This window comes from Microvirga mediterraneensis, assembly GCF_013520865.1.
Lineage (GTDB): Bacteria > Pseudomonadota > Alphaproteobacteria > Rhizobiales > Beijerinckiaceae > Microvirga > Microvirga mediterraneensis.
Genome location: NZ_JACDXJ010000002.1, coordinates 169209 through 282375, shown reverse-complemented (window position 1 = coordinate 282375; position 113167 = coordinate 169209). Strand labels below are relative to the sequence as shown.

104 protein-coding genes and 7 pseudogenes (2 of these 111 only partly in view) are annotated in these 113167 nt (G+C 61.5%); 67 read left to right on the top strand and 44 right to left on the bottom strand.

The annotated features are described in order from the left end of the window. The 9 genes and pseudogenes from H0S73_RS23690 to H0S73_RS23655 form a co-directional block, all read left to right on the top strand. Positions 1-1268: pseudogene (locus H0S73_RS23690) on the top strand (phosphoketolase family protein) (its annotated part extends 48 nt beyond the left edge of the window); the annotation flags it as partial. A 2-nt stretch (positions 1269-1270) separates the two neighbouring features. Beyond that, a complete protein-coding gene (locus tag H0S73_RS26440; protein ID WP_246389409.1) occupies positions 1271-1543 on the top strand; it encodes a phosphoketolase family protein in 273 nt (90 codons plus the stop codon). Positions 1544-1903: 360 nt separating this feature from the next. Beyond that, on the top strand, positions 1904-2746 hold the full coding sequence (locus tag H0S73_RS23680; protein ID WP_181054666.1) for a universal stress protein: 843 nt from the start codon (positions 1904-1906) through the stop codon (positions 2744-2746). Positions 2747-2882: 136 nt separating this feature from the next. After that, positions 2883-3956: an NAD(P)-dependent alcohol dehydrogenase gene (locus tag H0S73_RS23675; protein ID WP_181054665.1), complete on the top strand. Its 1074-nt coding sequence runs from the start codon at positions 2883-2885 to the stop codon at positions 3954-3956. A gap of 102 nt (positions 3957-4058) precedes the next feature. Beyond that, entirely contained in the window at positions 4059-4343 is a 285-nt protein-coding gene (locus H0S73_RS26435) for a cation-transporting P-type ATPase (protein WP_246389388.1), read from the top strand. Next, a complete protein-coding gene (locus H0S73_RS26430; protein ID WP_425488243.1) occupies positions 4312-4695 on the top strand; it encodes a P-type ATPase actuator domain-containing protein in 384 nt (127 codons plus the stop codon). The genes H0S73_RS26435 and H0S73_RS26430 overlap by 32 nt, the downstream gene beginning before the upstream one ends. A gap of 180 nt (positions 4696-4875) precedes the next feature. Then, positions 4876-5241 (top strand): universal stress protein, encoded by a 366-nt coding sequence (locus H0S73_RS23665; protein ID WP_181054664.1) that lies wholly within the window; start codon positions 4876-4878, stop codon positions 5239-5241. A gap of 500 nt (positions 5242-5741) precedes the next feature. Beyond that, on the top strand, positions 5742-6299 hold the full coding sequence (locus tag H0S73_RS23660) for a DUF1269 domain-containing protein (RefSeq protein WP_181054663.1): 558 nt from the start codon (positions 5742-5744) through the stop codon (positions 6297-6299). A gap of 639 nt (positions 6300-6938) precedes the next feature. Next, positions 6939-7265 (top strand): annotated as a pseudogene (locus H0S73_RS23655) (transposase); the annotation flags it as partial. Positions 7266-7418: 153 nt separating this feature from the next. Here H0S73_RS23655 and istB (H0S73_RS23650) read toward each other — a convergent pair. Then, a pseudogene (gene istB / locus H0S73_RS23650) lies at positions 7419-8162 on the bottom strand (IS21-like element helper ATPase IstB). Positions 8163-8176: 14 nt separating this feature from the next. Then, positions 8177-9712: an IS21 family transposase gene (gene istA / locus H0S73_RS23645; protein ID WP_181054662.1), complete on the bottom strand. Its 1536-nt coding sequence runs from the start codon at positions 9710-9712 to the stop codon at positions 8177-8179. A gap of 191 nt (positions 9713-9903) precedes the next feature. Here istA (H0S73_RS23645) and H0S73_RS23640 point away from each other — a divergent pair. Then, a pseudogene (locus tag H0S73_RS23640) lies at positions 9904-10811 on the top strand (IS3 family transposase); the annotation flags it as partial. 390 nt (positions 10812-11201) lie between these two features. Here H0S73_RS23640 and istB (H0S73_RS23635) read toward each other — a convergent pair. Beyond that, positions 11202-12011, bottom strand: coding sequence for an IS21-like element helper ATPase IstB (gene istB / locus H0S73_RS23635; protein ID WP_181054661.1), 810 nt, complete (start codon positions 12009-12011; stop codon positions 11202-11204). Further along, complete coding sequence (istA, locus tag H0S73_RS23630; protein WP_181054660.1) at positions 12008-13519, bottom strand: IS21 family transposase; 1512 nt, start codon at positions 13517-13519, stop codon at positions 12008-12010. Before istA (H0S73_RS23630) ends, istB (H0S73_RS23635) begins: the two co-directional genes overlap by 4 nt. 203 nt (positions 13520-13722) lie before the next feature. On the opposite strand from istA (H0S73_RS23630), the gene H0S73_RS23625 reads away from it, so the two are divergent. Beyond that, positions 13723-14460, top strand: coding sequence for a TetR/AcrR family transcriptional regulator (locus H0S73_RS23625; RefSeq protein ID WP_181054659.1), 738 nt, complete (start codon positions 13723-13725; stop codon positions 14458-14460). A 9-nt stretch (positions 14461-14469) separates the two neighbouring features. Here H0S73_RS23625 and H0S73_RS23620 read toward each other — a convergent pair whose 3' ends face one another. From H0S73_RS23620 to H0S73_RS23605, 4 genes are read right to left on the bottom strand one after another with little or no spacing between them, the layout of a single operon-like run. Further along, positions 14470-15690, bottom strand: a complete 1221-nt coding sequence (locus tag H0S73_RS23620) for an acetate/propionate family kinase (protein ID WP_181054658.1) — start codon at positions 15688-15690, stop codon at positions 14470-14472. Beyond that, positions 15687-17111 (bottom strand): bifunctional enoyl-CoA hydratase/phosphate acetyltransferase, encoded by a 1425-nt coding sequence (locus tag H0S73_RS23615; protein WP_181054657.1) that lies wholly within the window; start codon positions 17109-17111, stop codon positions 15687-15689. The genes H0S73_RS23620 and H0S73_RS23615 overlap by 4 nt, the downstream gene beginning before the upstream one ends. Further along, positions 17108-17308, bottom strand: coding sequence for a hypothetical protein (locus H0S73_RS23610; RefSeq protein ID WP_181054656.1), 201 nt, complete (start codon positions 17306-17308; stop codon positions 17108-17110). Before H0S73_RS23610 ends, H0S73_RS23615 begins: the two co-directional genes overlap by 4 nt. A 28-nt stretch (positions 17309-17336) precedes the next feature. Further along, on the bottom strand, positions 17337-17825 hold the full coding sequence (locus H0S73_RS23605; protein ID WP_246389408.1) for a CreA family protein: 489 nt from the start codon (positions 17823-17825) through the stop codon (positions 17337-17339). A gap of 359 nt (positions 17826-18184) precedes the next feature. On the opposite strand from H0S73_RS23605, the gene H0S73_RS23600 reads away from it, so the two are divergent. The 7 genes from H0S73_RS23600 (at position 18185) to H0S73_RS23570 (ending at position 28775) form a co-directional block, all read left to right on the top strand. Beyond that, on the top strand, positions 18185-19012 hold the full coding sequence (locus tag H0S73_RS23600; RefSeq protein WP_181054655.1) for a universal stress protein: 828 nt from the start codon (positions 18185-18187) through the stop codon (positions 19010-19012). A 1203-nt stretch (positions 19013-20215) separates the two neighbouring features. Continuing rightward, the gene (locus H0S73_RS23595; RefSeq protein ID WP_181054654.1) at positions 20216-21283 is read left to right on the top strand and encodes an HlyD family secretion protein; all 1068 of its coding nucleotides are present in this window, start codon (positions 20216-20218) and stop codon (positions 21281-21283) included. Then, entirely contained in the window at positions 21280-24048 is a 2769-nt protein-coding gene (gene rbbA / locus H0S73_RS23590) for a ribosome-associated ATPase/putative transporter RbbA (RefSeq protein WP_181054653.1), read from the top strand. Before H0S73_RS23595 ends, rbbA begins: the two co-directional genes overlap by 4 nt. Before the next feature lie 3 nt (positions 24049-24051). Then, positions 24052-25173 (top strand): ABC transporter permease, encoded by a 1122-nt coding sequence (locus tag H0S73_RS23585; RefSeq protein ID WP_181054652.1) that lies wholly within the window; start codon positions 24052-24054, stop codon positions 25171-25173. Between the two features lie 197 nt (positions 25174-25370). Continuing rightward, positions 25371-27065, top strand: a complete 1695-nt coding sequence (locus tag H0S73_RS23580) for a Mu transposase C-terminal domain-containing protein (RefSeq protein ID WP_343058485.1) — start codon at positions 25371-25373, stop codon at positions 27063-27065. Next, the gene (locus H0S73_RS23575; RefSeq protein WP_181054651.1) at positions 27007-27888 is read left to right on the top strand and encodes a TniB family NTP-binding protein; all 882 of its coding nucleotides are present in this window, start codon (positions 27007-27009) and stop codon (positions 27886-27888) included. The genes H0S73_RS23580 and H0S73_RS23575 overlap by 59 nt, the downstream gene beginning before the upstream one ends. Further along, positions 27885-28775 (top strand): hypothetical protein, encoded by an 891-nt coding sequence (locus H0S73_RS23570; protein ID WP_181054650.1) that lies wholly within the window; start codon positions 27885-27887, stop codon positions 28773-28775. Before H0S73_RS23575 ends, H0S73_RS23570 begins: the two co-directional genes overlap by 4 nt. A gap of 255 nt (positions 28776-29030) precedes the next feature. Here the strand turns inward: H0S73_RS23570 and H0S73_RS23565 are convergent, their stop codons facing one another. The 5 genes from H0S73_RS23565 to H0S73_RS23545 form a co-directional block, all read right to left on the bottom strand. Next, positions 29031-29240, bottom strand: coding sequence for a cold shock domain-containing protein (locus H0S73_RS23565; protein ID WP_181054649.1), 210 nt, complete (start codon positions 29238-29240; stop codon positions 29031-29033). Between the two features lie 470 nt (positions 29241-29710). Beyond that, on the bottom strand, positions 29711-30109 hold the full coding sequence (locus tag H0S73_RS23560) for a hypothetical protein (RefSeq protein WP_181054648.1): 399 nt from the start codon (positions 30107-30109) through the stop codon (positions 29711-29713). 805 nt (positions 30110-30914) lie between these two features. Further along, complete coding sequence (locus tag H0S73_RS26425) at positions 30915-31223, bottom strand: LuxR C-terminal-related transcriptional regulator (RefSeq protein ID WP_181054647.1); 309 nt, start codon at positions 31221-31223, stop codon at positions 30915-30917. A 153-nt stretch (positions 31224-31376) separates the two neighbouring features. Continuing rightward, the gene (locus tag H0S73_RS23550; RefSeq protein ID WP_181054646.1) at positions 31377-31667 is read right to left on the bottom strand and encodes a DUF6894 family protein; all 291 of its coding nucleotides are present in this window, start codon (positions 31665-31667) and stop codon (positions 31377-31379) included. A gap of 401 nt (positions 31668-32068) precedes the next feature. After that, positions 32069-32224, bottom strand: coding sequence for a DUF1127 domain-containing protein (locus H0S73_RS23545; protein ID WP_181054645.1), 156 nt, complete (start codon positions 32222-32224; stop codon positions 32069-32071). A gap of 499 nt (positions 32225-32723) precedes the next feature. Here H0S73_RS23545 and H0S73_RS23540 point away from each other — a divergent pair, with 499 nt between their 5' ends. From H0S73_RS23540 to H0S73_RS23530, 3 genes are all read left to right on the top strand, one after another. Continuing rightward, positions 32724-32972: a hypothetical protein gene (locus tag H0S73_RS23540; RefSeq protein WP_181054644.1), complete on the top strand. Its 249-nt coding sequence runs from the start codon at positions 32724-32726 to the stop codon at positions 32970-32972. A 3-nt stretch (positions 32973-32975) separates the two neighbouring features. Beyond that, on the top strand, positions 32976-33254 hold the full coding sequence (locus H0S73_RS23535) for a hypothetical protein (RefSeq protein ID WP_181054643.1): 279 nt from the start codon (positions 32976-32978) through the stop codon (positions 33252-33254). A 126-nt stretch (positions 33255-33380) separates the two neighbouring features. Further along, entirely contained in the window at positions 33381-33803 is a 423-nt protein-coding gene (locus tag H0S73_RS23530) for a hypothetical protein (protein ID WP_181054642.1), read from the top strand. 181 nt (positions 33804-33984) lie between these two features. Here H0S73_RS23530 and H0S73_RS23525 read toward each other — a convergent pair whose 3' ends face one another. Next, a complete protein-coding gene (locus H0S73_RS23525) occupies positions 33985-34236 on the bottom strand; it encodes a ParB N-terminal domain-containing protein (protein ID WP_181054641.1) in 252 nt (83 codons plus the stop codon). A gap of 155 nt (positions 34237-34391) precedes the next feature. Here H0S73_RS23525 and H0S73_RS23520 point away from each other — a divergent pair, with 155 nt between their 5' ends. Then, entirely contained in the window at positions 34392-34631 is a 240-nt protein-coding gene (locus tag H0S73_RS23520) for a hypothetical protein (protein ID WP_181054640.1), read from the top strand. A gap of 75 nt (positions 34632-34706) precedes the next feature. On the opposite strand, the gene H0S73_RS23515 is transcribed toward H0S73_RS23520, so the two are convergent. The 5 genes from H0S73_RS23515 to H0S73_RS23495 form a co-directional block, all read right to left on the bottom strand. Next, entirely contained in the window at positions 34707-35036 is a 330-nt protein-coding gene (locus H0S73_RS23515; RefSeq protein WP_181054639.1) for a DUF6894 family protein, read from the bottom strand. A gap of 526 nt (positions 35037-35562) precedes the next feature. Next, on the bottom strand, positions 35563-35712 hold the full coding sequence (locus tag H0S73_RS23510; protein WP_181054638.1) for a DUF1127 domain-containing protein: 150 nt from the start codon (positions 35710-35712) through the stop codon (positions 35563-35565). A 245-nt stretch (positions 35713-35957) separates the two neighbouring features. Next, complete coding sequence (locus H0S73_RS23505) at positions 35958-36245, bottom strand: hypothetical protein (RefSeq protein ID WP_181054637.1); 288 nt, start codon at positions 36243-36245, stop codon at positions 35958-35960. A 1092-nt stretch (positions 36246-37337) separates the two neighbouring features. Beyond that, positions 37338-37706 carry a hypothetical protein gene (locus H0S73_RS23500; protein ID WP_181054636.1) on the bottom strand — a complete coding sequence of 123 codons (369 nt, stop codon included), beginning with the start codon at positions 37704-37706 and terminating at the stop codon, positions 37338-37340. 52 nt (positions 37707-37758) lie between these two features. Further along, on the bottom strand, positions 37759-38724 hold the full coding sequence (locus H0S73_RS23495; RefSeq protein ID WP_181054635.1) for a tyrosine recombinase: 966 nt from the start codon (positions 38722-38724) through the stop codon (positions 37759-37761). Between the two features lie 187 nt (positions 38725-38911). Between H0S73_RS23495 and H0S73_RS23490 the strand changes: the two genes are divergently transcribed. From H0S73_RS23490 to H0S73_RS23480, 3 genes are read left to right on the top strand one after another with little or no spacing between them, the layout of a single operon-like run. After that, the gene (locus H0S73_RS23490) at positions 38912-40099 is read left to right on the top strand and encodes a tyrosine-type recombinase/integrase (RefSeq protein WP_181054634.1); all 1188 of its coding nucleotides are present in this window, start codon (positions 38912-38914) and stop codon (positions 40097-40099) included. Further along, positions 40090-42396 carry a tyrosine-type recombinase/integrase gene (locus H0S73_RS23485; RefSeq protein WP_181054633.1) on the top strand — a complete coding sequence of 769 codons (2307 nt, stop codon included), beginning with the start codon at positions 40090-40092 and terminating at the stop codon, positions 42394-42396. The genes H0S73_RS23490 and H0S73_RS23485 overlap by 10 nt, the downstream gene beginning before the upstream one ends. Next, positions 42287-42757: a DUF6262 family protein gene (locus H0S73_RS23480; RefSeq protein WP_343058484.1), complete on the top strand. Its 471-nt coding sequence runs from the start codon at positions 42287-42289 to the stop codon at positions 42755-42757. The genes H0S73_RS23485 and H0S73_RS23480 overlap by 110 nt, the downstream gene beginning before the upstream one ends. Positions 42758-43043: 286 nt before the next feature. Here the strand turns inward: H0S73_RS23480 and H0S73_RS23475 are convergent, their stop codons facing one another. Beyond that, positions 43044-44066 carry a LacI family DNA-binding transcriptional regulator gene (locus H0S73_RS23475; RefSeq protein ID WP_202050052.1) on the bottom strand — a complete coding sequence of 341 codons (1023 nt, stop codon included), beginning with the start codon at positions 44064-44066 and terminating at the stop codon, positions 43044-43046. Positions 44067-44279: 213 nt separating this feature from the next. On the opposite strand from H0S73_RS23475, the gene H0S73_RS23470 reads away from it, so the two are divergent. The 8 genes from H0S73_RS23470 (at position 44280) to H0S73_RS23435 (ending at position 52685) form a co-directional block, all read left to right on the top strand. Continuing rightward, on the top strand, positions 44280-45029 hold the full coding sequence (locus tag H0S73_RS23470) for a 6-phosphogluconolactonase (RefSeq protein WP_343058483.1): 750 nt from the start codon (positions 44280-44282) through the stop codon (positions 45027-45029). After that, positions 45016-45795: a sugar isomerase domain-containing protein gene (locus H0S73_RS23465; protein WP_181054631.1), complete on the top strand. Its 780-nt coding sequence runs from the start codon at positions 45016-45018 to the stop codon at positions 45793-45795. The genes H0S73_RS23470 and H0S73_RS23465 overlap by 14 nt, the downstream gene beginning before the upstream one ends. Next, positions 45792-46943: an amidohydrolase family protein gene (locus H0S73_RS23460; RefSeq protein WP_181054630.1), complete on the top strand. Its 1152-nt coding sequence runs from the start codon at positions 45792-45794 to the stop codon at positions 46941-46943. Before H0S73_RS23465 ends, H0S73_RS23460 begins: the two co-directional genes overlap by 4 nt. Beyond that, positions 46940-48211, top strand: a complete 1272-nt coding sequence (locus tag H0S73_RS23455; protein WP_181054629.1) for a neutral/alkaline non-lysosomal ceramidase N-terminal domain-containing protein — start codon at positions 46940-46942, stop codon at positions 48209-48211. The genes H0S73_RS23460 and H0S73_RS23455 overlap by 4 nt, the downstream gene beginning before the upstream one ends. Before the next feature lie 98 nt (positions 48212-48309). Next, entirely contained in the window at positions 48310-49623 is a 1314-nt protein-coding gene (locus tag H0S73_RS23450) for an extracellular solute-binding protein (protein ID WP_181054628.1), read from the top strand. Positions 49624-49714: 91 nt separating this feature from the next. After that, a complete protein-coding gene (locus H0S73_RS23445; RefSeq protein ID WP_181054706.1) occupies positions 49715-50581 on the top strand; it encodes a carbohydrate ABC transporter permease in 867 nt (288 codons plus the stop codon). Positions 50582-50613: 32 nt separating this feature from the next. Beyond that, positions 50614-51450 carry a carbohydrate ABC transporter permease gene (locus tag H0S73_RS23440; RefSeq protein ID WP_425488244.1) on the top strand — a complete coding sequence of 279 codons (837 nt, stop codon included), beginning with the start codon at positions 50614-50616 and terminating at the stop codon, positions 51448-51450. Continuing rightward, a complete protein-coding gene (locus H0S73_RS23435; protein ID WP_181054627.1) occupies positions 51447-52685 on the top strand; it encodes an AGE family epimerase/isomerase in 1239 nt (412 codons plus the stop codon). Before H0S73_RS23440 ends, H0S73_RS23435 begins: the two co-directional genes overlap by 4 nt. Before the next feature lie 551 nt (positions 52686-53236). Here H0S73_RS23435 and H0S73_RS23430 read toward each other — a convergent pair. The 4 genes from H0S73_RS23430 to H0S73_RS26420 all read right to left on the bottom strand — a co-directional run bounded on the left by H0S73_RS23430 (position 53237) and on the right by H0S73_RS26420 (position 56732). After that, positions 53237-54247 carry a Gfo/Idh/MocA family protein gene (locus H0S73_RS23430; RefSeq protein ID WP_181054626.1) on the bottom strand — a complete coding sequence of 337 codons (1011 nt, stop codon included), beginning with the start codon at positions 54245-54247 and terminating at the stop codon, positions 53237-53239. Between the two features lie 227 nt (positions 54248-54474). Continuing rightward, complete coding sequence (locus tag H0S73_RS23425; protein ID WP_181054625.1) at positions 54475-55185, bottom strand: IS6 family transposase; 711 nt, start codon at positions 55183-55185, stop codon at positions 54475-54477. A gap of 570 nt (positions 55186-55755) precedes the next feature. Continuing rightward, the gene (locus H0S73_RS23420; protein WP_181054624.1) at positions 55756-55986 is read right to left on the bottom strand and encodes a DUF6894 family protein; all 231 of its coding nucleotides are present in this window, start codon (positions 55984-55986) and stop codon (positions 55756-55758) included. A 509-nt stretch (positions 55987-56495) separates the two neighbouring features. Then, on the bottom strand, positions 56496-56732 hold the full coding sequence (locus tag H0S73_RS26420; protein WP_181054623.1) for a GcrA family cell cycle regulator: 237 nt from the start codon (positions 56730-56732) through the stop codon (positions 56496-56498). Between the two features lie 683 nt (positions 56733-57415). Here H0S73_RS26420 and H0S73_RS23410 point away from each other — a divergent pair. After that, positions 57416-57679 carry a hypothetical protein gene (locus H0S73_RS23410; RefSeq protein ID WP_181054622.1) on the top strand — a complete coding sequence of 88 codons (264 nt, stop codon included), beginning with the start codon at positions 57416-57418 and terminating at the stop codon, positions 57677-57679. Between the two features lie 468 nt (positions 57680-58147). Here H0S73_RS23410 and H0S73_RS23405 read toward each other — a convergent pair whose 3' ends face one another. Further along, positions 58148-58408, bottom strand: coding sequence for a PilZ domain-containing protein (locus H0S73_RS23405; protein ID WP_181054621.1), 261 nt, complete (start codon positions 58406-58408; stop codon positions 58148-58150). A gap of 360 nt (positions 58409-58768) precedes the next feature. Here H0S73_RS23405 and H0S73_RS23400 point away from each other — a divergent pair, with 360 nt between their 5' ends. Together H0S73_RS23400 and H0S73_RS23395 are read left to right on the top strand one after the other, a co-directional pair. Further along, on the top strand, positions 58769-59173 hold the full coding sequence (locus tag H0S73_RS23400) for a response regulator (protein ID WP_181054620.1): 405 nt from the start codon (positions 58769-58771) through the stop codon (positions 59171-59173). Positions 59174-59190: 17 nt separating this feature from the next. After that, positions 59191-59472 (top strand): hypothetical protein, encoded by a 282-nt coding sequence (locus tag H0S73_RS23395; protein ID WP_181054619.1) that lies wholly within the window; start codon positions 59191-59193, stop codon positions 59470-59472. 60 nt (positions 59473-59532) lie between these two features. Here H0S73_RS23395 and H0S73_RS25565 read toward each other — a convergent pair whose 3' ends face one another. Beyond that, positions 59533-59844 (bottom strand): DUF1127 domain-containing protein, encoded by a 312-nt coding sequence (locus tag H0S73_RS25565; protein ID WP_202050051.1) that lies wholly within the window; start codon positions 59842-59844, stop codon positions 59533-59535. Here H0S73_RS25565 and H0S73_RS23385 point away from each other — a divergent pair. Together H0S73_RS23385 and H0S73_RS23380 are read left to right on the top strand one after the other, a co-directional pair. Then, positions 59832-60542, top strand: a complete 711-nt coding sequence (locus H0S73_RS23385) for an IS6 family transposase (RefSeq protein WP_181054617.1) — start codon at positions 59832-59834, stop codon at positions 60540-60542. The genes H0S73_RS25565 and H0S73_RS23385 overlap by 13 nt on opposite strands. 173 nt (positions 60543-60715) lie before the next feature. Then, positions 60716-61561, top strand: coding sequence for a lysine/arginine/ornithine ABC transporter substrate-binding protein (locus tag H0S73_RS23380; RefSeq protein ID WP_181054616.1), 846 nt, complete (start codon positions 60716-60718; stop codon positions 61559-61561). A gap of 85 nt (positions 61562-61646) precedes the next feature. Here H0S73_RS23380 and H0S73_RS23375 read toward each other — a convergent pair whose 3' ends face one another. From H0S73_RS23375 to H0S73_RS23360, 4 genes are all read right to left on the bottom strand, one after another. Then, positions 61647-62912, bottom strand: coding sequence for an NAD(P)/FAD-dependent oxidoreductase (locus H0S73_RS23375; RefSeq protein ID WP_181054615.1), 1266 nt, complete (start codon positions 62910-62912; stop codon positions 61647-61649). A gap of 4 nt (positions 62913-62916) precedes the next feature. Next, complete coding sequence (locus H0S73_RS23370; RefSeq protein ID WP_181054614.1) at positions 62917-63873, bottom strand: ornithine cyclodeaminase family protein; 957 nt, start codon at positions 63871-63873, stop codon at positions 62917-62919. Then, positions 63870-65417, bottom strand: a complete 1548-nt coding sequence (locus tag H0S73_RS23365) for a M81 family metallopeptidase (protein WP_181054613.1) — start codon at positions 65415-65417, stop codon at positions 63870-63872. The genes H0S73_RS23370 and H0S73_RS23365 overlap by 4 nt, the downstream gene beginning before the upstream one ends. Before the next feature lie 141 nt (positions 65418-65558). Next, the gene (locus H0S73_RS23360; RefSeq protein ID WP_181054612.1) at positions 65559-66404 is read right to left on the bottom strand and encodes a transporter substrate-binding domain-containing protein; all 846 of its coding nucleotides are present in this window, start codon (positions 66402-66404) and stop codon (positions 65559-65561) included. 140 nt (positions 66405-66544) lie between these two features. Here H0S73_RS23360 and H0S73_RS23355 point away from each other — a divergent pair, with 140 nt between their 5' ends. Beyond that, positions 66545-67438, top strand: coding sequence for a LysR substrate-binding domain-containing protein (locus H0S73_RS23355; RefSeq protein ID WP_181054611.1), 894 nt, complete (start codon positions 66545-66547; stop codon positions 67436-67438). 165 nt (positions 67439-67603) lie between these two features. On the opposite strand, the gene H0S73_RS23350 is transcribed toward H0S73_RS23355, so the two are convergent. Further along, on the bottom strand, positions 67604-68569 hold the full coding sequence (locus H0S73_RS23350) for a MurR/RpiR family transcriptional regulator (RefSeq protein WP_181054610.1): 966 nt from the start codon (positions 68567-68569) through the stop codon (positions 67604-67606). 116 nt (positions 68570-68685) lie between these two features. Here H0S73_RS23350 and H0S73_RS23345 point away from each other — a divergent pair, with 116 nt between their 5' ends. The 8 genes from H0S73_RS23345 (at position 68686) to H0S73_RS23310 (ending at position 76521) form a co-directional block, all read left to right on the top strand. Further along, positions 68686-69705, top strand: coding sequence for an ABC transporter substrate-binding protein (locus H0S73_RS23345; protein WP_181054609.1), 1020 nt, complete (start codon positions 68686-68688; stop codon positions 69703-69705). 13 nt (positions 69706-69718) lie between these two features. Beyond that, positions 69719-71134, top strand: coding sequence for an amidohydrolase family protein (locus tag H0S73_RS23340; protein WP_181054608.1), 1416 nt, complete (start codon positions 69719-69721; stop codon positions 71132-71134). A gap of 5 nt (positions 71135-71139) precedes the next feature. Beyond that, on the top strand, positions 71140-71967 hold the full coding sequence (locus H0S73_RS23335) for an ABC transporter ATP-binding protein (RefSeq protein WP_181054607.1): 828 nt from the start codon (positions 71140-71142) through the stop codon (positions 71965-71967). Beyond that, positions 71964-72725: an ABC transporter permease gene (locus H0S73_RS23330; RefSeq protein WP_181054606.1), complete on the top strand. Its 762-nt coding sequence runs from the start codon at positions 71964-71966 to the stop codon at positions 72723-72725. The genes H0S73_RS23335 and H0S73_RS23330 overlap by 4 nt, the downstream gene beginning before the upstream one ends. Next, positions 72722-73516: an ABC transporter permease gene (locus H0S73_RS23325; protein ID WP_181054605.1), complete on the top strand. Its 795-nt coding sequence runs from the start codon at positions 72722-72724 to the stop codon at positions 73514-73516. The genes H0S73_RS23330 and H0S73_RS23325 overlap by 4 nt, the downstream gene beginning before the upstream one ends. Positions 73517-73896: 380 nt before the next feature. Continuing rightward, complete coding sequence (locus tag H0S73_RS23320; RefSeq protein WP_181054704.1) at positions 73897-74400, top strand: MbcA/ParS/Xre antitoxin family protein; 504 nt, start codon at positions 73897-73899, stop codon at positions 74398-74400. Beyond that, positions 74397-75071 carry an RES domain-containing protein gene (locus tag H0S73_RS23315; RefSeq protein ID WP_181054604.1) on the top strand — a complete coding sequence of 225 codons (675 nt, stop codon included), beginning with the start codon at positions 74397-74399 and terminating at the stop codon, positions 75069-75071. The genes H0S73_RS23320 and H0S73_RS23315 overlap by 4 nt, the downstream gene beginning before the upstream one ends. A gap of 142 nt (positions 75072-75213) precedes the next feature. Further along, positions 75214-76521 (top strand): YML083C domain-containing protein, encoded by a 1308-nt coding sequence (locus H0S73_RS23310; RefSeq protein WP_246389379.1) that lies wholly within the window; start codon positions 75214-75216, stop codon positions 76519-76521. A gap of 295 nt (positions 76522-76816) precedes the next feature. On the opposite strand, the gene H0S73_RS23305 is transcribed toward H0S73_RS23310, so the two are convergent. Then, complete coding sequence (locus H0S73_RS23305) at positions 76817-79999, bottom strand: MobA/MobL family protein (RefSeq protein ID WP_181054603.1); 3183 nt, start codon at positions 79997-79999, stop codon at positions 76817-76819. 2586 nt (positions 80000-82585) lie between these two features. Between H0S73_RS23305 and H0S73_RS23300 the strand changes: the two genes are divergently transcribed. The 4 genes and pseudogenes from H0S73_RS23300 to H0S73_RS23285 all read left to right on the top strand — a co-directional run. After that, the gene (locus H0S73_RS23300; protein ID WP_181054602.1) at positions 82586-83872 is read left to right on the top strand and encodes a hypothetical protein; all 1287 of its coding nucleotides are present in this window, start codon (positions 82586-82588) and stop codon (positions 83870-83872) included. A gap of 145 nt (positions 83873-84017) precedes the next feature. Beyond that, positions 84018-84236 (top strand): annotated as a pseudogene (locus H0S73_RS23295) (helix-turn-helix domain-containing protein); the annotation flags it as partial. 70 nt (positions 84237-84306) lie between these two features. Continuing rightward, a pseudogene (locus H0S73_RS23290) lies at positions 84307-85364 on the top strand (IS630 family transposase). Further along, positions 85361-86106 (top strand): annotated as a pseudogene (locus H0S73_RS23285) (DDE-type integrase/transposase/recombinase); the annotation flags it as partial. The pseudogenes H0S73_RS23290 and H0S73_RS23285, both read left to right, overlap by 4 nt. Positions 86107-86308: 202 nt before the next feature. Here the strand turns inward: H0S73_RS23285 and H0S73_RS23280 are convergent. The 6 genes from H0S73_RS23280 to H0S73_RS23255 all read right to left on the bottom strand — a co-directional run bounded on the left by H0S73_RS23280 (position 86309) and on the right by H0S73_RS23255 (position 91198). Further along, a complete protein-coding gene (locus tag H0S73_RS23280; RefSeq protein WP_181054601.1) occupies positions 86309-86665 on the bottom strand; it encodes a hypothetical protein in 357 nt (118 codons plus the stop codon). 459 nt (positions 86666-87124) lie between these two features. Further along, a complete protein-coding gene (locus tag H0S73_RS23275) occupies positions 87125-87616 on the bottom strand; it encodes a hypothetical protein (RefSeq protein WP_181054600.1) in 492 nt (163 codons plus the stop codon). A 1029-nt stretch (positions 87617-88645) separates the two neighbouring features. Next, a complete protein-coding gene (locus H0S73_RS23270; protein WP_181054599.1) occupies positions 88646-90337 on the bottom strand; it encodes a DEAD/DEAH box helicase in 1692 nt (563 codons plus the stop codon). Further along, positions 90334-90534 carry an HNH endonuclease gene (locus H0S73_RS23265; protein WP_181054598.1) on the bottom strand — a complete coding sequence of 67 codons (201 nt, stop codon included), beginning with the start codon at positions 90532-90534 and terminating at the stop codon, positions 90334-90336. Before H0S73_RS23265 ends, H0S73_RS23270 begins: the two co-directional genes overlap by 4 nt. Further along, positions 90531-90803 carry a helix-turn-helix domain-containing protein gene (locus tag H0S73_RS23260; protein ID WP_181054597.1) on the bottom strand — a complete coding sequence of 91 codons (273 nt, stop codon included), beginning with the start codon at positions 90801-90803 and terminating at the stop codon, positions 90531-90533. The genes H0S73_RS23265 and H0S73_RS23260 overlap by 4 nt, the downstream gene beginning before the upstream one ends. A gap of 14 nt (positions 90804-90817) precedes the next feature. After that, the gene (locus tag H0S73_RS23255) at positions 90818-91198 is read right to left on the bottom strand and encodes a hypothetical protein (protein ID WP_181054596.1); all 381 of its coding nucleotides are present in this window, start codon (positions 91196-91198) and stop codon (positions 90818-90820) included. Positions 91199-92225: 1027 nt separating this feature from the next. Here H0S73_RS23255 and H0S73_RS23250 point away from each other — a divergent pair. From H0S73_RS23250 to H0S73_RS23240, 3 genes are all read left to right on the top strand, one after another. After that, positions 92226-93076, top strand: a protein-coding gene (locus H0S73_RS23250) for an IS5 family transposase (protein WP_202050044.1) whose coding sequence is annotated in 2 segments (ribosomal slippage) — positions 92226-92573 and positions 92576-93076 — 849 coding nt in all. Because the reading frame shifts where the segments join, the coding sequence is not laid out codon by codon here. 1154 nt (positions 93077-94230) lie between these two features. Beyond that, positions 94231-95013, top strand: coding sequence for a Crp/Fnr family transcriptional regulator (locus tag H0S73_RS23245; RefSeq protein ID WP_246389377.1), 783 nt, complete (start codon positions 94231-94233; stop codon positions 95011-95013). A 72-nt stretch (positions 95014-95085) separates the two neighbouring features. Continuing rightward, complete coding sequence (locus H0S73_RS23240; protein WP_181054595.1) at positions 95086-96609, top strand: sensor histidine kinase; 1524 nt, start codon at positions 95086-95088, stop codon at positions 96607-96609. On the opposite strand, the gene H0S73_RS23235 is transcribed toward H0S73_RS23240, so the two are convergent. Continuing rightward, positions 96599-97357 (bottom strand): helix-turn-helix domain-containing protein, encoded by a 759-nt coding sequence (locus H0S73_RS23235; RefSeq protein WP_181054594.1) that lies wholly within the window; start codon positions 97355-97357, stop codon positions 96599-96601. The two genes, H0S73_RS23240 and H0S73_RS23235, sit on opposite strands and share 11 nt — an antisense overlap. An 87-nt stretch (positions 97358-97444) precedes the next feature. Between H0S73_RS23235 and H0S73_RS26180 the strand changes: the two genes are divergently transcribed. From H0S73_RS26180 to H0S73_RS23210, 6 genes are all read left to right on the top strand, one after another. Continuing rightward, positions 97445-97570, top strand: a complete 126-nt coding sequence (locus tag H0S73_RS26180) for a hypothetical protein (RefSeq protein WP_281369210.1) — start codon at positions 97445-97447, stop codon at positions 97568-97570. A 29-nt stretch (positions 97571-97599) separates the two neighbouring features. Further along, on the top strand, positions 97600-97806 hold the full coding sequence (locus tag H0S73_RS23230) for a GcrA family cell cycle regulator (protein ID WP_181054593.1): 207 nt from the start codon (positions 97600-97602) through the stop codon (positions 97804-97806). A 235-nt stretch (positions 97807-98041) separates the two neighbouring features. After that, the gene (locus H0S73_RS23225) at positions 98042-99205 is read left to right on the top strand and encodes a DUF3800 domain-containing protein (RefSeq protein ID WP_181054592.1); all 1164 of its coding nucleotides are present in this window, start codon (positions 98042-98044) and stop codon (positions 99203-99205) included. A gap of 226 nt (positions 99206-99431) precedes the next feature. Further along, positions 99432-100358, top strand: coding sequence for an ABC-three component system protein (locus H0S73_RS23220; protein WP_246389376.1), 927 nt, complete (start codon positions 99432-99434; stop codon positions 100356-100358). Continuing rightward, a complete protein-coding gene (locus tag H0S73_RS23215) occupies positions 100346-100849 on the top strand; it encodes an ABC-three component system middle component 2 (RefSeq protein ID WP_181054590.1) in 504 nt (167 codons plus the stop codon). Before H0S73_RS23220 ends, H0S73_RS23215 begins: the two co-directional genes overlap by 13 nt. Then, the gene (locus tag H0S73_RS23210) at positions 100846-102735 is read left to right on the top strand and encodes an AAA family ATPase (RefSeq protein ID WP_181054589.1); all 1890 of its coding nucleotides are present in this window, start codon (positions 100846-100848) and stop codon (positions 102733-102735) included. The genes H0S73_RS23215 and H0S73_RS23210 overlap by 4 nt, the downstream gene beginning before the upstream one ends. A 93-nt stretch (positions 102736-102828) precedes the next feature. On the opposite strand, the gene H0S73_RS23205 is transcribed toward H0S73_RS23210, so the two are convergent. Beyond that, positions 102829-103413, bottom strand: coding sequence for a hypothetical protein (locus H0S73_RS23205; protein WP_181054588.1), 585 nt, complete (start codon positions 103411-103413; stop codon positions 102829-102831). 276 nt (positions 103414-103689) lie between these two features. On the opposite strand from H0S73_RS23205, the gene H0S73_RS23200 reads away from it, so the two are divergent. The 5 genes from H0S73_RS23200 (at position 103690) to H0S73_RS23180 (ending at position 107660) form a co-directional block, all read left to right on the top strand. Next, positions 103690-103965 (top strand): hypothetical protein, encoded by a 276-nt coding sequence (locus H0S73_RS23200; RefSeq protein WP_181054587.1) that lies wholly within the window; start codon positions 103690-103692, stop codon positions 103963-103965. 18 nt (positions 103966-103983) lie between these two features. After that, positions 103984-105081 (top strand): GGDEF domain-containing protein, encoded by a 1098-nt coding sequence (locus H0S73_RS23195; RefSeq protein ID WP_181054586.1) that lies wholly within the window; start codon positions 103984-103986, stop codon positions 105079-105081. Positions 105082-105229: 148 nt separating this feature from the next. Next, positions 105230-105466: a type II toxin-antitoxin system ParD family antitoxin gene (locus H0S73_RS23190; RefSeq protein WP_202050043.1), complete on the top strand. Its 237-nt coding sequence runs from the start codon at positions 105230-105232 to the stop codon at positions 105464-105466. After that, positions 105444-107228 (top strand): PAS domain S-box protein, encoded by a 1785-nt coding sequence (locus H0S73_RS23185; RefSeq protein ID WP_181054585.1) that lies wholly within the window; start codon positions 105444-105446, stop codon positions 107226-107228. Before H0S73_RS23190 ends, H0S73_RS23185 begins: the two co-directional genes overlap by 23 nt. A 54-nt stretch (positions 107229-107282) precedes the next feature. Further along, positions 107283-107660: a response regulator gene (locus H0S73_RS23180; RefSeq protein ID WP_181054584.1), complete on the top strand. Its 378-nt coding sequence runs from the start codon at positions 107283-107285 to the stop codon at positions 107658-107660. A 669-nt stretch (positions 107661-108329) separates the two neighbouring features. On the opposite strand, the gene H0S73_RS23175 is transcribed toward H0S73_RS23180, so the two are convergent. From H0S73_RS23175 to pyrF, 3 genes are all read right to left on the bottom strand, one after another. Next, the gene (locus H0S73_RS23175; protein ID WP_181054583.1) at positions 108330-109145 is read right to left on the bottom strand and encodes an inositol monophosphatase family protein; all 816 of its coding nucleotides are present in this window, start codon (positions 109143-109145) and stop codon (positions 108330-108332) included. Between the two features lie 41 nt (positions 109146-109186). Next, positions 109187-110545: a metallophosphoesterase family protein gene (locus tag H0S73_RS23170; protein ID WP_181054582.1), complete on the bottom strand. Its 1359-nt coding sequence runs from the start codon at positions 110543-110545 to the stop codon at positions 109187-109189. 90 nt (positions 110546-110635) lie between these two features. After that, positions 110636-111532: an orotidine-5'-phosphate decarboxylase gene (gene pyrF / locus H0S73_RS23165; protein ID WP_181054581.1), complete on the bottom strand. Its 897-nt coding sequence runs from the start codon at positions 111530-111532 to the stop codon at positions 110636-110638. 106 nt (positions 111533-111638) lie between these two features. Between pyrF and H0S73_RS23160 the strand changes: the two genes are divergently transcribed. Next, positions 111639-112538: a LysR substrate-binding domain-containing protein gene (locus tag H0S73_RS23160; protein ID WP_181054580.1), complete on the top strand. Its 900-nt coding sequence runs from the start codon at positions 111639-111641 to the stop codon at positions 112536-112538. Between the two features lie 136 nt (positions 112539-112674). Beyond that, entirely contained in the window at positions 112675-112932 is a 258-nt protein-coding gene (locus H0S73_RS23155; protein ID WP_425488241.1) for an SOS response-associated peptidase family protein, read from the top strand. A 65-nt stretch (positions 112933-112997) separates the two neighbouring features. On the opposite strand, the gene H0S73_RS23150 is transcribed toward H0S73_RS23155, so the two are convergent. Then, positions 112998-113167 carry the end of a hypothetical protein gene (locus H0S73_RS23150; RefSeq protein ID WP_181054579.1) on the bottom strand. Its footprint extends 244 nt past the window's final position, so the window shows 170 of its 414 coding nt (coding positions 245-414); the start codon falls outside the window, past its right edge; the stop codon is at positions 112998-113000.

Genomic DNA, 113167 nt, shown 5'->3' with positions numbered 1-113167 from the left:
GACGCCTACTGGCGGGCCGCGAACTACCTGTCGGTCGGGCAGATCTATCTCCTGGACAATCCCCTGTTGCGGGAGGAGCTGAAGCCCGAGCACGTGAAGCCGCGCTTGCTCGGCCATTGGGGTACGACGCCGGGGCTGAACCTCGTCTATGCCCATCTCAACCGGGTGATCCGGACGCGGGGCTTGAACGTGCTGTATGTCTGCGGGCCCGGTCATTGCGGTCCCGGCATGGTCGCCAACACCTATCTCGAGGGGACCTACGGCGACATCTACCCGGACGTTTCCCAGGATGCCGACGGATCGCGCAAGCTCTTCCGCCAGTTCTCGTTTCCCGGCGGCTTCCCGAGCCATGTCGCTCCCGAGACGCTCGGTTCGATCCATGAGGGCGGGAGCTGGGGTATGCCCTCCTGCATGCCTATGGAGCTGCCTTCGATAATCCAAATCTGATCGTCGCCTGCGTGATCGGCGACAGCGAGGCCGCGACCGGACCGCTTGCCGCCTAATGGCACTCGAACAAGTTCCTGAACCCGGCTCACGACGGTGCCGTTCTCCCGATCCTGCACCTCAACGGGTACAAGATTGCCAATCCCACGATCCTGGCCCGGTTGGGGCACGACGAACTCGAAAAGCTCCTCATTGGCTATGGGCATGAGCTCTTCTTTGTTGAGGGGACCGAACCCGAAACCGTGCATAAAGCCTTGGCGGCTGCCCTAGACACGGTTCTCGACCGGATCGCCGCGATCCAGAACGCCGCCAGGGCAGGTGAGCGGCACGAGCGGCCTCGTTGGCTGATGATAGTCCTGCGGACACCCAAGGGCTGGACCGGACCCAAGGAGGTCGACGGCCTCAAGACGGAAGGATTCTGGCGGTCGCATCAGGTGCCGCTCGTCGAGACCCGCCGAAATCCTGCCCACCGGAAGCAGTTCGAATAGTGGCTGCGGAGTTACCGGCCAGAGGAATTGTTCGATGAGTCCGGAAGGCTGCGTCCAGAGATTGCCGCATTGGCACCTGCAGGCGAGCGGCGGATGGGCGCCAACCCGCACGCCAATTGCGGCCTGCTGATGCACCCGCTTCGCCTGCCGGAGTTCCGGGACTATGCTGTTCACGTCGATGCGCCGGGAAAGGTGTTTGGCGAAGCCACCCGTGTGCTAGGGACCTATCTCCGCGACGTACTCGATCTCAACGCGCAAGCCCGCAACTTCCATGTGGTCGGGCTGGACGAGACCGCCTCGAACCGCCTCGATGCTGTGTTCAAGAAGACCGACCGCACCTGATCCACCGGCTCACCTACAAGCGGTCGAACCACGCCAACTTCCATGCGCATGGGTTCAGCGAGGAGGGCACCATGACCACGCCCTTCGATATGGTGGTCCTCAACACGCTCGACCGGTTCCATCTCGTCGAAGCCGTTGCCCGGCGTGTGCCGAAGCTGGCGCCAATGGCCGCATACGTCGTGCAGTCCGTGCGGGATAAGCTGATCGAGCACAGAGACTACATCTCACGGTATGGTGAAGACATGTTGGAGATCCGCAATTGGGGTTGACCGTACCGGATTGCAGCGGAGGCGGGAAATTGACGCACAGGCGAGCATCCCTGGAACAGTAATGCGGAACCGATATCTAGATGCACAGAGAAACATCTCAATGAAACGAGGGATAGAAGATCCTAGCGCCAGCCTTTCCGGAGCTTGAACGTGGGCTGCCGGATCACCTAGTGGTGATCTCAGTGAGACGTTGCTGGCTTGAGTTTAGCCGGCGATGGCGGTGTACGTGAACTCAAAAACATGTGCCTCGCGGCCAAGCTATTGCGCAAGATCAAAGCGCCGCCTCTAGGCGAGAGTATATTCTCACCTAAATCCTAATCGAAATTGCGCGACAAGGGTCAAGAGATTGAAAGGGGTGATATGATCGAGAACATCAAGAGCGTGCTGATCGGCTTGACAAAGGAATTCGGCCCGGAGGAGACCTCGTCCGCCTTAGGCTACGGCCTCTCGCTGGCGCAGCAGGCGGGGGCCCATGCCACAGTGCAAGCTGCCTCCGTCAAGCTGGGATTGTCGAGTGCCGGGATCAGCAAGGTCGTGGCGGGCCTGGTCCAGGAGGAGAACCGGCGCCTTCAAGCCCTTGCCGAGGCAGCGGCTCGCAGTGCGCACGGCAACGCCGGCGCGGCAGGGACTGTGTGCTCCACCGCAGCCCCGCATCTCGGTTACCAGCAATTGCTGGCCGTCTTCAGGGCACAGGCCCGCCTGCACGACCTCACCATCATCGATGCCGAACCAGAAGCCCTCACGCCTGATCGTGGCCTAATCGATGCTCTGCTGATGGACAGCGGACGTCCACTCCTCGTCGTCCCGCCGGGGCAGGAGGTCTTCCAGGCAAGGCGCATCATCCTGGCCTGGGACGGCAGCGGACGGGCTGCCCGGGCGGCAGCGGACGCCCTTCCGTTGCTGCGGACGGCCGAGGCCGTCGAGGTGGTCGCGGTGATGGGCGAGAAGGATCTGCCCACCAGCGTCACCGGCGCCGATATCGCCCCGCATCTGAGCCGCCATGGCGTGAACGTAACTGTCCAGACACTGCCTGCCCTCGACGGAGATGTTGCCGAGACTCTGCGCACTCATGCCACCCTGACCCATGCCGAGATGATCGTGATGGGCGGCTACGTCCACTCGCGGCTGCGCGAGCTGGTGTTCGGCGGCGTCACCCAGTCCCTGCTAAAGCAGAGCCCCGTGCCGCTGTTCCTCTCCTACTGAGGGTATGGGCCGACAAGCCACACTGGGATCAGGGCGGGGTTCGAGACCTTGCTCATCTTCCGCCGCGTTCAGGTAGCCACGTCGACACGGAACGGAGCTTGCCACAGTCTATCAGTCCCCACACAGGAGGAACCTCATGCCCAAGATGAAAGCCGCGATCTTCGTCGAACCCGGCCGCATCGTGCTCGACGAGAAGCCGATCCCGGATGTAGGCCCGCTCGACGCCCTCGTGCGGATCACCACGACAACAATCTGCGGCACCGACGTTCACATCCTCAAGGGTGAGTATCCGGTCGCCCACGGCTTAACCATCGGGCACGAGCCTGTTGGCGTGATCGAGAAGCTTGGCTCGGCGGTGCAGGGCTACCGCGAGGGGCAACGCGTGATCGCCGGAGCGATCTGCACATCTGGCCACAGCCATGCGGCCCTATGCAGCTGCCACGCTCAGGATGGTCCTGGCACGAGGCACGGCTGGAAGGGCATGGGCGGCTGGAAGTTCGGGAACACCATCGATGGGACCCAGGCCGAATACGTGCTCGTCCCCGATGCTATGGCCAATCTGGCTCCGGTGCCGGAAGGACTCACCGACGAGCAGGTGCTCATGTGCCCCGATATCATGTCGACGGGCTTCTCCGGCGCGGAAAGCGGCGCCATCTGTATTGGGGACACAGTTGCGGTGTTTGCGCAGGGACCGATCGGCCTGTGTGCGACAGCGGGCGCGCGTCTGATGGGCGCGACCACGATCATTGCGGTTGACAGCGTGCCGGCTCGCATGGAAATGGCCCGTCGCATGGGGGCGGATCACGTGGTCGACTTCACTCAAGCAAACCCAGTGACGGAGATCATGCGGCTGACTGACGGCCGCGGGGTGGATGTTGCCATTGAGGCTCTCGGACGGCAGCAGACCTTCGAGGGGGCCCTGCGCGTCCTAAGGCCCGGCGGCACGCTCTCATCGCTCGGCGTCTATTCGAGCGACCTGAAGATCCCGCTCGATGCCTTCCTGGCCGGGCTGGGTGACCACACAATCCGCACGACCCTCTGTCCGGGTGGTAAGGAGCGCATGCGCCGCCTCATGGACGTGATCGCATCCGGACGGGTCGACACGCGGCCGCTGGTGACCCACCGGTTCAAGCTCGATCAGATAGAGGAGGCCTACGACCAGTTCGCGAACCAGCGCGACGGCGTGCTCAAGGTGGCCATCACACCTTAGTGATCCTCTCAAGAGATTAGGTCCCTCAGCGGAACGGTATGCTGCCTCTCAGCGAGAGGCAGCATACCGACAAACCTCGTTGGCTTGAAACAGAGGATAGTGATGGATCAGCACGAGAAGCCGTGGCACAATCGGGCCACGCAGGAGGTCCTTGATGAAGTCTGGAGTTCGAGCGACGGCCTTTCCGCGATCGAGGCAGCGAGACGCCTAGCCACCCACGGCCTAAACGAGCTTCCCGCCGCTGCTGGGTGGCCGGCGCTCCTGCGCTTCGGCGCAGTTCAACAACGTCCTGATCTACTTCCTGCTCGCTGCGGCCGTTGCTGCCTCCCTGCTGGGACATGTCGTCGATGCGGCCGTGATCGCGCCCCATGCCCTTGTCCTGCGTAACGGACAGCGCACGAAGGTCGCGGTGCGCGATCTCGTGCCGGGAGACATCGTCTTCCTAGAGGCCGGCGACCGGGTTCCTGCGGACCTGCGCCTGCTGCGCGCACGCCGCCTGCCCATCGACGAGGCGCTTCTCACCGACGAATCTGTGGCCGTCGAGAAGGAGGAGGCCCCCGTTCCCGAGGACGCCAGCCTCGGAGCCGAGGTCGCCTCTCCGGTCTCGACAATCCGTCGGCGGCCAGCGAAGCTGATGAGCGTCTCCGCGAGGAATTCAACGAATGTGCGCGGCACCAAGCCCAACGCGTGGCCCATGCTGTCGCGGTCGACGCGGCGGGCATTCGACACGAGGTTGTGATCGAGCCCACCTTCTCTTTCCAGGAGGGACAGGTCTTTGCGGATTATCTCCGGGTGCGGGCCCCCGGGATCGTCGGTGTCAATGGGGCCTTGGACGGGGACACCCGCCTTGTGGTGGAGACCGGCCATCCGGTGATCCTCGTCCCGCCCACGGTATCTAAACCTTGGACACGACAGGGTGATGGTGGCCTGGGATGCAACGCCTGCCGCCGTGCATGCCGTTTCGGCCGCCATGCCTTTCCTCCGCTCAACCCGCGAGGTCGTTGTCGCGCATGTCACCGATGACGAAGCCTTCCAGCGCCGCCGGTCCGGCGTCGAACTCTGTCACCACCTGTCGCAGCACGGAGTTCGGACGCAGTTTGCGCCCGTGCAGCGTGGCGAGCGAGGTGTGGCCGATGCTCTTCTTGAAGCCGCCCGAGTTTATGACGTCGGTCTTCTCGTGATGGGCGCCTATGCCCTCTCGGCCCTGCGGCGTCTGATCTTCGGCAGCGCGACACGCGGCATGTTTGAGCGTTCGTTCGATGTGCCGATCTTGATGGTGAACTAACAGATCGATCGGGATTGGCTCCGTCGCAAATCCAGAGCATGCGCGAGAAAGGAGCAGTCTTCATGACATGCTCATGTAGCCAGGAGGTTGAGCTGCTCCGCGAGTGATGGCTTCGAATTACGGGCGTCCTTCGCCTGTTCAAGCACATAATGCTCAATGCACCATTCGAGGCTACCCTCCCCGTTTCGGATACCACTGCAGTTCGTTATAGAGGTGGATAAACCTATGTTCTTCGAAATATGGGCCCTATAATGGAACGACATCGTGGCATTTTTATTGTCAGGTCGGAAACCAGAGAGTATCGTCCGGACCTGCACAACCTGTCTTCTTCCGCAATCGTCTAAGGATGAATAAGGTGTGAGCATAGTCGAATTGTCCGAGGGAAATCATGACGCTGCTGCGCCTGCGTTCGGGTGCCTGGATCCGTTACTGATGATAGGTCCTTAAGGGCAGTTCCTCTGACGTCTTCTTTTACCTCCGTACAACAAGGAAGGAATACTATGGCAGAGCTGGTTACAATTGGCTTTGACAACCCGCATGAGGCTGATCGAGTCCTGACAGAACTGGCGCGGCTTCAACGCGAATACCTGATTGACTTGGAGGATGCGGTGGTCGCCATCCGCCAACCTGATGGCAAGGTCAACCTGAAGCAAAGCATCAATCTTGTTGGCGTTGGAGCGGCATCAGGCGGCCTGTCCGGAGCCCTGTGGGGCTCGCTCGTCGGTCTACTGTTCCTCAATCCGGTGGCAGGCATGGCTTTGGGTGGGCTCGTGGGCGCAGGCAGCGGAGCCCTGTCAGGATCGCTCGTTGACTATGGCATCGACGATAACTTCATTCGTCAAGTTGCCGACACCCTGCAGCCGAATACTTCGGCCCTGTTCATTTTGGTACGCAAGGCCCAACCTGAAAAGGTTTTGGGCGAGCTGTCACAGGTCCGTGGACGGGTGCTGCGTTCGTCCCTCTCGCCAGAGCAGGAAGCCCGTCTCCAGGCGGCGCTCTCCGGAGCGGTAGCAACGCCGGAGGCCACGCAGAACACGGCCTCTCCCTCAGCCAACTGATCGAACCGCTGGGTACAGGCGGGCTGAACGCGACCAGGTTGCGGGAGCCCCGCCTGCATCCAGGCGACGTTTCCAGGCATCGACCTTTTCGTAGCCGCAAGGCCTTACCGTGGTGTGGCGCAAGCGAAAGCTCCCATTCGCTGTAGTGGGCGCCGTAGGTCAGCTCGACATGCTCACACAGGTCGACCAGACGCTGACACCACCGCGCTCGGGTTCCAGCCCGCGCAGGATGTGAGCCTTGAGCGCCGCTTGCTGGCTAGGGCTGAGTTGTTCCCGGTGGCGGTCCGGGGCTGGTCATGCAGACCGTCAGGTCCTTCGACATTGAAGCGCAAGATGGTATGGTGCAGGGCCTGACGTTCCAAGCCGGGCGGCTTCGGCTCATGTCGTACCCTCAAGCGCTATGGCAATGGCCAGCAACCGCAGGCTGGCACAGGTTTCCTTCTCACGAGCGGCCCTCTGGCGTAAGTCGGATGCTGAGTAGTCCTGACGGATCGGGACCCCAGCCATGCTGACCTCCATCAACCGCGACCCGCTCCCGAGTGAATCACGCCGTACGTCATCGCAGATCTGTGAAGTAGCCCCCGAAATGACCGGACACGATCTCCCACCTCTCTAAGAGATAGGAGTAGTGTTGGTGCTATGACTGGTTCTTCCCCGAAGATTGAGGTCCTTGACGGACCGCAACGCCGCCGCCACTGGACGGCTTCCGAGAAGCTGTCCATCGTCCAGGAGACCTATGAGCCGGACGCCACCGTCAGCCTGGTGGCTCGCCGGCATGGGGTGGCTCCCAACCAGCTCTTCCGCTGGCGCAAGCTCGCCGCCCAGGGAGCGCTCACCGCCACCAGTGCTCAGGAGGAGGTCGTTGCCGCCTCCGAATACCGCGCCCTGCAGAACCAGGTCCGCGAGCTGCAGCGGCTGCTCGGCAAGAAGACGCTCGAGGCTGAGATCCTCAAGGAGGCGCTGGAGGTTGCGGATTCCGACGAAGTCGGCCAGTTGTTCCGACGTGATGTCGGCCATGCATTCCGATTTCAAGCCGGCCATGTTTCCGATCTGAAGTCGGCCACCTGAAGATGGTCCCTGGGTCCTTGTGTTGCAGCGTGAGTGACACTCCCGCGAAGGTCAAGCCGTCCCGTCGAGCGTGCGGGTCTTGCGCAGGCTCTCGCCCGTCAAACTCAGGCGATAGGCGTTGTGGACAACCCGGTCGAGAATGGCATCCGCCAGCGTCGGAATGCCGATCATCTCGTACCACGTCTCCACCGGCACCTGGCTGGTGATCAGCAGCGAGCCGGAATCGTACCGGTCCTCCACGATCTCCATCAGATCCCGCTGCTGTTCAGGGGTGAGCGGCTCCGGGCCCCAGTCGTCCAGAACCAGCAGCTTCGCCCGCGCCAGCGTCCGCAGCAGACGGGCATAGCGGCCTTCCGTGCGCGCCAGGGCGAGAGCCGCAAACAGCCGCGGCACCCGATGGTAGAGCACCGACAGATCCTCGCGGCACGCCTTGTGCCCAAGTGCGCAGGCGAGCCAGCTCTTGCCCACGCCGCACGGGCCGGTGATCAGCAGGTTGCGCCGCTCGCGGATCCAGTCGCACGACGACAGCTTGAGGAACAACGCCCGGTCGAGCGAGCGCGGGGCCCGGAAGTCGACATCCTCCACGCTGGCGGGATGGCGCAGCCGGGCGGCGCGGGCGCGGGTCTCGAAGCGCTTCTGCTGCCGCGGCGTCTCTTCGTGATCCCGGATCAGGCCGAGCCATTCGGCATGGCTCAGCGCCGGTGCCTCATGATTGTCGCCAAGGGCCTAGAAGCCCTTGGCCATGCCATGCATGTCGAGCTCGTGCTGCAACTCAAGAGTGGGATGGGTCAACATGCTCTTCGTCTCCTTTAGTGGAAGTAGCCCGGTCCGCGGATGTTGCGGTGGGTGATGGCAGGACGCTCGGGGGAAGCAGGCTCGGGGCTCGCACGGGCATCGAGCAGAGAGACGACGCCCTTGTAGGAGAAGGCCCTGATCGCCAGGGCTTTGGCCGATGCCGCCTCGACCCGCTCCTTGGAAAGACCGCGCATGTGGCGCAGCACGCCGATGCAGGTGCGATATCCCTGCTCGGGATGGCGGCGGGAGGCCAGGATGGCACCAATCAGCATCTCGGTGTTGGGGCCGAACGAAGCGGCCCAGGAGCGGAAGCGCTCCGGCGACCAGGAGGCATAATGCCGATGCGAGGCCGGCATGTGCTCGGGCTTGGTGCCATGCGCCTGTCCACCATAGCGGCGGCCGGGGGCGGCCACCCGCTCGCCCTTGTGGAAGGCCTCGGGGGTCCGCTGCGCCAGGCGCACGTCAACCTGCCCGCCGACGAGGCCGAAAGGCACGGAATAGCAGAAGCCTTCCACCTCGCTGTGATAGTCGAGCCCAACGCGGGCGAACTGCCATCGCGCGAACACGTAGTCTTCTGCCGGCAGGGCCGCGAGGGTTGGTCTCTCCACTGTCTCGAAGAGTTCGCGGCGGCTGATGCCGAGGCGGCGCAGGGGCGCAGCGTTCATGCGCTCGACCACTCCCGCGATGGCAGCATTGGCCTCGGCGAGCGAGAAGAAGGTGCGGTTGCGCAGACGCCCGAGAATGTAGAACTGGGCAAAGCGCACGCCCACCTCCACCTTGCTCTTGTCCCGAGGCTTGCGGCTGCGGGTGGGCAGGATGCCAACGTCGTAATGGGCCGCGAGCTTGCCGTAGCTGCGATTAAGCTCGGGATCGTAGAAGGCAGCCTTGTGCACACCACTCTTGAGGTTGTCCGGCACGACGAGCCTTGGCACGCCGCCAAAGAAGCGGAACATCCGCACATGCGCCTCGATCCAATCCGGCAGGGTTTGGGTCCAGGTGGCTTCGGCATAGGTCAGGTTGGAGGCGCCGAGCACCGCGACGAAGATCTCGGCATGGCGCACCTCGCCGGTGGCAGGATCGACGATGGGAAGCTTCTTGCCCGAGTAGTCGACGAAGACCTTGTCGCCGGCCACGTGGTTCTGGCGCATGGTCGGCGACAGGCGGCGCTCAAACTCGCGCATCAGGTCGCAGAAGCGCGAGTAGCCGTAGCCCTCAGGGCAGGCTGCCCTGTACTCCTCGTGCAGGATGGTCATCGTGACGCCGGGGCGCTTCATCTCCCTGGCGAGAGCAGCCCAGTCCGGCTCGGGGCGCCGGCGCAGGCCGGTCTTGACGCCGCTCCTGGCGAACAGGCGCTCCTCGAGGAGGGTGTCGGTGAGATCTGCGGGCAAGGGCCAGGTCAGCCCGGCAGCCTTGGCCCGCTTGAGGGTGTCTTGCACGGTAGAGCGGGCGGCTCCGACGGATCGTCCGATCGACCGGTCGCTCGCGCCGCTGGCGTGCAGGCGCAGGATGTGACGTATGGCTCTCATGGTCAGCCTTCTCTTTGCCGGCATGGCCGCTCCTTGTTCGCAACAAAGGAGCCTTCATGCCTGATCGGCGGACCCTGGGAACACTCCTCGATGCTGTCTCAGCCCCTGGCCGGACAATAATCGGAATGGTGGCCGGATTGATCTCGGAACGCTGGCCGGAGATTGATCGGAATCGCGGCCGGCTTCATCTCGGAATCCCTGGCCGAATAAAATCGGAATCTGCACTGGAGGTCGCCACCGGGCCAAAAAAGCAGCTGTTGCGCTCGCTGTCGTGGCCCAAGGGCGGTTCGCGATGAGCGCCGTCTGCTCCACCCTTGAGGTCGCCCGCTCCAACATCGCCGAGCAGGTTGCCGGGCGACCAGCCAAGCGCCGGGGCCGTCCTCCTCGGCCGGACAAGGACCTGGTGGAGGCGATCAAGGCGATCATCGGCAGCCTGCCGACCTACGGCTACCGGCGGGTTCACGCCCTTCTGGTGCGTCAGGCCCGTGAGCAGGGCCGGGCACCTCCCAATCACAAGCGGGTCTACCGGGTCATGAAGGCTCACGGTCTCCTGCTGCAGCGGCATGCGGGCGGCGCCGAGGCGCGCCGGCACGACGGGCGTGTGGCCGTGGAGCGCTCCAATCTGCGCTGGTGCTCGGACGGGTTCGAGATCGGTTGCGACAATGGCGAGAAGGTGCGGGTCGCCTTTGCGCTCGACTGCTGTGACCGCGAGGTGCTGGGGCATGTCGCTACCACGGAAGGGATCAAGGGTGAGGACGTGCAGGACCTGATGGTCACCGCAGTCGAGTACCGCTTCGGGCCGGTGAACCGGCTGCCAGAGACCATCGAATGGCTCTCGGACAACGGCTCGGGCTACATCGCGCATGAGACGAAGAGCCTGGCGCGGGAGATGGGGCTCGAGCCCCGAACCACACCCGTACAGAGCCCGCAGAGCAATGGCATGGCGGAAGCTTTCGTGCCCACAATCAAGCGCGATTACATCCGAGTGAGCCCGATCCCGGATGCTCGGACGGTGATGGAGAGCCTGCCGTTATGGTTCGAGCACTACAATTGCCTTCACCCCCACAAGGCGCTCGGCTATCGTTCACCGCGTGAGTTCATTGCCTCACGTCAACCGGGATGATCCTGTCCGATCTTTCGGGGGCAACAACAATCTGTGTCAGCAATTCACTGGACGAGTATTACATCATGCAACATGCGGAAGGCATGCCCGAGACACGGAACTAGGGTGGCACTACCGGACGGTGGAGGCGGGAGACTGAGGTCCCTCTGGTGACCCAGGCTCCTTTGAGCTATGTCGAGCGTTGACGCTCTGAAGGGATGTTGAGCCTTTCGGTGCGATCCTGCACATGAAAGTGGCTGCTCACCCAGGAACCGCTTCGAATTATTGCGCGACGATCTGGATCAGAGGAGCGCGGCGATCAGAATGGTGATTTGCTGTCGCGGCATAACGATGATTGTCGCGCCGCGACAGAGATGCAAGCGCTTTCTTGATTGTCGCTGTGAGCGTCAATCAGGATGAGGTTTTGATTGTCGCGCGCGTCGGCGGACGACCTGGTCCACGCTTGCGCTCAATGGCGGCTCTGCGGCGATAGCTCTCGACATTCATCTCGAAGATCGTCGCGTGGTGCACCAGGCGATCCACCGCGGCGAGCGTCATCGCTTGATCCGGAAAGACCGAGTTCCAGGCTCCAAAGGGCTGATTGGCCGTTATCAAGAGCGAGCGACGCTCGTACCGGGCGCCGATCAGTTCAAAGATGACGCTGGTTTCCGCCTGATCCTTGCTGACATAGGCCAGGTCATCGAGGATCAGCAGATGATACTTGTCGAGTTTGGCAATCGCCGCCTCGAGCTGCAGATCCCGCCGAGCCGTCTGCAGTTTCTGCACCAGATCGGTGGTGCGGGTGAACAGCACCCGCCAGCCATTCTCCACCAGGGCCAGGCCCAGAGCGGCCGCCAGATGCGACTTGCCCCCGCCCGGCGGGCCGAACATCAGTAAATTGGCGCCCTTCTCGAGCCAGCTGTCACCGGCCGCCAGCGCCATCACCTGCGCCTTGCTGATCATCGGCACTGCGGAGAAGTCGAAGCTGTCGAGGGTCTTGCCGGGCGGAAGACGGGCCTCGTCGAGATGGCGCTGGATGCGCCGGCTGGCGCGCTCGGCCATCTCGTGTTCGGCCAGAGCCGCCAGGAAGCGGGCCGCCGGCCAGCCTTCCTTGTCGGCACGGGCGGCGAAGTCCGGCCAGATCGTCTTGATGGCGGGAAGCCGCAGGTCGTTGAGCGCCAGGGTCAGGCGACCGGTATCAATGGCATCAGGGCTCGTCATGCGACCTCTCCCTGATGCACGCGGGCGAGTTCCTCGTAGGCGCTGAGCGGCACATGAGAGACCACAATGTCGGGCACGGCACCGGCATCCGGACTGAAGAGGGCGCGCAAGCTCTTGAGATCCGGCAGCCGGCTGGCCTTCAGATCTTCGTCGAGGCGCTCGGCGAGTTCGGCCTCGCAGGCGCGCTCGTGCGCCAAGGCGAGCAGGTCGACCATGGTGCGGCAGGCGGTCCGGACGGGAAGCTGGCCCATCATCGCCTCAAACGCGCGGGTATAGGCTTGCCGGGGAAACAGCTGGTCGCGGTAGACCAGCCCCATCAGGGCCATGGGCTTGCGTCTGAGCGAGTGGATCACGTGCCGGTAATCGACTACATGCCCGTGTTTGCCGTCGGGATGAGCCCGCCCGCGCGGCAGCGTGAACTGATGCGTGCCGCCGAGATAGACCTCGAGGCGATCATCAAAGAGCCGCACGCGCAGTCGGTGGCCGATCAGGCGCGAGGGCACGCTGTAGAACACCTTGCGCAGGACGAAGCCGCTGGTCGAGGTCACGGTGACGATGGCATCCTCGTAATCGGCGGTGCGCCGGTCCGGCAGCTCCTGGAGGACCGCGCGTTCCACCTCAATGCGCGGGGTATTACGGGCATTGCGGCGCCCGACCACCTCGTCGATGAAGCGGCGGTAGGCCCCAAGATCGGCGAAGTCGCGCGCGCCGCGCAGCAGCAGGGCATCCTCGATCACCTTTTTGAGGTGTCCATGCACGCTCTCGATGGCGCCATTCTCGTGGGCAACGCCCGTATTGTTGCGGCTCGGCTCCATGCCGTAATGGGTGCACAGGGCATCATAGCGCCGGGTCAGGTCCTCGCGGGCGTCGCGATCGAGGTTGCGGAAGGCAGCCGAGAGGCTGTCGCTGCGGTGTTCGCGCGGAGCACCACCCAAGGCCCAGAGGGCGTTCTGCAGCCCCTCGGCGAGAGCGACATAGCTCTCGCCGCCGAGCACCACATGGGCATGCTCGAAGCCGGAATAGGCGAGCCGGAAGTGATAGAGCCGGTGATCGAGCGGCTGGCCGGCGATGGTGATGGCCAGATCAGCCATGTCGGTGAAGTCGGACAGCCCCATGCGTCCGGGCTCGTGCACCTGGCGGAAGATGACCTCCTGCTCGGGGCCGTGCAGGGCGCGCCAGGCGCGGACGCGGCGCTCGAGGGTGCGGCGGATGCCGGTGCCGAGCTCGGGATGACGGCGGATGATCTCCTCGAAGAGAGCCACGGGGCGCAGGCTCGGGGCGGCTTGCAGCAGCGGGACGATCTCGCTGTCCCAGACGGCCTGAAGCGGATCGGGGCGCCGGCGCCCGCGTGGGGCCTTCTTCTGCGAGGGCAGACGCGGGTCCTTGTCGATGCGATAGCCGGTGGAGGGGCTGAAGCCGGCCTTGGCGGCGGCGAGCGGAGTGGTGTCGGTGTGACGAAGCTTCATGTAGAGTCTCATCTGGCAGTCGGTGATGTGGCGGCCGGGCAAAGGCTGGGTTCCTCATTGGACGTGAAGAACTCCAATCCTTATCCGGTCGGCCACGACAGCCAGACGGCGCGGTCCTGACGGATCGTGCCGTCGCCGCTGCCGCCCCTCCGGTCGGGCCTCGGCCCTCCCTGCGGAGCGGCAGCGGCGTCACCTCTCAAGATGATTGCCGCTCAACTTCCAGCCTGATCGCCGCGCGGCATCGAATGCCGTCATCGAAAAAAACTCACCAACAGGCCGGGTCGACCCAGGAGCGGATCCTCACTGCCGCCGCCATCCGGTTCTCGATGCATTCTTATGAGCAGGTCGGCCTACGCGATATTGCTGCCGACGTTGGCGTAGATGTCGCGCTGGTGCACCGGGCATTTGGTTCAAAAGAGCAGCTCTTCGCGGCGACACTCAAGCAGGCATTTCAAGGGCAGACCCTATTGACTGCCGGAGACCGACCGCTGGGAGAATATCTGGCGGATAAACTTCTTAAGGAGCCCACGGAGAAGAGAGTAGCGCAAGCAGATCCTCTACAGATGCTTATCCGCTCGGTCGCTCACCCTCAGGCCGGATCGATCCTACGCCGGCACCTGCAGGACAATTTTCTTAACCCGATGTCGGCCCTCCTCAGTGATCCTGCAGACCAACGGGCGGCTCTGGCAGCCGGGTGCATGCTCGGCATCGGCATGATGCGGCACATCCTGCAGATCGAGGTACTCCAGGATGGGCAGCAGGAGGCCCTGTCTTCGTTGATTGCCCGGATCATGGACAGCTGCCTTGGAGAGATGGACCCGGCAAGAGCCGTCGACTTGGTACGACCGGTTCGCCATTCGGGTCCACGAGCCGGTCCGCTCCCCAGAGTGAGCGGTAGAAAGGAGCCGAAGAAGGGCAGTTCAAGCGAGCAATCCGGTAAAGGACAAGGAAAATCCCGGGCGAGGAGTAGGACCCGGCAATGACTGGCAGGATCAGGCATCCTGCGAAGGGTTACCGATCCCCGCGACATCTGGATTCCCAATCAGATCATTGGCCCGCAGGGCTGCGATCCATTCCTCGTTTGTCGGCTCGACCGCGATCAAGATCGAACTCTGCTGGGTAGAGATCACCGCACCATGAGAGCTGTTAGCTTCGGGATCAAGCTCGATCCCCATAAAGCTCAGATCCTGGCAGATGCGCTCGCGTAAAATCGTATTGTGCTCGCCAACGCCCGCCGTGAAGGCAAGCAGGTCGAGCCCGCCGAGGGCTGCGGTCATCGCGCCGAGTTCCCGCACAATGCGGCGGACATAGAGGGCGAGGGCGTCGCGGGCGCGGGGCTCCGTAGCCTCCCGGTCGAGCAGGACACGAGGGTCAGAGGAAATCCCGGACAGTCCGAGCAGGCCGGACTTGTGGTAGAGGAGTTGCCCGACGTCGTGAAGCGGGATCTTCTCAATTTCCATTAGGTACAGCAAGGCGCCGGGATCGAGGGCGCCCGTGCGGGTGCCCATCATAAGGCCATCGAGGGCGGAAAAGCCCATTGTGGTCGCCACGCTCCTGAGGTCACGCATGCCGCAGAGGCTCGCGCCGCTTCCGAGATGAGCGACAATGGTCCGCCCCCTGGCGCGGTCACCGTAGCGATCGGCCAAGGCTATCGACTGGTACTCGTAGGACAGGCCGTGGAAGCCGTAGCGGCGGATCCCGCGTTCCCAAGCCTCCCAGGAGATCGGCAGCATCTGTTCGACTCGGGGTAGCGTGTGGTGGAAGCCCGTATCAAAACAGGCGACCTGCGGAAGCTCGGGCCGTTCCTCTAAGAGCCGCTCGATGGCTTCCAGGGCGAACGGCTGATGCAGTGGGGCCAGGGGAATGAAGCTGCGCAGGTCCGCCAAAACCTCGGCATTCACGAGCGTCGGCTGGAAGTAGCGGCTTCCGCCATGGACGACACGGTGCGCGATGGCCCGGATCCTGTGATCGCCGCGACGGGCTTGGACTCGCTTGGCGATGTGGGTCAGGGCCTCATGGTAGGGTGCGGACGGATCGAGCGCGATCGGGGAGGGGGCAATTCCAGTCTCGTCAAAGGTTGGGCACGGGCCGGTGATGCCGTTCACCTTGCCATTCCATAGTGGCATGCGATTGAATCGGACCCGGCCGCCGTCGAACAGCGCGAACTTGATGCTCGACGAGCCGCAGTTGAGGACGAGGATCAGGTCGCTCATGGAGGGCTCGCTCGATAATGATGGGCCAGCAGTACCGCGATGGCGCAGGAGGCGAGGCGGGTGGCGCGGGCATCGGCCCTGCTGGGTAGTATGATCGGCACCTTGGCGCCGAGAGCGATGCCGGCCGAGTCGGCATTTCCTATATATTCGAGCTGTTTGGCGAGCATGTTGCCGCTTTCGAGATCGGGCACGACCAGGATGTCGGCTTGGCCGGCTACAGGCGAGACGATGCCCTTGATCTTTGCGGCAGCGGCGGAAACTGCAATGTCGAAAGCCAGCGGGCCGTCCACTACGCCCCCCGTGATCTGACCGCGATCCGCCATCTTGCACAAGGCCGCGGCATCGAGCGTCGCCTGCATGCGTGGGGAGACAGTCTCCACAGCGGCCAGGATAGCAACGCGCGGCTGCTTCACGCCGAGAACCTGCGCCAAATCGATGGCGTTCTGGACAATATCAACCTTTTCAGGCAGCGATGGCGCGATGTTGACGGCGGCATCGGTGACAATGAATGGGCGCGGATAGGCTGGCGTCTGGATGACGAAGCAATGGGTCACGCGCCGCTTAGTTCGCAGGCCGCTGCCTGACGCTACTACGGCTGCCATCAGCTCGTCGGTGTGAAGGCTCCCCTTCATGAGGGCCTCGACGGCGCCGGAGGAGGCCAACTGACCCGCCCGCTGCGCCGCCCCATGACTATGCGGCACATCCTCGATCATCATGCCGGAGATATCTAGTCCTGCGGTTCTGGCAATGCTCTCAAGGCGAGCCCGCGGAGCCACGAGGACTGGATCGATCAGACCGGCGGTGCGGGCCTCGACGGCTGAGGAGAGGCTGACTTCATCGCAGGGATGAACCACCGCAACCTTAACGGCCCCCAGGGGACGGGCGTGATCCAGAAGTTGTTTCATGCCCGAACTCTGAATGGTGAGCCTCACCTCGGGTAGAGCCGTGCGGGTCCAGATTACCTTCTCCGCCGGGGCGATGACATCGACCGAGCCTTCGATCACGCGATCGCCATTCTGATTCGTGCAGTCACAGCGTAGTTGAATTTGCCGTGTGATCGGATCACGTGCCGCCACCTCGACTTTGAGGGTCAGCGTGTCGCCGGCTTGGACTGGTGAGAGAAACCGAAGCGTCTCTCCAAGGTAGGTCGTTCCCGGTCCTGGCAGGCGCGTTCCCACGACGGCAGACAGGAGGGCGCCGGCCCACATGCCGTGGGCAACCATGCCCTGGAGGAACGCGGCGGTCGCTTTAGTCGCGTCCTGCCGGAACGGGTCGGAGGCGCCGGAAAGCAGGGAAAAAGCCCGAATGTCTTCGGCGGTCAGGGTGCGCTCGACAGCGGTGGTATCGCCGATCGCAATTTCATCGAACGTCCTGTTGCTCAGCGTGTCGACAGGTTCGCCGGCAGGAGGTGAGACAGTCATGAGCACGGCTTGCTGGAATGATGAGGCTTGAACTTCCAACGGTCGGGCCAGAAGGCAATCACCGCGACAATCAGGGTGAGCAGCAGAAGCGCCACCATCATCTGGATGACGCCAAAGTTTGGTGCGTCCTTGGCTACGAACCAGCCCGTGACCACGCCGGCCACGATCAACAATCCTCGAACAACCCAGCTGAGCATTTGATCCTCCCAATCTTCCAAAGGTTCGCTACTGTGGGCGTCCCTTGATCCAAGTTGCCTGCACACTATAGAGTGGCACGGTCGAGATCGCCATTTTGGCGCTGCCTTGCTGCACTTGCCGGGTATGGGCGAGATAGATCAGGGTATTGTTCTGGCGGTCATAGATGCGGTTGACGACCAACTTCTTGAAGATGAGGCTCCGTCCCTCGTTGAACACCTCCTCGCCGCTGCGGTCGAGGTCGATGTCGCCTACGGTGACCGGTCCGGTGGTCTGACAGGAAATGGCCGAGTTCGAGGGATCCTCGAACCAGTTTCCCTGCTGCAGTCGGTCGATGAGGCTGCGCTCGAAGTAGGTCAGGTGGCAGGTCACACCCTGGACCTTGGGATCCTGAATCGCTTCCACGACGATGTCGTTGCCGACCCAGTCCGTCCTGACCTTCCCAACGACTTCGGCATGGGCCGGGAGACTGATGGCGCCAGCTACAGCAAGAGCTTTTGCGGCTAAAACCTGGTGCATCCTCTTAAATCTCATCATGCTCATGTTCCTACGTAAGGCAAAAGGCCCTTTAACACCCCGCCCCCTGCTCCGACTAACGCTGCATTGCCTCAGAGCTCCCTAAAATCTCGGAGCCACTTCTCCAGCGGCAGCACGGTTGCAAGCCTCAAGATGCGACCCTGACCAAAGACGGCAGACTTAATGCGATAACCTTGATCCATATCAACAGCTGTTGACTTTAGCGGATATACGGGATTTCCTAGTCGCGCAACAGGCCGGCTTGGCGCTGCCACACGTCTTAAATGCGTGGCAGCCCGCCCGATATGCCTTGCGCGATGGCTCGGACGCTTCGCCGGCCAGCGACGCCGTTGAGGTGAACGATGACAATAAAGCAGGTTCTCGTCGCAGTCGACGATCCCGGAATTTCCAGACATGTCCTCTCTGTTGCAGCCGGTCTCGCTGCAAGATTCAGTGCCAAACTCGTCTGTCTTTATGTCATTCCGCCCATGTTGGCCTTGCCCTTCGATGAGGTCGTTCAGGAGGCTGCCCAGCGAGCGCAGGCCAGAGCAACTCAGTATCGTGCCCTTTTCGAGGGCGTGGCCCGGGCCCACGACCTGCGAACCGAGTGGCGCCTTGTCCATGGCCTTCCCAACGAGGAAGCCATTGTGCACGCTCGCTATTCCGATCTCGTTGTGATTGCCCGAGGCAATCCATTGCCGCCGGCGCCATCGTCGTTTCCTCTCTGGCCGGAACACGTCGTCCTGGCAGCCGGTCGGCCGGTTATTGCCGTTCCACGCGAGGGCTCCTTCGCAATGACTGGGAAGCATATTCTCGTCGCTTGGAATGCAAGCCGGGAAGCCACGCGAGCCGTGAACGATGCTCTTCCGCTTCTGAAGGCTGCAAATGCTGTCGATGTCCTGCTGATCAACCCGGGAGAGGCGCATGAGGGGCCGGGTGGGCATGGCGAAGAACCTGGGGCAGATATCGCTGCCCACCTTGCGCGCCACGACATCCGTTCGAACGTGCATGTTGAAGGGGCAGGGAAAGAGAGCATTGGGCAGCGGATCGCCGTGCGTGCGATTGAGTTGAACGCGGACCTTATCGTAGCCGGCGCCTTCGGCTATCCACGCTGGCGCGAGATGATCCTCGGCGGCGTAACGCAGCACCTTCTGGCAGAAGCGTCCATCCCAATTCTTCTGTCACAGTGAACTATGTAGACTGGCACAGTGGTGTGGCCCTGTATAGGCGTACAAGCATGACCTGAGTAAAGATCTCAAAAGATGTGAAGGCACAGCAGCTTGGTCAGACTTCAGAAGGGTGAGCTGTCTGAGCCGATTACGTGTTAGGTGCTACGCGGGTGCACATTAGAAGAGTGGAGAGCTAAACCCTCGCCTGATTGAAACCGAGACTTGACGTCCATAGAAGCATCCATGGAAGCGCCCAACGTGATCCCCGGCTGGAGCCAAGCCAATTAGCTAATGCCCTGTTTTGTACAGAGAAGCCCGTTGAGGCCAAATCGTCCTGCACTCATCCGCTATTCAAACGACGTCGTCTCCGACATCATTAAGACAGTTCCTATCGCTCTAAAAACAACAGGGTTTGAGCGCGATACTCTGTGCGGCCCAGAATCAGTCAAGATTCAGATAAGTGATCTGCTTCGGATACCAGGCCGAGAGAACCTCAATCCCGTAAAAACCTGGCAGGGACCGCATGGCCGCTCGGTCCTGCGTTCGCTTTCGACCCGCCTGCCTCACCGCGACATCCCACCCAATAGTTGCGGGCTCCATGATTCTGAAGTGTGAATTGATTTAGATGATCGCGACCCATCACGGCAGACTACCTGCTTCAGAAGACTGATCCAATGGCGGCTTTGACATTGAACCGACTATGCCAAATTCCTAACCTTTCGACGGAAGCGGGCTAAATTGAAATCTTTAGCCAACTCGCGTCGTAAATATCAGGCGCAAAGTCCGACTGCGGAGAGGGACTTCTGCTACAGCATGATCCGGTGCGCCTTTTTAAGTATTCCATTGTGACCGCGTTCAATGAACAGGGCGGGGCAGTAGTTTCCTGTCTTGCGCCGGCCAAGCGGATCGATGCTAAGCTGCACCACTTCCCCCTCTAAGGCTGGTCCGGCCGCAGCGACTTGTTGCCTAAACCTTGATCTATGTCAACGACGGTTGACAATAATAGGTGCAGAGGACATCTTTCCCTCTAAATATCCAGGTCGGGTCCATGTTGGTTCTTCTGATGCCCAGCGACATTTCTGAACAAGGTCTCCATACCGCCTTCCGTCAGAAGCGTGAAACTTTGTACCCATAATCCGTCGCATCACGATGGCCTGAACATTGCTTCAAATCGTAGCTGCCGAGGGAGGAACGCCTTCGGCAGAATGCTGGGCGTGACAAACGATGACGAAATCAAGAAAATGGCTATTCCGCAGCGCCACCCTTCTAGTGGCAGCAGGCCTCCTGTACTGGGCCTGGAAGTTCCTCCAACCAGTGGCATTGCCTGAGGGACTGGCGAATGGCAATGGCCGGATCGAGGCGGTCGAGATTGACATCGCCACCAAGACAGCCGGTCGCATCGAAGACGTCCTGGTCAACGAAGGTGATTTCGTCACCGCAGGCCAGGTGCTCGCCCAGATGGACACCGATGTGCTTCAGGCCCAGATCAAGCAGGCTGAAGCCCAGAAGCAGCAGGCCGTGATCAGCATCGAAACCGCCCGGCACCAGGTGATCCAGCGCCAGGCTGAAAGGCAGGCGTCGGGCTCGCTGGTCGCCCAGCGCGAGGCAGAGAGGGATGCTGCCCAGAAGCAGTTCGCCCGATCAGAGGAACTCGCATCGCGTGGGACGACATCGCAGCAGGTTCTCGACACTGACCGCTCCCGTTTCGAGAGCGCAAACGCGGCCGTGAGCGCGGCAAAAGCCCAGGTCGCCGCCGCTGATGCGGCCATTGCCACAGCGCAGGCCCAGGTTGTCAACGCCCAAGCGGCAGTCGCTGCCGCGGAAGCCATGATCGAGAGCATTCAGGCCAGCATCAGGGACAGCACCCTCCGCTCGCTGCGAGATGGGCGCGTCCAGTTCCGGGTGGCACAGCCGGGAGAGGTGCTGGGCGCTGGTGGCCGGGTCCTGAACATGGTCGATCTCAGCGACGTCTACATGACCTTCTTTCTGCCGACGGAAGCCGCAGGCCGCGTGAGAATCGGGACCGAGGTGCGGCTCGTTCTTGACGCCGTGCCGCAATACGTCATTCCAGCCAAGGCGACGTTTGTGGCCGATGTTGCCCAGTTCACGCCCAAGACGGTCGAGACTGCGAGTGAACGCCAGAAGCTGATGTTCCGGATCAAGGCGCAGATCCCGCCCGACCTGCTGAAAAAGTATATCCGCGACGTGAAGACCGGGTTGCCGGGGGTGGCCTACGTCAAGATCAGCCCGGATGCCGAGTGGCCCGCCAACCTGCAGAACCTGGTGCCATGACGGCTCCGGTGGGAAACGCCGCAGCGGCTCCCGTGGCTCGCCTGAGGGACCTTTCGCTCGTCTATGACAAGACACGAGCCCTCGATGCCGTGACCTTCGATATCCCGGCCGGCTGCATGGTGGGGCTGATCGGTCCCGATGGGGTTGGCAAGTCCAGCCTCCTGTCCCTTGTGGCGGGCGCCCGGGCGCTGCAGACAGGCCGTGTCGAGGTGCTGGGCGGCGACATGGCCAAGGCGATCCACCGCCAGGATGTCTGCCCCCGCATCGCCTACATGCCGCAGGGCCTCGGCAAAAACCTCTATCCGACGCTCTCGGTCTTCGAGAACCTCGAGTTCTTCGGGCGGCTGTTCGGACAGGACCGGGCCGAGCGTGAGCGGCGCATTGCCGATCTGACAGAGAGCACCGGCCTGGCGCCGTTCGTCGACCGGCCTGCCGGTAAACTCTCCGGAGGCATGAAACAGAAACTAGGCCTCTGCTGTGCCCTCATTCATGATCCGGACCTGCTGATCCTCGACGAGCCGACCACGGGGGTGGATCCGCTGTCCCGGCGGCAGTTCTGGGAATTGATCGACCGTATCCGGGCGGGCCGCCCAGGCATGAGCGTGGTCGTAGCCACCGCCTATATGGAGGAGGCGGCGGGTTTCGATTGGCTCGTGGCCATGGACGAGGGGCGCGCGCTGGCCACTGGCACTCCAGGGGATTTGCTGGAACGCACTGCGACCACGACGCTCGAAGAAGCCTTCATCGCCCTCATGCCAGAAGAGAAGCGCCGCGGGCACAAAGCCGTCGAGATCGTACCGCGACCGGAGGAGGACGAGATCGCGATCAAAGCCAAGGGCCTGACCATGCGGTTCGGCGACTTCGTGGCGGTCGACCATGTCAGCTTCGAAATCCCGCGCGGCGAAATCTTCGGCTTTCTCGGTTCGAATGGGTGCGGCAAGACGACCACGATGAAGATGCTGACCGGTCTTCTCCAGCCAAGCGAAGGCGAGGCCTGGCTGTTCGGGAAGCCGGTCGATGCTAGGAACATCGAGGCCCGACGGCACGTCGGCTACATGTCGCAGGCGTTCTCGCTCTACACGGAGCTGACCGTCCGCCAGAATCTGGAAATGCACGCCCGGCTGTTCGATGTGCCCGAGGATCTCATCGCGAGCCGGATCGAGGCGATGGTTAGCCGGTTCGGCTTGGATGACGTCATCGATGTGCTACCGGACCGGCTGCCGCTCGGTCAACGCCAGAGGCTGTCCCTGGCGGTGGCGATGATCCACGAGCCGGCGATGCTGATCCTCGACGAGCCGACCTCCGGTGTCGATCCGATCGCGCGTGATGCTTTCTGGCAGATCATGGTCAATCTGGCCCGTCAGGATAGGGTCACGATCTTCATCTCGACCCACTTCATGAATGAGGCCGAGCGGTGTGATCGGATCTCACTGATGCACGCCGGTCGGATGCTGGTCAGCGACACGCCCGCGCGGCTCATCCAAAGGCGAGGCGTTGACACGCTGGAGGAGGCTTTCATCGGCTATCTGGAGGACGCTGTTGCCGAGGGCCAGACGAGCGTTTCTGCGTCAGGGCAGGAGAAGCCGCACCCGGTCCGATCCGCAGGGGATCCAGACAAGATCCCGGTTGGTCAGTCCAGAGAACGCGCGAAGGGCCGCTTCTTCAACCCACGGCGGATGTTTAGTTATACTGTCCTAGAGGCACTCGAGCTGCGGCGCGATCCGATCCGTGCCACCCTGGCCCTCGTCGGCAGTATTCTGCTGATGTTCATCATGGGCTACGGCATCAGCATGGATGTGGAGAACCTGACGTTCGCGGTTCTGGATCGGGATCAGACCTCAGTGAGCCGGGACTACGCGCTAAATTTGGCAGGCTCCCGCTTCTTTGTTGAACAGGAGTCGATCATCGACTACGAGGATCTCGACCGGCGCATGCGTGCGGGTGAGATCACCTTGGCGCTCGAGATCCCGCCTGGCTTCGGACGCGATGTCGCACGAGGACGGCCGGTTCAGATCGGCGCCTGGATCGACGGCTCCATGCCGACGCGGGCCGAAACCGTCAGCGGCTATGTTCAAGGCATGCACGCACAGTGGCTGGCCTCCGAAAGAGAGGCACCAAGTCTCGCCACCATCGAGACCCGCTTCCGCTATAATCCGGATGTTGAGAGCCTGCAGGCCATGGTGCCGGCCGTCATCCCGCTCCTACTGTTGCTGATCCCGGCCATGCTGGCGGCTCTCAGCGTCGTGCGGGAGAAGGAACTCGGCTCGATTGTCAACCTCTACGTCACGCCGGTCACCAAGCTGGAGTTCCTGCTCGGCAAGCAACTGCCCTACATCGGGCTTGCCCTCCTCAACTTCGTGCTGATGACCCTTCTCGCAGTCACGGTGTTCGGCGTACCGCTCACCGGCAGCTTTCACACGCTTGCCACTGGCGCAGTGCTTTACACCTTCTCGGCGACCGCCATGGGTCTCCTGATGTCATCCTTCATGCGCAGCCAGATCGCGGCCATCTTCGGTACGGCGATTGCGACCGTTATTCCGGCGGCGCAGTATTCCGGCATGATCGATCCGGTCTCGTCGCTGGAAGGAGCGGGAGCGTTTATCGGAAACATCTATCCGGCCACCTACTTTCTGACCATCTCCCGGGGCGTCTTCTCGAAAGCCTTGGACTTTGGCGACCTCCAATCCTCGTTTATCCCACTGCTGATCGCGATGCCGACTCTGATCGGCCTGAGTGCGATGCTCCTGAAGAAGCAGGAGATCTGATCGATGCGCGTGTCCCACATACTGAACCTAGGCATGAAGGAATTGCGCAGCCTCGCCCGAGATCCGATGCTGCTCATCCTTATTGTCTACTCCTTCACCCTCGCGATCTATACGGCCGCGACGGCGATGCCGGAGACCCTCAACAAGGCACCGGTTGCCATTGTCGATGAAGATCGCTCTCCCCTGTCGGCCCGTATCATCGGCGCCTTTTATCCACCTTCTTTCATCTCGCCAGTTCTGATCACGCCCGCCGAGATGGATGCCCGCATGGATGCAGGACTCGACACCTTTGCGCTCGATATCCCGCCCAACTTCCAGCAGGATGTGCTCGCCGGCCGGCGACCAACCATTCAGCTCAACGTTGACGCGACACGCATGAGCCAGGCCTTTACAGGCAGCGGCTACATTCAGCAGATCGTCAGCGGCGAGGTCAACGGGTTCGTCCAACGGTACCGCGCGGCCCAGACCCTGCCGGTGGATCTCGCCTTGCGGGCTCGGTTCAATCCTGAACTGAACAAGGGCTGGTTCGGCGCCGTGATCCAGGTCATCAATCAGGTCACGATGCTGTCCATCATTCTGACTGGCGCCGCTCTGATCCGGGAGCGCGAGCATGGCACCATCGAGCATCTTCTGGTCATGCCAGTCACGCCGTTCGAGATCATGACCGGCAAGGTCTGGTCCATGGCGCTGGTGGTCCTTACGGCCTGCGCATTTTCTTTAACTTTTGTCGTGCAAGGCCTCCTGGCGGTTCCGATTGAGGGCTCTGTGGCGCTGTTCCTCGCCGGTGCGGCTCTGAACCTGTTCGCAACGACCTCCCTGGGCATCTTCTTGGGCACTATAGCCCGTTCCATGCCGCAGTTCGGGATGCTGCTCATCCTGGTCATGGTCCCGCTGCAGATGCTGTCTGGCGGCACGACACCTCGCGAGAGCATGCCGGACCTTGTTCAGACCCTCATGCTTGCGGCCCCGACGACGCACTTCGTCACGCTGGCACAGGCGATCTTATATCGCGGCGCCGGACTTGACGTGGTCTGGCCACAATTCGCGGCGCTCGCAGTCATTGCGGTGATCCTGTTCAGCCTCTCATTGGCAAGGTTCCGGAAGAGCATCAGCGACATGACCTAACCCATGAGCCAACAGGGCAGCGACGAGTCCAGCTGTCCGTTGACATCTTGGTGTGAGACGTCGTGGTGAGCGTTTTCAAGCACTTAGCTTTGAGCACTTAATTTGAGATTATACATTTAATTTGAGAATTTGATTGGCTTTGTACATTTCTTTTGAGACGATTGCCTCCCAACGTTGGCGTCAATTCCGAGGTCAGGGTGAGCGACGAGGAGCGCATCTACGAGGATGAGGAGCGGCATCGGCAATGGGCCGAGGGTTGTCGCCGTGAGACCGCCATCCGTGAATTGCTTAAGCGCCATGAAGGCAAACGCCTCAAGAGCAGTGATGTTGCAGATGTCGCTTGGGAGCTAGGGGTCAGCCGAGCTACTTTGTACCGGCTGGTCGAAGCCTACCGAACCGCCCAAACAGTGAAGGCGCTCGAACCGCGATCGCGTGGGCGGCGACAAGGCACGTTCGTGCTCGATAAAGCGCGCGAGGCGCTCATCGCCAAAACGATCCGGGAGATCTATCTTCATCCCAGCCGCCCGACCCTGACCTACCTCGTCGAGCAGGTTCATGCCCGGTTCGCCGCAAAGGGGTGGCCTGCACCCGACAGACGCACGGTCAAAGCGCGGGTTGATGCCATTGATCGGCGCGTCCGCGCGCTTAAGCGACGCGACACGCAAGGCATCAAGGCAACCCGGCCCGTTCCTGGAGAATACGTCGCCACGCGCCCTCTCGAAATTGTGCAGATCGACCATACGCAGGTTGATATTTTTCTTGTCGACGAAGTCACCCGTAAGCCAATCGAGCGCCGCCCTTGGCTGACGCTTGCAATCGACATCTTCACGCGGATGGTGACGGGCTTTCATCTGTCACTCGACCCACCGTCGCGGGTTTCAGTTGGCCTGTGCATGCTGCACGCGGTCTACGATAAAACAACATGGTTACAGGAGCGAGGGGTCGATACGGTCTGGCCCGTGGCCGGGCTGCCCGAAACCGTGCATGTCGACAATGGTGCAGACTTCCGCTCGCGCGCCTTCGTCGGAGCGTGCCGGAATGAGGGCATCGCAACCGTCTGGCGTCCGCCCGGAACACCTCACTATGGCGGTCACATTGAGCGCCTCATCGGCACCATGATGGGGCGCGTTCACCTCCTGCCGGGTTCGACAGGGAGCAATCTATCCCAGCGCGGTGAAATCGACCCGCAGAAGGTCTCGGCACTGACCCTTCGCGAACTGGAGTGTATCATCGCGTGGGAGATTGCGGGACGCTACCATCATGAGATCCACCGCGCGCTCCAGCGCCCGCCGATCGCGGTCTGGCGTGAGAACGAGGCGAGTCTGGCGCTAAGGATGCCTCTGGACCGCATGGCGTTCTGGGTTTCCTTTTTGCCCGATGCCCACCGCAAGCTTCGGCCCGACGGCATCCACCTGCACGGAATTGCCTACTGGTCGACCGTCCTCTCAGCCGATGTCGGCCGGCTCGATCAGGCAGTCCTTATCAAATACGACCCTCGGGATGTCTCACGGATCTTCGTGCAGCGTCCATCAGGGCATTTTGTCGAAGCTCGGACCCGCAATCTTGCCTTTCCCTCCCTGACGCTGCGGGAATGGACTGCAGCGCAGCATCGCGAGCGAGCGGCAGGGCGGGCCGAGCGCAATACGGACCATTTGCATCGGACGGCCCTCGCTCAGCGGCGCATTATTGACGAGGCTATCCAGAAGACGGCTCAGGCGCGCCAGAGACCTATGGACGCGCTGAACTCTTTCGGGGATGGCATCGAATTCGGCTCGCTCAAGGGTATCGACTCGCGTCAACCTACGGCTCTTGAAGCCGCAGAGAGCAGTCAGCATGATCGACACCCCAGCCCACCTGACCGAGGATGCCGCACAGGTCCTGACCAGACCTGACCACGAGCGGATCTACTTCATCCGGTCGAAGCGCTGGATTCCATATCCGCGAGCCCGGCAGGTGCTTAACCAGTTCGAGCATCTGCTTGCCTTTCCTCGCACGACCCGGATGCCCTCGCTCGCAATCTATGGCGACAGCGGCATGGGCAAGTCGATGATTGTCGAAAAGTTCAGGGATGATCATGCCATCACCTTCGACCCCGACACCGGTACGGCACGCACCCGGCTGCTTGTCGTTGAGATGGCCGGACGCCCCAGTGAGCGCAGGCTCTTTGCTCAGATCCTGGCCGCGCTGGGCGCTCCCCATAGTCCGCGTGCCACAATCGTCGATCTCGAACAGGCCACGGTACGCCTCCTGCGAGCTGTGGGCGTCCAGGTGCTGCTGATCGACGAGGTGCATAACATTCTCGCTGGCACTTGGCGTGAGCAGCGGGTCATGCTGAACACGCTGCGGTATCTTAGCAACGAGCTCAAGCTCTCGCTCGTCTGCGTCGGTATCGCCGAAGCCCGTGAGGCGATCAATGGAGACGTCCAGCTCGCCCGGCGCTTTGACGTCATGACATTGCTCCGCTGGTCGGCCAACGAGGAATTCGAACAGCTTGTGCTTGCCATCGTCCGCAACCTACCCTTGCGTCACCCGAGTGTGCTGACGCCGCGGGGTCTACGCCGTATTCTCCAGGTCACGGGCGGCGTCACCGCCTGGGTGTTCCGGCTCCTCAACGATGTTGCGATCACGGCAATTGAGAGCGGTACGGAGGAGATCACCGATGCCGCTGTTGACGCTTGGAGGCCAGTCAGCGAGGAGGAGCCCGCCTTCCAGTGACCGAGATGGGCCGCGACCATGAACCGAAGCCCTTTCCGGTTGTGCTTGAAGCATATCCGGACGAGGTGCTCTCGTCCTGGCTGCGCCGACACGCTGCTTACTACGCTGTCTCAGAAGCGGCACTCATCGCCTGGCTCGGGCTGCGGGTATCGACCTTGCGTACAGTCGATCACCGGCTCAGCCTTGAGCAGGTTGGATGCCTCTCACGCGTGCTCCGCTGCGACCCCACATGCCTCGTCGGCATGAGCCATGCTGGGCTACCGGCCGAGGCTCGGCTTCTGACGCGGCAGAACAGGGCTCTGGTCTGTCGGTCATGTGTCGAGCAGCATCAGGCGGCGGGCGCTCATGGTGTGGCGCTGAAGAGCTGGATTGAGGCGTGGCGGATCACCTGCCGGCTGTGTGGCGGACCGCTCTCGGAACGCAGTGGCTCACACGGCAGTGCCTTGAGTCTGCGTGAAACCAGCCCCTTTGGAGAAAGGTGGTGGGACGGCGCGAGGGCCGGGGAGTGCCTCGTTGAGAATCATGTAACTGGCCAGACTTCTATGCCTGAAGCGCCGCTTGCGCTGATGCGCCTGTTGCTTCTGCCCAGCTGGTATCGCCCCGGCCAGCCTTTCGATGGGTTTTATCATGGCTGGCTGCTGAACGAACTCATCCCAGGGTTTGACGACCATGCGCGATTGGTGAAGCGCCGGGTGAACCAGGGAGCGATCGGTAGCATTCCGCCTGACCTGAGGGTAGCCTTGCTCGCCGGCCTTTCCTCGGTTGCGGCAAGCCCCGCCAGCATCATTGACTACCTGCGCCCAGCCTGCCGACTGATCTACAGGAGGCACTTTGAGGCATTCGCGGCCGTCGCTGTCGGGGGCATCGCGCCTCCGATTGACATCTAATTTGAGAAAATGGGCTGGCCATTTGTCTCATTATTGATGCCCAAGGGTGCTGGGAAAGCGATATTCTCATTCCAAGATGTCAGCTGACACCTTCGAAACCGGCTGAGGCTGAAGCCGAAGCGGAAAACGAGGACGATCAGGATGCCCTTGCGATCGAGGACAGCGTCATTCGCGAACTCGCCCGGTCCTTGAGCCCCCGCCAGCGCTGATGCACCCGACGAGGTCTCAACTCCGCCGTGGGGCAAGCGGCCCTGATCAGGCCGTCTTCAGATCCACAGCCGATTCCTTGCCGGAGCGGCGGTCCGCCCCAACCTCATAGGAGATCTTCTGGCCCTCAGCCAAGCCACGCAGGCCAGCACGCTCCACGGCGCTGATATGAACGAACACGTCCTTGCCGCCGTTGTCCGGCTGAATGAAGCCGTAGCCCTTCTGATCGTTGAACCACTTCACCGTTCCTGTCGCCACGAAGCTTTTCCCTCTGTTGAAGTCGCCCAGGTGAGAGAAAATCTAACCGCAGAACGCGGAGAGTGTCGAGCGCCGCGTATAGATCCTCAAAGAGATCAGCATCCACAAAGAGCTGCATCCTTGCCAGCGTCAGCACTCCTAGTGTGTGGTGGAGCGGCCTATGAGCAGTGGGCCGGGGAGCGCCAGGCTCGAAATGTGGTCCCTCATCCCAAGCCTCATCATGAGCAGTAAACGCCGCGCAGTTTCGCGTAACACCCAGTATGGAACGCGAAGAAGAGCCCCGGCGGGCAGGGCCAGCTCTGTCGTCAGCGTTGACGCTGACCAGCACCAGGCGCACGATCAATACCTGTGATGGTCGAGCACGGCGCTTGGACTCCCGAAGCTGCCCGTCGCTCCCCACGGGCAAGGCCGCGGGACCCTTCCTCCCCGCGGCCTTCGCCGTATTCGGCCGCGAATTTCTGGTAGGCGCATTAGGGAACAGGTTGGATGGGACCTTCCCTAAGCGCAAAAGGGGCTCCAAAGATCGCTGCAGCGTTGGGCGGCAGGATTGCGCAGTAGGTTGAGTAGTCCATCCCGTAGCCCACCATGTGGCGGGTGTCCCCGCACCAATGTCCCCCGGCTGTTTCCCCCGTGTCCCCGGGCAGAGCGCGATACTGGACCCTGTAGTCCGGCACAGTGATCCAGCTTCCGTTGACGAGCATTAGCACCCCGGCTGGCGTCACCCGGTAAGGGGCGGGGCGATAATCCTTGTCGTTGCAGCAACTGTTTCCCAGCCTGTCCTTCAGATGCGAGTAGATGTCATGGGCTTCCGCAGGCGGCTCATAGCCGACGAAGAGCAGGGCCGCAAAGAGGCCAGGCTTGAGAGACATAAGCCGCTCTCCCCCATGATGGGCTGGCGGCGCTCATCAGAGCGTCAGCACAACGCTACTCGATCCATTCTACTCCTGACCGGGAACCCCGTCGCCCACCAGCCAGGGAAGGCCACGCAATTTCGCAGATTGTCAGTATGGAACAGACGCGGGTTGGGCTTGTTGCTGAAGCTGAGGCAGATCGGAAGCCCAACATGAAACCCATCCTTGTGTTCCTCGCTATTGCGGGTTTGGCGACTGGCGCCATGCCTCAGTCGGGACCCACAACCCTGAACATGACCTGTGCCCAGGCCAGAGGGATTGTGGCTTCTCAAGGCGCAGTCGTGCTGCACACTGGACCGACGACCTACGACCGTTATGTTCAGGTCTCGAGCTTCTGCGCCCCTGGAGAAACAGTGCATCCTGCCTGGATCAGAACGGCTGATGCCGCCCAATGTCCTGTCGGAGGAGTTTGCCGGTCGGTCGACCTCGAGAACGGGCGATAACAGAGGCCGAGTAATTTCGCATAAGCCGCAGTATGCAACGCGATTGGAAGTTTCCGGAGCTTATTCTGGTCAGCTTGTGGAATACAGCGCAAGATATTCAGCGAAAACATCTTTTGCGAAAATCTCGGCGGCTCCATGAACACTCACGAATGCCTGACGCCGCACTGGGCAACAGAAAGGCCTTCCCGCCCGCCGTTGCCTGTGGGTGAGGAGGCCTCCCGGTCCTGAAGCTAGTTCCTGAAGGCTGGATGCGTACAGCCTTCCCTCATGTCAATGCATCCGCTGAAAACGGTTTCAGCGCCGCCCACGGAAAAGCCCCGTTAGGCGATGAAGGGACTAACTATCTCCGATGGAAACTCGGAGGGGAGAAGATCAATCCTTTTGGAGCGGCCAGTCTGGCCGCGGGAGCCCATAGCCTTTCGCAAGATCGACTTGATGTGTTCCTTCACAGCAGCCTGATCCGTCCCAAGACCTGCCGCAATGTCGCCGGTCTGCTTGCCTGCTGCAATCAGGAGAAGAATTTGGGCCTCCGGCTCTGACAGCCCCTGGCTCCGAGTTTGGTTCAGGTTGGTCGCCAGTCGTGTCCCGTCCGCGTGTAAATGCCTAATTGGAGTGTCCAGTTTAGCCATCGCATCCCCCAGCCGGAGGGATTAACCCCTCGTTAACACTTGTCTCCTGTGCAGAGGCAACGTGCTATTGCGCTTCGGTGGTAGAGAAGCCTCCCCCGCTGCTCTTCGGAGAGCAGGGCATAACGAGGATCGGTCAGGACGGAGTGGGAGTGGTCACCACCATCTGAAAGACATCGCTTCCAGCCGGCCTGAGCTTCTCAGTCCCACTGCTGAATTCAGGGCGATTGCCAGGGGCACTTTGTGCAACAAAGTTCCCTCTGGGCAGACGATCTCCAGCTGCCACAGGCCCCAATCCTCAATGACGTCACCATATTCCTGTCGCAACTCAGTGACGAACTGCCAGGCTTGTGACTTGGCCTCATTCAGGTTTGCTGCCTCCGCACCCGTATCGTCTGGGATCGTGGCATCGCTGCTCACAAGGTGGAAATAATACCGCGTTGGCATGGATCTGCCCCGTGTGGCCTTCGTGAGGGGAGGGCGATCTCGCCTAGGGAAGTTGAGCACACAGCGTGAGAGCCGTGATAGCGGCTGTGGTTGCGACTGCCAGCAAACTGGCATTGACGGAGTCGAGTTCACCCCGCCGGGGGTTCAGGATCCACTTAAACAAGGTTCAGCCTATAAATCGCGGTAACATAAGTTAGCGCCTACATGGACCGCCTGGCTGTGACGTCAACCTGTGCCCAGGAGATTTGCGCCTCTTCGAGGAGAGGTTGATCCTTTGGCCGAGTGATCGCGTCACATCGTGCGGGCAGGGCGCGTTCTTAGGGCCAATCGCCTCAGGCGCCCAATAAACGCAAACGCCCGCCAAAAGGCGGGCGCGGGCGAATTCTGCTGTGCAGCTGATCTTAGGCAGCAGCGGTCTGGCGAGCGATAATGTCGATCTGAGAACGCGAGATGCCGAGGTCGTCGAGCTCGCGGTTCGAGAGCAGCGACAGCTCACGGACAGTTTCCCGGTAACGGAAATACGCCTGCACTTTGGCGAGGATGAAAGAAACGAACATGGTGAGCTCCTACGGGTCGGCGGCCATTCGGGGATGGCCTGTGTTCTTGTTTTGCAAGGCAGAAAGTACGCTGGCGCGATGCACAAAAGAAGAGCAAATGCCGTAGAGGAGTCATGCGATAAAGGCATGAATGAGCAAGATATGCTACAAGAGCTTGCTTTGGGAGCATATCTTTTCGCTCGATGCTTGGTAACCTGAAAAGCCAAACGCCTCAGCTGAGGAGATCGGGTTCAGAGACCCTCAGCCGAGGCGCAGGCGGCTTTGTGGAGCCGACACCGCAGGGCAAACCAAGCCCGCCAACCGTGGCTATTTCATGAGGCGAGCCAGAGGCTTCGATGTCTGCCCACAGTCGCCGCAGGTTAACCTCACGATGTGGAACAGATGAGGTTCAACTCGCGCAGGCTTGCCTCGGAACGCCCCTGCTGAGTAGAGCTTCTGTTGGGCGGTATGGTCCACTACCTGTCCTACTACTGTCGTTGTCTTCTCCAAAAGGTTCAGAATGGCCTACAAACTCTCCCGGCTCGCCCCTGGCAGCTATGACGTGCTGCTCCATGGGGTGATCATCGCCAGCCTGGTTCAAAGCGGTAGAACAGACGACGCGACTTGGACGGCAGAACTCCTGCTCGACCTGCCTCCTGGAGAGAGGCCTGCTCCGTTCACCGAACCCGAGCATACATTTGGCAGTCTTGAAGAAGCCCAGAGATGGCTTGGAGATGCTGAGATCCGTGGAGCTGGCGAGGACGCCTAGGCCATGGCAGAGGTCATTCAGTTCCCGAAGCGGACGGAGACACAGACGCTCCATTTCGATGAGAAGCATGCCTTCGGTGAAATCGGCGGGCTGATGCTCTCCCTCGTGCAGGAGCAGGACAAGGCAGATACGCCCTACACGCTCGTGCTGTTCGGCGGGGACGACGTGTTCTTCCCGCTGGAGTCGTTTGAGCCAACACCGGAAGGTTTGGAACTCGCCAAGATCGCTGGCGAAATCACATTGCGTGCACTCGCTGTCGGTCATGAGAACTGGGCTGAGTAGTCTCGCATTCACAAAGGCTGCGCACGGAGACGAGACGTCGAGCAGGGGTAATCCCACCCCTTCATCCAAGCACCACGCCGAGCCTACCTTCTCTTGGAAAGGCAGCGTCAGAAAGGCCAACTCAAAATGGCAAACGATCCGGGCAATCAGACCCCTCTGGCCAAGCACAGGCGAGATGATTTGGATGAGGCCCGCGAGGCATACCTCCTCAAGCACACACCCGGCCTGAAGGAGCACGATGCGGCACAGCACAGAGCCTTCCTACAGATTGAGGAGGATGCACTGGCGCGCCATCCCGATCCAACACCGGGCGACATCGCCGCTGCGGAAGCCGCGGAGGCTGTCCTCCCATCCAGGAAGAGGACGGAGATTCAACTACGACGAAGCTTTGAGTCCCTGGCTGTGCATCTTCCCAAGGACGCCAGGCGCAAACGCAAGAGATTCATCCAGCGCGGCCAGCGCGCGTGGAACAGAGCCAATCCGCCACCGCTGACATCGGAGCAGGAGCGAACCCTCACGGCAACCTTTATGAAGGCTTATGGGTGGTGATCACCCATTGGGCGGGTCGCATTGACGGCAGCACACAGGAGTCTGTCGCCACGCGATATCCAGACCCAGCGAGTATGGCCGTTCTCCCGAAGTTTGACCAATCGCCTCTCGCCGTTCGGGAAGTCGTCACCTGCATAAGCCCGATCGTTTCGATCCAGCCCAGCAGCGCACCAAGCGCAGATCAATGCTTGCGGGCTTGAACCAGGTAGGCGGGGACTGTTGTCTCTCCAAGAGCCTTGCAGGCTTCGAGCCGGTGCAGGCCCTCTACCAGAACAAAGCGACTACCATCCGGCCGCACCAGAATAGGCGTTTCCTGACCTTTCGCCAGCATGCTCTCGGCCAGGGTTTCAACCTTGTGCGGATCCACCGTCTGACGTCGTTTCACAGGCACATAGACATCCTGAACTGCAAGCATCTGCCGCTTCAACACCATCCCGACTACTCCTGTGTCTGTCCTCTCAGGTGAAGCTTATGCGCAGCAAGGTGGCTTGCATAGGAACATGCCTTCGCGACGGGCGTTCACCGACAGGCCCAGCTTGGCAATTTGGTCTGCGTATGCGCTGGACTTCCTCAACCGGAGACACATCCATGAGCAAACTCACGGCACTGATCGGCTTCATCTTCCTGGCTGTTTCGTCTGCCTGGGCGCAGACCCCAGCACCCACCACCCCGGCACCTGGTGCTACTCCCGGCTCTCCCCCTGCCGGGGATGCTGCCGCAGGTGGAGGTCTTGCGGATTACTGGTGGCTCATTGTGCTCGCCATCATTGTCGCCGCAGCCGTCTGGTACTTCTCCCGCAGTCGCGGCCGCAACCGCAATCAGCTGTAGGAAGCCTATCCTCCAGCGCGGCAGTTCTGGAACGGCCCGATGGGCGTTGGCGTTGATGAGCCGACGTGTTGATGCTCATGACCGTCTCCGAGGCAGAGCCCGGCCCCGCGCCGGGTTCTTTTTGCCTATGCTGACTTCTGCACTCCAAGGATGCGGACCCTGAGAACGTGAGACGTGCCACTCAATCTCCATTGATGCTTTGGCGGTACAGATCCGCTGGCCGCGCTCATCTCGAACTTCAATGACAACATCGCGGGTATCGCCCCTCCCCAGACGGTTTGTTCCGATCTCGGCCGCTGAGCGGGTTGCCGCTTGCAGCGCAGCGTCCAGGCTGTCGAACTCGGCGCCGTCGTCATCGCGCACGCTCTGTGCGCCATCGTGAATGTCGAAGTAGTAGCGGGCCACGGCGATCTCCTCTGGGCCAGCACAACTGCGTCGGACATGGTCCGTACCAAGCGGTAAGCGCCCCGGCTGAGGTGCTGTCAGGATAACCTCAACCAGGGCGCTTAGCGGAGCGTGGGGCTCCGCATCTGTTCGGGCTGATACGCAACGCGCCCGACACACTCATCCTGTCCGACTCAGGTAAACAATCTGTGGACATCGACAGGCGCAGCATGTGCAGTATGGAACGAGGAACCTCATCCGTGTGAGCCGGAAGAAAAATCGTTGCCGAGTCAGATGAAGGTACGCGGCAAATACATCTCTTCAGGCGTCACGATCTCTTTGGCAACGAGGGATCTCGGAGGATCTGCCGCAGATCAAGGGATGTGAGGCTGAGAGATCAGTCGCAGCGGCGTCACGAGGACGTCATCGAGCTGCATTAGGCGAGACCCGTGGCCGCTTGGCCCGAAGGGCAAGGGCAGGTACGGATGCACTGCCGTCCTTGCCCCTCATCCAATCCCAGCAGTAGCCGCGGCACTCAGTTCAGGCTTCAGTGACCCTGGCGTGCCACCTGCGCGATGTCGTGCCTGGCAACGCCGATGTCCGACAACTCACGGTCCGACAGAGCCTTCAATTGCCGTGCAGTTTCACGAGCACGCAACCGGCGACGAAGACCTGACAGAACGACTGATAAAAACATGACACAACCTCAATGATGAGCCAGCCCAAGCGCAAAGGCGCCGCGCACGGGCAGCGAGAAAAAAGGCCACCTTTGGGGTGGCCGAGTTTAGGGAGGAAACCCGCCACAGGGAGGCCGTGGCGGAGGACGGGTCATCTACAGCGCACTCGGCACAGGACAAACCTGAAAGTGGTCGGCCCTGGCATGCGGAAAGAGCATGGAACGGATCCGGAGCGTTTACCCCTCGTTTACGGCTGCCGGATAGCTCACGCAGGAACCTTGCCGACGATCCAAGCAGTCGCCACTGGGCTGAAGCCGATTTCGAGCAACTCCTCCTCGAGGTCCTCAACAGGATCAGGCTCAAGTGTAATCGAGTTGTCTTCGTCTTCCGCACCGGGCTCCCGCCCGCCTTCATCCTGCTCCGCGTCCTTGATGGGAGCTACCGTGACGCGCACGACCGGATCTTCGTCGCCATCATCCTCGCTCTCGTAGACCTTGAGTGTGACCCAGCGCTCCTCGACCTCGTCCTCGTAGACTGTCTTCCACTCGCCCATGTTCCCCTCCTGGATCAGGCACCGGGGAAGACCCGGCGCTGCTTCTGTCGCGCTCTAGCGCTTAACGCCATCACATTGTCGTGCTTCAGCGCCCTAGCGCTGTTGTATGCCGACGGGGCACCCCCCACGTCTTCAATGCGGAGGCACATCCCGCAACCCCTTGACCGCCTCCGTAGACTTCAGCCCCGTTCTGACCAATCCCGACGGGGCTTTTTCATGGGCTTCATCGACATGACAGGCCACTGGTCTGGACTTTAAATGTGGAGCTCCCGTCGATGTCGAAGGGCACCCCAGGTCGGTATCTGTTTCGGACATCAACCCAGTCGCCTCAGCGCGGCATGCAAGTGGCTCAGGAAAACTGTCTCACCCATGACCTTGTAGCTGTAGAAGGGTAGGGGCGATCGGGCTGCCACGGAGGACCTTCGGTCTCGCCTCGTTGGCCGTCATGATGGGAACCGCAAGACCTTGAAGCAGAGGCAGCATGATGATGCCAGCCACGATGGTAAGCACGGCAACGATGAACGCGGCTCGTCCGTACGCGGCTCTTCTGCTGTGATAGGGGAGGCAATTCCTCGGGGGACTGAACACAGCGTTGTTATCATTCACCGCGGTCAGTGGCCTGAGTTTCAGGTGCGCCAACGGCATAAGGCCGTGCGAGAATGCCTTGTTGCTACAAGCAGAAATCACGACCTTCATCTGATGGCCTCCCCTACGAGGTCTTTCGGTGAGTGTACGTTGCCCACCTGATTCAGGCTCCCGCCCGAAGGGGTAACTCCGCCGCTCCAAAGAAGTACAAGATCTCAAAATGTTGGTTTCAGGTCACCTGGAATGCGCGCTGAGCTCTCTCGCGGATCTCGTCCAGTTCGTCCCGAAGGGAATTGATCTGCCCCTCGATCCCTCCAAAGCACGTGCATGCTGGCGTGATGAACAGGCGTCCATCCTCGCCCCGGGGGTGTAGCGGAGGAGGTCGATCTTCACGCCTGCCGGGTTGTCCGGTGTTCCAGGCCGGATTTCGAGCTCCAAGGCTCCCAAGAGATGCATCGATGGATTTCCTTGCGAGGGCTGAGAGTGAGGCCGCATGCCGGCTGCCTGTCAGCGGTCGGCAGGGTGGGTGGAGCGAGACCCCGGATCGGCTTGTCGGCGCTGGAGCAGCAGCGCGATCTCCGGCCTGTTCTCTCCTAGCCACTGTGTGGCATCAGGCTGGCTGACGACACACTCGATCGCGGCCCAGGTGGGGTCCTCGAGCGACTCGTCCCTCAGTCGCGTGGCCGCATAGTCGATGAGCCGATGAAGGCCCTCGTAGCCGGGCCGCGCCTCAAGCGCATCGGCGACCCAGACGCTGGACCAGCCCTTCTCGGCAAGATGCAGGATGCTCAACGCATTGGCCTCGCGAAACCAAGGCGTCGCGTCGAACTCGAGAGCGAGTGCATTATCGGCAGTATGGCACGAAGCCCGGATCATGGCTTGCCTCCCGGATTAGCTCCCCTGAGAGGTATTTTACCACACGCTGACATCAGGGCTGTCCTGGCACAACGGTTTCCTGCCCGTCATTGAGCGGGTGGAGGTCTCGAACCATCTGGTGCAACCGGGAGGTATCCAGATGAGTGTAGATCTGGGTTGTCTCGATGCCGGCATGGCCGAGCAGTTCCTGCAGCACGCGCAGGTCGGTACCGCCTGAGTGCATGTGGGTGGCGAAGGCATGGCGCAGCACGTGCGGTGACACCCGCTCAGGGCTCGCCAGCCCTGCCGCCACCGCGGCTTCCTTGATCTCCAGCAGGGCGGCCTGACGCGTCAGAGCCTTTGCTCCGTTACGCACCGAGTGGAACAGCCAAGGGCTCGGCTTGCCGCCGGAATAGGCGCTGGCCAGCTTCTGCCACTGGGCGACGGCCCCAATCGCCGGCTCATGCAGAGGGACGAGCCGCTGCTTGTCGCCCTTGCCGCGCACCAGCAGCATGCGGGTGCCGGGGCACGCAGCATCGGAAGGTAGCGACAGCGCCTCGCTGATGCGCATGCCCGAGGCATAGAGCGTCTCGAACAGAGCGGCGCGGCGGGCATAGCCGGCCTGACGGTAAAGACCGACCGAGGAATCCGCCGCGAGTGTATGGGCCGTCTCCAGGAGAGCCTCCGTCTCGGCAATCGATAGGACGAAGGGCAGCTTGCGGGACTGCTTCATGGCCGACAGATGGGATGTGGGATCGCGGGAGCCGAGTTCTTCCGCGATCAGGAACTTGTGCAGGCCGCGTGCCACTGTGATCCTGCGGGCAATGGTCGATCCGGCATAGCCGCGCTGATCAAGAGTGGCGATGTAGTCGCGGATCTGCTCCAAGCCGACCTCGTCTAGGCTCAGGCCGTTCTCAGCGAGCCAGGCGAGGTAGCAGTTGAGATCGTCAGTGTAGGTGGCAAGGGTGCCCGCCGAGGCCCCGAGCTCCGTTGCCAAGGCATCGAGCCAGAGCTGGGCCAGCCGCTGATTGGTCCGCATGAGATCCTCCTGATCAGGAGAACCCTGCCACAGCAACCGTTACAGACTTCTTGTCAAAAGACTAATTATGCGAACACCTATAGGTCATTTGGTCATGTCAACGACGTGATCGACCTACCCCTTTGAGGGCTTGGCGCCGGTCCCTGACAGTCGTACCATCAGGTGTCAACGACGCGGATGACGGCCCATGCACCTGCAGCGCATCGTCCTCCCGAGCGGCCACGTCACCTGGACCGCCTATGACGGTGACGCCATCGTCACCGAGATCCGCGAGTTCGTCATCTACCTGGAGGCGCGCCATCACGCCCCGAGCACCGTTGCCCACTATGCCCGGCACGTGGTCCGGCTCGGCAACTATCTCGCGGCCATGGGCAAGAGCTTCCGCGAGATCACACCCTTGGACCTCGACTGCTTCATTCCCGGGGTGATCCGCCATGGCCCAATCCTGGATCTGAAGACCGCCTTGAACATCATCCCGCTGCGCCCGGAACCCGTGGACGTTTCCACTAGCCTGCACAACCAGATCCTGTTTGCAATCAAAGCCTTCTACACCTTTCTGGACATGCGCCACGCCGCGCTGATCTTTGGCGCCGGCGAGAGGCCGCGAACCTATCATCCTGACGCTTACAAGCCTTTCCTGGCCCATATCACGCAGCGGAAGCCGCGACGCCGCACCGAGAGCCGGTCGGACCATCAGGCCCAGGCGGCATCCGCCAAGCGGGCCGTCGACCACCGGCTGAAGCCGGAGCAGGTTCTGAAGATCATTGAGGCGGCCAGCCTCATGCGCGATGCCTTCCTGGTCGTGCTCCTGTACACGACCGGCATTCGGATCGGCGAGGCGCGGGGCCTGCTGCACGAGGACTTCCGGTTGGAGGAGAACATCATCTGGGTCACGCCCCGCCTTCACGAGAACAAAGCGCGCGTCAAATACGCCAAGGCGCGGCCGATCCCGGTGCTCGACTTTGTGATGAAGATGTACGAGGACTATATCGCCAGCGACGAATACCTTCCGGCCTTCGAGGCCGGCACGAGTTATGTGTTCTGCAACATCGCCAAAGCGCAAATCGGCCGCGGGCTGTCTGAGAGCAACGTCTACGACATTCAAAAGCGTCTGGTCCGGAACTCGGGCATTGCGTTCACCTGGCACATGTTCCGCCACACCCACGCCAGCGAAGCGATCGCTCAAGGCTATAGCCTGCTTGATGTCGCTGACCGCCTCGGGCATGCCAGCCCGCAGACGACCAATGCGATTTACAAGCACCTGTTCAATGCCGAGTACAAGAAGCTGCAGATCAAGAACCACGCGGAGGTCGAAGAGCGCCTGAATGACTTGCGGCGTATCGGCCTGGCGGAGGAGAAACTCAAATGGCTCTGAAGCTCGCCCGAAGCTACGACCCAGACGTCGCCTATCTCGGGAGCCTGCGGGTCTTTCTGACCGCCCTGCACCCTGCCCTGCTCGAACGAGACCTGTGGGGCTTCCATACGCTTCGGGAATGCTTTGGGATCGATGCCGGATCCGCGTTATACGCGCCGGACGGTTATGGCGAGGCGCGGAACGCTCAAATCCTCCGCGACGCCCAGGAGATCGAGCCCAAGAGTGGCCGCGTCGAGAGAAACACCCATGGAGGACGGGGCAGAAAAGGCCGCCCCGCATCGATTATCCGACAGCGCGGTCAAACGCTGCCCGATAAGTTGCTGGGTGGCATCGGTTTCGACTTCGTCGATGTGCCGGAGCCCTACAAGACGGAACTCAAGGCGTTTTTTGCCTGGCGCCTGTCACGGCCACAGAGCCGGCACTATCGCTGGTACACGCGAGCGGTCCAGTTAATCCCCTTCTGTGCTGACCTTGCATCCACTCATGCACCCGCGGTCCGCCACCTGATCGACTTCGGGCACCCCATCGAGAGCGGTTCAGGCAGCGGAAGCACGCCCCTTCGGAACCTGTTCGAGAATTGGCTGGCAGAGAGGGAATACTCGGTTCGCCCCACGAAGAGCAAATGGCGTCGGGACGCCACGATCCATGAGACAGCCTATGGGCCCGTGGCCAGTGCCGTGGCCAACGTCTTGGTGTTCACCCTCATCCTCCTGCGCGAGAAGGCCAAGCCGGTGGAGGCCAGAGACCTGGTTCTTCTGGAGGATGTTTATCCCGCGGATGACGTTCCGGTGACGCGGTCCAAAGCTCCCTATCTCAGCTTCTTCCGCATTCAACTTCCGTGGCTGCGTAACGTGGCACGGCGCTATGTTCTCAACAAAATCGAGCACAAGGAGCTCTCGCCGCGCACTCTGCCATCCTATCTTGCTTCTCTCGGGCAGATCGAAGCATGCCTGTACAGCCTTCATTCCCCGCCTCGCCCTGAACACATCACACAGGAGTTCATCGAGCATACGTTCCTGTCATGGGGAAACGAGCGGGGATTTACCGGGCAGAACTGGTATACGGATCCGCTCAACATGATCCAATGGGCCTCCGCCTACCTCCCGGAATACCGCTGGCGCCGCCTTGTCTTCGATAAGAGAAACGTTCGCAAGGTTCGCAGCTATCATCCCCGGACGCATGAATATGAACGTAATCTCGAAGGCGCGATGGTGCCCGAGGAGGTCATTGAGCAGATCTTCCTGAGGTTCGACTCCCTGACGGTTGTCTGCAAACGTCTTCTGATCATCGCCCGCTACACGGGCATGCGGTCCATCGACCTGCATGCCCTTGCGTTCGACTGCCTGGACCCGGATGCGGACGACGCGGACTTCATGCTGCTGACCTTCTATCAATCCAAGGTCAAGCGCTGGAACACCAAGCCGCTGCACAAGAACGATGCCGCCCATGCTCTGGTCATCCAGGCCATCCAGGAGCAGCAGGACGACGTCCGGAGGGCATGGGGCCGCAAGACACAATACCTGTTCCCGAACAGACTCGGCGATGCCGAGGTCCATCTCAGTCCTGGCCACACCCGGGACGTGATCGCGAAGTGGATCATCCGCCAAGGCATTCGTGACAAGGACGGCAGCATCTATAGGTTCGGCTGGCATGATCTGCGCCATTTTTACGGCACCGAGCTGGCGTTGGCCGGCTATGACATCATGATGATCCAGATGGAACTGGGCCATGCCTCGGCCGATATGAGTCTGATCTATGTCAACCAGCGTTTGAAACTGAAGAAGAAGGCCGTGCTCGAAAAGGGTGGCGGCAAGTTCATCTCCATCAAGGGCGAGGTCGACGACAAGGTTGCCGAACTGGCGCTGCGCAAGGATGCTACTCTGGCGGTTGATGTTCCGGGCGGCCTCTGCTCGCTCCCGGGCCAGATCGGCGAATGGTGTGAACACAACGGAGCCTGCTTCACATGCACGTACTTCCGGGCCGATATCGGGCAGTTGCCGTTCTTCGAGAAGGAAATGCGCACCATGGCTGCCAGCCTCACCCGCCTCAGAGGCGAGGTGGAAGCCTTTGAGCAGGACGGCCATCGGCGCATGGCTGAAATCGGTCGAAAGCGGATGGACCGGACGCAGCAGGGAATTGCAAACATCAAGACCATCATCAGGACGATCAAGGCGGAGGGGACCTACAGTGGCCGGACGCGAAAATACCAGCGGGCTGCTTGCGGCAGCCCAGCAGCGGAGTGTGACCAAGCGGCGTGCGGTCGAGGAGATCCTGGGCACCATGCGCCAGAACGGTGAGGTCATCTCGTTCAAGACCGTCGCCGAGCGCGCCAATGTTAGCCGCGAGTATCTTTATCGCCAGTTCAAGGAGGTGATCCAGCAACTGCGCACGGCGGCGCTTCAGCAGGTTGTGACGATCGATGGCGAGGAGGTCCGGGTTCGCTCGGCCGGCCGTGCCGCAACGATCGAGGTAGCGCTGCGCCACAAGATCAAGCGGCTGGAATCGGAGCTGGCCGAGGTGCGTCAGCAGAAAATGGAGCTGGATCGCCGTTATGAGCGCGCGCTCGGCGAAGCGGAGGAATGGCGCAGCCGGCATCAGCGCGCCGTGACCGAACTCCTTGAGGTGCGCAGCCGATTGACAAGTTATGGGTCGTCATGAGCCATGACGGGCGAAGCCGTCACGGCTTGGAAACCGGAGGCCGCCGGCACGCGGAGCGGTCAAGAAGGCCCGCAGGGCCCCGCCGGAGGCGGCAGGCCGCAGGCCTGTTCTTGACAGCGAGCATGGCGGAGGCACCTCGTTCGCGCCGCCCGTGGATGACATGTCAATCAGGTCTAAATGCCTGCTGAACCTGAAGATTTATAGAACACCTCCAGGTAAATGCGAAATGTTATTGCGTTAAGTAACTGCTCCCCTTTCGTAAAGAATGAGTGGCCGAACCTTTCCGTCACTCTTTGTGGACGATTGTTGTGTTACGGACGACTAAGTGGGTGTCCAGCACATAGCGGATGTCACGAGCTGACTGGCTTTGCAGCAACTCGACGAGTAATGACAACGCGGCCTTGCCAGCTTCCACAGACCGGTTTGAAACCGTAGTCAGAGATGGATATGTAGCGGCGCCCAGCACATCATCACACCCGATAACACCGAACTGGCTAGGAACATTGATTTTCCGATCCGCCAGTCCAGCGAGAATCCCCTGCGCCGTCAAATCGTCGAATGCGATCGCAGCCGTGGCTCCTGTAGTCATGATCGCTGTGACGGCCTCACGCCCTGCGTCATAGCTCGGTACGATGGCAGGCACTATGTCGACTTTTAGTCCCAGGCGCTCAGCCGACTTACGCACTGCAAGTCGGCGTTGCTTGTTCGACCAAGATGTCACCGGTCCCGCGACATAGACGATATGCTGGTGTCCGAGTTCCGCCAGATGGGCAACCGCCTCGCGCACGCCAGAGCCGCTATCGATCAGAACGCGGGGAATGCCCTCGACATCGCGATTGATCAGAACCAAGGGCCGCTGAGCAGCATGGGCTCGAATGCGTTCGTCCGACAAGCGCGATGAGGCGAGGATCAGCCCCTCGACCTGTCCTACGAAACGGCCCACGAGTTTATCTTCTTGCTTTGGGTCCTCATCCGAATTGCCGAGAAACACACAGAAATCCGATCGATCAGCCTCCATTTGGGCAGCCCGGATTAAAGGCGGGAAGAATGGATTGGCAATATCAGGGACGATCAACGCGACATTCCCGTGCCGCCCCGTACTCAAGGCACGAGCCGTCTGGTTGGGCACATAACCAAGCTTCTCGGCAGCATGCAGCACGCGCCTGACTGTCTCAGGGCTTAGCATCTCCGGACGGGTGAAGGCACGAGAGACGCTGGAGCGGGCGACACCCGCCGCCTCCGCTACCTGCTTAATGGTCAGCTTCTCTTTCTGCCCACGCACCGTTGCCCCTTTGTCACCAGCCACCAGTACCGGCCATTTCACTCAAGTACAATGCTCGCTCCTTCCTTTAGAATGGAGTTCCCCCAGTCAGCCCGTTGACATGCAACCGGTTGCAGGGTTTAGTTCATGCCATTGCCAGAGTCAGAGCACAAGAGCCCACCACATCAGCTGGCTCGCCGCATTCAAGAGGCTACCGTGACGGATACTCCTACCCAGTCCCCTGCCCCAGTGAGTCATCGCATGGTCGAGCAGCTTCGTATGGAGAGCTACCGCACGCGGGCTGAGATGGGGGCCGCCAGCGCCAGCGCAATTGCGGCAGAACTCCGAGAGCGGCTAAGCCGCCAATCCCAAGTGCGAATGATTTTTGCTGCCGCGCCTAGCCAGGCCGAAACCCTCCGTCGGCTTCGGGAGGAGCGGACAATTGAATGGGACCGGGTAACGGCCTTTCATATGGATGAATACATAGGTCTTCCGGCTGATGCGCCGCAGCGTTTTGCGCACTGGCTTGATGAAGCCCTGTTCGCTCATCTCCCCTTCGCGGCTGTACATCACATTGTCCCCGAACCGGATCCCACTACGGCGGCGGAGACCTACGCGGCTCGCTTGGCTGAGGCGCCCATCGACCTCGTCTGCCTTGGTATCGGCGTTAACGGCCATATTGCGTTCAATGACCCCCCCGTGGCGGACTTCCATGACCCGCTCGACGTCAAGATTGTTGCTCTTGACGAGACCTGCCGCCAGCAGCAGGTCGATGATCAATGTTTCGCGCGTTACGACGATGTTCCCGAGAAGGCATTGACGCTTACGATCCCGCGCCTCCTGCGAGCCGATCGCCTGTTCTGCATTGTTCCGGGCCTCGTCAAGCGGGACGCCGTTCGCCGGACCCTCTATGGGCCAGTAGCGACTACTTGCCCGGCCAGCATCCTGCGTCAGCAGGCTCACTGCACCCTTTACCTCGATGCGGAGTCCGACCCCGATGCCGAACGGTGAACTCATTGACGCCGATGCCCTCTGCGACGCCTACCTCGCATCTACAACAGACCTGATGCAGCGCATCCTGACAGAGGAACGTACCGCGACAGACAGGGCCGCCGCTCGTCTCGCCGATCAGATTGCGGCTGATCAACTAATTCATATCTTCGGTCCTGGCGGACATTCAAATCTCGCTTCGCAGGAAGTGTTCTTCCGTGCGGGAGGACTGATGCATGTCAGTGCCATTCTTGATGAAGGAACGCTGCTCTCCAACGGGGCTCTGCGCTCCATGGCGGTCGAACGCACGCCTGGCTACGGCAAGGTGGTGATCGCCAACCAGCGGCTCGGCCAAGGCGACCTTCTCATCCTCGTCAACGCCTATGGTATCAACGCGGCTCTGATCGATGCAGCCATCGAAGCCAAGGCGCGTGGCGTGTTCCTGATTGGCATCAGTTCGCGCGAGCATGCCAGCAACACCTCCCCTGAGCACCCAGCCCGACACCCCACCCGCCAGAACCTGCACGACCTGGTCGACATCGCAATCGACACCAAGGTTCCGATCGGCGACGCCGTCGTGCGCGTTCCAGGAATGAGCCAAGACGTCGCGGCGATCTCCACCTTCGCCAATGCATTCGCGCTCAACTGCCTGGTGATCCGTACCGTATCCAAGCTCATTGAGCGTGGCATCGAGCCGCCCGTGTGGCGGAGCGGCAACGCCCCAGGTGGCGACGAAGCCAATGCACGCTTCATTGCGAATTTCCACAACCGGGTCAGAGCCCTGTGAATTCGTCTGGCCACATTCGGGGACGCAATCCCGCGACCGGTGAGGCCATCGCTATTACGGTCGAGGAGGGTGTCATCGCGGCGATCCAGGCTGCGGATGGAACAAGTCATGAATATGTTGCACCCGGCTTAGTCGACCTACAGGTGAACGGCTTTGCGGGCCTTGATCTCAATGACGGCCACCTTACGCCAAAGCGGGTGAAGACGCTGGCGGACCATATGCTCTCGGTGGGCGTCACGACCTTTCTGCCGACACTGATCACCGCGCCGGAGGCCGACATCATCCGCGCGCTGACGGTCATTGCGGAGGCCCGCCGCCGATTTCCGTTCGTAGCCGAGATGGTTCCTTTCGTTCACGTCGAGGGGCCCTCCATTTCTCCACTGGACGGACCACGCGGCGCTCATCCGGCCGCCCATGTGAGGGCGCCCTCCCTCGAAGAGTTTGAGCGCTGGCAGGCGGTAAGCTCCGGCCTCGTCGGCCTTGTCACGCTAGCCCCCGAGCAGCCCGGCGCAATTGATTACATATCAGCCCTCGTACAGCGTGGCGTTCATGTGGCTCTCGGCCACACAGCCGCCTCACCCAATGAGATTCACGAAGCCGCTGGGGCGGGAGCGAGCCTCTCCACACATCTGGGCAACGGCGCCGCGGCCACCCTACCCCGACACCCCAATTTTTTGTGGAGCCAGCTCGCAGATGACCGACTGACTGCAACCTTCATCGCTGATGGCCATCATCTCCCGGCCGACACGTTCAAGGCGATGGTTCGGGCGAAGGGTCTCGAGAGAGCCATCCTGGTATCGGACGCAGTCGCACTCGCCGGCATGCCACCAGGCCTTTACGAACAGCCTGTAGGTGGCAGTGTCGAGGTCACAGCCGACGGACGTGTCGGCATTGCCGGCACACCGTATCTCGCCGGTGCCGGGTTACCGCTTTGTGCCAATGTCGCAATCGCCGTTCAGATGGCAGGACTGACGCTTAGCGAAGGCCTCAGGCTCGCAACGGAGAACCCCGGTCGCATCGCCGGCGGCCGGGGGCGCCTCGCCGTTGGCACCCCGGCCGATTTAATACAGTTCGCTTGGCAGGAAGGACAGCGCCGGCTCGATGTTTCGGCCGTTTGGCTGCGAGGCGAACAGGTTTTCTCGCGATGATCCGCGCCGGAACAGCCCTGGTGGACATCACGCCGCCGGCAGGACTCGCCCTCTCCGGGTTTGCGGCCCGCAGCCAGCCTGCGCTCGGCGCGCATGATCCTCTAACCGTTCGCGCCGTCGCGGTGGAGAGCACCGCCCTCGTGGTAGCCGACGTGATCGGCTTTCATGGCGACATGGTGCGTCGCATCCGCGATCGGTGCGTGTTGCCCGCCGACAATGTGGTCGTGGCGGCGCTGCATACGCATGGTGGCCCTGTCTCGATGATGGGCCGCCTTAGTCAGCAGCCCGACACAGCTTATCTCGAGCGTCTGGAAGCTGCATGTGTGTACGCGATCAATGAGGCGGTAGCGTCTACCCGGCCCGCCCATCTAACCGCCGGATGGGGCACGGACCCCGGAGTGGCCCGAAACCGTCGCCATACCGGTGGCATGACTGACTCTTCCTTGCCGGTGCTGCGCATCCACGACGCTGCCGGCGGCCTAATGGCAGTGATCACGGCCTATGCCTGTCACCCAGTGGTGCTCGGCGCCGACAACCGACTTTGGACGGCCGATTACCCGCACTATGTGCGCGAGCGCCTTGAAGCCGCCCATCCCGGCGCCATGGCACTGTTTCTCACTGGTTGCGCGGGAGACTCTAATACCGGTCACTCCGCACATGCTTCAATCAGCCTCGCGCCCAGCACATATCGCAGCTTCGAGTCTGCACAGGCCTACGGCGAGCGGATTGCCGCCGCCGCATGTCGAGCTGACGAGGTGCCACTGGGAGAACACGTCTCGGTGGCGAACCGGATCCTCCATCTCGGCTTCGAGCGGCGCGAGACGGAGACCCCAGAGGCCTTGGCCGAGCGCTGGTATCGCGAGCGGGAGACTGCGGATCCCGCGCGCGCAGCGCTACTCAACCATTGGATTGCCTGGGCAAAAGAAACGGCAGGGCGCCCTCTGGAACCAGTTGAGGCGCGTGTCTCCATGATGAACTGGGGAGGCGTGCAGATCGTTGCCCTTCCAGGGGAGATTTTTGCGGAGACGGCGCTTCAAATTCGCCAAAAGATGTCCGGCAACCCGGGTTTTGTTTTTGGCTTTGCAGAAGACAATCCCGGCTACATCCCTCCAGCGTCTGAATATGCGTTCGGCGGATATGAGGTTGACGAGGCACACCGCTACTATGGCCAGCCAGCCACCTTCGCCTCCGGATCGGCCGAAGCTTTGGCCGAAGCGGCCATTACTCTTCTTTCTAGGAGAACCGAAAAATCAATTGGAGTGAGATGATTGTCCTACTGAGTCACTGGGGGCTTCTTGACCAGCAACCGGTTGCATGACAACCTGCCATTTGCCAGCTTCGACACCATTAAAACCAGGGGAACGGGATGATCGGCGCGCTGAATTCTGCCACCACGACTTCACTGAAGCGGCGTTCGGGCCGCACGGCTTTGCTCGGAGCGTTCATGCTCACTGGGCTTTCTGCCGCCTCAGCGCAGACCGTCACGGTCTGGAGCGGCTATCCGGAAATGGCACCGTTCTACGAGCACGTGGCGCAAGGCCTCAAGGCCAAGCACCCGAATCTCAACGTCAAGGTCGAAGCCATTGCGCTTCGCGAGCATGAGAAACGCATCGCACTCGGCCTCACCTCCGGTGTTGCCGGTGCAACCGTGATCGAGCTCCAAGGCTCTACTGTTCGCCGTTATCTCGAAAACGACCTCCTGCCGAAGGCTCCCGACGCGGTGGCCAATTTCGTCAAAGGCAAGACCAATTTTGACGAGTTCTTCACATCCAACGCAAGCTATGATGGTGCGGTCTACGGCGTGCCCCTGTTCCGCGGGCAGGCTGCACTTTTCTACAACACCGACATGTTCAAGGCGGCTGGGTTGACCACGCCACCCAAGACCATGGAGGAGTATACCCAATATGCCGAGAAGCTGACGAAGCGAGGCCCTGATGGCAATCCAACCGTTTCCGGCTGGAGCCTGCGCCTCACCGGCGGCGGGCAGGGTATCGCTGAGAAGTTCTGGATCAATCTGTTCCAGTATGGCGGCTCCGTGCTCGAGCCGACAGCCGACGGCAAGTGGCGTGCCAACTACGCCAACGAGGCTGGTCGCGCGACACTCAAGCAGTACCTGCAGAACGTACATGTTCTCAAGACCGTTACGCCCGAGATGCCGGCCGATGCAGAGGCTTTTGAGCGTGGTCAGACCGCCATGTTTATCCGCGAGTCCTGGGTAATCGGTGACATCGCCTCCAAGGCGCCCAACCTCACCTATGCTACCGCTCCGCTGCCACGTGGCTCGATTGCCCTGCCGACCAATCTCTATGTGAAGGCCGAAGGCGCTGATGCCAAGGCGGCCTGGGACTTCGTCATGGCCACCAACGAGCCCGAGAATCTGACGTGGCTACTCAAGAATGTCGGCTGGCTGCCGAATCGCTCCGGAGTTGACTACTCCAGCGTGACCAACGCGGCCCCGGCGTTCAACGCCTTCGTGAACTACCCGAAGGATTACAAGTTCTTCACGCTGCCCTCGATCGGACCGATCGAGGAGGTACTGACGCGTTTGGCCGCCCAGCTCACCAATGCCTTCCGCAATGCGTCACTGGCAAAGGATGATGCAGCCATCGATGCTTTCCTCAAGTCGGCTGCGGACGAGACCAACCAGATCCTCCGCCGCGAAGGTCTTCTTGGGAAGTAACCTCCTACGCCGTTTTGTCTTGCGTCGTCCGGTGCGCAAGAGCGCACCGGACGGAGTCTGAGGAGGTATCCGGGTGCAGCGCAAGAGATGGATGTTCGCACTCCTCGCGATCTTGCCGACTTTGGCGATTTTCGCCTATGTCCGGATCTATCCTATCGGCGACACGTTGCGCCTGAGCCTGCACAAATGGGATATTCTATCGAAGAACAAGCCATTCATCGGCCTTGCAAACTTCGAGGAACTTACCGGAGACCCGCTGTTCCGGGAGGCACTCCTTAACACCACCATCATCGCATTCGGCGTTCTGCTCATCACTATCCCGCTTGCATTGGTGCTGGCCGCTCTCATCTATCACCGCACCCGCTCGCGCTTTGCCGGTTTCTACGAGACGGCAATCTTCATTCCGCATGTCGTTTCGCTTGTGCCGGCTGCCATGGCGTGGAAGTGGATCTTCGATGCCCGCCTCGGCCCTTTGAACGCTCTTCTCACGACGTTCGGCTTCGCGCCGAAGGCTTGGCTCTTTGATCCGGTTCTGTCAGTTGTGTGCATCATCGTCCTCTGCTCCTGGCAGGCATTGGGCTATGCGGTGATGATCTATCTTGTGGGCTTCAAGAGCCTGCCGATCTCCCTCTACGAGGCTGCCAAGCTCGATGGTGCCTCGGCCCCCCAGAGCTTTTGGTATTTGTCGATTCCCCTGCTCAAGCCGATTACACTGTATGTTTCGGTCGTTACGCTGGTGTCCGGCTTCAACGTCTATGCCCAGGCCTTCGTCTTGGCCTCTGACGCCCAGGGTGCTCCAGGCCGGCAGGTGCGCGTTCTGGTACTCGACATGCTGGAGAACAGCTTTCGCAACTACCGTGTTGGTTATGCTGCCTCCGAGGCGGTTGTTCTGCTGGCGATCGTTCTGGTCCTGACCCTAATTCAGTTCAGACTGTTACGGGAGAAAGGCGTCCGATGAAACCGCTCCCCGAAAACACTGCGATCCGCGGCATGTCCATGCGTACGAAAGAGCGCTTGGTCAACCTCATGATCGATGTGGTGCTGACGGCCACATGCCTGCTGATGATCCTGCCGCTGGTCTTCCTCGTCTCCAATGCCTTTAAGACGCCGCAGGAAATGCTGGCCTGGCCGCCGACTGTCATTCCAGATGATCCGACAGTGGCAAACTTTAAGGCAGTGCTTGGCGACACTCCACTGCTGCGCTGGATCGGAAACAGCATCCTGTTCTCAGTTCTGTCTACCGTCTGCATTCTGGCGACCTCTTCGATTTCCGGCTATATTCTGGGCAAGTTCCGCTACCCTGCGTTCAACGTATTCTTCGCGATTATCCTCGCCACGGCGATTGTGCCGTTCGAGGTCTACATGATCCCGCTCTATTTCCAGGCGAAAGCGCTTGGCATCCTCAACACCACCTGGGGCTTGCTACTGGGCTACCTGGTGATGAGCTTCGGCATCTTCCTCATCCGGCAGAACGTGATCCAGTCGATCCCAGACGAGTTGCTCGAAGCTGCCCGGATCGATGGCGCCGGGGAGTTCTGGATCTTCTGGCGTATCGTGCTGCCGCTCCTGCGCGGCGCTCTTGGAGCGCTTGGGGTGCTGGCCTTTTTTCAGGCTTGGACTGCCTTCGCATGGCCTTTGATCGTAGCAACGACCCGGGACAGCTACACGATCGAGGTGGGGCTGGCTCTGTTTCAGACCGGCTTCACGGTTGATCTTGGGCGGCTCAGTGCAGCCTCCGCGCTAGTCCTTATTCCGAGTATCACACTGTTCGTCCTGCTACGCCGGAACTTCGTACAGGGCGTGGCGAGCACGGGGCTGAAGGAATGAACGGATCGGACTTCTCGCTGGTAGATGTGCGTGCCCGTTACGTGCGGTCCAATGCAGCAACCTTACGTTGGATGCTCACACGCCCACGTATTGCCGGCACTTTCCTCAACACCAAGGTCAACAGTCTGAGCCTCTCGGACTATGGAGACGCAGATGGGGTACGCGGACCCTCCTACCTCTACGGTTGGATCCAGGGGCGAGGGCTTGAGGCGGTTGCGACGCATGCGGCGTTTTTCGAGACGGAGGAGCCCACCCTAGCCGCAGAACTCGATGAGGCCGGGTTTGCTCTCTATCATGCACTCCTGGATCTGCAGCGCCGCGATGGACACGGCTATTTCTGCTACGACCGCGACCTGAACCCTGTCTGTCTTAGTTCCGATGGCGTGCTGCACCAGCAGTCTGCTGCTGACGGAGTGTTCACCTATTCCGATGCTTTCTTTGCCAAGGGCCTCATCGCCGGGGCAGCACGCTATGCTCCGGCGGACCTTCCGGAGCATCTCACTTACCTAGTCGGGGTGGTCGATGCGATCGAACAGCGGCGGTTCCAGATGGACGAGCGCCGTCACCTCTCGCCCCGCGCGGCTTTAGATGAGCCTGAGGATTTCGGTCCGCGGATGATCCTTCTTGGCGCGGCGGGCCTCCTCCACCGCGTTGGGCGGAGTGAGCAGTCAGCATTCGCTGATCGCTTCATCGCCCATATTCTCAAATATCATTTTGACCCGCAGAGCGGTCTTTTACGCAACGTCCCTGGGACGGATGTCTGCAATGTGGGGCATGCTATTGAGTTCGTAGGCTTCGCACTAGACCATCTGCAGGGCAGCGCCGAACCCGCTTTAGTGAAACAGCTTTGGTCTGTGCTCCACTCCTCCTTCACTCGCGGCTTCATTGGACCCGGCCTTTGCCTATCGGTTTCGGCCGCAACAGGCAATTGCTTAAGTCCTTACTGCCCCTGGTGGTCTCTGCCTGAGACAATCCGATCTGCCGCCTTGTGCTTCGCTGCGACAGGTGACGACGAGGTCCTGCGCATATGGGAGCAAGCCGATCATGCGTTCTTCACACACTACTGGCGGGGTTCGGTAGCCTATCAGACCTTAACAAGGGATGGACCGGTTGATTTCGTCCCGGCGACGCCCGACCTTGATCCCGGCTACCACACGGGATTAAGCCTACTGGCCGCTATTCATGCGGCCGACTGGGTCTTGACCCAGCCTAATTACCCTAAAGCCACGATGTAAAGTCTTGGCTCTTTCGGGTTGCGTCTCGGGAAGGACGCCACCTCAGTCCAGCGCCCTCAGATTGAGCGCGTCGACGAAAGCGTCGATGACACGGACTGGATTGTTCTCACCAACCCAGTCGTCCAGGCTTTCCGGAACAGGGTGGTATGGCCGCGATAGACGCCTTCGACAAAGCGTCTCATCGGAACCCCCAAACAAGGCCGGGCGATCCTACTACTGCCTGCCCTATCCCGCTGCCTGTGTTTTGACATAACCAGGGTCAAACGCGGCCATTGAGCGCGGCCGTGTAAGTATCAGCTTACCCCGCGACTGCGGGAGTTTGGCACTCGTCTGCGCGCCAGAAGTCGGCCTTCCGGCTGGAAGGCATGCACAGTGGCAGCAAACTGTGGAGCCGTCCCCTTCACGCCAGATGGCTGCCGGCCGATATTCCGCACTTCCACAGCGTCGCTCATCCTCGCAGTTATTAGGATCGGACTGTGCCCGCCTTCTTGTTGAACCGCAGATCGGCATTGACATCGGCGAAGACCCTGGAACGGAGATCATTTGACCTCTCAACGCTGTACGCCCTTCCCGCCAGCAAGGACTGCCGAGACCAGGCGCTGGCTCGCCAAGGCCTCCTCGCCTGACACAGTGGGCTGGCGTCGAGCCTGAATGGCATCCGCGAAGTCAGCGATGAGGGCTCGATGTGCATCATGAGGGAAATCCATGATGCTTGCTCCGCTCCCCGTCGAACCTTCGGCTTCAACGGTTTCCTCTCGCCCGTCCAGGAAGGACAAGCGCAGCGTTCCTCCGACGAGTGATGCAAAACCCTTCGTGCCAACGACTTCAATTCGCTCAGGATGCCCGGGATAGGCGGCCGTCGTAGCCATCAGAGTTCCCGGCGAGCCATTGCCCAGCCGTATGAGTGCCGAGACGTAATCCTCCGTCTCCATGCGGTGAAGATCGGTCGTCCGCACATCAGCCGCTATGACGTTTGAGACGCCAACCAGCGATCGGAACAAATCGAGAGAGTGGATAGCCTGGGTCAGGAGAACGCCGCCGCCGTCTCGAGCCAGGGTGCCACGTCCGGGTTCATCGTAGTAGCTCTGCGGGCGCCACCACGGCACGGACAGGAAACCCGCCTGAACCGTGCCGATCTCTTCCCTAAGGAGCGCCTGCCGCAGTCTGAGGCTGCCGGGCCTGAACCGCTCCTGGAGGACGACCCCGAACGTGACGCCCGCCGCCTGTGCCGCAGCAACGAGCCGCTCGGCTCGGTCGAGGGTCAGTTCCAGAGGCTTTTCCACCAATACATGCTTTCCTGCCGCAAAGCAGCGTTCCGACACCTCAAGGTGGCTACTCGGGGGCGTGAGGACCAGGACCGCGTTAACGGCCGGATCCTGGATAGCGGCGTCGAGATTGGTCGTCGTACGAAAGGGAAACTGTTGCTGATAGGACTGAACTCGCTCGGGTGAGCGGCTGGCCGCCCAGTGAACGTCGATCCGGTCCGAGAGGTCGAGGAGGCTTTTCGAATGTGGTTGCGATGCGGGCCCGAGGCCGATGATGGCTAAACCGATCTTCTTCATGGATGAGGGAACCTTCTGGCTTTGGGTTGTCCGGGTCCGTGAAGCCACTCGGCATTCATTAAGCCTTCAGCGCGAGGCGGCATACCGAAAAGACACGGGCTTGCCTCGTGGCAGATTCCAAGCGACATCCCACGTCGGCGACGAAGCTCCGGAAATAGGTCAGCGGCTCTTGACGGCATCGTCAACTTAACGAAGTGAGATAGTTCGGGCTGGTGAGGACCGTCAGATCAGCAGTCAGCGACAACTTCAGCCACCTCATTCCAGATCTGAAAGGCCTGAGTTCGGGATATGCGGTGAGCGGCAGCCGTAATGCTTGCAGGACGGCGGAACAGGTTTGCGACTTGGTCGTGAGCCGAGAGGAAACGCTGCGCCTGCCCGGCTGACTTGAAGCGCTTCATGATGCGCTCGCGTCGGCGGGTGGGCTGATGAGAGTTCTCAGCTCTGTTGTTCAAGCCTTTGTGCTGTCGATGCTCGACGCCGGGCATCACGGCCCTTTTTGCGGCGGCATAGCTGGCCAGTTTGTCCATGATCATCACGCGCGGTGCGATGCCTTGCTTCTTGAGCAGCTTGCGCAACAGCCGCTTGGCTGCTTTTGCATTGCGGCGGCTCTGAACCAGGGTGTCGAGCACGATCCCGTGCTGGTCGACGGCTCGCCAGAGCCAGTGCTTTCGGCCTGCAATGCTGATTACCACCTCGTCGAGGTGCCACTTGTCACCGGCTGCCGGAAGACGGCGGCGGATCTGGTTCGCAAAGCTCTGGCCGAATTTCAGCGCCCACTGCCGCACTGTCTCATGGCTGACCTCAATCCCGCGGGCAGCCAGCATTACCTCGACCATCCGGAGGCTGAGCGGGAATCGAAAGTACAGCCAGACTGCATGGCTGATCACTTCAGCCGGAAACCGGTGACGAGCATAGCGAGGGTGACGGGCGTTCTTCATCCCTTACCTATGCCTCTATTCGGTCACCCCCCGGTTAATTTGACGGTGCCCCTTCAACCTTCAGCGCCATTTGATCTCCCGCCGGACTCTGCGCCTCTTCAGAACAGAGGCGGCAATACAGTGGCACCTTGCGACTGCCGCCGCATGAATTGGTGAGGCGGCTCGGTTGAGCCCAGCTTGAGTCGTGTTCCCGTGACAAGGCCCAAACGATTATGCGAATTTCGCAGCCTCTAAGCCGCCTAGCCGGGTGAAGAGGATCTGGCTCTCGCCGGGCCCGCACACTGTGACGCTGCATTCGTATAATTCGGCCAACCTCACCGCCGCGCTGCGGCGCTCCTCCGAAGTTGCGTAATCGTGAAACGCCTCCTCAACCTCGGTCGTCGGGAGCAGCAGCGTCTCTCCCGGTGCCAAGTATGCCAGCCTGATTTGTAAGTCCGTGGCTTTCATGGCAAGGCTTCACGGCTGCCTATCAACGCTCCGCGCCTTGCCCACAGTTCCATACATGACCTTCTGCGAATTACCGCCGGGTGTTGCAATCGGCGTTATTGAACGCACCTGGCCCACCGGGCTTCACTGCGTCCGCCCGATCGCGTCCGCGAAGGGAACCCGCAGCACGGTTTGGCCGGTCTCATCAACAATCTCGATTGCCATGCCAATTCGGGCTTCAGACCAATCGAGCCAGACTTCCCCAATCACCCGTTTAGCCTCCAGTTGGGCGGCCCCAAGGTCCGGAAAGTCTTCGCCCTCTGGGTCTAGCTCAAGGTCATGGCCGTTGTGAATGTGAAGGTAATAACGCGGCATGGATACGCTGGCCCTTGGGGCAATGGCTATTAAGCCAAGAGGCTCGCTCACCGTTCCATAAAAGGCGCGTCTTGGAATTCCTGAAATCATTCGTGAGCAAAGGATTATATAAACCTAAGTTCCTTAATCTTTGTTACCGGTCTTTGCCTTGTAGCCGCAAAGTTAGAATGTCCTGCTCCCGCAAAGTAGGTGAAGCGGATAGCCTGGTTACCGATGTCGAGCCGGACTAAGAAAAAGGGCCGCCGATGGATCAGCGGCCTGAAGGTGGGACATACGTCCTTCCAGAGGGAACGACGCGAGCGGGAGGAATGGTCGCGTCCTCACCGAGATGGTGAGCCGAACTGGCGTGTGTCACCCGGTCGAAAGCTCAGCTGGCATGCGCCAAGCGCAGCCATGCCGCTCTTGAATCCTCAGCCGGAGCTCACTGGACTGATATCTGCCGGCTGGGTTAGCGTACCTAGCTGGGCAAAGCGCAAGACACCGGTGCCAGCATTCCTGTCTTGCAGTGGTTACCAAAGCTTCTGAACGACAAATCCCTTCCCGGTCGTCGTCCCACCCCTGGGCGGCTTGGTGTAGACCAGCCGCCTGTGCCAAGGGCACCAGCTGGATACGGTATGGGTCCGAGCGCCACAGAAGATCGCCTCCGCGCCTTCGTCTGAGACAACGAACCGGCACTGTTGCGCCCGCAGCTTGCACAACGTGGTTCTGTCTCGAGGGGAAGGCTCGGGGAGCTCAATCTCAGACATGGCGATCCGGTGCGCAGTGGCAGGGGCAGACTCCTAAAGGCGGAGATCCAATTGAGTTCCGAGCCGCTCTGCTCTTCCCTGGCCATCGAAGACCAGCATAATGACAGGAGGTGGGGCCTATAGCTCAATAGTTAGAGCCGGCCGCTTCTAACGCTCTGGTTTCCTGGTGGAGCTTGGGGGCACCATGTATCAAAATCAATGATTTAGGTCACCCTCCAGCGGGAGTGCCCATGGGCCGGCACGTCGGGGAATATCTGACCAAAAGGCTGGGCTACTGTGGTAAGACGGGATGTGTGTCTTCAGGGTCGACTGACACATCTGTGATGGTTTCTAGCACGGTCCCAGCGACGATCGGCGGCGCTCCTAGTGAGATGGTGATGGCAGCAGAACATGCCGGGCAAGCATAGACCGTGCCGCTTTGTAGGGCGCCTGAGCTTTCGATATCGACGCTGTAGCATTTTACGCTCAGCAGTGGCTCTGCGCAGTTTGGGCACTTAGCTGACATGACATATCCTTGGACACTTGGTTCAAGTGAACCGCAGTACTGCCATCAGGTCAAACGCTGTAGTTCGTGGCTTTGCCCAGGCAGTGCCCGACTCTGATCATGGCTCCTGGTCGTAATGCTGTTATTGCCAAGGCCTATGAGTAGATTGAGCTTCAGCTGGGGTCTGGTAAGAGCCCTCATGACCTACAGCCTGATTCAACTCGCGCCCGGCGCCTATGACCTGCTCTTGAATGGCGACGTGATGGGAAGCGTAGTGCGGAATAGCTCTCATCGGCCTTACACGTGGACGGCCGAGTTGCTTGAGGATCTGCCTTCAGATCAAAGGCCAGCACCCTTTACCAGGATCGAACATGCCTTCACTTCTCTGGAGGATCTCTGTGCCTGGCTCGGTGAGCCGGATGTGAAGACCAATAACCCTCATGGCGACGCCTGGGAGCGTTGAGAGCCCAGGACAAAATCGGGGCAAGAGACTGATCCGCGTTCAGCACTGGTTCAGCGGGATCAACGCATCTTAAGATACCGGTTGCCCGACTGTACTCCCCTCCCGGCCAAGCCCAGGATCCTAGATCCCTCTCAACCTTGGACTTGGTCAGGTTCTAATTTCTGGAGTCTTGAGCAGCCTGCAACTGCTCCACCGTCTCCATGATCTGCTCGGCTGAGGGCTCTATTGTGGAATAAGCGCTACGATGGATGGAGACATGAGCAGCGCAATGCAAACGAGCCCTAGAATGACGAAGGCGAACAGGCCTGGAATATTGCCGTTCATGTGGATCGCGCCTCCTGCGGCCGCTGCCTGTATCCTCGCAGAGTTCCAACTGCTTCGATACCATGAATGGCGGTGGCGTCGCGGGAATAGGCGATATCGAACCTATCGCGACAACAGCGCGAGTAAGGTTAGGCATGGTTGCAGTTAGCCGGTGAACCGCGCTCCATAGTGGCTCCCGGTGGTCCAAACCAGGCGGACCATGGCGACGGCGCCCTTGTCTGGGATATTCAGTTCGAACTCAAGAGGAATATCAGCAGGGGCAGGGATCACCAGCCGCACACCCGTCTCAGACAAGTCCCACACGGTACAGGCAACCGGATCGCCAGTGGTTTCGCTTGCGAACCATCCCTCTAAGCCGACGGCAAACCGTTCACTCGATCGACGCTCAGGCATTACAGGGTTCATGCAAGAGTTCCTGTTTCGACGGAACGAAGCCTTTCAGGGACCGGGCTGGAGTGAGGCTGCCCTCAAGGCGTGGCGAGTCCAAAGCGCGGCGCTGCTGTTTGACCGCCGCCAGGGCGGATTATGGCAGGTCCGACGAGGAGCTCGGGGAGGCAGTACATCCGTGCCGGCCCGGGACTCGTCGACAGCTGTCGGTGATAGGCAGCTGAGGTGAGACTGAGCTGATTTGCTGAGTGTGACAATCGGCAAATCCGGGGCGCGTCGCCTTGGCGCACTGGCTCCAACTGCTGGGCAATTTAAGGAAGCATTAACCAAACCGGCAGAACATCGGCACGTCTCCCACACAATGCGCGATGTCCTAAAATGCTTGCCTCGGCTACGGTTCTTGTCATCGAGAATGACCCCATCACACGCGAGCTGCTGGAGAACATCCTCCAGGCCGCCGGCTGTCAGGTCTTGGCGGTTTCAACGGGCAACGCAGGGCTCCTGTCGCTCTGCCAGCAGCAGGCTCAAATCGACTGGCTCGTGACGAAAGTGAGGCTTCCTGGGCTGGTGGATGGATGGCTCCTTGCCGATGAGTATCATCGGCACAATCCGGACAGGCCGGTTGTCCTGTTGTCCGAAGAGATCCCAAAAACTGAATGTCCCTCAGTGGACGCCGTCTTCGTCCCGCCACATACCCCAATGAGGGTGCTTGAGACATTGAAGGGCTTGGCATTGTCTGAAACGGTTGATGACGCTCCGGTCGAGATGCTCAGGGCCGCCTAACCCAAGAGGAGTCGTTCGTGACCGACCACAACGAAACCGTTGCCTCACGTCTCTGGCGCGACCGTGCCCAGATCCGGGAGCAGGAGCGGGATGACGCTCGGGCCCGGCTCAAGGTTGCCGAGGAGAAGGTAGCCATCCTGATAGCCGAGAACGATCGGCTGACTGCTGAGAATGCCCGGCTGCGGGAACGGATCAATCCAAATGCAGGCCTAGCCCGCAACGAGACAGAACGGCAGATGGCGGAACTCAGGGGGGCATTGATGCCTCTGCTTGCCAATCCGCGCCCGACTACGCACTGACGTACGTGAGTTCATTTTTGGGAAAGGGGAGGGTGCACTAGATCCACCCTCCCGCAGCATTCACTGTCCTTGACGTGCAGCCTGATAAATATCGCCCTGGGATAGACCAATGTCGGAAAGCTCCCGGTCTGTCAGGGCTGTCAACTGGCGAGCCGTCTCACGGGAATGGTGCCACCCTCCCACAAGCCCATAGTGGCGCCCCTTCAAACTTTGGCACAAGGCTAAGTTCACTGACCTTGAAGAAGGTTGGGCAAGGCCTGTGCGAGGGTTTGTGGATCGAACGGCTTTTCCCACCGGGGTACATGCAGATGGTACTGTCAGGTTGGTCACAGCTCGGAGCCTGTGGCAGGGTCTCGCGCATGAGCACGACATCCAATCCATATCGAGGCTTCCGTTTCCCGGCCGAAATCATCAACCAAGCGGTCTGGCTGTACCACTGCTTCAGCCTCAGCCTGCGTGAGGTCGAGTTGATCCTGGCGGCGCGAGGCATCGTGGTCAGCTACGAGACCATCCGCGAGTGGAGCCTGCGCGTCGGCCGCGTCTACGCCAAAAGCCTCAAACGGTGCCGGCCGCAACTCGGAGACAAATGGTTTTTGGATGAGGTGTTTGTCCGTATCCGGGGCAAACTGCACTACCTCTGGCGCGCCGTTGATCAGCATGGGACTGTGCTGGACGTGCTGGTCCAGAGCCGACGGAACAAGAAAGCGGCCGAGCGCTTCTTCCGCAAGCTGCTGAAGGGCTTGTGCTACGTGCCCAGGGTGATCGTGGCGGATAAACTCGGATCTTATGGTGCCGCCAAACGTGAGATCTTGCCGGGCATTGAACACCGGCAGAGCCGCTACCTCAACAATCGCTGTGAGGTCTCGCATCAGCCCACCCGAAGACGAGAGCGCCACATGAGGCGGTTCAAGTCCGTCCGACACGCCCAGCAGTTTCTCTCAATCCATAGCCCGATCCACAACCACTTCCAACTCCGCCGTCATCGCGTGTCTGCCAATGAGTATCGGACTGCTCGCGATCGCGCCTTCCTCACCTGGCGCGATGCGACCGGTGCTGCCCTCGTGGGCTAATGTGGACTGACCTGACGGCTGCGCCCGCGGCAGCTTTGCCTCTTCGGCGCCAAGTTGACAGTATCCTTCAGCTCAATGCACTCGTTAGCTCTCGGACGGTTTCAATAGGTTACGCCCCGGTATAGAATCCAGCCTCTTTAGCGTACGCTCTAAAGAGAGCCAAGGGAACGACAATGAACATCATGAAGAGCTTCGCCCTGGCCGTAATCGCAGCCACCTTGGCAGGTGGCGCGGCTACAGCGCAGGATAGAGTCGTCAAGATTGCCACCGAAGGTGCTTATGCTCCCTGGAACTTCACAGGTGCGGGCGGCAAGCTCGAGGGTTTCGACATTGATCTGGCCAACGAACTCTGCAACCGCATCAAGGTGAAGTGCGAGATCGTAGCCCAAGACTGGGATGGGATTATTCCCGCGCTTCAGGCGAAAAAATACGATGCCATCATGGCCGGCATGAGCATCACCGATGAACGCAAGCAGGTGATTGCCTTCGCAGGCCCCTACGCAGACTCGCCAAATGGCTATCTGGTGGCGAAGGACACGCCACTCGCCAAGATGCAGGGCACAGGGCAAACCTATAATCTGGTGAGCCAGCGAGCAGAGGCCGAGAGGGCGATTGAAGCCACGAAGCCGCTCCTCATGGGCAAAACGATCGGCGTGCAGGTTTCCACCACTCATCCAGTCTTCGCCGAGAAGTATCTAAAGGGGACAGCTGAGATCCGGGAGTACAAGACCACCGAGGCACACGACCTCGATCTTCTGGCCGGCCGCATCGATGCGGTGCTGGCTGACGCCACTGCGATTATCGGCACCCTCGATAAGCCGGAGTTCAAGGACTACACTCTCGTTGGTCCCGCAATCACCGGTGGCATCCAGGGCGACGGTGTCGGAATTGGGCTGCGCAAGGAGGATGCCGAGTTAAAGCAGAAGCTCAACGAGGCGATCAAGGGTGCCACTCAGGACGGTACCATCCAAAAACTGTCCATGAAGTGGTTCAAGATCAACATCGCTCCGAAAAGCTGAGGATGGCGGTTCGATGCTCACGTCCGTCAATTAAGTCTGTAACCGGTCCTGCGGCCTGAGCTAACGTTGCACTCAGCAGCGGGGCTCAAGCCATGAAACGCTCAATCGAGTAGGGCCTCGGGTCGGTGAAGGTTTCCCGGCCGGTCATCATTTCGGCCAGTAATCGCCCGGTGGCCGGTCCGAGTGTCAAGCCGTGATGGTTGTGGCCGAAGGCGCACCATAGCCCTTTATGTCTTGGGGCCGCACCAATGACAGGACGCATGTCAGGCAGACAGGGACGGGATCCCATCCACGGCTGCGGATCAATGCACCTCTCAAGTGGGAAGATCTCCCGCGCGAGGGGTTCTGTCCGGTCCAACTGCAGAGGCGTTGGAGCTGCGTCGCGAGCGGCGAACTCGACGCCCGTCGTCAAACGGATACCGCGCGTCATCGGCGCCAGAAGAAAGCCGCCGTCCACGTCGACCACAGGATGGTGCAAGACAGCGTCGGCCCTTGGCCGGAAATGCACATGGTACCCACGCTTGACGGCCAACGGCACGCGATACCCGAGCGGACGTAGGACAGTGTCGGACCATGGTCCAAGAGCAATTACGACATCGTTGGCGCGGACCAAGCCATCCTGGCTGCGGACAGTCCATTCGATGCCGTCCTGCTGGAGCGTGCGGGCCTCGCCGTGAACGAAACGGCCGCCGCGTCGCAGAAACAGGTCAGCGTATCCTTTTACGAGACCGCCAGGATCAGGAACCGTCGCCGGGTCCCGCCAATGAATTCCGCCAATGAGGGTCTCGGACGTGTGAGGCTCGCGCTGACGAAGGGCCTTGCCGTCGAGGATATCGAAATGCAACCCATAAGGCTCGAGAGCCGCTGCATTCTTCGCTGCTTGGTCAAGGGACCTTGGGCTGCGGAATGCCTCAATCCAGCCTGTCCGGCGCAATTGCCCCAGGAGTCCGGCTTCGATCATAAGGAGTTCATGCTCTGCGACTGACCGCTCAATGAGAGGCAGCATGTCGGCCGCTGCCTTTTTCAAGGATCCGGGTGCGGATTCGCGCCAGAATTGCCAGAGCCAAGGGAGGATCCGGGGCAGGAAGCGCCAGTCGGAACGGACATCTGCGGAGCGGTTCAGGGCGTAGAGGAGGATGGTCCTGAGATCGCGGGGAACCCCGTAGGGAATGACGCTCGACCGTTCAATCAGCCCGGCGTTGCCGTGGCTCGTTTCCTCGCCCGCGCCGCGTCGGTCAATCAGGACGACATCGCGTCCGCGCATCTGGAGGTGCAGAGCAGCCGAGACGCCCACGATACCGGCTCCCAGAACGATGACGTCGACGCGGATTTCAGGATCTGGCTGTGTCATTGGGTTAGAAAGCGTGCGAGCTCACGCGGAGGATCTCGAGCGCCATCTTCACGTCCTCAATCCCAAGGCCCATTGACCGGAAGAAACTGGCTCGATCGGGGGAGGGGGCCTGCGCCTTGCCGCTGGCAAGCTCACCTAGGTCACCGCGGATGTCGTCGCGGGACCATCCATTCTTGGAAGCCAGCAGCATCTCACCGGCGATGAGCGGGGTCGTCGACCGATCGTCGCAATAGACATTCATCCGCGCCAGGGCATCCGGTGGGACTTCGTGTGCTTGTGCAACATTGGTGCTGATCGAGGTCACAAGCATCCCGGGCCTGATATGGTCCATGGATAAAACCGGGATGCCGGAGGATGTACAAAGCAGCACCACATCGGCATCCGCCACCGCGAGAGAGCAATCGTCAACGATCTCAGGAGCCGGTCTGAGTTCACCAAGGCGCAGCTTAAAGACTCCCTTTTTGGCGGAGATATTGCGTGAATGGATGCGGATCCGCCGCCACGGCCGAAGCGGCACGACGTGGCGCAGGTGAGCCAAGGCAACAGGACCGCTGCCGATGAGTGTCAGATCGGCGGCGTTAGATTGGGCGAGGAGGTCGACCGCCAAAGCCGTTGTTGCGGCGGTTCGCTCTGTTGTCAGCGCCAGCGAGTCACAGAACAGCAAGGGCTGTCCCGTCTCAAGGCTCATCAGCACCGTCGTGGCCGTGACCTTGCCGCCAGACGGGGTGACCACATAGGGCGAAACCTTGACCCCAAAGACACCGTCCTCCGGCAGGATCCCCGAGTAGGTGATGAAGTCGCCCCGGTTGTCGGGCAGCAGGGTGAGAACCTGCGGCGGCTGGGTCACCCGGCCTCGTCCGTGCGCCTCGAAGAGCTCGCGCATCGCCGCGACGGCGTCAACGCGCCTCATCCGATCCAAGACGGCAGTGGCATCGAGCCAGGCAGGGGAGGGCTGTGTCATACTCTGCTCTCCGACGCGATCGGCATGTCAGACCGCCCTGTGCGGATAAAAACTTCAGGGTTGTAAGGAGTGTTCGGGTCGAGTGGATACATCGGCCTCGGAACACGATGGAAGGTGAACTTGGTCAGGTCTGGGGAGGCGAGCGCCCCGCTGTCGCACACCAGAACACGACTTGCGATCGGCTCAAACGCGGCCCGGAAATGCTGCATGGATTTGACACCGACGATCCTCTTGGCGCTAGGGTCGATGCCGAAGGCGAGGAATTGCTGCAGGTCATGACACTGGTGAGGCTCGGTAACGATGACGACCTGAACGCGCCCAACCTCGATCACCGCCGTGGGGCCAAAGGACATGTGGACGCCCGCATACATCGGTCCATCACAGGTGTAGCTGCCGTCGGATACGCTCAACAGCGTGCCAGTGAGGTCAAGGGACTCGCCCCCAAAGGACGCGTTCACTTTGCCACCGAGGCGGATCGATACCGTTTCACCGGGCTTCCTGCTCTGCAGCTGCGAGGCAGTCTCGGGGTCCACGATCGGGCAGAAGCAGGCGTCTGCGTCTGCCGCAATCAAGGCCCGAAGCAGGTTCGTTCCATCGCCGTACCCTCCGGCCCCGGGATTGTCGGCATAATCCGCAATCACCACTGGCCGGGCATCGCCCGCAAGTGCGAAAGCTACTGCCTCCTCAGGGGATAGGAAGCGGTTGACGAGATCATGGCGCATGTCCCACATGGCCTTCGCCATCTCTTCGGCAAACAGCCGGTGGGGCTCCGGATCTCCGGAATAAGTCACCGTGATCGTTGGGCCGATCTCATCGATATCGGCATAAGGGAAGGCGCCGTTGACGCTCACCGCGAGAACGTTGGGCTCGCTTTCATACGCCCGGGCGCGGTCCATCACGGCGACAAGCGGCCCGACATCCGTGCGGCCGCCATTGGCATCCTCCAGCATGGGGGGGCGCACGAAGAGGGTGTGTGGCTTGATTTCGCCAGCCATCGTCCGATGCAGCAGCTCGCCCGCATGCCGGCCGGCCACGCGCATGTCGATATGCGGATAGGTCTTATAGGACACCAGAATGTCGGTCAGTTCGCACATGCGCCTGGTGACGTTAGCATGCAGATCCAAGGTCGCGGCGATCGGAGTATTCCGACCGACAATGGCGCGGAGGCGTTCAAGAATCTCCCCTTCGCCGTCACCTGAATGGGTTGTGACCATGGCGCCGTGGAATGCGAGCAGAATCCCATCGAGCCGTTCCCGCTCCCGGCAGGCGGCTTCCTCGACGACCTGCACAATTTCCTCGAAAGCCTCCTCGGTGACGCAACCTGCCGGATTAGCATGGGCACTGATGACATGAACCAGTTCCCAGTTCTTCTCGCGTGCAACATCCAGGAAGCCCGCGACCTCGGTATTCGTCCCATCGAGCGCACGCAGAGCCTCGTCGCCGTGGAGCAGGATCACGTTGGCGAAGCGGTCAAGGGATGTCAGGCGCACACTGAAGGAATTCGACTCGTGCATGATCTGTGCCGAGAGAACGCGAAAGGACATGGTCCGACTCCAGGTTTGAAGGAGGGCAGGGGACGAGTACCGGTGAAGCGCCTGCTCCCTCGTGTCTCGTCCCCATGCAAAGAGGCAGCGTACCCCGCCGGCTCAGCCGAGCGGGGCACTTTCAGCAACATTGATCGTTCATTACTTTGCGGCTAGGTCGCGCTTGAACCACTTCTGGGACAGCCGTGAGATGGTGCCGTCGGCCAGGGCCGATGCGATCGCCTCGTCGAACATGACTTTCAGGTCTTGGTCAGCTTTGCGCAGACCAGCGGCAACACCCCGACCCATGAAACCACCGGTAAAGCCGGGACCGGCAATGACGAAGTGTTCGAAGCCTGGCTTGCTCAGGGTGATGTCGAGGGCTGTCGTGGCGGCGGCCACAGCGTCGACACGTCCTGCCGCCAGATCTAGATCGTGCTGCTCCGTAGTCTTGTACTCGCGGATTTCTACACCCTGGAACAGGCGCTCCATCAGGGTTGCGAGAGTGGTCGAGCCCTGGACGCCCACGACCTTTTCCTTGAGGAGGGGCTTGATCTCGTCAGCGGCCTTCTGAGCCGCCGCAGCATCCGCGCCGATATCGAAGACTTTGTCGTTCGGCACCTTTGCCAGGGGAGAGTCCTTGGGAACGAGGAAGGCGCCGGGGGTGCGTGCATACGGCTGCGAGAAATTGATGGTTTCCAGCCGCTTATCGGTGATCTGCATCCCGGCCATGATGGCGTCGTACTTGCCGGCGTTGAGCGCCGGAATAATGCCGTCCCAGTCCTGGGCCACGATCTCGCACTTCACTTTCATCCGCGGGCAGAGCTCGCCGATGAGATCGATCTCGAAACCTTCGAGCTTGCCGCCGGGGCCAGTGAAGTTCCATGGAGCATAGGCACCTTCCGTGGCGATCTTCACGGTTTCCCATTTCTTTGCCTGTGCGAAGGCGCCGCCTGTGGCTGCAAGAAGCCCCAGAGTCGCTATGCCGAGTAGTTGAAAACGCTTCACCGAGCCGCTCCCCTTTTGAGTGTTTCTGAAATCCGTCCAGCGGCGACCAGGGCCTCCGCCAGGAGCTTCAGACCTTGCTCTAGACAGATAGGCTCACGCAAACGAGAATGTCTCCGGCTCAACTGTGAGAAAATCTAACAATGGCAGCGCGCCGGCTACCTCCTCTCAATGCTCTGCGGGCCTTCGAGGCAGCGGCCCGCCGTCGCTCGATCTCTCGGGCTGCGGAGGAACTCGGGGTGACCCACGGAGCAGTCAGCCACCAGATCCGAACCCTGGAAGCCTTCGTCGGCACCGATCTCCTGGAGCGGGCGGGCAACCGGTTCAAGCTGACGCTGGCAGGAGAGCAACTCCTGGCTCCCCTGAGTTCCGGGTTTGACCTTCTGGCAGCAGCCGTCATCAGCTTGGATCGGCCGAGCGTGCGGGGCGACGTCACGGTGAGCGCGCCTCCTGCCCTGACATGCCTGTGGCTCGTGAAGACAGTCGGCGACCTGTTGAAGCAGTACCCGGACCTGCGGTTACACCTGCGTCCCTCAAACAGTCCGAAGGAGGTCATCGCCTCCGATGTCGATCTGTGCATCCGCTATGGTGATGGGATCTGGCCTGGTCGACGCAGCGAGCAGTTGACCGACACCGATCTTTTCCCGGTCTGCCGACCGGATCTTCTCGCAAGCGGGGACATCCGTGAGTTGGCCGACACGCCCCTGCTATGTGCCGCAAACGGTCACGAGTGGGACCTCTGGCTGGCGACAGTCCCGCAGGGAAGCATCCTCACGGGAGGACGCCATTATCTCGGAAATCATCTGGCGATGATCGAGGCGGCCGCCGGTGGCCTTGGTCTCGCCATGGGAGACAACGTGACCTGTCAACGCTACTTGGAATCTGGGGTTCTTGTTCGACCGTTCGCTGAGAGTGTCCGGGCGCCAGCCTCATTTTTCCTGATTGATGCCGGGGATCACGAGCGGCGTCCGGCCGTAACAGCGGTTCGGCAATGGATCCTTGAAAGCTTCCATCGGAAAACCTTTCTAGCCGCCTGAGTCCAGTACGGGAGACAATGGCGACGACCCAGACTTCTTGTCAAAAGAGTTGTTCGCCGACATCGCACGCATGCCTCATCTCCGGCGGATTTGCTCTCAAAACTTCAGATGGTTCAACAAGTCAGCAATTCCATTGTGGGCTCTACTTGAACCTCTACTGAGGAGTTAAGGGGCTTTGCTCTTTCGGGGCGGACGTCCCAGCCTTGGGGGAGGGGAAGAAAAGTTCGCAGGGATTGGTTTGCTTGTCCGTTCCTTCGATGGCCCAACCTCCAGCCAAGGAAGAACCAGTGATGTAAATTCCTCAGCCCGACGGACAGAACTCGGCGTGGAGTGTGCCACAGCAGCCACCAGTGCCTCAATAATGGCCAAGGCGCTGGCATTGGAAACGGAGGAGAGTTGCCGCTCGGAGAAGGCGTAAAGGCTCGTATCAGCGATTGCTGCGAGAGGAGACTGATGATTATCAGTTACAGCCAGAATCGGAATACGTCGTAGCTTCGCGAGCCGCGCGAGCTCGATAGTATCCTTGATGTACCGAGGGAAGGCGATTGCGATGACGAGATCGGATGAATCGAAGTGAGAGAGATGACGTGCCCCACCAAAAGCGCCTTCCGTGTTCGACACGCTGCGCACATCGTCTCTAAATTGCCCGAGACCATTTGCCAGCACGGACCCTAAGCTGGCGGCATTGTCAAACCCAAGCACGTAGATGCGCCTAGCCGAGAGAACGAGGTCAACGGCCCGGGCACAGATATCCGCATTCAAGGCCTCCAGAGTCCTTTGGACGTTACGAACATCTTCACTCAGAGAGGCTTGGAAGACCTCTAGGGCGGTCGATGTTTTTGAGATCTGCTGCTCAAGCCGGTTGACTGGTTCCAGTGCCGTTTCGAAGCCTTTGATCAGTTCATCCCTGAACTCGGCGTAGCCGCCGAAGCCGATGGCGCGTGCAAACCGGTTTGCTGTTGCAACTGAGACCCCAACTGCCTGAACAGCTGTGTGGATACTCATACGGGCCGCCTGGACGGGTTCAGCCAATACAAAGTCCGCGAATGTCCTGAGCGCTCCCGTCATATCGGGATAGTGACGCCGAATGCGCTCCGACACCGGCAAGGTGGCCTGACTTTTAGCACTCATGGAACGATTTTGCTCAAATTTTCATCGCAGGGTCAATTGTATCAATTGTAACATGTGGTAGCATCCGTTTGTAACAATTTTATCCGGCCCCGTGACCGAAAATTAGGAGGCTCGTCGTGAACCAGGATCGCCGGACTTTTCTGAAGATGATGGCACTTTCCGGCGCTGTCATACCCTACGCAAGCAGCCAAGCTTTGGCTCAGACTCCTGCCAAGGTTCGGGTGCAAATCGGCTGGATCCCGAATGTCCAGTATGCGGGTGAATGGATCAGTCTTGAGCGCAACCTCTTCGCGAAGCATGGTGTTAGCGTCGAATGGTATCCGGGTGGGCCGAATGCACTCCCGGCCCCAGTTGTCCTGGCAGCCGGCAAGGCAGATCTCGGCTACAGCACGTGGTTCCCACTCCTTGACGCCGTCGCCAAGGGCAACGACCTCGTCATGATCGCGGCGGTCTTTCCCAAGAACCCACTCGGCATCATCTCCCTTGCCAAAAAGCCCATCCTCAAGCCTCAGGATCTAGTCGGTGCCAAAGTCCTTGCACAAGGGCCGAACGAGAAGACGGCGATCGACGCAACCCTGTCGTTGGCTGGCCTCCCGGTCCAGTGGACACAAGTGCCCGCCGGCTTCTCCCCAGAGCCACTCCTGGCGGGAGAAGGGGACGGCTACACCGCCTTCGGCGTGAACCAGACGATTACTCTAGAGCAGATGGGGCTGAAGTGGGGTAAGGACTTCCATTTCGTGAGCTTCGACGAACTTGGGTTCCGCACTTATGGAGCGGTCCTGATGACGACGCGCGCTTATCTTGAGCAGAACCGACCCGCCGTGATTGGCTATCTACGTGGCATCATTCAGGGCTGGCAGGAGAACGACAAGGATCCGGCTGTAGCGGCCCGCCTTGCTACAGAGAAATTTGGAGCCGATTTCGGGCTAGAGTTGAAACAGCAGATCCGCCAGAACGAGCTGCAAATCCCTCTCACGCGCTACGACGAGCAAGGCAAGCTCCGGCTGGCCCTTGATCGGGAGGTCATGAGTGGGCCCATGTATGCGGCTGCCCGGGCAACAGGGCGTACGAACCTGCCAGATGTCGACAAGCTAGCTGATTTCACGGTCGTTCCTGAAGCGCATCAAGGTCTCTGAGGTTCACGCTATCATGGCTATCTCGACTCCAACTCACGTGGACGTGCCGGATAATGTCGACATTCTCCTGAAAGGATGTGATGTCGTTACCATGGACAAGTCTGGGGCGGTCATAGCCGATGCGGCTATTGCCATCGCGGGAGGGCGTATTGTCTGGATCGGCCCATCGGCTGGGGCCAGTATCCTGCCCAAGGCGGCCTCCGTCATTGATGGATCGGGCCGGATCGCCCTTCCAGGCCTCATCGACGCCCATGTCCATACGGCCCAGCAACTCCTGCGCGGCAAGCTTGCGGAGCTGAGCCGGACGCGTCCGTTACGCAATCCGCCGTGGAAAAACTATTTCGTCCCGTTCGAGAGCCTTCTCGAACCCGAAGACGTTCATCTGAGCGGACTTGTCGCTTACACAAATATGATCTCGGTTGGGACGACCTGCTTCGCTGAAGCTGGCGGTCCGCATCCTGATGAGATGGCGCGGGCAGCCGTTGATGTTGGAATCCGCGGCTTCGTTGCCTTATCAACAGTGGATCAGAATACAGGCTTTGCGGGACGTACGGTTCCTGGCTCGATGATGATGACCACTGAGCAGGCCTATGATCGCAACGTTGGCTTGGTAAAGCGCTGGCGGAACGAGGAGCGGGTGAAGGCTTGGCTCTCTCTTCGACAAATTATCGTCTGCACGCCTGAGCTCATCACAGCCATGTCGAGCGCAGCCAAGGATCTCGACGTCAAGATCCATACGCATCTTGCAGAAGGCACCTACGAGGTGGACTACGCTCTCGAGAACTTCGGGAAGCGCCCAACGGAATACCTCGATGATCTTGGTGTACTCAGCCGACATCTCCACTGTGCACACTCCGTGCTCTTGTCGCCCGATGAAGTTGATCTCTACGCCAAGCACCGCGTCTCAGCCTGCCATTGCGCCTTCGGCAACTATGGAATTGGCATTCCCCGCCTTCAGGAGATGTGGCGGCGAGGGATTGATATCGGATTAGGGACGGATGGCGCAGCCTCAGCCGGAACACTCGATATGTTTCAGGTGGCACACGTGGCGCGGGTTGGTCAGCAGGCCAGCATTGGGCATCAATTTCACACACGCATTCCTATGAGCGCGGAAGAGTTGCTTAAGGTTGCGACCCAGGGCGGAGCGAGGGCGCTGGGCATCGAGGACGAGATCGGCAGTCTGGAAGTCGGTAAACGCGCTGATCTCATCCTCGTTGATGTCACTGATGCTGATCAGATGGGTGCCAAGGACCCGCTCTTCATCGCCTCGACGGTGAGTGTCGGTCGCGACGTCAGGACCGTGATCGTTGACGGGAAGCTTGTTATGAAAGATCGGGAGATCCTGACGGTGGACATGGAGGAGGTCCGGCACCGCCTGGCTCGGCGGCGCCCCGAAATCATGGCTCGTTTTGATGCGATGGTGGCCTGACGTCCATGCGGATCAGCACGTTGTCGCCCCACTCCTCGCGCGATTTGAATGCCGCGGCCGCACCCTTGATCCGGGTATCCGAGGTTACCAAGCAGTTTCGGCTTGACGATGGTCGCGAGATCCAGGCGCTCAGGGATATGTCGGTCGAACTCGGGCAGAGCGAGTTTGTGGCGCTTCTTGGCCCGAGTGGATGCGGCAAGAGCACAATTCTAAGGCTTGTGGCATCGCTCGAAAGTCCAACAAGCGGCTTGGTTGAGGTGAACGGCCGACCACCCGCTGAACTCGCGAAGCAGCATCGTCTCGGCGTCGCGTTCCAGGATCATGCCCTACTTCCCTGGCTGGATGTCGCGGCCAATATTGCGCTTCCCTTCAAGGTAGCGGGCTTACCCGTCGATGAAAAGCAGGTGTCAGAATTGATCCGCTTGGTTGGCCTCGCTGGTTTTGAGCGGGCACGGCCCAAGCAGCTGTCTGGTGGCATGAGGCAGCGAGTCGCGATCGCACGGGCGCTCATTTTGACTCCGGATGTTCTCCTCCTGGACGAGCCTTTTGGAGCCTTGGATGCCGTCACGCGGCGGCAGATGAACATTGAGCTGCAACGGATTTGGTCCGAGCAGCGGATCACGACACTTCTGGTCACCCACGCTGTCGATGAGGCGCTGTTTCTGGCCGACCGCATCATCGTTTTGAGCGGTCGACCGGGTCGCGTCATCCGCACACTTGACGTGCCATTCGCCCGTCCTCGCCATGCCGACATTATGCGAAGCGAGGCGTTTCACCGGCTCTGTGATGAGCTCACAGACGCACTGGAAACACCTGTCGAGCAAACCATATGAGCGCAATGCCCTCAGAGCGCATGAGAACAACGCTGCTTGGCGCGCTTGGCATCGGGATATTTCTCTGCCTCTGGGAAGTGGTCGGCCAGCTCAGGTTGCTTGGGCTGAGTTGGCCGCCGCTGACTGAAGTACTCGCGCTGTTGAGCAATCCGGCGCGGTGGGGCCTATTTGGCCGCGCACTTGCCGCGAGCCTCGAAGCTTTGACTGTTGGATACCTGATCGGCCTGGTCTGCGGCATCATTGCGGCTACCCTGGCCCATCTCACCCCTTCGCTGAAGCCAGGCTTAGATCGCACAAGCGCCTTCATTCATGCTATCCCGTCCATCGCACTCGCACCTCTATTCATTTTATTTCTAGGTCGAAACGCCACCCCGGCAGCACTGGCTGCCCTGAGCGTCTTCTTCGTAATCTATGTTGCGACCTCGTCCGGGTTAGGCTCCGTACCGCGTCCCTTGCAGGACCTCGTTCAAGTGCTTGGCGGCACGCGCCTGACCCAGTTCATTAGGCTCGATCTTCCGGCGGCGTTGCCGGTTCTTGCCAGTGGGATGCGGCTGGCTGCACCCGCAGCGCTCATTGGCGTGATCGTTGGCGAGTGGTTTGGGGCCCCCCGTGGCTTGGGCGTCCTTGTGATCAATGCAATGCAGAATTTTCAGATTCCCCTGCTCTGGAGTGCTGTTCTCCTCGCAGTTCTGGTTTCTCTGACACTGTTCGGCCTGCTTGGTCTTCTGCAACACTATGTGGCACGGCGATTCCGATGAGTGAACTCCAGCCACTGGAAGGTACGGGCGTCCGCAGAAATGCAGTTGGGAGCCTTTTGGCATCCCTGAAAAGCCTGTGGGGCATTCTTGTTATTGTCCTTCTTTGGGAGTTCTGGGTTACTGCCTCCCAGTTGAACACTATTGTGATGCCTCGCCCGCTGGATGTAGTCTCTGACATTGCCACTGCACCCGGGATCTACTTCGCAAGTATGGCACAGACCCTGTTGCTTGCCATGGCGGGTTTAACCCTTGGTATGTTTGTTGGGACGGCGCTCGCAATATTGACGTGGCTATCCCGGATTTTGGCAGGCCTTTTGACGCCGTTGGGCCTGATTTTTGCATCGGTCCCCGTTGTGGCCCTCATCCCGGTCCTTGCACGCATCTTCGGCTATGATATTCGCACGGTGCTCGCGATTGTCGTGATCATCTCGTTTTTCCCAGCCTTCGTATTCACGTCGGCAGGCCTGCGGGCACTGCCGCTAGGCAGTGATGATCTCTTTCGGGTCCTCGGTGCTTCTACCTTTCGTCGCCTCTGGTTTCTGGCTATTCCGGCAGCTGTTCCAGAATGGGCGGTGGCGCTACGTCTCGCTGCAGCTAACAGCATCCTGGCAGCAATGGTTGCAGAGTTTCTGATGGGGACCAGTGGGTTGGGGCACCTCTTCCACGCTGCACGAGCAGATCTCGATATGAGCCGCGCACTGGGGGCAAGTGCTATTGCAACAGTGATTTCGGTCGTGTCCTTCCTTGCCGCTTCAGGATTCGAGAAGAAAGTACGCCAGAACTGGAGCTGAGCCTGACGATCAACAGCGGAACTGTTGCACCGTCTGAAGTTTTATCTGGCACATACTTCCGGAAGGCTCCGGAGGTATATGATGCCGAAAGGTCGTCATTTCGATTCTTCGGAGGTCCTGCTCTGCGTCCTATGATACGAGACCTATGGTGTGGGGGCCAGGCATTGATTAGCACGCGTCGGATTCTCCAACTTTGATGGATCCTGCGACGGCACAGGTTACCGACTTCTTGTCAAAATGTTTGTTATGCGAAATGTTATATAGGAATAATGCTACGCGATAATGAGCTCATCCGAAGCAATTGCGTTTTGTCTCAGTCAGGATATAATCCACATCGAGACACAGAGGACATCGTCATGGCACAGCCTCTCAAACAACAAATGGCCGCTGCACCACAGGGCCTTCCTCACCTGGAGCAGGCGCGCTTTGAGCCCACAAATCGGAGGCGGCTGAGTGCGCCCGGCATGCGCACCTTCCTGGCCATTGCCGACCTGTGGGGTCTCACCGAGCAGGAACGCCTCCGGATCCTCGGGTACCCGCCTCGCTCAACCTATCACAAGTGGGCCAAACAGGCCCGTGAGCACGCAGAGTTCACCCTCGACGCCGATGTCCTGACCCGGATCTCAGCAGTCCTTGGTATCTACCAGGCTCTGCGGGTTCTTTTCGCGACGGAACAGGAGGGCTTGTCATGGCTTCGCGGGCCTCATCAGGCCACGGTGTTTGGAGGTCATCCGCCGATCGATCTCATAACTGATGGCACCCAGGACAGCCTCCTGACAGTGCGGCGCTTCCTCGATGCGGCCCGGGGCGGCCTCTACATGGAGCCCAATGCAGCAGATCAGGACTTTGCCCCCTACGATGACACAGAGATCCACTTTTCGTGACCGACGTCTATTCCGAAGCGCCCTTCCCGACCTATCGCCTGATCCCGTCCCAGTTTCCGCCTATTGGCCTGTTCGACACCGTGGCCACGGCCGCCGATCTCTCGGCGGTCATGGAGCTTGTCGGGTGGACCAATGACCGCTTGGTAGCCAGTCGCATTGCGCGCCTTCCGCAACAGGAATGGGTTTACGGCCGACCGAACACCAGCATTGTGATGGCGGCGTTCCTCCACGTCAGTCCCACGGGAATGCGGTTCAACTCACCCGATCTCGGAGCCTGGTATGCCGCTGGGGAGATCGAAACGGCGGCAGCCGAGGTCGGGCATCACCTCCGACGGGAGGCTGTGTCACGAAATGTGCCGGAACTCACACGGGTCTATCGCAGCTATTCAGCACGGCTGAATGGCGTCTATTTGGATATTCGCGGCCAACAGGCCGAGCGCTCTGATGTTTATGCGTCTGATCGCTATGAGGCCTCCCAGCAATTTGGAGAAGCGGTCCGCCGTGCCGGTGAGGCCGGCATCCTCTACGATAGTCTGCGGCGACGGGGAGGAACCAACATCGTTGCGCATCGACCCACGAATGTTCTCGATGTCACGCAGGCTGATCATTTCGAGATACGCGTTCCGGCTGTCGGACGTCGAATTGACGTGCGGAAACTCACCGCCGCTTAGAAGGAGAAATCATCGAGCCAAATGTCTTCGCGAGCGAGCACCTTTTCCCTTCGCTAGCGCTAGCAAGCGGCGTGGTCCTTTCATGCCCGAGAAAGCACCAACGCACCGCTGGACTGCCTTTGGTTGGCATTTGGCGGGAGGGATGTTAATTCGTGCCCATACCTTAATGTTTGTTTCTGTGTGGAGCGATGACGCTGCGTCGCCCCGCCTGAAATTCATTTTCAACGATCAGGATTGCCCGATGCCCGGCATCGCACGTCAGTTCGAGCCGCAGATCACCCGTATCGGTGGCGCCCCCTCCAAGTACCGCTTCACCGCCCGATGCTCGGGATGCCATAAGACGGACACCTACGAGTCGAGCACGGCTGTGGGTGACGATGTCGTCAAGGGCTACTTCAAGGACCGCGGCTGGCTTCTCGCCCGTGATCGTGCCCATGATCTGTGTCCGACTTGTCTGGCGAGACCCCATAAGGCTCAGCAGCCTCGCCAGCGTAACGAAGTTCGGCGCCACAGATCACCAGACCCTACGAACTCTCCAGATCGCTCGACACCGGCTGCGGACAAGCGGTCTCGAGACATCTCCGATATCCTGGCGCGCCACCTGGGCAAGCCCGACGCGCTCGCGGAAGAGGTCTTCCGTCCCAAGCTGGTGCAGGCCCCTCGCCCACCGGCGGCGGACGTGCCCCAGCAGGTCGCACCAGCTCCTGCCCTGTCACCCGAGGTCGAACATGCCCTAATGGGAATAGCTGCCGAGTTGAAAGACCTTCGCTTCACTATGGGCCTTATGGCTGAGCAGATGGGCAAACTCGTCTCTCTTGGCACTCAGCAGATTGACGCCATTGCGCGTCTGACGCCTCTGGTGATGCAGTCGGCGGAGGGGATCTCCGGAAGCCTGCGGGAGGTTGCCAGCGCGATCCAGTGCATTCCGACCGTTTCCACCCCTGCCAGTGCTGCTCTGAAGCTGCCAGCCGAAGCGGCAGGGGTTGAAGAGCCGCCGGCACTGCAACCCAATCTTCTGCAAGGTGTAGACCAGGCGGCTGATCCGGGAACTGAATCTGCACCAATCGCGGCAGAGGCAAAGACACCATCCAAGCAGAGCCAGCGACCCACGAGAAACGTGGCACTAGCGCTTCACGTGGGCTCTGCGCATGTCGTGGTCAAGTCGATCCCTGATGCCAAGCGTTCGGATCGGTTCTACACCATCATCCGACTGCCACGAGAATTGTGGGATCAAGCCGGCTTTGGTCCGGAAGATCGTCTCCTTCTCGATTGGAGTGGAAAGGCCCTGACCATTGAACGTGCTACGGACGGCGGGGTGAAGCCAAAAGCGATTGGGGGAACCTCTGTGGTGCTGCAGTCGTGGAAGCTGGGCAACCTGAACTTCGATTACCCGAAGGTGACAGAAACGGATGGGGGCTTGCACCTGACGGGAGAACGTAGCCCGGCGTAGGGCTGTGGCGAGCACGCTACGCGAACTGCTTACCAAAGTTTTGCTTATGCGATTCCTCTAGGTCGCTTGGTCATGTCAACTTGTCTCAAGTTATGTGAGGCCGCCAAGTGATTGGCTCTTCCATCGAAAAGCTGCTCAATCTCGAGGTTGGTCTCGGTGGGAAGGCTCAGTATGGAAGCTGTGGGTTGCAGACTCGCCTGTTTGCGCCCGCAGGATGGCTGACCTCCTGGCTCGCCACTTAGGAGACGTGAAGCGCTCGCTGTGGAGGTTTCCGCCCCAATCATCTTCCATTGCCCTACCGCTCGATTTCCTGTCCGTCGGAGTGCTTCTTGTTGCGCTTCTTGGAACGCCGCCTAGCATCTGGCGCGGGCGCTACCGTAGCCACGTCCGGCTGTGGCGCAGGCTTGAGCTTATCCTCCCGCGGCTCCTGCCCCGAGAGGCCAAATTGCCTAATCACACGCTCGAAGCCTGTCTTTTGAACCACCGGGACGGCGGGATCCGGCGTCGGATGAACCGGTGCCCCGACCGCTTCCCTCCCCAGGCTGTCAGGATGTGGGGCGGGGCGCTCGGGTATCGGAGCGGCAACCACCGTGGACTGCGGCCGCTGCACTTCCAGTCTGCGGGTCTCGGGCATCGGGGTTGAAGCCGGCGGTTGAGGCTTGGCGACAGGGCTGCGGTTGGGGCCCGACGGTATCCCGCGCTTGCGCTCACCGGCCGGCGCATCGCGGTGCCTCTGGCGTTCGGCCTCGGCCTGGCGCGGCACGGCTAGCTGGTGTGGATCCGCTCCTGCCATCTGGCTTGTCGGAGCTTGCCTCCCCTCCTCCGGCTGGCGCTCCTGCCGCATCGACGAGATCCCGTCAGGCACTCGCGGCGCGGGGGCATGCGGATCATGAGTCGGCATTGCGGCCGGCGTCTGCACAGCGGCTGGCCCAACGCTCAGACTCACTGGCGGCGGAGTGCGGCCTGGTTCGCGTGTGGCCTTGACCACAGCCTGCTCCAGCTTGGCCGTGCCGGGCTTGGAGGCGGCTGGCTGAGCAGCGGCGGCTTGGGCCCTGGCCCGCTCGCGTTCGGCGCGCTCTGCCGCGATCTGCTGGTCCGACTTGAACAGGGTGCGCTGCGGCGCCGGCCCGCGCTGCGTCGACGGAACCGGCGTTTCCTGCCGGGCAGGCCTGGCCTCAGCCTTGACCGCGATAGCATGCTCGGACTTTGTCGACGAAGCCACCGTGACGGGTGGGCTGTGGTTGTCGGGAGTGCCGCTGGCATCCGCCCGCTCGGGCACCCGCGCTGTCGGAGAAGCAACGCCATCCCTTCCGGCCTGCTCTGAGGGCTCTGTCGTCAGTGGGGCGGCCGTCAATCCGTCTGGCCGCGGCGCCGGCGCGCGTGCCTCGTCGCGCTTGATATCGGCGACAATCTTAGGGAGGATGTCCTGGGCCATGGCTTCCATGCGCTCGGAGATGCGGCGCATCTCCGTCTCCTTCCAGGCCGGGTCTTGGTCGAAAACTGATGCCTCAACCTGCACGGATCGGTCATATCTCTTGCCGGGGTCGCCCAAGGCGGCGAGCCGATCGATATCCCGGCGGTAACGCCGGGCGGCGAGCAAGACCCTCAGCTCGTTCTCCCGGTTGAGCAGCAGCCCGCGCTGGTAGATCAGGTCAACGTAGTCCAGCAACTCCTTGCGGTTGCGCAGGGGCTTCTGCCCCCTCGTCTTGTTCTCGTCCGCGTAGAGCACCAGCTTGGGCCGCGACACCACCCGATCGACGCACCACTTGGTGATGTCGAGGTAGACCTCGGCGATGCCGAAGTCCCGCGCGCTCTTACGCGCCTTCTCCGCCCTGTCGTTGATGCGCGACTGGTCCTCGGTGCTGCGCGCCTTGGCCGCAAGTTTCGTCTCCATTCGTGCGATCTTATCCCGCCGCTTTGCGATGCGCTTGGCATGCCCCATCAGGATGCGGTCGAGCATCACCTTCCACTGGCGGCGGGCCAACACCACTCCGTCCGCGGTCAACTCACCCGTGCGCTCCTTGTTGAAGGTCTTCGGCTTGATGTGCTGCATCGGGTCGATCGCGATCCCGACGGACGCGTTGCTGCCGAGATGATAGCGCTTTGCGACACCGGCCTTTTCCAAGGCGGCATTCGAGACCGTCTCCCAATGCGTGCGCAGCTCCGGGATCCAGTCGAGAGCATTAGCCTCGCGCGGCTTGTTCTGCTCGAAGGGGCGGACCACGCGCCGGGTGTAGTTCTTGTAGACTCTCTCCTCGAGCACCTCGAAATCCCAGCATTGCTCACCGGTCTTCGGGTGCTTCATCCGCACCGCCGGGCGGTCGTAGTAGACCAGGTGGACGTGGTAGTTGCGCTCGTCGTTGTTGGCATCCGGGGCGTGGATCACCGCCCAGTAGGGCAAGCCCTTCTCGGTCAGCTTGTTGGCAAAGTCGCGTACGATCTCCAGGCGCTCGCGGGGATCGAGCTCGTGCGGCAGCTCGGCGATGATGCGGGTCTGGGTGCGCCCGCCGCGCCCCGGCTCGATCTCGATTGGGGCATCCAGGTCGATCGCCACGGCCCACTGGTGGACCGCAAAAGCGGTCTCAGTCTCCAACTTCATGACCGCGTCCTCGCCGGCGGCGAAGGCCTCGCGCAGCTCGGCCTGGAAGGGCTTGGGAGCGGTGTCGATCTGACCAAGGGCCTTGTCCCACCAAGCTTGGCTCTCTCCGGCCTTGATCCGGACGGTGTCGCCCTGCGGCTTGCTCTCTGAGGCCTCGACGGCCTGCCAGAAGCGCTTGCGCTCCTCAATGGTCTCGCCGATCGTGCCGAAGGAGGCGTAGTCGAGGGCGTCGAGGGCGTCGTCCGTCAGGTTCCGCAGGCCAGCGCGCTCCGCGGTCCCTTCGCGTTCGATGAAGGCCTGCTGCTCGATCGACGAGCGATCCTGGGCCTCCTCTTGCATCTGCTCGATGATGGCCCACTCGCTGCCGAGGCCACGTTTGGCTTTGAGGCGCTCGGCCGCGCCGACACGCTCCATGTAGAGGGTGTGTGCCGTCGCCCGCGACCGCGTGATGCGCCGGCCGCCGCGCACGGCCTTGATCATCTCGAGGATGGGGGATGTATTCGAAACCGAGGTCTGGCTGAAGTGGCACGATTGCGTGCCTTGGTCGGAGGTTGGACGCTCCATGCTGTTGCTCCGGTTGCCGAACCGGATGCCGGGGCGGTTGAACGAGTGCTGCACCGCCACATGGACGCCGGATACGGGCGGGGTCGCGTCGACGGGAGAGCGGGCCGTGACGGTGATCGCGCCGTAACGCACGGGGGCGGGGGCCGCCTGTCCCTGCACCGCAGTCGCTTTGTCGATGCCGCCGCGGGCATCGGACGACGTCGACGCGACGACACCGGAGAAGTCGCGCCCGCCCTTGGCTTGCGTCCTCCTGAGGGGATCGGACAAATCTCGCAGGCAGTTCAGGACGAGGGGATTGGGATTGATCGAGGCCATAGTCACGCATCGGAATAGGCGCATATTGTAACGGCACGTCTGACATGTGACCAGTCTTCGAAGTGCAAAAATTCCTGTTGGCAGACCCGCTCCGGATCCCCTCTATCAGTGTTGAGGCTCCGTTCCGTCCCACAAGACTGTGCCGGGAACCTAAGGTTTTCCTCCAGGATGGGAGGGTCGCTTATGCTCCCCAAGACCCTCGACGGGCGCGCCACAGCCCAGATGCGACAGCGGGAGCGCTACTAACCTGGAGCTTGGATAGGACCGCCGGTCGCTAGGGCTCGCAAGCCTTGGAGAGTTCGTTCCCGGTCCGACCGACCGCGCTTGGATCAGTGACTACGGCACGTTTGCCAGCAGAGGGTTCACCGAACCAGCATAGCTTCCGGCACTCAAGTCCATCCTAGCCGAAGCCAAGGGACTGAGGCGGGAGCAGGGGATGCTGGGAGAGGAGCACCGCCTCCGATACGAGTGGCGGACAGGGAGCAAGGGAACCTCAATAGGCGCCGTGCGCCGGCCGGGTTCTTGTGACGTCTGACAGGACCCACAAAAACTGAGGAACTGAGCAAACGACCTTTCTGGCGACAACCGACCTTGAGGGGGCCTTAGGGGGCTTGGCTCTCCTTGGGATGAGCGAGCGGCCTCCGGACCAGCGACGCGTCCTACCTGGGCTCGAGCCAGCCTGGCCGCTTGGACTGGCGCAGTTCCCCCAGGGGGTCTGGCCGGACACGTCAGAGGCTGGACTGCCCGTGGTTCTCTCTGGGATCGCCGTTCTCCGTGGGATTGCTGGCCCTGGCTTGGCCTGGAGGCGGCGCCGACGTACAGCGGAGGCGCGAACGCGTTGGAGCCCTTTGTTTGCGCATTTCTAGGGCCATGCACGGTCCTGCCAGGAGGGCCCTCTGGCGTCAGCTTCGCTCCTCCGTTCTTCTCCGCTTCCTGTTCGCTGGCCGCTGCGCTGATAACGCCGGGTCTGGTTCTTGCGCTCGCCTCTAAGGGCCTGCAACAGCTCTCGAGCGCGGTCTCCGCGCGGCTCCCTCTCTTTTTATCCCGTTCACGGCCTTCCGGCTCCGGGTCGCACGGCTCCGTCTGGCCTCGTGGGCTTGGGGGCTTGCGCGGGTGTCCCCGTCTCGTCCGTGCTCCTGCCTCGGGGTGTGTCTCTGCCTCTGGCGCGGGCGCGACCGGCGCTCCCTCTCCCCTTCCGACCTGCGCGGTCAGGCGCAAAAAGCGGTCCCCTATTTTTTGTCGATAGGACGCTTAGGCCGTCGACTGCAGGCGCAAATAAGCGCCTTGCAATTTTCTGCATGTCTCGGCGTCGGTCGCTACCGTCCGGACCTATCCGGCCGCGAGGATCCGCGGCGGGCCACCTGGAATATTCCGCCCTTTATTGTCGATGGGACCTGGTCCTGCTGGGATCGCCCGGGCGGGTGGCACCGCGGGTCTTTCCGGCCCTCCAGTGGGATTTTCCCCAGGCAGAGCCCAAGGCGGCGCAAGGGTTTGTCCTGGATCGGGGCGCAAATGGCATGACTTGAAATTTTGCGCCCTCCCCTGTGCCAAGCCCCTGGATCCCAAATATCCGGAGCCGAGCCGATTGCGTCGGTAGCGCAAATAGACGCCGCTGAATTTTCCCGCTCTATCTCCGGGGAAGGCTGCGGTTGGGCTCCTGGGGGCGGCTCTCCGAACCGGCGGGGCGGGCTCGCCCGGGGCCTGGCCGGACCTCTCCCGGTCTCCTCTCAGTCTGGCCTTCCGGCCGCTCTCGGTCTGGCTCGAGGACGCCGCCCTCCGGCTGGCGCTGCGCCCTCTCGTCTCGCCTGGCCAGGGGGCGGGGATAGACGCGGCAGGCGCAAAATTGTTGTGGATCATTTTTCCCGGTCCGGTCTGAATCTGCCCTCTCGACCTGGTTGCTACCCCTCTCCTGGAACTCCCTCTCTCCTGCTTCGCCGCCCTGCGGACGGACGCAAAATATGGGGACCGAATTTTTCGGATCAGGCCGACGCCGTTTCTTCCGGGATGCCCGGTTTGGCCAGGACCCGGCTCCAGCAAGGCCACGGCCGCGCGCAAATTATCATCGTCCGAATTTTCCGGGTCTTTGGCTGTGAGGCCGGGCCTGGGGGCTCGGCGCCCTTCCCAGCCTGATTCCGGTCTGGCGCCGTGGCGCAAAATTCCGCTGCCACTTATTTCCGGGTGCGTGGCATGTCCGGGCCCAGAGCCTCGGGACACTCGGTCCAAGCCCCTGATTGTCGCGGCGGAGCGCAAATTCGGTTCCCGAATTTATCGGGTTCTTCCTCCCGATCCCTGGGCCGGCCCGTTTAGGGCTTGCAGCCAATGCTCCCCTTGGGCCTGAGGTGCTGCAGGGGCGCAAAACTTCAGGCCTAGGTTTTTCGGTACACCAATCCTGTGGAGCAGGAAAATTCCAGCAGTATTTTTTGCCGAACTCGACCGGAGACATGCCCTCCTGGGCCGTTGCGGGCGCCTCCTCGACGGGACGGAGGCAATATTGACCGGCTGATCCGGGCTCCGGTATAATGTTTGTACTCGGATTTCAGACAAGATCAGCGGCCAGCCTATGGGCCTGGCGCGACCAGGGGCATCATGAGCAAGGTTTCGTACACGTGGGGAAGCGAGCGCCCGTCCCAACGCCGCAAGCGCATGGACAGCGCGCGCAAAAGTGCCCTCGCCCAGATGGAGGACGAAAAGCGTCGCCACAAAGAGCGGATGGACGCGTTGAAGGCCCGTTTGGAGGAAATCGACTCCCATATGGAAGCTATCGACCTCGTCACCGCAGCGGGGCGCATCGACCGTACATTAGAAGAAGCCAAGGCCGAAGACCTGCGCGCGCTCGATGAGGTCGAGCCGCGGAAGCGGGGCCGCGGCCGGCCGCGCAAGGTTGTCCCCGAAGCCTCCGGCACCACACCCGCGAAGGAGAGCACCAAGGCGTCCAAGACGAAGGCTCCGGCCGTGCAAGCACGGCATGCGCTGTCCCAGCCGCGCAATGAATTGTCTCCGCCAGGCACGGACCAGGGACTGGATCTGAGCCCGTCCGTTCTGCCGGCATCGTCTGCCGCTGCGATGAAGGCGAAGTCCACCCGTGAGCCGAAGGCAAAGGACCCGGCAGTCGCGGCGCTGCGGGCGATCGACCTTTCCGATGTGGCTGCCGTGCCAGGGGCGTTGACGAAGGTGTTCCCGCAGGCGAATTTTCCGTTGGCGTATGAGTATGGCGTGGAGGATCCGGACAGGGTTTCCTATGAGAACCTGGCCTCTGAGGACAAGATCAGGTGGATCACATCAGTGCACTTCAAGGGTGACCAAGCGGCTTACGACAAAGCGTTCAAGGTCAATCTGAGTGACAACTTCCGGATGCAGAAGCTCTACAAGGATGACATCCCGCAGGCCATGGCAAAGGAGAGCGCGCGCCGCAAGCTCTGGGCGACGGTGCGCAAGCGCGTCCAGCACGTCGTAAAGACCTATCCCGACGTTTTGTCGGGTAAGGTTCCTTTGGAGAGTGTCCAGAAGGCTTTGTCGGAGTATGACCAGTCCGATCTCTCTTACATGGGCGTTGCGGAGCAGCGGACCTGGTGGGAGTTCGTTGACGCGCTGCCATGGCCGGAGGGCCTGTCCCGCCGGGATATCATGGTCTTCGACGGGCGCGGCGACATGATGGATCCGGACGCGTTCGCTTTCTGGGACACGACCAAGACCAAGAAGCGCGAGGGCTCGGTCCTACGCGAGCAGGTCTCGGCCGAGAAGCGCGCTGAGCAGAAGGCGCGGGAGCGCATGGAGGAGTTGCGCCGCCTCAGCTTTCTGGCGAGCTCACAGCAGAAGGCGGAACTCGAGGAACTCGAGAAGCACTTCGCGCCGCCGTCCTCCCCCGACTCCTAAGGTGTGAGGTCCGACGACATCGTTTCAACTTCCTGATCGTCAGATGAGCCTCTGAGATGCGATGCTGATCCTGTTGCTGCTGTGGGCCTGTGGGCAGCGCAGGAGCGCTGTCCATCAGATCCACAGCCGAAGGGCGGGGAACGCCATGGATCTGCTAAAGGCGCGTCTCGCGTGGGTCGAACTCTACGCCAAGACCGACGATGCGGGGCTGGTGTGCCGCCGCTGCGGCATCTCCCGGCCCACCCTGCGCAAGTGGTGGCGCCGCTTTCAGGTGGATGGCGAGGCAGGCTTGGTGGAGCACAGCCGCCGTCCGCACCGTCTGGCGGCTCAGAAAGTCTTCGCCGATCAGGAGACGCTCATCCTAGTGGTTTCCGCCTAACAGAAGAGTCCGTTTGAAGGATTCCCCTTAGCCGGTGTGCATGCGAGGCTGTGGCATGCGCACTGGCATCTCGATCACCCTTACACTTTCCGACCGGCAGCGTCTTGAGGCGCTGACCAGCAACCGGAACACGGCCCAGAAACACGTCTGGCGGGCTGCCATCGTGCTGCTGAGCGCCGATGGCGTCGGACCGGCACCTCCAAGACCTGCGTCTGGCGCTGGCAGGAGCGCTTCACGCAGGAGGGCGTTGACGGCCTGCTGCGCGACAAGACCCGCCCCTCCCGGATCAAGCCGCTCGGTCCTGACATCGCCGAGCGGGTGGTCACCCTGACGTTGGCCGACCCACCGGTCGAGGCAACGCACTGGACCGCTGCTATGATGGCCAAGGAGGCTGGCATCAGCGCCAGTGCGGTGCGGCGCATCTGGCGAGCGCATGGTCTCCAGCCGCATCGCTATCGTCAGTTCAAGCTCTCCAATGATCCCAAGTTTGCCGAGAAGCTCCGGGACGTGGTCGGGCTCTACGTCGATCCACCCGCCCATGCCATCGTGCTCTCGGTTGATGAGAAGAGCCAGATCCAGGCGCTCGACCGCACCCAGCCCGGCCTGCCGCTGAAGAAGGGCCGGCTAGGAACCATGACGCACGACTACAAACGCAACGGCACCACTACGCTCTTTGCCGCTCTGAACGTGCTGGATGGCTCCGTCATCGGGCGCAACATGCAGCGCCACCGGCATCAGGAATTCATCCGCTTTCTCAACGCCATCGAGGCCCAAGTGCCACCTGGCAAGGCCGTGCACGTGATCCTCGACAACTACGCCGCCCACAAGCACCCGAAGGTTCGGGCCTGGCTGGATCGCCACGAGCGCTTCACCTTCCACTTCACCCCGACCTCATGCTCGTGGCTCAATGCAGTTGAGGGCTTCTTCGCCAAGCTGACCCGCCAGCGGCTCAAGCGCGGCGTGTTCCATTCGGTGGCTGACCTTCAGGCGGCCATCAACCGGTACGTTGCCGAGACGAACGCCAGTCCCAAGCCCTTCACGTGGACGGCTGATCCAGATGAAATCATCGCCGCCGTCAGGCGTGGGCACCAAGCGTTAGATTCCATCCACTAGCCCTGCGCCGGGAGCGGCGGCTCGGGGTCAAGCAACTGCGCAATGAGTTGATCCGGCAGCACGACCTGACGTTGTCGCTCGACACCATCCATCGGACACTCGTTCGCCATGGCGTGCAGGTTCTCAAGCGGCCGCGCCGGTGGCGAAAGGGCGAGCGACGCTACAGCCGGCTGATCCCCGGGGACCGCGTCCAGATGGACGTCTGCAAGATCAGGCCAGGCGTCTACCAGTACACCGCGATCGACGATTGCAGCCGCTACAAGGTGCTCGGTGTCTACAGCCGCGCCACGGGCGCCAACACCCTCGACTTTCTGGAGCGGCTGATTGAGGAGATGCCGTTCCCGATCCAGCGCATCCAAACCGATCGCGGGCGCGAGTTCTTCGCGAAGCGGTTCAGCAGCGGTTGATGGACTGGGCGATCAAGTTTCGGCCGATCCCGCCCCGGTCGCCCCATCTGAACGGCAAGGTCGAGCGAACGCACCGCGCGGATCGGGAGGAGTTCTGGGACACGGTTGATCCCAAGGATCCGGAGATCGAGGCGAAGTTGTCTGAGTGGCAGCATCACTGGAATTGGCACCGGCCCCATACCACGCTGGGCGGTCAGTCGCCCATCGATCGTGTCTGCGACCTTCTCGACAAGACTCCACTCGGCGAAGCTGTCGAGGCGGCCTACGACGGCAGCCGTGAGCGCATCAGGATTGCCGATTACCGGCTGGATACCGCTCTGGCTCAGCTGAAATGATGTCCCCAGACCCTTCACCTAAGGGGTCCCAACCTTCAATCAGATTGGGGGACCTTCCATGCAAGTCGGACGGATCGCCCGGCTTTGTTGGAGCCTTCTGAAATCGGCTCACCATCAGCCGGTCCCTGCCCTGTCGCAGCGAGGTTCAGCACAATGGCAGGCACCAAGCCCCTGACGCTTCAGGCTGCCACGGCGGTTGTGATCAGCCGCGCCCTTGCCATTGTGCCAGCGTCTGGGGCATTGGAAATTGCAGCAGGTATGTCTCGACTGCGTCCCGAATCCCGTCGATGTCATCACGGTCCTTGACGGAGATGGTCAGCCGGCCGCCGATCGCACGCGCCAAGCGGGCTTGGTCCTCGGTGAAACTATCCCAGGCACCTGCGACCTCGAACGCAATCCGGTAGATCGAACCACCGTCCCGATCGCCGACGAGCTCGTCATCGAACCATCGCAGACTCAGGAAGACCCTCGCGAGGGTTTCCCTCTCCTGTTTTGCGACCGCCATCACCTCAAGGCGGCTGTCACTCACCACTGAGACATCGTACGCGTACTCCAGCATCTATAATTCCTTTCCCATAGGGTGTCCGATGGACAGGCGACTCCTGCCCTTCTGTGTCAAGACGCGAGCGCATCACTTCCAGACCGTACTCTCCAGACCAAGCTGCCCTGATCGGCGTGAAAGGTCAGGCAGAATGGCCGCCCTTCCCATCTTTGCATCCGGGCGCGACTTGCGCCAATGGATGCGTCGTGCATGACCTGTTGATGATCGGCGGATCAAGCCTCACACTTCATTCGGGCTCGATTGTCGAGTGTTCAACCCGCGCTCTGGGCGTCTGCTTCGCGGGACCGGCAGCAATGTCGTCACCATCAGTGGTGACGTTGCGGGCGGCGATCATTGGGCCGTCAGTAGGAAGGAGAGAAGACGGGCCACCCTCTCTCGGATCTCGGAGCTTTGCATCCGGACAGCACATCCCGCGTGCACCCCACCGGGCTGTCCCGGACCACATGCTCTTCGCGCTTACCGCTCGGCGCTCTGGGCGGGATCAGCCGCTGCCATCTCGTGAAGCTTGTGCCAGACCAGCTCCAGCGCCGCCAGATGCGGATGTTCGAGCGCATAGGCTGGCCCGATCGCCTGCATGCGGGCATCCCTGGCATCCCATGCTACCTCGATGTCCTGGCAGATCGTGCCGCGAAGTCGGTTTCGGGCCGCAGGAGCGAACACCACCTGGTAGGCCGCACGCTGCACCCTCACGAGCATGTGCGCGCAGATGCCGATCTCCACCGCGAGCGAGACCGGCAGCTCGACTGTGATTTTAAGTTCCGACCCGATGGTCAGCGGGGGCGAGGCAAGGGCATGCTCGGCGGCGCGACAGAAGACATCTGCGCCTACACTGAATGTTGCATGGCTGTTCAAGCTGTAACGGCTCGCGGCCGCCGCCGTGATGGTCAGCTTGGACTTCGCCAGTGCGCGGTTCGGGTGCGGGGCGGTCTTTGTTTTCCGTGTTGTCATGATCGTCTTTCTTGGGATTTCAGCATCAGGCTGGAACACCCTTTCCTTCGACGAAATCTGCCTTCTCGAGAGACGTGGCGCGACTCGACCTGCGCTCCTGGGACCACGTCAATCCAACACAATCGCACGATCCGTCAGGGTTCATGGAATGGCGCGCAGGCATCCGCTGCGGCTTGTGGACCAAGACTATGACATGAGGCAGCGTGACCTGTCCCGCAGGAATACAAGAGCGGCTGTCCGCGATAGGCGTCGTCCGCTGCGGAATTGTTTGCAGCCTTGGGCACGCCTAAGGACAATGCAGCCATAGGGAGCCGATGGCCTTGGGTCAGACTTGGTTAGCGTGTTTGCACACGGTACCGCTGCCCCATGAGCGTCGGGTTTGCCGTTGCGATTAATGCGAGAGTCATCGCTCGTGTGTCAGCGAGGTGCGGCGAGAGCGGATCTCAGCTCAAGACGCGACTGGGAAAGCCGCATGACGGGGCCGTCGCCATGCGGTGCGCAAGATCATAAGACCCTCCTTCGTCGTGGCGGTCATGCCCTTAAGATAGTGATCGCGGCCGGGAGGACATCCTTTACGGATCCTTCCGGCCAGCTGGAATAAGCCGTCAGCCGAAGAGCAATGAGGCAATTGCTTGTGCGGCGATGGCTGCCGACGCCAGCGTCAGAATCAGGTTCGTCATGATCATGGTCTCCTTGTGTGAGGTGCGCTTATCGAGGGGAATCCTGTTACCAGCTCCGGCAATTGCTTAGATGCGCCGTTCGTTGTTCTTGGAACCGTCTCCGCTCTTACTTTACTCTGTCGGGTTTCTCATCCAGGCCCTTCCCTTCTGTCTCCTTCCGCCTGATCCTCACCTCGTGTTCTCTCATCCGCAACCTCAGAAGGCCGTCCAAAACGCCGGCGACAAAGCGGGCGTGCGAATTCAGGAGGGATCGTCTCCGTCATTCGCACGCCGATTGTCTGCTTATTCTGGAAGCTGCCACAGCACTTGCTCACCGACATGGTGGCAGACCGCGGCAGCAGAAGATACTCTATTTCAACATCAGGATCTTGAGCAATCGTCCCCACGCTTCATCAGGCAGTCCCTGAATTTGTTTGATGAGCAGTTGATCGCCACTCGCCAGAACACCGGCGCGGATCTGTGGGCCACGCTTTTCTCCTTCCCTGACCTCATCTTCATCGAGATCCATTCCTCGGATGATGGCGCCGACGCGCAACGCCTCCTCCAAGGTCACGCCGAACGGGCTCTGAAACGACTGACCGCAGGCTTGGCACCCCTGCGCGGTGGAAGTATTCAAAGCACCGCAGCCACCGCAGGTCTTGAAGAGCTGCGGCGGCGGCGGGAACTCCGCGTCGCACACGATGCATGCTGGCGCACTGCGCGGGTTCGGGGCGGCGCAAACCCGGCAGATCTTCAGCGCCGGACGCGGCGCCTCCTTGCGCGCCGCCGGGCTCATCTCCTGCTCCACCCGGCGGGCAAAGCGCTCGAAGATCTTGTGCACCGGCATGACGACATAGGCCCGCGAGCCGTCATCCTCGCGTAGGTTGCGCACGACCCGTCCCATGGCCTGGCGGAACGCCACCTCGGTCTTGGCATGGGGCAGGTACACCAGCACCCGCAGACGCTTGATGTCGACCCCTTCCGACACCATGGCCACCGAGACAAGCCAGCGTCGATCGTCGTCCCGGAACGTGTCGATGAGTGTTTCGGCATGTCGCATGTTGCTGTGGACCAGCACGGGCTTCGCCTGCGATGGTCTGCCCGACCCAGGCGTCTGCTCAAGCTTTTCCAGCAGCGCTGCCATGTACTCCGCCACCTCGATGCTCGGCGCGATGACCAGGCCGCCGGCGTTGGGAATGCTCTCGCGAAGCGCGTTGAGCTTTTCAATGCCCCACGTCAACATCGAGGCTTGGTAGGAGGTCAGATCGGGGGTGCCATCGGGCAGGTACTTGGGCGTGCAGGCGAGCCGGTAGAAGTCCACGGCCCGCTCCAAGCCCTTGATGCGCTTCAGCGCAGGGCTGAGCCGAGGCGCGTTCGTCCCTGATACGGCGACGGCATCGCCGTCCGGCAGAGCCACCGAGAAGCGCCCCTCATGGCGGTGGAAGGTGATCGGCCGGCAGTAGCCCAGATCGACCGCCTTGCCATAGCTCAGCGTGTAGGTGCCTGCCTCCGGGTGCCGGATCGCACCCTTGCTGTCGTAGGCAAGCCAGACCGGCTTCTTGCCGTCGGAGCGGATCGGCGTGCCGGTGAGCACGAGCACGAAGCGGGCGTCGGCAAAGGCGCTGTCGGCCTTGTCGCCCCAGGCAGCTTTGACCGCGGCATGATGATGCTCGTCGCAGATCACCAGCGTTCGCGAGGCGCGGCAGACCTGCTGGAAGGCATCCTGCAGCCCCTGGACGGCTGACCAGGTGGCGCAGAGATCCGTGCCGTAGGCCTCAATGCTGCCATGGGCGCCGGTGACCTTGGTCATGGGTCTCCCGGTCACTGTCTTGAATTCGTCGGCCCATTGGCTGACGACCTGGGTGCGTGGGGCGATGACGATCACCCGCTCGATCTCGTTGGCTTCGAGCAGATGGCGCGCGATCACCGAGGCGCAGATTGTCTTGCCGGCGCCGGGCGCGGCATTGATGAGGAAGTGGCGGTCGGGGCGGGTCTCGAGCAGCCAGGTGAGCGCTTGGCGCACGGCCTCTGACTGCCACGGACGGAGGTTGATGAGGCTCATTCTTTCGCCCCTTTCTGGTTGTTGCACGGCGGGCACAGGGCCTGGCCGTTGTGGAGGGTGGTCGGGCCGCCTTTGGTGAAGGCCTGCTTGTGGTCGGCGTGGAAGCGGTCGGTCAGCGGCTTGCCGCAGCGGCGGCAGCGATTGCCGGCGAGGAGGCGCAGGATCAGGCGCTGCCGCTGGGAGAAGAAGCGTCTCATCGGCTGATCCAGTACTCGCGCATATGGATCTCCTTGTACGGCAGCGCCGCCGGCACCTTGCAGAGGGTGTGCTCGTTGAGGCGTCGCAGGATCCTGGCCATTGGCGCGCGCTCCGACTTGATCAGGAAACCGTCGCGCTTCATGCGGGCCATCTCGGCATTGGGGTTCTGCACACCGAAGAGCAGCATCGCTTCGAGCAGCGAGACGCGGTGGCCCTCGAGCATGTGCTCGCGCAAAGCCATCGCGGGCATGTAGGTTGGTGTTGTCATGGGAATGTCCTTTGTCAGGGGTGCTGGTCCTGGCAGATCCGCTTGATGCGCTCCGTGGCCTCGTGGGTCAGTTCGTCATCGTCGCAATGAGCCAGGCTCCGTTGCTCGAAGCAGGCGATCGTCCAGGGATTGCTGCGCAAGGCCGAAGCGACATTGCGGGAAAAATAGTCCGGTCGTGCAGGAGGATCGCGAATGGCCGTTTGCCGGTGCTTGCCTTCTGTGATATCGATCAGTCGCTGAGCGGACTGAAGGAGCAGTGAGGACGAATAGGTATCACCAAGGTGACGCGAAAGCTCGCTGAAGACGGCTCCCAGCAGGGGGGTGTTCTGGGGGATTCCACTGCGCTGGTCGCTATGCGTCGCGATTACACGGCTTGGTTGATCGGGCGAGTTCATGTGTTGGCCTTTCTTGTTGATCGGGCACAGACCCCCTCCCCGATCGGAGACTGGGGTCGTGGTGGAGCTAGTTGTGGACGAATGCCGGTCCGCGGCTCTCGATTGATCCGGAGCACAGCTGGCTGATTGAGCAGACTGGGGGATCAGGGATCCTGCGCGCAGGACAGATGATGTCATCGTTGGGATGCAGGTCTTCCGCAGTTTAGGCTGTTCGACAGGCTCGCCCGGTGAGCCGAATGCGGCGAGAAAAGCTGTTTGGTGAGCACGCCGATGAAAGTCGCAGGATGGGAAATGGAAGTTGCTAGGATCGAGGCCCTGACACATGTTCACATTGGGTAGACTTGTGTTCGCGGCTATCGCTTCAGCATCCCGGCACCAGCCGATGAAGCGTTCGAGCCCACGGTTCGTGTCGTCAATTCTGCTTGGCTCAGAGGCACAGCCACAAACTGGTCTGATCGGCATTAAGCTCTGTCGACGAGCAGACAATGCAGATAGCGATCGTGCATGGTGTCGTCTGCAGCAGCCTCCGATGGGTTTAAATAGCTATCGTGGATGGATCGGTTTGCAGGACATTTGGAAGTGCTTCTCGATCATCATCCTATCCTCCTTGGGGTTTGCCCTCCTTTCATTCTCAAACTGACTGACACCTGATGAACCATCGGCCTTGTCTTTGGGACAGGTCCGCCGGACTGGCTCATTCCTGGGATTTTCCAATCAGATCAGCTTGTGGCGATCGGCAAGAACGGCAGAAGACCTAAAAAGGTGCAGTGCTGATCCGGCATGAAATCGCGGATCGCCCCTCCAGCCGACTGGACGCCCGCACGCTTCTCAACTTCCCGTTCGCCTACGTGAAAGGGAGAACTTATCCCGTCAGCGTTCATGAGGCAGGTTCCAGCACAACGGAGCGCTGCATTGGTTTGAGACCTGGCAGCGCCTTGATCTGCGCTAGATCCTGTCTGACGGCCCGTGAACCTGCATGAGAGTATGGCTGTTGCCTTGGTGGGGCTCACCAAGGCGGAGACGTGCGATGCGACGGCATGAACTCAGCGATGCTCAATGGGAGCTGATTGCGGATCTCATGCCCAGGGCCGGTCGCCACGGCGGGCGCTGGCGCGACCACCGGCAGGTGGTGAACGGGCTGATGTGGAAGCTATGTACTGGAGAGCAGTGGCGCGACCTGCCCGAATGCTACGGCCCTTGGCAAACCGTCTATGAGCGCCTGACCCGATGGCGCCGTGAGGGGTTGTTCGACACGATCCTGGATCGGCTCCGGCTCAAGCTGAATGCCGAGGGGCTGATCGACCTGGATCTCTGGTGCATCGACAGCACCTCTGTGCGGGCCAGCCGCTCCGCGGCCGGAGCCCGTAAAAAGGGGATCCGCAGGAGCCAGACGACCATGCGCTCGGCCCCTCCCGGGGCGGGTTCGGCAGTAAGATCCCCCTGGTGAGCGATGGTGCTGGTCTGCCGCTCGGGTTTACGCTCACACCTGGGCAGCGGCACGAGGTGCCGGCCTTCGGGCCAACCTTGATGGCAGTCCGCCTCCCCAGCCGCAGGGGCCGTCCACGCACAAGACCCAAGTACCTGGCAGGCGATAAGGCCTACAGCTACCAACTGGTCTTTGCTTATCTGCGGCGGCGCCATATCCGGCCTGTCATTCCACCCCGGACCGGCGGCAACATGGGTAAGGGCTGCGCGCGATCCTTCGATCCTGATCTTTACCGCAGACGCAACGCCATCGAGCGCTGTGTGGGATGGCTGAAAGGCTGTCGTTCGATCGCCACCCGGCACGAGAAGCTCGCCTTGAACTTCGCCGCAATAGTGAAGCTCGCTTTCATGCGGCAGTACCTGCGCACACTCAGGCCGTCAGACAGGATCTAGCCGTTTCCTCAGGGCAGGATAAGGCTCGAGCGAGATCCGGCCCCTGGGCGTGAGCCACTTAACGAGTTGCAGAGGGGATGGCACAGGCGCCATCTGCATCTACTATGTCCGGGATTCCGGAGATTTAGTCTGAGCGAAGCGTCTGCGCATGAACGCACGGATCGGGTACGCTTATGCTGTGCTTCCCTCCAACAGGGCCCGTTCGCGCCCGAGGATCTCGTCAGCACGTCCATCATGGCACGGACCTATGGTGACCGCCGGACATTCTCATGGACCACCAGCCAAGGATCGCGAGGAGGCACGCCGTCCCGCCGCAGGCAAACGGGGTCGGGATCATCGCCGGCGATGAAGAACGGCAGATCCGCGCCTCCGAGCTCAGCCTGCACGGTCGAATGCAGGCCGACGAGATCGCTCGTGTGGAAATCGAACGGCCTCCCTTTCGCGAAGTGGTGCAGCCATTACTGCTGCCGGTCCGACCTCGACGTCCTGTCTATTCTCCGGTGCCCCAGACGCCAAGCAATCTAGGCCTCCTACCCCGGCAGCAACAACCAGATGCAACCCGCGGCTTGGCTTCATCTCCAAAATGGGCAACCGGCACCTGCGCGAGCGGTTTACCTTCGGCGCACGCCCTGCGCTCTGCAATATGAAGTCCGACAGGGCCATGGCGGATTTGAGATCGGAGCCTGCCGGTCAGGGAGCCGATCAAGACGGCGGTCGTCGGCTTCACCAATAAATGCCCTAGATCAACGCTTACGAGCCAGGAAGCAAAGGATCTGCCGCGTCGGCGGCATTGACGGCCCGTTTAGATATGTTTGCCCCGCGGAGCGGCCCGGTTGGCACGAGGACGATGAGAACATGTCTAGCCAGAGCGGACGTGGACGGGCGGAACGAGACAATGGGCCTCGGAGGCTCCTCGGTTCGAAATTCATCTTCGCAGCCGACTCAGTCCGATCTCGTCCGTTCCGGCCACCCGCTCTGGCTCCAGTTTGGAAGCCATTTCCAGGCCTTCTCAAGAGGGGCTCGAAATAATGCAAAGCTAAGTCGAGGACTCGACAGACAAAAAGTCTGATTTCTGACAATCTAACTTTTGCACCCTGCTGGTCCGCAAAAGGACAACCCTCAGTGTGTCGGGACTGCAGGCTGGGGAAAATTCAATGAAACCAAATCGGACGCTCAACGCCGATACCGATACAGCTGTGGCCAGGCATATGGTGACCAATCGCCTCTTGGTGTCGCTCAGTCCGAGTGATCGCGCTCTGCTTGAACCGCACCTGGAAGCCGTGACTCTGTACCAGGGAGAGATCCTCTTCGACCCGGGCGATGATGTCACTCGGACCTACTTCCCGGGCGGCAGCACGATGGTCTCGCTCATCGTTCTCATGCACTCGGGACGAGGCGCAGAAGCAGCCACAATTGGGCGCGAGGGGGCGGTCGGGGGCATCGTCTCGTCAGGCCACAAGCCAGCCTTCACGCGCGCCGAAGTCCAGATCCCCGGTCCGGCGCTGCGCATCGAGACGACGCGCCTCGAGGAAGCCAAAGTGCGGTCCTCGACGTTGCGCGACCTGTTCAGCCGGTATGCGGACGCGCTGCTGGCGCAGATCATTCAATCCGTGGCCTGCAATGCCCTGCACTCCTTGGAGGCGCGGTGCTGCCGCTGGCTGCTGACGACCCAGGATCGCGTAAACAGCACCGAGATCCCGCTGACCCAAGAAGCCCTCGCTGAGATGCTTGGCGTGCAGCGCACCACGATCACGGGGGTTGCAAGAGCATTACGCGCCCGTGGGCTGATCCGCTATGCCCGCGGCCAGATCATTGTCATGGATCGGACCCGCCTGCAGGAAGCGTCCTGTGAGTGCTATGCGGCCGTCAACCAGCACTTCAACCGCGTCCTGCCCGAGGTCCGGCCGCAGGGCATTATCACGGCGACCGATCTGTGAGCACGCAATCAAACCGCCGATCAAACACGAAGATGGTGGCCGAGCGCTCGTTTCATAGGCGGCACACTCGTCATGAACGATGAATGCCTTGGTGCGTCGCCCCAGCCGAAGGATGGCGGCACAGGAGTTGCTCCAGGGCAACAGGAGAGTCCTGCAGCCGGACACGAGCATCTGCTCGCGCTCGCGCTCAAGGCAAGAGACCTCGGCCTGTGGTGGATTGACCTTGAGAACGACCAGTTCCACGGCGATGCGATCTGCCGCCGTCTTCTGCTTGGTTCGAATGACAGTCCGGGGCCTGACTGGCCGATGAGCATGGCGGCTTTTCTGGCGCTCCTGCATCCGAACGACCGTGCGCTGACGCGCACCCGCCTGCAACGAACCTTCGAGGCTGGATATGGCTCCCGGTACGTCGACGAGTTCCGAGTCCTCCGTCCCGGCGACGGAGCCCCGGTCTGGATCGCCGCCTCCGGCATGGTCGACCGACCGCCGGATGGCAAGCCTCATGGCCGCTCAAGCCCCCTCCGCCTCGTTGGCACGATCCAGGACATGACGAGGGAGGATCCGGGCATCGCGGGAGTTCTGGAGGGCGAAGCGCGCCTCAAAGCCATCCTCAACACCATGCCCCAAATGGTCTGGTCGGCGCGGCCGGACGGCTACCACGACTATTACAACGACCGCTGGTACGAGTTCACCGGCACGCCCTACGGATCAACCGACGGGGACGCCTGGAGCGGGATGTTTCATCCCGACGACCAGAACAGGGCTTGGAAGCGCTGGCGGCATTCACTCGCCACCGGGGATCCCTACGAGGTCGACTACAGGCTGCGCCGTCACGACGGAGAGTATCGCTGGACCCTAGGCCGAGCGCTGCCGATCCGTCGGGCTGATGGAACGGTCGAGCGGTGGTTCGGGACCTGTACGGACGTCCACGACCTGAAATCGTCGGAAGAACAACGGGAGCTGATCGGCCGCGAGCTGTCCCACCGGATCAAGAACATCTTCGCGGTCGTCTCGAGCCTCGTGACCCTTACGTCGCGCGGCGACGATGCTGCCAAGCCGTTCGCAAGTGAGTTCCTTCAGCGGCTGACCGGCCTTGCGCAAGCCCACGAGTACGTTCAACCGCATACTCCGTGGCTCGAGGTCGACCCCACGCGGCGGACGGTTCTGCACCTTCTGGCAATTCTCATTCGTCCGTACGTCCAGGAGCTGGCTGCCGCCTCTGACCCGTCAAACAGCCTCCACGATCGTCGCGTGGCCGTCGCGGGTGATGACGCTCCTGTCGGGGTCAGCGCAGGTACGGCTCTCGCTCTCATCGTGCATGAACTTGCCACCAACGCCATCAAGTATGGCAGCCTCTCACAACCCGACGGTCGCGTGACGATCACGGGGGAACGCTTTGCCCAGAGTAAATACCGACTGACGTGGCAGGAGCGGAACGGGCCAGCGGTTGAAGGGCCTCCTACGCGGCAGGGTTTTGGGACAAGGCTGGCGCAGAAAAGTGCGACCTCCCAGCTGGGAGCCGTCATCGAGCAGGATTGGTCCCGGAATGGTCTTACCGTGCGATTGACGATGCAGATCGACACCCTCAGTCGGTGACCGAAGGTACGATCGCGTCGTAGATCCGCCGCACGGTGTCGTAGCAAGAACACGACGCCGCCTCGAGCCCAGGTCGGTCGAGCACTGTCATGCGTCCGTGGTCGAGCCGCAACAAGCCATTTTCCTGGAACTTCGCGGCGACCGCGCCGATGCTCTGACGCCGGACGCCAAGCGTGATGGCGAGGAAGGCTTGGGACAGATCGATCGTGTCGGCGCCATGCGCCCGGTCATGGGCGACGAGCACCCAGCGGGCGCAGCGGGCCGACAGCGGGTGCAGCCCGTTGCAGGCCGCCGTCTGGATGGCCTGCTTGAGAAGCACCTTGCAGTATCTCAAAAGGAGATCCCTGAGTGGAGCATACGTCCAGGACAAAGCCAGGAGACCATCGATCGGAACCCGGGTCGCGGTGCCCGGAACCTGGACATCGGCGCGGCTGAGAGCCCGGTGATCCCCGCCGAGAACGGCCCAGAAGCCGAGGTATCCTTCGGCTCCGATGGTCAGCGTGCCGGCTCCTCGACAGTCGCCCATGTCCGAAACAAGGGCGATGACGCCGCTGTGGGGGAACAACACCTCCCGGACCGGCTCCCCGATCTCTTGGAGGACGCGCCCGCGGGCGAGAGGAACAATGCTGGCTTGTTCGGTCAGCGCCGTCAGTACATCTTGGGGGAGGATGGCGAGGAGGCGGTTCTGCCGGTGTAGCCTGTCGGACGATGGATCTCGGCTTGGAAGGGTCACAGGCTTGACATTCACGCTGGTTGCGGCTTCCGCGAACAACGCGCGACGCCGCAACGGGTTCATGGCCTATTACCACCGGCGCCGCCGCACGAGGACTACTTAATGAGGAGCACGCGCGACCGCCTGCGCGAGGGCCCGAAGGAGACCGTCGACGCGACGCCCGCCGAGGTGCCGGAGCAGCGCGTCGCAGCGCCCGCGATCCGGATCGCGACGCGGGACTTCCGTTGATCCGCCCCGCCGTGCCATAGGTGCCCGTCATGCAAGAGCCAGACCCCAGACAACGGACGAAACTCCTCAAGCTCGGAACGCGGCAATGCCGTTTCATCGTCTCGGAGGACCTGCGCAGCGCCGTCTGCTGCGGAGCGCCGACGCCCGAAGGGTCGAGCTGGTGCGACTGGCACCGGAGGCTCGTCTACGTCCCGGCACAGCCCCTGAGGGTCAGGCGCGAGGCGCTCGCGTCATAGGCCGGGGCGCTCCTAATGGCCTGACCAATTCCGGATCGGACTGCACAAGTGACGGTTTATGCGCTGTCCATCGCAGGCCTGGCCTTGGAAGGTCCGATCGACCGTTCTCCCAGGCCTGCTCACCCTAGAGATCGCGCTTCCACAAGTCGCGCGGGCAGGTGTTCCTGCGCCCATTTCACCTCTAGGCCGCGACCCGGACGGCGAGGTATGTTCCGCCTCCTTTAAAGAGGCAACTATGTTCGCTTTCGCCGACGAGACTGGCAATTCGGGTAAGAACGTCTTCGACAAGAACGAGTGGTATCGTCTCGGCGCGATCCTGTCCGTTTCGGATGTCGAGCCAGGGACCCGTTCGGCCATCGAGCCCGTCATCAGGTCAAAAGGCATCGCAAGGGCACACGCCCACGAGATGACTAGATCCGAGGTCGCCGAGCTGGCAAATGGGATCATGGACGAGCTGGACCAGGCGGGTCCGTGGTCGTTTTTCACGTTCAGCATCCATAAGCCGTACATCGTTACGACGAAGTTCGTGGATACGATCTTCGACGCGGGCGAAAACTTGGCCGTGCCGCACACCTGGTACAACATCGAGCTCTTCCGCCACATGATTTGCCTGGCAGTCGACGATTGCATGACTCCGCTCAATCGGGCCCGCTTCTGGGACGCGTTCCTCAAGGACGATGTGCCCGGGATCCAGGCCTGCGTGCGCAACCTCATGGTCTACGTCATCCGTAAGGTCGGGGACCCGCGGCTGCGGGAGATCATGAAGGACGCGCTTCAGTTCGCCCTCAAGCATCCTGAACAGTTCACCTTGCTGGCCGCCCATCGCCGCGACAGCTATCAGGGGCATACGCCCAACATGGTCGCCTTCACGTCCCTCTTTGACGCAATCCACCGGTTCGCAGAGGAACACTCAAGCCCGCCGATCGCCTTCGTTCATGACCAGCAGCAGGAGTTTAAGCGGTCGATGAGAGAGGCCTACCAGTTATTCGGAGGGGTCAGGAAGCTCGACCATCCCTTGGGCGGGATTTCGGACGTCGCCCGGGTCACTTACGACTTGGCCAAGTTCGACATGCCGTCCTCGAAGGATTCGTTTGCCTTGCAGGCCACCGATGTCCTCCTCTGGCTGGTCCAGCGAGCCGATAGCCGACCGGAGCTCAAGGCCGCCACCCAGCGCCTCAAAGCTCGCGAATTGGTCAATTTGATCTCAAGGCCCATGTCCGAGCTGATCGTGCGGGTGCGATACGTGCAATCAATGAGCCTCCCCTTGGACGACGCTAAGCTCAGCCGAGGCGCTGAGTTGAGGGACCGGATCGAGCAGAACCGGAGGGATGCCGTCGCGCAGCTCGAGGCTGAGAAGCGGGAGCGGCTTACGACCACGCTTGCGGGCATGTCCCGCTAGCGATACGAGAGATCTATGTCGGCCGTCCGTACGGCATGAGGGGCGTCGCGCAGTCGGCCGAAGCGTAATGGACGAACTAAAAGAGATAGCTGTTCCGAAGGGGGCAAAGACAGTTCTGACCGCAGCTCATGTCCAGAGCGGGCCACCGATCGAGCCTCTCGTTCGTGTCGTGACCTATTCGGCTTCCGAATGGGAGACATTCATCGACGAGTGGGTTTCGCATTGCTTGAAGTCAGAATACCTGAAAGTCCTCCGGTTCACGGGTGCAAACGACCGCGGGATCGACATCGCCGGCTTTGCCGACGAGCAGTTCCTCGATGGGGTATGGGACAACTACCAGTGCAAGCACTATGACAAGCCCATTCCGCCCGCCGTCGCATGGCCTGAAATCGGCAAGATCCTATGGCACTCGTTCAACGGACACTATAAGCCTCCGCGCGCGTACTACTTCGTCGCTCCCAGAGGCACCGGGACTTCGCTAACGCAGTATTTGGCCAATCCGTCGACGCTGAAGCCGGCTTTGCTCAAAGCCTGGGACAAGAACGTCAAGGACGCGATTACTACAACCCAGCCGATCCTGCTCGAGGGCGACTTTGCCGCCTACGTCGATCGGTTCGACTTCTCGATCTTCAAGCCCGTTTCCGTCCGCGAAATCATCGAACAGCATCGACAGTCGCCATATTTCATCGGCCGCTTCGGAGGCGGCTTGCCCGCACGACCGAAAGCCGAGGGAGCCCCCGACGAGATCGGGTCTCACGAGAGCGTGTATGTCGGACGGCTGCTTGAAGCCTATGCGGATCACACAAAGGAGGCCCTGGCCGACGTCGCTGGACTTAAGAAGTGGGACAAGCTGGACAAGCATTTTCAGCGGCAGCGCGAATCCTTCTATGGGGCCGAAGCATTACGGGTCTTTTTCCGAGACAAGGTCGAGCCCGGGACCTTCGAGAGCCTGCAAGAAGAGATTTACGAAGGTGTGGTAGACACCCACGACAAGGACCATCTGGACGGATACCACCGCGTCATGGCTGTCACCGAGGTGGCGCAGGCTCTGCAGATCGAGGCGCACCCCCTCGCCTCCTGCACGTTCCCTCGCGACCGGCGCGGCATCTGCCATCAGCTCGCCAACGAGGATCGCCTGAAATGGACGAAGTAGCGGGCCCGCGAAGCGCCCTCACCTTCAATGGCCCCCTAGAGGCAGGCGTCCGTCTGGTCGCGATCTTGGGCGCAGCCTTTCCGCAGGCCTTCGACATCGAACGGCTTACGGCGTATGATTATCTGCTCGTGCATACGCAACAGCTCGGCGGCCCTGCCGATCTTCATCCGCCAGCTCCCATACAAGCTCCGATGACCGAGGTCCGCCGCAAGGTCATACAAAGCGCCCTCATGCTCATGATGACCCGTGACCTCGTCACCCGTGACGTGCAGACGACCGGGATTCGGTATAGGGCTGGGGAGACGGCATCGCTCTTCCTCGATTCCTTGCAATCCTCTTACCTGCGGGAACTGAAGATGCGCGCCAGTTGGCTCGTCAGATACCTTGAAGGGTTCAATGACGTCCAGTTCCGAGCGCTTATGGACGAACTCTTCGAAAGCTGGGTGGTTGAATTCCAAGCCGTCGAGCGCAGCTTAGGGGCCGAGCAATGACGGCACAGGGCTTGCGTCTCCGGCATCTGACCTTCATCGGTCCCTCCCGAGACCCGGCGACCGTCACATTCGGTCCGGGGCTCAACGTGATCTACGGTGCGTCAGACACCGGCAAATCCTTCATCGTTGACACGGTCGACTTCATGTTGGGCGGGAAAGGACCTCTACGGGACATCCCGGAGCGCGTCGGCTACAATCGCGTGCTGCTCGGCATCGAGACAATGGACGGGGAAACGTTCACGCTCGTCAGGAGCACGGAAGGGGGTCCTTTCAAGGTTTTCGATGGGCTGCACGTCGACGCCGTACCGGACACAGAAGAAGCCGTCGAACTCGCCGAACAGCATAACGAAAGGCGCGACGACAATCTCTCAACCTTTCTGCTCGCGAAGGTCGGCCTCGACCACAAGCGCCTGCGAAAGAACAAGCGGAACGACACGCAAAGCCTGAGCATCCGAAACCTTGCGCGCCTCCTCATCATCAACGAGGAGGAAATCATCCAGAAGCGGTCGCCCCTATCGGATGGCAACTACGTCGCCGATACGCCCAACACCGCATTGTTCAAGCTGCTGCTCACGGGCGTCGACGATTCCGCCCTGGCATCGGCCTCCCGACGCACTCCTGAGGAGCAATCGCGCGACGCCCAGATCGACCTCCTCGACCAACTCATTACCGAGTATCGTGGTCGAGTGAAGGAGCTGGCCGGGCCTCCGGCTGAATTGGAGAGCCAACTCGGCCGCCTCGACAAGACGATGTACGCCCACTCGGAGCAGCTCGCTGTCTCGGAGGCCCAGTTCCGGGAAGCGGCCAACCGGCGGCGCGAGCTCCTCAAGAGGTTGGAGGAAGGCAATAACCGGCTCGCCGAGATGAACAGCACTGTCAGCCGCTTCGTACTGCTCGACACCCATTACAGCTCCGACATCGAGCGGCTGCGAGGCATCCAGGAGGCGGGAAGCCTCTTCTCGGCGCTCGGCGAAGCAAGCTGCCCCCTCTGCGGCGCGGCCCCCGAGCATCATCGCCGCGCCGAGGCGTGCGACGGTGACGTCGACGCGGCCGTCTCCGCAGCAAGCGCAGAGATCGCGAAGATCGAGGTTCGGCAGACCGAGCTGAAGGATACGGTTGCCGACCTTCAGAAGGAGGCCGTTAGCTTTCAACGGCGGCTGCCCAAAATTGAGGAGGCGATTGCCAAATTGTCGGAGCAGGTCGAGAGCATGCTAGCGCCGAACCTCCGCCAGCTCCGGACGTCATACCGTCAGCTCGCCGACAAGCGTGGTGAAGTCCGCGAAGCGCTGAGCATTTACCAATCCCTAAAGGATCTCGAGGAGCGTAGAACCAGGCTTGAGGCCGAGAACGGCGGTATGAGCGGCAGCGGGAACGTCTCGGACGTAGATCTCTCCACCTCGACTGTAGACAAGTTCGCCACGCTCATCCTTGAGATCCTCACGGATTGGAAGTTCCCCCACGCCGACCGGGTCCATTTTGACCTTCGGACGCGCGATCTTGTCATCAACGGCAAGAACCGCACGTCCTATGGCAAAGGGCTGCGGGCGATCACGCAAGCGGCCTTCACCATCGGACTCTTGGAGTTTTGCCGCCGGAACGGCACGCCTCATCCCGGATTCGTTGTTTTGGATTCGCCGCTGCTTTCCTACCGGGAGCCTGAAGGGCCTGCGGACGACTTGAGCAAGACGGACCTGAACACGCGCTTCTACGCGTTCCTGGACGCGCTCCCCGCAGACCGGCAAGTCATCATCGTCGAGAACACGGACCCGCCTGCCGAGGTTAAGGTCTCGGACCAGGCGATTGAGTTCACCGGAGTACCGGGCGCTGGTCGAGCTGGCTTCTTTCCGTTAGGCCATACGCAGGCGACTCCAAAACCTTGTGCCTAAGAGGTCAGCTGGCGCGACATCGCTGGCTCGATCGCGCTGTAGTGCTGCCAAGAGCGAAGTCCACACGCAATGCAATTCTGCGAGGCACGGCCATCAAAGGCCCAGGCCGGAGACCGCGCCGTCGCGCGCCACCAGTGCGACCTTGACACCGGCCCGTCTGACGAGCGGGCGCTCCCGCCATGTCTCCGCAAGCGTGCGGAACACCGGCGTGTCCGGCACCGCGACGACCACAATGTCGTCGGCGGAAACGTCGAACAGGAGCGCCTGGCCAAGCGCCGTCGTGAGAAGCGAGTGCTCTGTGCGTCCAGCCGTGCGGACCAGCGGGCCCTTCGTGCATTCCGCGATGATCCGGCGGCCGTCGACCGTGGCGACCACGTCACCCTCGCCCGGCCGCGAGTGCACCCGTATGGTCTTGTCCCCGCGCCGGTAAGCGCCGGTCCAGGGGTTCCGGCCGACCTGCGGCTCCTTGATCGGCTCCCATCCAGGGACCACCATCAAGCGGCCGATGTCAAAGGCGACGGCCTCGCGGACCTTGATGCTGGCCCTATCGATCGCGACGCTGGCCATCGCTCCGGAGCCGGGAAGCGACAGGATGAACTGGGCCAGCCGCAGGGAGACCTCGGCCTCCGGCATGCGGTCCTCGGGCAGTCCGAGATCCGGCGGAGCCTGATTCCTCATAACGTTGAACCCTGTCCTGCTGCATGGGCCTTCGTACCAGTCATCATCCATTTATACTCAGCGCCGTGCAGGTGTCGGTTGCTGCGACACGCCCCTAAAGGATCCCCACGGACGCAACTGCCAAGGTATCGGCCAAGGTTAGCTACGTCCTGTTGTCGAAATACGACACGGCCAATGTTTTCGCTGTATCGGCCTAGTGTTGACACTTGGTTCATGTCTAGTGCGCATCGTCATCTAGAAGGCCGCAAGAGCCTACGAACTGTTGAGGGGTGCACCATGAGCGATAAGCAAGTCAATCAACGTGGATCGGTGGCTAAGCTCCGATCCGTCAACACGCTTCCCGTCGATGAGAACACCGCATCGATGATCGACCTGCTGCAGGAGCATCTGCGGCTCGCCCGTGAGGGCAAGCTGCGCTCGCTCGCCGTCGTGTCCGTGTCCTCCGATGGATCGGCCATCGGTACCCAGTGGTCATGCGATCCCAGCGACATGGCATCTCTGATCGGCAAGCTTACTGTCCTCACCCACGATCTCATGGCCGCTCGCAAGTAAGTCGTTGCCGAACACCGTATGGACGGTCCTCTTCACAAAAGACGACGCTCGGTTCTCAGCCTGTTGGCTGCAGGAGGGTTGCTGTGCGTCGGTTCCTTGTGGTGGTTCGAGACCGCGACCGGCATCATCGCCGAGTTCGACCGCTATGCGTATCCAGCGCTCATGCTGGTCTTCATCTGCAGCTTGGTGATCCTGCGCCTGTTTCCGAAGAGGTTCTCCCTGGCGCTCCTGGGATGCTACTTCGGGGCCTCGCTGTACTTTGTCGCCGCAATCACCACGTTCACGCTGCTACAAGCGCAGAACAACCTGTACATCGTCGCCAACACACTACAATGGATGCCCTTGATCTATGTCGCGGCATTCGTGCTCTTTCAGCAGCGCCATGCCATTGTCCTGAGCGGCGGCGTCTTCCTCGCGTCCGTCGTTCCGTCGTGCCTGACCTTGCTCCTCAAAGGGCCGGGCTTCTGGTCGCTCGAGCTCGGTGCGCTCCTGATCAATGCGGGTGCTGTGCACCTTCTGGTCATCCTATCGCTGTCCTTCTTTACGGTGCTTCACGCCCAGTTCGAGCAGGCCCGCGTGAAGGCGGCAGTAATGGAAAGCTCCGCCCACACCGATCCGCTCACGGGAGTCGCCAACCGGAGAGGCATGGAAGCGGCATTTCGCCGGATCCAGGCGGATCCGGCGCACTCCACGGTGCTGGTCCTGTTGGACGTCGACTACTTCAAGAGCGTGAACGATCGGTTCGGACACTATGCTGGCGATGAGGTGCTCCGATGGGTCGCCTCATCCATCACAAGCCAGCTGCGCCCAGGCGACTTAGTCGGTCGCTGGGGAGGAGAGGAGTTCGTGATCGCTGCTCCGAACACATCCCTGAGCGACGGCGTCCAGCTGGCGGAGCGGATACGCCAAGTCATCTGCGCCAAGGAGCATCTGATCGCCGGACCGGTCACCATCAGCGCAGGCCTCGCTGCTTGGACGAGCGCCTTGTCCGTAGAGGAGGCGCTGCGGTCAGCGGATCACGCGCTCTACTTGGCCAAGGCCAATGGCCGGAACCGCATCGAGGCAATCAAAGATCCGCAGGTCCTCCGCCCCTTGGCTCGTCAGGTTACGGCCTGACGGTTCGTCGAAGGCAGACGAGGCGCGCCCAACCTCGACGCCTCTATCGGCTATCCGTAGTGCCGAGCTATCTCCTGCGACAATTCTGCACCCGCCGGGCTGTAACAGCCTTTGACACAGGGATGCCGATATGGCCATGGTTTGTTCCATGCCGATTCGCAAATCCATGAACGTCTCGCTCACCCCCGAACTCGAACGCTTCGTCGCCGGTCGCGTCGCGTCCGGCCGCTACCAGAACAACAGCGAGGTCATTCGCGCTGCCCTGAGGCTGCTGCAGGTCCAGGAATGCAAGGACGTCCACGGGATCGACGGAGCTGACCCCCAACCCCAACCATCAGAAGCTCCGTCATCCATGATTCCCAATGCCGACCCGTTTGCTTCGTAAGCTGCTCCAGTCGGATCGCGAGCGTTTCCTTGAGAGCCTGCTCGAGAGCGCGACCGATTACGCCATCATCACCCTCGACCTCGAGGGGCGGATCACCGAGTGGAACAGCGGGGCCGAGCAGGTCCTGGGCTGGTCCGAGGCCGAGGCGCTCGGGCAGAACGCCAGCCTGTTCTTCACCCCTGAGGATCAGGACGCGGACGCTCCGGCCAAGGAGATGGCCATCGCGCGCGACTACGGTCGGGCGTCCGACGAGCGCTGGCACGTCCGGAAGGGCGGCGAACGCTTCTGGGCCAACGGCTCCCTGATGCCGCTGATCGACGACGCCAGCGGCACGATCGAGGGTTACCTCAAGATCCTGCGCGACCGCACCGAGCAGAAGCTGGCCGAGGAGAAGACCCGCCAGAGCGAAGCCTTCCTGCGCGGGGTTCTGGACAGTTCGGGCGACTGCATCAAGGTCCTCGACCTCGACGGGCGGATCGAGTTCATGAACGCGGGCGGCTTGCGGGGCATGGAGGTGGAAGACTTCTCCGCTATCCGGGGCCGTTCATGGGCAAGCCTCTGGGAGGATGACGGCGCTGCCGCAGCCAAGGAGGCTTTGGCGGCGGCCAAGGCTGGAGGCACCGGACGCTTTACCGGCTCGGCGAAAACCCTGAAGGGCACGCCGCGCTGGTGGGACGTGCAGGTGACGCCGATCGCCGGCTCCGACGGCCGGCCGGAAAGGCTGCTGGCGATCTCGCGGGACGCGACGGATCGCAGGCACGCGGAAGCCGCCTTGCGCGAGACGGTCGAGCGCTACAGCCTCGTGACCCGCGCCACCAACGATGCGATCTGGGACTGGGACCTGGTCCGCAACCACGTCCAATGGAACGAAGCTCTCTACACCGCCTACGGCTACAACCCGCATGAGATCGAGCCGACCGGCGAGTGGTGGATCGCCCAGATTCATCCCGATGACCTTCAAGAGGTCGAGAACCACATCCGTGCCGTGATCGCCGGCAACGGGGATGAATGGAGCCACGAGTATCGCTTCCGGTGTGCCTCCGGCCACTACGCGACGGTCCTCGACCGCGGCTATATGGTGCGGGATGCGGCCGGCCAGCCCATTCGTATGATCAGCGCGATGCTCGACATCACCAGCCGCAAGCGGGCGGAGCAGGAACTCGAGGTGGTCCATCATGAGCTTGGCCATCGTCTGAAGAACGTGCTGACCATGGTCCAGGCGATCGCCTCCCATACCCTGCGCAACTCTCCGTCCATGGATGTGGCCCGCGAGACACTGGCGGCGCGGCTGGTCGCGCTGGGCAAGGCGCAGGACCTTCTTATCAGCAAAAGCTCGGAGGAAGCCGAGATCGGGGCCCTGATTCACAGCGTGCTGGAGGCTCACCGCGCCTCGGAGCCGGAGAGGTTGCGCATCCGAGGCCCGCACGTGCGCCTCAGCCCGCAGGCGGCCTTGTCCCTGGCGCTGATCCTGCACGAGCTCGCCACGAACGCAGTCAAGTACGGTGCGCTGTCCAACGAGCACGGCTACGTCGATCTGGTCTGGACCGTGACCGACGAAACGCCAGCCTGCCTGGCCCTGCGTTGGTCGGAACATGGAGGCCCGAAGGTTGTCGAGCCCAACCGCAAAGGCTTCGGATCGCGGCTGATCACGCGCGGTTTGCCGGGCGACATCGGGGGCGACGTCAAGCTCAGCTACGAGCCGACCGGCGTGGTGTGCACCATCACGGCTCCGCTCGACAGCCTGGCCGCCACCTCCGTCTGAGGCGTCGCCGCATGAGCCAGGAACCTTCTCCCAGAGAAGAGCTTTGTGTCTATCATGTCCGAGACTGATTCCGCTCCGCGCTATGTCCTTGTCGTCGAGGACGAACCGATTATCCGCATGAACGCGGTCGACATGCTGGAAGAGGCTGGCTTCGAGGTTTTGGAGGCTGGCAACGCCGATGCGGCGCTCAGGCTTCTGGAAGCTCGAGCGCACGAGATCGCGGCCCTATTCACCGACATTCACATGCCAGGATCGATGGACGGCATGGCCTTAGTCACGTTGGTTGCTGAACGTTGGCCTGACATCCGGCCCTTCGTCACGTCCGGTCACACGACATTCCGGGACGCCGAGATCCCCGACCATGGCCGCTTCCTGGCCAAGCCTTATCGTTCGGCCCAGCTCACTGCGATTGTCGGCGAAGCGTTTGGATGAGCCCGGATCGTGAACCACCCCTATGCGTCGTTAGCCAAAAATGACCGCCGGTCGGCCTCACTGAGCTTCGCTATTAGGGGGAGGAACCGCTCCGGCGGGGGTTCCTTCAGATAGCTCTTGTAGAGCTTGCGCAACGCGATCCCCAACATACGGATGCTCTCGCGCTGCGAGTACGTCAGCGCTGCAGGGATGGGACGGCCACGGCTATCTCTATCAGACATCGACGTCTTACCCCCCCAATCCCGCTCAGGTTCACAGGAGGCGAACACGCACCAGCGCGTACGGGTTCCCATCGCGGACCTGTGCTATTCCAGGCGTCCAATTTCAGACGGGCATCACCTGCAGTCCATTCGGCTGAACTCCCCGCCGAGATCCGGGAACAGCCGGATGAGGTGCCTTCACTCGCGACGCGACCCGGGCCTTTCGCTGATCCGCCCCGCCGTGCCATGGATGCCGTCATGTAAGAGCCCCGACGCCTGAAGGGTCAAGTTGGTGCGACTGGCACCGCCGGCTCGCCTACGTCCCGGCGCAGGCCCTGAAGGTTCGGCGCGAGACATTGGCGTGGTGAGCCGGACAGGTCGCGCGGGCCGCTCGATTCGGGCTGGGGCGCGCAAGTGACAGTTTATGCGCTGTCCCTCTGAAAAGCCCTGTCCCTCCTGAAAGGACAACTCACTCGCCTCGCCCATTCAAGAGGGTGCGCCTGACGACATCCCAGACCTCGCGGTTCTGGCCGATGAGCAGGCCGGGCCGCTGATCTGACGGCCGGTACTCCGACCCGTCGAGGCGGGCGACGTGCCCTCCGGCCTCTTCGACGAGGAAAGCGCCGGGGGCATGGTCCCAGGGCAGGAGACGCCAGAACATCAGGAAGTTCTGGGTACCCTTGACGATCGAGGGATAGTCGACGCCGGCGCATTTGGCTCCGGGCAGCACCTCCGCAAGACCAGCCGAACCCAGCTTCACCTGCTCCTTGAGCTCCTCCGGCAAGAACCGCGTGAGCACGGAGCCGCGGCATTCTTGGGCGGACAGGGATGCCGTCGACGCACGAACCCGCACGCCGCCGATGAAGGCTCCATCGCCGCGGGAAGCGACCGACAGCTGGCCGCTGACCGGGTCCAGGAGCCACGAGGCCATCGTCCGGCCATCTTGCAGGAGCGCGACCATCACAGAGAAGGCAGTCGAGCCTGCCACGAAGTTGGCGGTCCCGTCGAGCGGGTCGACCAGCCAGACACGACCTTCGTCGAGCCCGTCCATCAGCGACGGATTCGCGGCGACGGCCTCCTCGCCGACGACGCGGGATCCAGACAGGAGCGCTGCCAACCTGGGGCTGATGATCTGCTCGGCCTCGCGATCGGCGACCGTGACGACCTCGCCAGGTGTCTTCTCCTCAACGTCGCCTTCCAGCAGCTTCCGATAGCGCGGCACGATGGCCTCGGCAGCGGCGTGCCGCAGGATCGTCGCCACCTCGTCCATCATGCCTGAGCGCATCGAAATCTTCCCCTTGGTGCCGTCGTCATCCCAGCGAACCCTTACCCGATCAAGACTGAAACCATCAGCTCTGGTCCGGCGAAAGGCCGGTCCTCGCCGCCATGCTGCCCATGCCCGGCGCTCCACCGGTCCGGCCAAAGCAGCGTCTCCAGCCCTGTCGGGGATGCCGCCGATAGCGAGGTCCATCGCTCCTCATCCCAAGGCCGATACAGGACACCGCCCGGGCCCATGTCGGGGTTGATCGCGAGATGAATGTCGAAGTCCTGGCCGGCCGGAACGCTGGGACCGATCCAGTAGTGCGGGCTCCGGCCCGGCTCGCGCCCCATAATCAGGGTCAGGGTCTGCCGTGGTCCCTGCAAGCCGATCCATACGGGCGCGATGCTTCCGCGCGAGAAGGCGGAAAGTAGCGTCTGCGCCGAGCTGACCGTGTCGGCTGCCGTGCGTCCTCGGAAGCGGAGCTCGATCCTGCGGCCCGGGCTCAGTTGTCCAGTGACAGGTGCAGGGCCCTCTCCCCTGGCAAGGTCCCGCCACCGTTCGGCGGAGAGCGGTGCCATCGGCCATTCCAGGCGCTCACGCGCGACCCCGTCCGTGTCGAGGACCTGATAGCGCAAACCGTGATCGTCGAGAGCCGCCTGGACGCAGTGGAGGTACTCGACGCCTTCGGGCATGCGATGGGACGTCCCCGCTCCTGCGGTACAGATCTGGAGCACGCCCCGGTGCACCTGCACGTCGAAGGCCAGGATGTGGCTGCACAGGTAGGCGAGCACGTCCGCCTCCACCAGGAGGTCCCAGAAGCGGCCGGCATGCTCCGGGCCGATCTCGCGCTGATAGGGTCCGGAGAAGCCGTTGACGGGAAAGACGGGATGGTGGCCCAGAACCAGCTTGTGCCGGGCGTCCGCGTGCTGGCGCAGCACGCTCTCGAGCCACTCGGTCTCGACGTGGCCCTCCCCGCCCAACCCGGTCCAGAGGGTATGGACGAAGACCAGGAGCAGGCCGCCGCGACGGATCCAGTAGGACAGCCCCTCCTGCCCGGGCGGTCCGTTCCGGGGCAGGTCAAGCACCTCGCGGAACACGTCCTCGCTCATCACGTCGTAGGCTGTATGATTTCCGGTGGTGTGCCAGAGCGGGATGGCGCGGCGGTCGAGCCAGCCCATCTCATGGTCGAGCCAATGCCGCCATTGCGCCCGCAGCACGTCAGCGTCTGCCGTGAGGCCGATGATCTCGTCGCCCGGGAAGAGGATGAACTCCGGCTGCGGCTGGAGCCGTTGAATTACCGCGTTGACAGAGGCGAAGGTCGTCTCATGCAGGGCACCCGGCACGCCGGAGCAGGCGTCGCCATAGAGGACGAACTGGTGGCCGCGCGCACGGGGAAGGAGAGCCGGGATTTCGTCCATTGACATAGCCTCTATTCTCCTGACACGGAAGTGAATCCCCGTCATGCGTGATGATTTGAAAGCCGTCCTTGCTGGCGCGAACAGCCGGGCACTTGTTCATCGACGAACTACTGCTGTGCGCGCATGCCCTCGCGACGCCGCCAGGGAAGATCCGGCATCCCACGCTGACCAAGCCGCCTCGCGGTAACGCTCGATCGCATCGCGCAGGGCGACAGGACTTGGCCCATGGCGAAGGATCGCGCGAGATACCGAAGGTAGGACCCGTCCCTGAGCGCTGCGAAACTTAGGACCCACCTCGGCCATTTCGGCCCCCTGCGCTCCGACGCCCGGTGCGAGGATCAGAGATTGCGGCAGACGATCGATGATGGCCGTCGCCGCCGGATCAATCGTTGCACCAACCACGGCGCCCAGCACACCGATACCGGCCCCCTGGTTCGCGTTGAAGGTGGTGATGTCGTCGGCCAGGGCTTCCGCCACTGTGCGGCCATCCGGGTGACGAGCATCCTGGAGCAGACGCCCTTCCGGGTTCGAGGAATGCACCACCACGAACACGCCCGCTCCCAAGGCGATCGCGCGATCGAACACCGGCAACAGCGCTCCGAACCCGAGATAGGCGCTCACCGTCACCGCGTCACCACCAAAACCGCTTCCAGCGCCGAGCATGGCGGATGCGTAACCCTTCATCGTTCCGGCGACGTCGCCTCGCTTGGCGTCGATCAGGCAAAGCGATCCCTGGCTTCGGATCTGCGCCGTCGCGACAGCGAGTTCGTTCAAGCCTTCGGGCCCAAAGCGTTCGAAAAACCCCGTCTGCGGTTTGATGACCGCGACGAGATCATCCGCCGCCTCCAAGACGCTCCCGCAAAACCTGCGCAAACCCTCGGCATCATTCTCTAAACCCCAGAGCCTCAGCAATTCCTCCGACGGGTCGAGGCCCAAGCAGAGCGGCGATCGATGAATGGCGAGATCAGTAAAGCGTTCGACAAAGCTGGCCATGAACCGAGTTCCCCTGATGAGACGGCACGCATGATCACGAGTTCTATTGTCCTTGCCGGTGGCCCGGCAATCGATTAAGCCGCCTTAGGCTGTGAGCTGGAGTCACATGGGCAGACGTCGCCTTCCTTCGTTGAAAGGTCTGCAGGCTTTCGAGGCGTTCGCCCGGGCCGGCTCGATGGTGCGCGCGGCCGAGGAATTGTCCGTGACGCATGGCGCTGTGAGTCGTCAGATCAAGGCACTCGAACAACAGTTAGGCGCCGAACTGCTGACAGGGCCGCGGCACAACCTCTCTTTGACACCGGCAGGGCGTGAACTCGCCGCCAGCCTCTCAGCGGCGTTCGACCAGATCTCTGCAGGGCTGCCCGGAGCCGCAGCGAGCGAGGAACTCGTCATCTCGTCACCTGGCACGTTCGCGATGAAGTGGCTCATCCCGCGCTTGGCGCATTTCGTCGAGGCGAACCCGGAGGTTCAGGTCAGGATCCTCGAAGACAGTGGGCCGCCGGAGTTCGGCCGGAGCGGCGTTCAGGCCGCGATCCGGCTGCACAGGAGTGCCGCCCCGCCTGGGGTACAAGCGACGCCCTTTCTCGACCATGCATTTGGCCCCGTGTTGTCGCCGGCCCTTTTTGAGGCAGCAAGGGAAGCGCCGATGCAGATCCTTCGCCTGCCGCGGCTGCATAGCGAGACCTTCCCCCAGGGGTGGGACCAATGGGCCGGAGATGCTGGCCTCAAACTCCCGCCGCCATCAGCTGAGCGTTCCTTCGAGCACAACTCCTACATGCTGGAAGCGGTCGCAAGCGGCCTTGGCATTGCGATTACGGCTTGGGCCTTTGCGCAGGCCGACATCGAAAATGGCCGGCTGATCGCGCCATGGGGCTTCAAGCCTCTTACGAGTCGCTTCACCTACCTACGTCCCTCCCTTGCCACCCATCCCGCGGCGGAGCGGTTTGGGACTTGGCTTGTGGCGGAGGGGCGTCGTGCAAATCAGCCACCGGCGTCATTGTTCTAGGGTCTTCCAATGCCTTGTTGCAAAGGTGAGCGAGTTCGTAACGGGGGCTTAGCGTAGCGGCCTGTTGGGCGTCCGAGCGAAGGCCCCGCCATGCCATTCCCGGCCAATACGGCCCACCGGCATCTGGCGGCTGTGGATGGGCGTGCGCGGCACCAAGGCCGAGCCGGTCGAGGGCGAGCACCTGCTCTGTTCTTTCCTCACCTCGGAACCGAACGCCGTCGTCGCGCCGGCCCACTCGAAGGCCATGCCGGTGATCCTCACTACCCCGGAGGAGTACGCGACTTGGCTCACCGCGCCGGTCGAGGAGGCGCTCAAGCTGCAGCGCCCGCTGCCCGATGACATGCTCCATAGAATGGCGGAGGGGGGCGGCTCGGACCGGCCGGAAGTAAGGTGAGGCATAGTCCGGGCGATCCGGACCGCTCCCCATCATCTCTCGGACCCCAGCCCCCACTCGTTCTTCTAGGGTTTCTTATTCGGGAAAACCGCCACGTTTCCATGCTCTGCAGCCTCGATCACGCCCTTATTGCCCAGGATGGCGACGATCAGCTCGTGGTCGGCATCGCTCGGGCTCACGGATACGAGGCATCCGTCCCACTGCGGGTCATCCAGGCTCGTGTCATGGTTCGCCC

Bases quoted from the DNA above. Each gene is read 5' to 3' on its own strand.
- H0S73_RS23340 (WP_181054608.1), top strand. From the start codon at position 69,719: ATGGCTATCTCGACTCCAACTCACGTGGACGTGCCGGATAATGTCGAC.
- H0S73_RS23450 (WP_181054628.1), top strand. From the start codon at position 48,310: ATGATCGGCGCGCTGAATTCTGCCACCACGACTTCACTGAAGCGGCGT.
- H0S73_RS23510 (WP_181054638.1), bottom strand. From the start codon at position 35,712: ATGTTTTTATCAGTCGTTCTGTCAGGTCTTCGTCGCCGGTTGCGTGCT.
- H0S73_RS23400 (WP_181054620.1), top strand. From the start codon at position 58,769: ATGCTTGCCTCGGCTACGGTTCTTGTCATCGAGAATGACCCCATCACA.
- H0S73_RS26425 (WP_181054647.1), bottom strand. From the start codon at position 31,223: ATGGCTAAACTGGACACTCCAATTAGGCATTTACACGCGGACGGGACA.
- H0S73_RS23485 (WP_181054633.1), top strand. From the start codon at position 40,090: ATGGCTCTGAAGCTCGCCCGAAGCTACGACCCAGACGTCGCCTATCTC.
- H0S73_RS23495 (WP_181054635.1), bottom strand. From the start codon at position 38,724: ATGCGGACCAATCAGCGGCTGGCCCAGCTCTGGCTCGATGCCTTGGCA.
- H0S73_RS23175 (WP_181054583.1), bottom strand. From the start codon at position 109,145: ATGCGCTCAGGCATGATGGACGAGGTGGCGACGATCCTGCGGCACGCC.
- H0S73_RS23225 (WP_181054592.1), top strand. From the start codon at position 98,042: ATGTTCGCTTTCGCCGACGAGACTGGCAATTCGGGTAAGAACGTCTTC.
- H0S73_RS23410 (WP_181054622.1), top strand. From the start codon at position 57,416: ATGACCTACAGCCTGATTCAACTCGCGCCCGGCGCCTATGACCTGCTC.
- H0S73_RS23370 (WP_181054614.1), bottom strand. From the start codon at position 63,873: ATGACACAGCCCTCCCCTGCCTGGCTCGATGCCACTGCCGTCTTGGAT.
- H0S73_RS23310 (WP_246389379.1), top strand. From the start codon at position 75,214: ATGTTAATTCGTGCCCATACCTTAATGTTTGTTTCTGTGTGGAGCGAT.
- istA (WP_181054662.1), bottom strand. From the start codon at position 9,712: ATGCCGGCAAAGAGAAGGCTGACCATGAGAGCCATACGTCACATCCTG.
- H0S73_RS23325 (WP_181054605.1), top strand. From the start codon at position 72,722: ATGAGTGAACTCCAGCCACTGGAAGGTACGGGCGTCCGCAGAAATGCA.
- rbbA (WP_181054653.1), top strand. From the start codon at position 21,280: ATGACGGCTCCGGTGGGAAACGCCGCAGCGGCTCCCGTGGCTCGCCTG.
- H0S73_RS23530 (WP_181054642.1), top strand. From the start codon at position 33,381: ATGGCAAACGATCCGGGCAATCAGACCCCTCTGGCCAAGCACAGGCGA.
- H0S73_RS23600 (WP_181054655.1), top strand. From the start codon at position 18,185: ATGACAATAAAGCAGGTTCTCGTCGCAGTCGACGATCCCGGAATTTCC.
- H0S73_RS23430 (WP_181054626.1), bottom strand. From the start codon at position 54,247: ATGAAGAAGATCGGTTTAGCCATCATCGGCCTCGGGCCCGCATCGCAA.
- H0S73_RS23275 (WP_181054600.1), bottom strand. From the start codon at position 87,616: ATGACAACACGGAAAACAAAGACCGCCCCGCACCCGAACCGCGCACTG.
- H0S73_RS23300 (WP_181054602.1), top strand. From the start codon at position 82,586: ATGAGCAAGGTTTCGTACACGTGGGGAAGCGAGCGCCCGTCCCAACGC.
- H0S73_RS23610 (WP_181054656.1), bottom strand. From the start codon at position 17,308: ATGCTCAGCTGGGTTGTTCGAGGATTGTTGATCGTGGCCGGCGTGGTC.
- H0S73_RS23385 (WP_181054617.1), top strand. From the start codon at position 59,832: ATGAGCACGACATCCAATCCATATCGAGGCTTCCGTTTCCCGGCCGAA.
- H0S73_RS23405 (WP_181054621.1), bottom strand. From the start codon at position 58,408: ATGAACCCTGTAATGCCTGAGCGTCGATCGAGTGAACGGTTTGCCGTC.
- H0S73_RS23205 (WP_181054588.1), bottom strand. From the start codon at position 103,413: ATGAGGAATCAGGCTCCGCCGGATCTCGGACTGCCCGAGGACCGCATG.
- H0S73_RS23255 (WP_181054596.1), bottom strand. From the start codon at position 91,198: ATGAACTCGCCCGATCAACCAAGCCGTGTAATCGCGACGCATAGCGAC.
- H0S73_RS26420 (WP_181054623.1), bottom strand. From the start codon at position 56,732: ATGTCTGAGATTGAGCTCCCCGAGCCTTCCCCTCGAGACAGAACCACG.
- H0S73_RS25565 (WP_202050051.1), bottom strand. From the start codon at position 59,844: ATGTCGTGCTCATGCGCGAGACCCTGCCACAGGCTCCGAGCTGTGACC.
- H0S73_RS23545 (WP_181054645.1), bottom strand. From the start codon at position 32,224: ATGTTCGTTTCTTTCATCCTCGCCAAAGTGCAGGCGTATTTCCGTTAC.
- H0S73_RS23465 (WP_181054631.1), top strand. From the start codon at position 45,016: ATGCCGAACGGTGAACTCATTGACGCCGATGCCCTCTGCGACGCCTAC.
- H0S73_RS23625 (WP_181054659.1), top strand. From the start codon at position 13,723: ATGCCGTCATCGAAAAAAACTCACCAACAGGCCGGGTCGACCCAGGAG.
- H0S73_RS23575 (WP_181054651.1), top strand. From the start codon at position 27,007: ATGATCGACACCCCAGCCCACCTGACCGAGGATGCCGCACAGGTCCTG.
- H0S73_RS23540 (WP_181054644.1), top strand. From the start codon at position 32,724: ATGGCCTACAAACTCTCCCGGCTCGCCCCTGGCAGCTATGACGTGCTG.
- H0S73_RS23535 (WP_181054643.1), top strand. From the start codon at position 32,976: ATGGCAGAGGTCATTCAGTTCCCGAAGCGGACGGAGACACAGACGCTC.
- H0S73_RS23675 (WP_181054665.1), top strand. From the start codon at position 2,883: ATGCCCAAGATGAAAGCCGCGATCTTCGTCGAACCCGGCCGCATCGTG.
- H0S73_RS23520 (WP_181054640.1), top strand. From the start codon at position 34,392: ATGAGCAAACTCACGGCACTGATCGGCTTCATCTTCCTGGCTGTTTCG.
- H0S73_RS23280 (WP_181054601.1), bottom strand. From the start codon at position 86,665: ATGCTGGAGTACGCGTACGATGTCTCAGTGGTGAGTGACAGCCGCCTT.
- H0S73_RS23620 (WP_181054658.1), bottom strand. From the start codon at position 15,690: ATGAGCGACCTGATCCTCGTCCTCAACTGCGGCTCGTCGAGCATCAAG.
- H0S73_RS23500 (WP_181054636.1), bottom strand. From the start codon at position 37,706: ATGATCCGGGCTTCGTGCCATACTGCCGATAATGCACTCGCTCTCGAG.
- H0S73_RS23270 (WP_181054599.1), bottom strand. From the start codon at position 90,337: ATGAGCCTCATCAACCTCCGTCCGTGGCAGTCAGAGGCCGTGCGCCAA.
- H0S73_RS23560 (WP_181054648.1), bottom strand. From the start codon at position 30,109: ATGTCTCTCAAGCCTGGCCTCTTTGCGGCCCTGCTCTTCGTCGGCTAT.
- H0S73_RS23680 (WP_181054666.1), top strand. From the start codon at position 1,904: ATGATCGAGAACATCAAGAGCGTGCTGATCGGCTTGACAAAGGAATTC.
- H0S73_RS23445 (WP_181054706.1), top strand. From the start codon at position 49,715: ATGTTCGCACTCCTCGCGATCTTGCCGACTTTGGCGATTTTCGCCTAT.
- H0S73_RS26180 (WP_281369210.1), top strand. From the start codon at position 97,445: ATGAGGAGCACGCGCGACCGCCTGCGCGAGGGCCCGAAGGAGACCGTC.
- H0S73_RS23160 (WP_181054580.1), top strand. From the start codon at position 111,639: ATGGGCAGACGTCGCCTTCCTTCGTTGAAAGGTCTGCAGGCTTTCGAG.
- H0S73_RS23215 (WP_181054590.1), top strand. From the start codon at position 100,346: ATGGACGAAGTAGCGGGCCCGCGAAGCGCCCTCACCTTCAATGGCCCC.
- H0S73_RS23335 (WP_181054607.1), top strand. From the start codon at position 71,140: ATGCGGATCAGCACGTTGTCGCCCCACTCCTCGCGCGATTTGAATGCC.
- H0S73_RS23605 (WP_246389408.1), bottom strand. From the start codon at position 17,825: ATGCACCAGGTTTTAGCCGCAAAAGCTCTTGCTGTAGCTGGCGCCATC.
- H0S73_RS23200 (WP_181054587.1), top strand. From the start codon at position 103,690: ATGAGCGATAAGCAAGTCAATCAACGTGGATCGGTGGCTAAGCTCCGA.
- H0S73_RS23195 (WP_181054586.1), top strand. From the start codon at position 103,984: ATGGACGGTCCTCTTCACAAAAGACGACGCTCGGTTCTCAGCCTGTTG.
- H0S73_RS23245 (WP_246389377.1), top strand. From the start codon at position 94,231: ATGAAACCAAATCGGACGCTCAACGCCGATACCGATACAGCTGTGGCC.
- H0S73_RS23170 (WP_181054582.1), bottom strand. From the start codon at position 110,545: ATGTCAATGGACGAAATCCCGGCTCTCCTTCCCCGTGCGCGCGGCCAC.
- H0S73_RS23660 (WP_181054663.1), top strand. From the start codon at position 5,742: ATGGCAGAGCTGGTTACAATTGGCTTTGACAACCCGCATGAGGCTGAT.
- H0S73_RS23365 (WP_181054613.1), bottom strand. From the start codon at position 65,417: ATGTCCTTTCGCGTTCTCTCGGCACAGATCATGCACGAGTCGAATTCC.
- H0S73_RS23375 (WP_181054615.1), bottom strand. From the start codon at position 62,912: ATGACACAGCCAGATCCTGAAATCCGCGTCGACGTCATCGTTCTGGGA.
- H0S73_RS23550 (WP_181054646.1), bottom strand. From the start codon at position 31,667: ATGCCAACGCGGTATTATTTCCACCTTGTGAGCAGCGATGCCACGATC.
- H0S73_RS23230 (WP_181054593.1), top strand. From the start codon at position 97,600: ATGCAAGAGCCAGACCCCAGACAACGGACGAAACTCCTCAAGCTCGGA.
- H0S73_RS23380 (WP_181054616.1), top strand. From the start codon at position 60,716: ATGAACATCATGAAGAGCTTCGCCCTGGCCGTAATCGCAGCCACCTTG.
- H0S73_RS23615 (WP_181054657.1), bottom strand. From the start codon at position 17,111: ATGACTGTCTCACCTCCTGCCGGCGAACCTGTCGACACGCTGAGCAAC.
- H0S73_RS23265 (WP_181054598.1), bottom strand. From the start codon at position 90,534: ATGAGACGCTTCTTCTCCCAGCGGCAGCGCCTGATCCTGCGCCTCCTC.
- H0S73_RS23305 (WP_181054603.1), bottom strand. From the start codon at position 79,999: ATGGCCTCGATCAATCCCAATCCCCTCGTCCTGAACTGCCTGCGAGAT.
- H0S73_RS23350 (WP_181054610.1), bottom strand. From the start codon at position 68,569: ATGAGTGCTAAAAGTCAGGCCACCTTGCCGGTGTCGGAGCGCATTCGG.
- H0S73_RS23525 (WP_181054641.1), bottom strand. From the start codon at position 34,236: ATGGTGTTGAAGCGGCAGATGCTTGCAGTTCAGGATGTCTATGTGCCT.
- H0S73_RS23180 (WP_181054584.1), top strand. From the start codon at position 107,283: ATGTCCGAGACTGATTCCGCTCCGCGCTATGTCCTTGTCGTCGAGGAC.
- H0S73_RS23665 (WP_181054664.1), top strand. From the start codon at position 4,876: ATGGTGGCCTGGGATGCAACGCCTGCCGCCGTGCATGCCGTTTCGGCC.
- H0S73_RS23470 (WP_343058483.1), top strand. From the start codon at position 44,280: ATGGTCGAGCAGCTTCGTATGGAGAGCTACCGCACGCGGGCTGAGATG.
- H0S73_RS23355 (WP_181054611.1), top strand. From the start codon at position 66,545: ATGGCAGCGCGCCGGCTACCTCCTCTCAATGCTCTGCGGGCCTTCGAG.
- H0S73_RS23505 (WP_181054637.1), bottom strand. From the start codon at position 36,245: ATGGGCGAGTGGAAGACAGTCTACGAGGACGAGGTCGAGGAGCGCTGG.
- H0S73_RS23190 (WP_202050043.1), top strand. From the start codon at position 105,230: ATGCCGATTCGCAAATCCATGAACGTCTCGCTCACCCCCGAACTCGAA.
- H0S73_RS23260 (WP_181054597.1), bottom strand. From the start codon at position 90,803: ATGACAACACCAACCTACATGCCCGCGATGGCTTTGCGCGAGCACATG.
- H0S73_RS23585 (WP_181054652.1), top strand. From the start codon at position 24,052: ATGCGCGTGTCCCACATACTGAACCTAGGCATGAAGGAATTGCGCAGC.
- H0S73_RS23435 (WP_181054627.1), top strand. From the start codon at position 51,447: ATGAACGGATCGGACTTCTCGCTGGTAGATGTGCGTGCCCGTTACGTG.
- H0S73_RS23155 (WP_425488241.1), top strand. From the start codon at position 112,675: ATGGGCGTGCGCGGCACCAAGGCCGAGCCGGTCGAGGGCGAGCACCTG.
- H0S73_RS23490 (WP_181054634.1), top strand. From the start codon at position 38,912: ATGCACCTGCAGCGCATCGTCCTCCCGAGCGGCCACGTCACCTGGACC.
- H0S73_RS26435 (WP_246389388.1), top strand. From the start codon at position 4,059: ATGGATCAGCACGAGAAGCCGTGGCACAATCGGGCCACGCAGGAGGTC.
- H0S73_RS23210 (WP_181054589.1), top strand. From the start codon at position 100,846: ATGACGGCACAGGGCTTGCGTCTCCGGCATCTGACCTTCATCGGTCCC.
- pyrF (WP_181054581.1), bottom strand. From the start codon at position 111,532: ATGGCCAGCTTTGTCGAACGCTTTACTGATCTCGCCATTCATCGATCG.
- H0S73_RS23440 (WP_425488244.1), top strand. From the start codon at position 50,614: ATGTCCATGCGTACGAAAGAGCGCTTGGTCAACCTCATGATCGATGTG.
- istB (WP_181054661.1), bottom strand. From the start codon at position 12,011: ATGACGAGCCCTGATGCCATTGATACCGGTCGCCTGACCCTGGCGCTC.
- H0S73_RS23330 (WP_181054606.1), top strand. From the start codon at position 71,964: ATGAGCGCAATGCCCTCAGAGCGCATGAGAACAACGCTGCTTGGCGCG.
- H0S73_RS23185 (WP_181054585.1), top strand. From the start codon at position 105,444: ATGCCGACCCGTTTGCTTCGTAAGCTGCTCCAGTCGGATCGCGAGCGT.
- H0S73_RS23595 (WP_181054654.1), top strand. From the start codon at position 20,216: ATGACGAAATCAAGAAAATGGCTATTCCGCAGCGCCACCCTTCTAGTG.
- H0S73_RS23240 (WP_181054595.1), top strand. From the start codon at position 95,086: ATGAACGATGAATGCCTTGGTGCGTCGCCCCAGCCGAAGGATGGCGGC.
- H0S73_RS23420 (WP_181054624.1), bottom strand. From the start codon at position 55,986: ATGCCGCGTTATTACCTTCACATTCACAACGGCCATGACCTTGAGCTA.
- H0S73_RS23320 (WP_181054704.1), top strand. From the start codon at position 73,897: ATGGCCGCTGCACCACAGGGCCTTCCTCACCTGGAGCAGGCGCGCTTT.
- H0S73_RS23455 (WP_181054629.1), top strand. From the start codon at position 46,940: ATGATCCGCGCCGGAACAGCCCTGGTGGACATCACGCCGCCGGCAGGA.
- H0S73_RS23425 (WP_181054625.1), bottom strand. From the start codon at position 55,185: ATGAAGAACGCCCGTCACCCTCGCTATGCTCGTCACCGGTTTCCGGCT.